This window comes from Rathayibacter sp. AY1A2 (assembly GCF_002930935.1).
In the GTDB taxonomy this organism is placed as follows: Bacteria; Actinomycetota; Actinomycetes; order Actinomycetales; family Microbacteriaceae; genus Rathayibacter.
On the sequence record NZ_PSTP01000014.1, the window covers coordinates 1 to 84,834 of the forward strand.

The following is an 84,834-nucleotide window of genomic DNA, read 5'->3' on the forward strand; positions in this document are numbered from 1 at the left end:
CCTCCCGGTCGATCCCGGCCTCACCGCGCCGCGCGTCCGCCTCCCGCCCCGTCGCTCCCCGCGCCGCCGAGCCCGCCCGAGCCCGTGGCCTCAGCCGCCGCGCCCTGGCCTTCGGGACGTTCTCGGTGGTCGGCGGCCTCTTCGCCACGGCCGCGATCCCCGCGTACGGCGCCCGCAGCTCCTTCGCCACCGCGACCGGCCGCGCCGCCGCGAACCGGGTCGGCCTCCAGAACCTCACCGTCTCCTCCGACGCCGCCGGCCAGACCGCCGTCCGCGACGCCTTCGCCGCACCGACCCAGGCGCAGCTCGACGAGGCCAGCCGCCAGGCGGCCGTGCTCTCCGGATCCAACGGCGGCGAGTTCTCGACCGTGCAGACCCGCGCGGTCGGCGACGACTACCCGTGGCCCTACGAGACCATCGACGACGACGGCGGCGGACTCTCGCCCCTCGGCTACTACTACCGCGAGTGCGTCGACTTCGTGGCCTGGCGCCTCAACCGCGACGCCGGCCGCACCTCCGCGCCGTGGAAGTACACGTGGGGCAACATCACCCCGCTCGGCGGCAGCGCCTACGAGTGGCCGGACAACTGGGCCGAGAAGGGCTGGGCGACCAGCAGCGTCCCGATCGTCGGCTGCGTCGCGTGGTGGACCTACAACCACGTCTCGTACGTGCAGAAGGTCAACGACGACGGCACCGTGCTCCTCGAGGAGTACAACTACGGCGGCAAGCACAGCTACGTGACCCGCACCTTCCCCACGGCGCAGGTCCCGCTCTTCCTGTACCCGCCGGTCCTCTAGGGGGCCTGTCCCGTCGCGCGTCGGCGGGCGATGTGTCGCGATCCGTCCCCAGCGCACGCCGACGGGCGAGGGGGTGCGATCGCGCGTCAGCCGAGCGCGGCGAGGAGGATCGCGAAGGCTGGCGTCGTCGGATCGACGAGCGCCATGTGGTCGGCGTCGGCGAGCTCGTGCAGCTGCACGGCGGGGTGCCGGTCGGCGTATCGGCGGCTGTAGGCGACGGGGACGTCCTCGTCGAGTAGGCCGTGGATCAGCGTGGTCGGCTGCGGCGGCGTGGGCAGCTGCGCGGGGTCGGCGCCCGGGAGCAGCGCGAGGTCGCCGCCGAGGAGCTCCCCCACGGCGTCGTCGCTGAGGCGGTCGGCGGAGGCGGCGGCCAGGTCGAGCACGCCCGCCAGCGCCACCACAGCGGCGACGTGCGGCGACGGACGGGCGGCCTGCGACCAGACAGCGAGGTGGCCGCCGGCGGAGTGGCCGACGAGGGTGACCGGCCCGGCGCCGGGCAGCAGCGCCGGGAGCGCCGCGAGCACGGCCAGGACGTCGTCGCCGGTGCCCGGCCAGCCGCCTCCCGGGTCGCCCGTGCGCCGGTACTCGGGGAGGAGCACGTCGTGCCCGCGGTCGGCCAGCGCCGCCGCGAGCGGCCGGGCGTGCCGCCGGTCCCACCGCGCCCGCCAGAACCCGCCGTGCACGAGCACGACCGGCCGGTGCGCCTCGCCGGGCGCCCCGCGGAAGACGTCCGCGATCTGCTCCGGCGCCTCCCCGTACCGGCGCACCTCGTCCGGCCCGCGCCCCTCCGGCTGCTGCATCCCCCCAGTACCTCCCCGTGAGACGCCACGTCGGTACGCCCGGCACGGCGTGTCGCGTACCGGAGCGGCATCCCGCGGAGAGGGAGGGGACCGCGTCAGGACTCGAACCAGCCCCGGGGGTGGTGGTCGGCCGTGAGGGACGTGCGCGGACGGGTCGGGCGGGCCCAGCGGACGGCGTTCGCCAGCACGCGCCGGATGTCCGGGTGGTGGTAGACGGGGTAGTCCTGGTCGCCGGGCGAGAAGTAGAAGACCTTCCCGAGGCCGCGGGTGTAGGTCACGCCGGAGCGGAACACCTCGCCGCCGGTGAAGGTCGACAGGAACACCGTCTCCTCCGGCACCGGGATGTCGAAGTACTCGCCGTACATCTCCTGCTCGGGGATGATCAGCGGGCTGGGCACGCCCTCGGCGATCGGATGGGTGGGCGCGATCGTCCAGACCAGCTCGCGGTCGCGGTCGTTGCGCCACTTCAGCGAGCAGGTCGTGCCCATGAGCGCTTTGAAGATCGACGAGTAGTGGCCCGAGTGCAGGACCAGGATCCCCATCCCCTCCTGCACGTGCCGCAGGACGCGCTGGACGACCTCGTCCGACACCTCCTCGTGCGCGATGTGCCCCCACCACAGCAGCACGTCCGTCGTCGCGAGCGCCTCCTCGGTGAGCCCGTGCTCGGGCTCGGGGAGCGTCGCGGTGCGCACCGAGACGGCGTCGCCGAGCGACTCCGCGAGTCCGTCCGCGATGACGCGGTGGATGCCGTCCGGGTAGTGGCGCAGCACGGTCTCGTCGCCGCGGGTCTCGTGGCGGAACTCGTTCCAGACGAGGACCTCGATCGGGGCGCTCATGCGACCGCCACCTCCTGCTTCTCGGCGGCGGAGCGGTAGATCGCGTCGACCACCCGGCTGCGGTGCAGCGCGTACTCGCCGTAGTGGCCGGAGTAGCGGGGGCCGCCCGCGGGCGCGTCGGCTCCCGAGGCGATCGCCTCCAGGAACTCGGCGATGACGGAGCGGTGGTGCCCGGCGGGGACCCTCACGTCGGGGTGCGAGACGGTCGGCGCTCCGGCGACCTCGGAGTAGAGCGTCAGAGTCCCCTCCGTGGCGTAGTCGGCGATGTGGAGGCGCGCGCCCCCGGCCGAGCCGAGCAGCTCGACCTCGATGTCCTCGTCGACCTTCGAGTAGCTGGCCCAGGAGGCGTCGAGCTGGAGCGAGCGGCCGTTGTCGAGGCGCAGCAGGGCGCTCGAGAAGTCCTCCACCTCGAACGCGTGCGTGCCGGTGGCGGCGACGCCGTGCGGGCGCCCTCCGCGGCCGGAGCGGCCGATCTCGCCGTACGCGACCGCCGAGACGCTGGTCACGCGCGGCTCGTAGAGCAAGTGCAGCGCGATGTCGAGCACGTGGGAGCCGAGGTCGATCAGCGGGCCGCCGCCGGCGAGCTCCTTGCTGGTGAACCAGGAGCCGATGCCGGGGATGCCGCTGCGCCGCTGCCAGCTCGCGCGGGCGTGGTAGACGTCGCCGAGCGGTGCGTCGTCGAGGTAGTCGCGGAGGAAGGCGACGTCGGCGCGGCGGCGGTGGTTGTACGCGATCTCGAGCACCCGGTCGTTCGTGCGGGCGGCCTCGACCATCTCGGCCGCCAGCTCGGCGGTGGTGGCGAGCGGCTTCTCGCAGAAGACGTGCTTGCCGCTCGCGAGCGCGGCCACGGCGATCGGGTGGTGCAGGTGGTTCGGGACGCCGATGGAGACGACGTCGAGGTCGTCGCGGGCGACGAGCTCCTCCCAGTCGGCGTAGAGGTCGGGGACGCCGCGGGTCGCGCCGAGTTCGTGCAGGCGCGCCTCCTCCTGGCCGGCGAGCGCGACGACGCGGGCGCCGGGCAGGGACTGGAAGGCGTCGAGGTGAGTGGTGCCGGCGAAGCCGAGGCCGACGACCCCCACGCGCAGCTCAGTGGTGTTCTCTGTCATGCGCCGAGCCTACTCGAATCGATTCGAGCACTCCATGGGCGGTGCGGCTTCCCGGAGCATCGGGCAGGCCGGCGTCAGGCCGCGAGACGCGCCTCGAGCGCGGCGAGCGACGCGCGCAGGGCCGGCGCCTCGAGGGCGTCGCCGTCGGCGGCGGCGTGCGCGGCGGCGAACGCCTGGACCTGGCGGTGCAGCTCGACGCGGGTCCCGCCGCGGGCGACGCCCGCGAGCCGCTCGGCGAAGCGCACGCCGGCGCGGACGACGAGCGGCTGCCCCATCGCGTACGAGCGCAGCGCGAGGAACACGTCGGCCAGCAGCTCACCCGCCCGAGGCCATGGGACGACCAGGCGGACGACTCCGTCGGCGTCGGAGTAGCGGCCGCGCGCCTTCGGCCGGCCGCAGAGGTCGACGAGCGCGCTGGTCAGGGCCTCGACGGCGCCGACCGCGGTGTACGGGTCGTTCGTGCCGGTCGCGAGCCCGCGGACTCCGATCTCGACCACCTGCTGGACGGCGTAGCGGAGGTCCTGGTGCGGGGTGCGGGCGTCGGCGACGACGACCGCGGCGACCGCCTCCTCCTGGGCGACGGACCCCTCCAGGACCTCGAGCACCGGGTCGCCGACGAGGACGTGGTCGCCGGGCAGCGCGAGCACCCGGAGCCGCGCGTCGCCGCGGCGGGCCAGGGCGACCAGCCGCTCGACCTCGAGCTGCTCGACGTAGCCCCCGCGCACCGCACACAGCACGACCGGCTCGCGCCCCGCCGGCGGCAGGGCCTCCTCCGCGAGCAGGGCCTCCTCCGCGTCCACCGGCTCCTCACCGTCCTCCGGATGCAGTCGCTCGATCACGTCGACGAGCTCGCCGAGCACCCGCTGCTGCAGCGTCGTCACCTGCACCGACAGCGCGATGTGGTGGATGAAGTAGACGAGCACCGCGACGTCGACCACCGCGAGCAGCACCGAGAACGAGACGGCCACCACCGGCACGAACGTCAGCGACGCGTCCTCCTCGGTGTGCACCGCGCGCAGCACGATCAGCGAGTACAGGAACGTGGACGTGAGCACCGCCAGGACGACCTGGTTGCCGCGGTCGGCCATGAAGTTGCGGACCAGCCGGGGACCGTAGGCGGAGGACGTGGTCGCCAGCACCGAGATCGTGATCGAGAACGAGGTCGCGGCGACGCCCAGCATCGTCCCGCCGATCGCCGAGAGGATCGCCCGGCCGCCGGTCGGCGACAGGTCCTCGATCAGGGGGATGTCGCTGACGCCGGCGCGGACCAGCAGATGGTCGACCTCGACCAGCCCCAGCGCCAGCCCGACGGCGAGGACGCCGAACAGGGCCGGGAGGAACCAGAAGGATTCGCGGAGGTGGAGGAGCCGGGAGCGCATCCTCGAAGGCTAGAGCGGCGCCTCCTCGCGGGCCGCGCCGCCGCGGAGGCTTGCGCGCCGGGCCGGGACGTGCCGCGGTGCCTGCCGCGGAGGCGACGTCGCGTCAGGGCCGTCCGCACTGCGGGGGCGTCGTCGCGACGGACGCCGGACGCGCCGGAGGCGCCGACCCACGGGGATCGGCGCCTCCACGGGGCGTCAGGTGACGTTGATGAGCGTGCGCTGCCAGCCGGAGGAGCCGTCGGGCGCGACCGGTGCGCGGTCCTCGATCTGGACCATGCCGTTCTTGTCGACCGCGCGTACCGCGACGTAGTGCGAGCCGGGCTGGGCGTCCCAGTCGACGAACCACTGCACCCAGGTGTCGAGGTTGACCGGGGTCGAGAGCGTCGCCTCCTGCCAGTCGCCGTTGTCGATGCTCACCTCGACCTTCTCGATGCCGATGCTCTGCGCCCAGGCGACGCCCGCGATCTTGAGAGCGCCCGAGGTGACGGGGACGCCGATCCGCGGGGTGTCGATCCGCGAGGACATCTTGATGGGGGCCTCGGCGGAGTAGCCGCGCGGGGTCCAGTAGGCCTGGTCGGCCTCGAAGGTGGTGACCTTGAGCTCGGTGAGCCACTTGGTGGCCGAGACGTAGCCGTAGAGGCCGGGCACGATCATCCGCACCGGGAAGCCGTGCTCGAACGGGAGGGGCTCGCCGTTCATGCCGACGGCGAGGATCGCGTCGAGGTTCTCGTCCGTGACCGCGGTGATCGGGGTGGACGCCGTGTAGCCGTCGCTGCTGGTGGAGAGGAGCATGTCGGCTCCGCTCTGCACGCCGGCCATCTTCAGCACGTCGCGCAGGGGGACGCCGAGCCACTTGGCGTTGCCGACGAGGTTGCCGCCGACCTGATTCGAGACGCAGGTGAGGGTGATGCCGTACTCGTCGAGGCCCATGTCGAAGATCTGCTGGAGGTTCAGCGTCACCTCGCGGTCGACCATGCCGGTGATCTTCAGCGACCAGGCCGACGGGTCCAGGTTGGGCACGGTGAGGGCGGTGTCGACGCGGTAGAAGTCGGCGTTCGGCGTGTAGAGCGGCGTGATGCCCTCGATGTCGAGCTCGGCGCCCGCGGGGACCGAGACGGTGCTGCGCGGGGACGGCAGGCGCAGGGCGTCGCGGACGCCGGCGAGGGAGGAGGTCGCCGCGTTGACCAGGCGGGCGCCGGTGCCGACGACGGCCGCGCCGACGGCGGAGATCAGCGCGATGCGGAAGAAGCCGCGGCGCTCGAGGGCGCCCGGACGGGCCTCGGAGGATGTTCCCCTGGCCTCCGAGGCCCGGGCCGCACGCCAGCCGCGCAGGCGCGTGAAGAGGAGGTGCATGACGACGACGGCGACGACGAGTCCGACCAGCGTGGGCACCGCGGCGAGCGGCGACGCTCCGGTGCGGGTCACGATGGCGGCGATCGAGAGGCCGCCGGCGATCACGAGCAGCACCTGGCCGAGCGGCGGGCGGACCAGCTGGAGCACTCCGGCGATCGCGGCGGCGACGACGACCGCGGCGCCCACGCTGCCGAGCAGGAAGGTCTTGTCGTTCTCGCCGAACGTCTCGATCGCGAACTCCTTGAGCGGGCGCGGGACGATGTCGACGATGAAGGCGCCGAGCGCGAGCACGGGGCTCGCGGTGCGGGCGACCGCGAGGGCGATGAGCTCGGCGACGGCGAGGAGGACTCCGCCCGTGACGATGCCCGCGAGGGCGGCGAGCAGGAAGTAGAGAGCTCGATGCTCGCGCACGGGTGCCGCTGTCTGGTTCATGGAGGAGAGTTTTCTCCCGCGACCTGCCGTTTCCCAGGGTGTCCCTGGTTTGGTCGTGTAGGCGCCTTTTTCATAACGAACAGGTAACGCACAGCGGCGGCATCTCGACGGGATCACCTCTCGCTCGGCCCGCCGCCGGGCCTCACCGCGCGCGACGCCCCCGCCGGAGGACCGCCGCGTTCGCGGTGACGATGAGGGCGATGCCGATCCATCCGGCCGCGCCGACGTCCTGCCCGAGCACGACCGCGCCGATGAGGGCGGCCAGGACGGGGTTGGCGCTCATGAGCGTCCCGAACACGCTCGCCGGGAGCCTCCGGAGCGCGATCACGTCGGCCACGAACGGGACGGCCGTCGCCAGGACGCCGGCGCCGACCGCCAGGAGCACGGTGCCCGCGTCGGGGCGCGTCGAGACGAGCGTCCAGACGGCGACGGGCAGGAAGACGGCGGCGGAGATCCCGGTCGCCGTGGCGGTCCCCTGCGCTCCGGGCAGACGGAGTCCGATGATCCGGTTGAGCAGGATGTACGCGGCCCAGCAGCACGCGGCCGCGAGACCGAGCGCGATCCCCAGCTGGTCGGACGAGGGCCTCGGCCCGGCGATCGCGACGACGCCCGCTCCGGCGACGAGGGCGCAGAGCGCGCTGGTCCTGCTCCGGGAGCCGAGGAGCGCGACCGCCAGCGGCCCGCAGAACTCCAGGGTCACCGCCAGCCCCAGCCCGATGCGGTCGATGGCCGCGTAGAGCGTGAGGTTCATCGCTCCGAACACCACGGCGAGGAACAGGACGGGCCACCACTGCGCGCGGGTCAGGTCGCGGATCCGCGGCCGCACGACCGGGAGGAGGATCAGCGCGGCGACGATCTGCCGGACCGCGACCACTCCGACGGACCCAAGGACCGGGAAGGCCAGAGTCCCGGAGGCCGCCCCGAGCTGATTCGAGAGGGCGCTCGCGAGGGCGGTCGCGACGCCGACGGTCCGGCCGTCGCCGGGGAGCTGCTTCGTCATGCCGGAAGTCTGCGAGCCGTCCGGCCCCGGCTCACAATGCATCACCGGTCCGACCGATGCGGGAACCGCATGAATAGGATGCGGTCATGGATCTGGAACTGCGCCACCTCCGGTCGTTCGTCGGCGTCGTGGACGCCGGGACCTTCACCGACGCGGGGATCGACCTCGGCATCTCCCAGACGGCGGTCTCCCGCAACGTCGCGGCGCTCGAGTCCGTCCTCGGACGAAGGCTCCTCCACCGGACGACCCGCAGCGTCGAGCTCGCGCCGGCGGGCGAGCGGGTGCTGCGGCACGCCCGCCGCGTCCTGGCCGTCGTCGACGATCTGCGCGAGGAGGCGGCGGCCGGAACGGACACGATCCGGATCGGCTACGCCTGGTCGGCTCTCGGCGAGCACACCCAGGAGTTCCAGCGCCGCTGGGCCGCGGCGCTCCCCCGCCACGAGCTGCGGCTGATCCGCTCCAACACCCCCACCGCGGGGCTCGCGGAGGGCCTCAGCGACCTCGCGATCCTCCGGCGCGGATCTCCGGCTGCGGACGTCGAGTCGGCTCTGATCGGCACCGAGAAGCGCTACTGCGCCCTGTCCGTCGACGACCCGCTCGCCGCGAAGCGCACGGTCACCCTCGCCCAGGTGGCGACCGCTCCGCTCGCGCTCGACGACCGGACCGGGAGCACCCGGCTCGACCTCTGGCCCGAGCACGACCGGCCGCGGATCACCGTCCCGACGACCGACGTCGATGACTGGCTCACGGTGATCAGCAGCGGCTCCGCCCGCGGAGTGACCGCGGAATCGACGGTGAGCCAGTACCGACGGCAGGGCCTCGCCTACCGGGTCGTCCGCGACGCCCCGCCGGTCCCCGTGCACGCCGCGTGGATCCGGAGCGACCCGCCGCCCCTCCTGGGCGACGTCATCGGGCTGCTCCAGGGCCTCTACCGCACCTCCGACTGACGACGACGGCCGCCGGGGGCGATCCCCGGCGGCCGTCGTCGTCACGTCACTTGCAGGTGAGAGCGGAGTACGCGGCCTGCTTCGTGGTGGTCACCGATGCTCCGTCCACGGTCGCCGTCGCGGTCACCGTCGCCGAGCCCGCGGCCACCGAGGCGGCGCGGGTGGTGAAGGCGTGCGAGGCGCTCGACCCGGGAGCGATCCCGGTGAACGCCTTCGAGCCCCAGGCGGAGCCGAGGGTGATCCCCGCCGGGACCTTCGCATCGTTCCGAGCGGTGACCGTCACCACGACCTTGCCCGCCACGCAGCGGCTGGTGGCCGCCACGGTCGTCGGTACCGTCGCCGCGGAGGCGCGGACGATGGAGAGGCGGTAGGTCGCTGTCGTCGTGTGGTCCTGCGCCGACGACTCGACGACCACGCTCGTCGTGCCCGACGCCGCGAGCGGCACCGTGCGGCGGAGGGTGTCGTCGATCAGCACGCCGTCGACCTTCACCAGACCGCTGGGCACGGCCGGGTCCAGGTCGAGCGAGACGCTCGTCGTGCCGGCCGGCACCGTGAGCGTGTGGTCCCTGACCCCGGCGGCGAGAGCCGGCGAGAGCGTCCCGACGTCGGAGGAGAGCTTCGTCAGCTCCGGGTCCGCAGCGTAGGTGGTCGACTCGGTCGTGTAGACCCCGAAGACACCGCCGACGTAGCTGGATCCGGTGCCCTGGAAGCGCACCGTGACGACGGGGATCTTCTGCCCCTTCGCGTCGAGCACGTACTTCCCGCTCTGGTCGCGCTTGTAGCTGTCCTTCGCGGCGAGACCGCTGAGGATCGACGCCGGGATCCGGTCGTACTGGACGTACCAGCTCGTCGCTCCGGCCGCTCCCGAGACCACCTCGGTCTTGAGCTTCACGTCGTTGAGGTAGACGTCGAAGGTGCGTCCCGCGTCGCCGCCGTAGTAGCGGACCCCGAGGTAGTTCGCCGGCAGAGCCGGGTCGACGATCATGTCGTACTGGAAGTACGCCTCCGCCGAGCGCTCGCCGTCGCGGTACCCCTCGCCGCGCCAGGTCCCCACCGAGGACCGCGCGGTCTTGTAGTTCTTGTCGGCCTCGCTGTTGTTGTTGTCGAAGGAGGTGAGGGAGTCGATCGTCGTCTCGTCGACGCGCAGCTGCTCCTTCTGCGTCCGGATCAGCGCCTGGGCCGCGGCCGAGTCGGGCTCGATCAGGGTCATGTAGGTCGCGTAGCGGGCGTTGTAGAGGCTGTAGTACGGAGTGAACACCCGGGCGGCGGACGCGGCGTCGACGTTCTTCATGCCGAAGCGCATCGTCGTGCGGCCGTTGCCGTCCGCGCCGTCGGGCAGGCGGACCAGGTTGCCGCGGACCGCGGACTTCCAGGCCGCGGAGTCCGCGACGACGACGTTCGAGTTCACGGACTTGTCGGCCGTGCCCATGCGCACCAGGACGCCGGCGACGTAGGACGCCTCGACGTTCGAGCGGTTGAGCTCGGTCGCCAGCAGCACCGGTCCGTAGCGGAACGCGGTCCAGTCGGGGTTCTCCGTGTCCGCGACCGCGCTGACCGCGGCGGGCAGCTTCCAGGTCAGCACGTCACCGGCGGCGACGGCGACCGAGACGTATCCGGCCTGGGCCGTGACGGCACGGACGGCACCGTTCACGGTGAGCGTCGGCGCTCCGTCGATCCAGGACGGCACGCGCAGCTTGAGGGTCGTGTCCGCGGCCACGGCTCCTCCGGCCAGCGCTTCGACCCTCAGGGTCGCCGTGTCCGTGCTCGGGATGTCCGCCGTCTGGGTCAGCCGGAGGTTGTTCGCGGAGGAGCGGAGGACCGAGGAGCGGAACTGGTTCACGAAGACGGTCTTCGGCTTCTCGAAGTAGATCGAGTCGCCGAGCTTGGTGAAGCTCTCGATACCCGAGCCGTGGTCGCACCAGAACTCGTCGAGCTCGTGCCCGAAGACCTTGGCGTAGCCCGCGGTCTGCGGCTGGAAGTAGGTCACCATGCCGGTGTCCGGGTTCTGCACCGAGAGGACGCCGTTGATGAACGTCTCCTCGTAGAAGTCGGCGTACTTCACGTCCTCGGTCACCTGGAACAGCGCCCGGGTGAGCTTGAGCATGTTGTAGATGTTGCAGCCCTCGGAGGTCGAGTTCTCGCCGTAGCCGGTGGTCTGGCCGTTCGTGGCGTACTCGTACAGGGTGCCGGGTGCGTGGAAGTGCTCGGACTGGCTGTTGCCGCCGTTGGCGTAGGTGTGGGTCTCGTCGACCATGCGCCAGAAGTTCTCGGCGGCACGGCGGTACATGTCGAGATCCGACTTCTCCGCGGCGGTGAGCGTGGCGTAGAGCGCCGGGTCGTCGGTGAAGACGCGGTAGCGCTTCAGCGCGCCGATCAGCTTCGGGACGGTCGTGTTCGCGTGCAGCCCGTTGAGGACGTCCTCGTTGTTCGCGAGCTTCTGGAACAGCGCGGTCTCGTCGAAGTACTCGGCCGCGCGCTTGTGCGCCGGGTCGTGCGTGGTCTCGTACAGGCGGTAGAGCGCCTCGTTCATTCCGCCGTACTCCGTGTTCAGGAGCTGCCCGGGGTTGGCCTGGCGGCCCGCCCAGGCGGTGATCCAGCTGCCGAAGCCGCCGGCGACGACGAGCGCCTTCTGCGAGACGGCGTCGGGCGCCTGGTCGTGGGCGTCGAGGAGGCCTGCGAGCACCTTGTGCAGGTTGTAGAAGGGGACGAGCAGGCCGTCGCCGCCCGAGGGGAGGTAGCGGGTCGGGAACGGCGAGACGTAGCCGGCGTTCGCGGGGTCCTTCAGCGCGTAGGCGTCCTGGACCTTCTTCAGACCGTCGACGGAAGCGGTGAGCTTCGCGAGCAGAGCCGCCTTGGTGGCCGCGTCCTCCTCGGTCGCGTAGGCCTGCGAGAGCGCCGAGAGGTAGTGGCCGAAGAAGTGGCCCTGGAACCGGGTGCCGTTCTCGCGCTCCCAACCCCCGTATCCGCCGCTGGTGGTCGGCGTGAGCCCGGCCTCGCGGTAGAAGGAGTAGAGGAACATCTCGGGGTCGAGGCTCAGCAGGTACTCGACGGTCTGCTGCTCCCCGTTCTCGAGGTAGGGGTCCTGCACGGAGACGTCGGACAGGCCGGCCTCCAGAAGGTAGTTCGACGTCTTCACTCCCCGGGGCTGCACCTGGAGAGTGTAGGTCTTCGTGACCGCGGTGCTGCCCCCGTAGGTGGCGGAGCCGGTGAGGACGACCTGCGTCGCGGAGCCGGTGGGCGGCGTGACCGCGGCCGTGCCTCCGCTGATCGCGACGGTCGCCGGGTCGGAGGAGGTCCAGCTGAGGGCGGACCCCTTCGCGCCGACGGTGGGCAGGGTGAAGCCGGTGCTGGTGCTCGCGGGCGGGGCGACCAGCTCGAGGTCGGCCCGGGCGATGCTCGCGGGGTCGAAGGAGGGGTTGCCGGCCTTCGTCAGGGCGACGACGTCGGTGGTGGTCGCGACGCCGTTGTAGAGCGCGTAGTCGTCGAGCAGGCCGCGCAGGTGCGCGCCGTTGTACTGGGGGCCGTTGAAGCCGAGGGTCTTCGTCGAGGTGCTCTCGGAGCCGAGGACGCCTGATGCGGAGGAGGACGGCGCGGTCTTGACGACGGCGGTCTGCTTCACCCCGTTGCGGTAGAAGGCGACGGCCTTGGTGCTCTTGTCGTACGTGGCGACCACGTGCGTCCACTCCCCCGCGGGGAAGAAGCCGGAGCGGGCGGTCTCGACGGCGACCTTGTACGGCTGACCGCCGGACGGGCCGATCGAGAGGGCGAGCGGAGTGCCGTCGCCCTCGGAGGTGAGGTACCAGCCGTCGGAGTTGTAGGCGGTCTTGTTCCAGGTGAAGACCTGCTCACCGGTCATCGCGCTGGTCGGCTTGTACCAGAACGAGACGGTGAGGTCGGCGGGCTGCAGCGCCGCCGCAGTGCCGAGCGAGATCGCGTTCGATCCGGTGAACTCGAACGCCCGGCCGTTCAGGCCGGTGCCGTAGGAGGCGGTGCCCTTCTGCATCCCGAGGGCGGTACCACGACCGCTGGTGTCGGCGAGCGACCCGTCGAACGGGAGCTCGAGCACCTTCGCGGCGTCGAGCGAGGTGGTGGGGGCGGCCTGGGCCGTGGGGCCGACCGACAGGAGACCCGCCGTCAGCGCCATCACCGCCACGGTGGCCAGGGGGAGTCGTCGTCTCATTCGTGAGGCCTCTCGTCGTTGAGAAATCCGGCCCAGGGGGGCGGGCCGCCTCGAATGTTACCGTTAACAATAGTTTTCGGTGAGGTTTCGGTGAGAGGACTGACAGGGTCCTCGAGCGCTCAGCGGCGCCGGTCCAGAGCCGCCCGGAGGTACGGAGCGGTGCGGCTGCCCGCGGCCTCGGCGACCTCCTCCGGAGTGCCCGTCGCGACCACCGAGCCGCCGGCCCGGCCCGCCCCCGGGCCGAGGTCCACGACCCAGTCCGCGTCGGCGACGACGCGCATGTCGTGCTCGACGACGATCACCGTGTTGCCCGCGTCGACGAGGTGCTGCAGGTGCTCGAGCAGGCGGTCGGCGTCGGCGGGGTGCAGGCCCGACGTCGGCTCGTCGAGCAGGTAGAGCGTGTCCCCGCGCTGGGCGCGACGCAGCTCCGAGGCGAGCTTCACCCGCTGCGCCTCTCCCCCGGACAGCTCGGGCGCCGGCTGGCCGAGCGAGACGTAGCCGAGCCCCACGTCCACCAGAGCGTCGAGGTGGCGGGCGACCTCGCGGTCCTCGGCGAAGGCCTCGCGCGCGTCGGCGACGCTCAGCGCGAGGACGTCGGCGATCGTCCGGCCGCCGAGGGTGACCTCGAGGGTCTCGTCGTTGTACCGGGTGCCGCCGCACGCCGTGCAGGGCGCCTCGACGGTCGGGAGGAACAGCAGCTCCACCTCCACGGAGCCCTCGCCCTTGCAGACGGGGCAGCGCCCGCTGGGCAGGTTGAAGGAGAAGCGGCTCGCCGAGAAGCGGCGGCGCTTCGCCTCCGGGGTGGCCGCGAAGAGCGTCCGCACCCGGTCGAACAGGCCCGTGTAGGTCGCGACGTTCGAGCGAGAGGTCCGGCCGATCGGGGTCTGGGTCACCTGCACCACGCGGCGCAGGCGGTCCGCGGGCCCGGAGGCGGTGCCGCGGGTCGCCGCCGCGGCCGCGTCGAGCAGCGGGTCCGCCTCCCCGCCCTCCTCGGCCGGCGCGTCCTCGGAGACGTCGGCGCGGAGCGAGGCGCGCAGCAGATCGGGCAGCGCCTGGTTCACGAGCGTCGACTTGCCCGATCCGGAGACACCGGTGACCGCGGTGAGCACCCCGACCGGGAACGCGACGGAGAGGTCGTCGAGGGTGTGCCGCGAGACTCCGGCGAGCTCGATCCACTGCTCCGCGGTGCGGCGGGAGCGCAGCGGCGCCGGGTCGCCCTCGGGGAAGAGGTAGCGGCGGGTGACGGAGTCGCGGGCGCCCGGCAGGCCGTCGAGCGGGCCGGAATAGACGACGGTGCCGCCCCCCGACCCCGCGCCCGGGCCGATGTCGACGATCCAGTCGGCCTCGCGGATGACGTCGAGGGAGTGCTCGACGAAGAAGACGGTGTTGCCGGTCGCCCGCAGGGTCCGCAGGATGCCGAGCAGCGCCTCCGTGTCGGCGGGGTGCAGGCCCGTGGACGGCTCGTCGAGCACGAAGACGACGCCGAAGAGGCGCGAGAGCACCTGCGTCGCGAGGCGCATCCGCTGGAGCTCCCCCGAGGAGAGCGTCGGCGTGGAGCGGTCGAGCGAGAGGTGGCCGAGGCCCAGGTCGACGATCGGCGCGAGGCGGGCGACGAGATCCTCGACCAGCCGCTGCGCGGCCAGGCGGGTCTGCGGAGCGCCGTCGGCCGGGGTCCAGCCGGGCTCCAGCACGCGCCGCGCGACGACGACCAGCTCCTCGAGCGGGAGCGCTGACAGCTCGGTGATGTCGAGCCCCTCGAAGGTGACGGCGAGCGCGTCGGGCTTCAGCCTCCGGCCGCCGCACACCGGGCAGGCGACGCTGACGACGAACGAGGCCGCGCGCTCGCGCATCCGGGCGCTCTTCGAGCCGGCGAAGGTGTCGAGCACGTAGCGGCGCACCCCGAGGAACGTGCTCATGTAGCGCGGCTCGTCCCCGGCGGCCACGGAGGCGCGCACCTCCGCGGGCGAGCGGTCGGTCCACACGGGGACCTGCGGCGAGTCGGGCGTGTGCAGGATCCAGTCGCGGTCCTCCGCGGGCAGATCGCGCCACGGAGCGTCGATGTCGTGGCCGAGCGAGATCAGGCTGTCGCGCAGTTGCTTGCCGTGCCAGGCGGTCGGCCAGGCGGCGAGCGCCCCGTCGCGGATCGAGAGGGAGTCGTCCGGCACCATCAGCTCGTCGGGCACGTCGTAGACCCGGCCGATGCCGTGGCAGCTGGGGCACGCGCCCTGCACGGTGTTGGCCGAGAAGTCCTCTGCGAGCAGCATCGGCGCGCCCTCGGGGTAGGCGCCGATGCGCGAGAACACCATCCGCACCACGCTCGAGAGCGTCGTCGCACTGCCGACCGTGGAGCGGGCCGAGCCTCCGGAGCGCCGCTGCGGGAGGGCGACGGCCGGCGGCAGGCCCTCGATCGAGTCGACGTCCGGCACGCCGACCTGGTCGATCAGCCGCCGCGCGTAGGGGGCGACCGACTCGAAGTAGCGGCGCTGCGCCTCCGCGTAGAGCGTGCCGAAGGCGAGCGAGCTCTTGCCCGATCCGGAGACCCCCGTGAAGGCGACGAGGGCGTCGCGCGGCACGTCGACGTCGATGCTCCGGAGGTTGTTCTCGCGGGCGCCGCGCACGCGGACGTGGTCGAGGGGGTCGGTGGTTCCAGGCGCGCTCATCCGTACAGCCTGCCGTGTCGGGATGTGGGGCGGCCGCCGCGGAGCTCCGAGGCGCTCGACGCCGAGACGGCCCGCTCCCGGCCGAGGCACCGCGGTGGGGCGGTGTCTCGGCGGGGGCGGGCCGTCTCGGCGTCAGCGGCGCGCGTGCGTCAGCAGGTGCGCGCCGGGTAGGCCGCGGTCAGGGCGCCCGCGGTGAGCGAGGCGGCCGGGACCGAGGCCTGACGGGTGGTGAAGGCGGCCGAGGCGCTGGCGCCGGGGGCGGCGGTCAGCGTCTGCGAGGCGCCGAACGGCGAGCGGATGACGACCGAGAGGGGCGTCGTGCCCGTGTTCTTCACCACTCCGGTGAGGACGACCTTGCCCGCGACGCAGCGGGTGGACGCGGTGAGCGTCGAGGTCGGTGCCGTCACCACCACGGTCGCGGTGACCGTGACGGCCGTGGAGCTCGAGAGCCGACGGTCGGCGGCGTCGTAGGCCGTCGATCCGTTCGCGCCCACCCACTGGTTGTCGTTCGCACCGATCGTGCGGACGACTCCGGTGACGGAGTAGCGGCCGGGCGCCGTCGCCACCGCGGAGGTGTTCCAGGTGACCGGCTGCGAGGCGGTGCCCCGGTTGTAGGCGAGCACGACGTCGGCGCGGGCGGGCAGAGCCGCCGCGGCGTCGGTGCCGGAGGCGACCGTCACCTCGCCGAGGTCCGAGCGGACCGCGGAGGCGGCGTCGGCCGAGCGGACCTCGGCGTACTGCCCCGCGGTCAGCGAGACGATGCCGCCGTGCTTGGTCGACGAGGCGAGCGAGAAGCCCGGGTCGGTGAGCTGGGTCCAGCCCGTGTCGAGGTCGTTCGTCACCATCGGCTTGTAGCCGGTCGCGGGGATCACGTCGACGTACAGGTACCAGGTGTCCTCGCCGTGGTCCTTGAACACCGCGGGGCCCTCGACCCCACCGGGGTTGCCGCCGGACCACACCGCGCCGATGCGCGACTGGATCTGCGTCCACGAGGTCGTCGGCAGCCACCAGGTCGCCGAGGTGGTCGACTCCATGTAGATGCCCTTGCCGGTGCCGTTGTCCTTCGAGATCCGGTAGGTCGTGCCGGAGTCCTGGATCAGCGTGGTGTCGATCGTGTCGGCCCCGGTGTCGATGAAGGTGCCGCCGTACGAGTAGGTGGCCTGCGTGAAGTCCGTGGTCGCTCCCCAGAGCACGCGGGAGGATCCGGTGCCCGGCGTGTGCGCCGCGGTCGGGTAGACCGTCGAGGACCAGTAGACGACGAACGCGCCCTTGCCGGGTCCCGCGTAGTCCGGCACCCACGTGGCCTCGGGAGCCCACATCATGCCGGCCTCGAGCTTCTTCGTCCCCGCGGCGTCGAGCGCCACGTCGAACTGGCGGACGTCGCTCCACGACACGAGGTCGCTCGACTCCCAGACGTTCATCTTCGTGCTGCCCTTGGTGGTCCAGTAGCACCAGGTGTCGCAGGTGCTGGGGCCCCGGTCGCCGCCGAAGACGCGGAGGTCCGTGGCGATGATGTAGTACTTCTTCGTGTCGGGGTTGTAGGTCAGGTACGGGTCGCGGACACCGGTGGTGCCGAGGTCGGAGGCCAGGATCGGCTTCGCGCCGTTGAGCGGGTCCCACTTCTCCGGGTCGTCGCCGCGGGAGACGTCGAGGTAGATCTTCTCGGCGTAGCCCTGGGAGTCCTCGACGAAGTGGACCATCATGTAGCCGTAGGGGGTGTCGACGCCGACCTGCGGCTCGACCGTCACGGCGATCGAGCGGGTCTGCACGATTCCGCGGATCGACGCCGTCGCGGTGAGCGTCGAGGCGCGCGCGGCCTGGCCCACGGCGGGGCGGTCGGCGCTGAGGGTGCGGCCGTCGGCCGAGACGCGCAGGGTCGGGTCGCTGGAGGACCAGGTCACCGCTCCCCCGTAGTCGGGCAGGTTCGTGGTCGAGTCGTCGACGGTGAGCGGGGCGACCCCGGCCAGCACGGCGGCGGCGATCGGGGAGAACGTGGAGGCGTGAGGCTTCGCGTCGACGCTCGACACGGCCACCACCTCCGCCCCGGTGAGCGCGCGGTCGTAGACGCGGAACGCCGAGACCTCGCCCGTGTAGAACGGGTCGGGGTACGGTGCTCGGCCGATCGTGTTCAGCGACTGGTCCGCCACCGACGAGGGGCGCAGAGCGGTGGGCGCCGAGGCGACCTGGACGCCGTCGACGAAGAACGAGATCGTGCCGGCGCTGCCGTCGATCACCGAGGTGAGGCTGTACCAGCGGTCGGCGGTCAGGGCGGAGGCGCTGCGGGCGTTGTTCTCGCCGTTCCCTCCGCTGGTCGTGATCGCGGTGCGCACCCGGTCGCGGACGGACGCGAACCAGTACTGGTTCGTGCTGTCGCTGCCGATGTTCCACAGGAAGTGGAAGTTCGAGAGCATCGACGCGTCGGCGCGGGTCTCGATCGTGACGGTGGCCGACGAGCGACCGGTCAGCAGGTTCGCGGGCAGCTGCACCCAGGGGGCGGTGGTGCTGCTCTTGGGGCCGCCGGTGAGGCGGAGCGACGTGCCGGTCCAGAGCGCGTCGGTCGCGTTGCGGACGGTGGCGGCTCCCACGCCTCCGCTCACGGTGTTCGGGACCGTGCTGCCGGTGGTCTGCGTGAACCGGTAGTCGGCGAGGAGGCCCTGCTGCGGGATCACGGCATCGGCCGCCTGCGCGGCCGGAGCCGGGGCGACGAGGCCCGAGAGCAGCACTGCTCCGAGGCCGAGCGCGGCGAGCGCTGCGCGCAGCGGCGCTCGCCGCGCGGGTGTGGTGGTGGGGGGCATGGTGCTCCTTCGGTGGAGTGGTGCGGTTCGGGGAGGGGGAGAGGATCTCGGGGTGCCGAGCCCTGCTCGGTCGAGCAGCGCCGTCAGGGGCGTGTCGGAACCTGTGTGCGAAGCACGAGGGGCTCGATACGCCGCTGGGCGGCTGCTCGACAGGCAGAGAGGGGCAGCCGCTCGACCGGCACGAGGGATCAGCCGCCGGGGTTCATGTCGGTGTACCCGGTGGTCGGGGCGGTGGTGCCGAGTGCCGCGAGGGTGGGCGCCCTCCGCATCACGACGGGGTTGCCCGGGCTGTCGCGACCATGGAGCAGTCGCCGTCGTGGAACTCGATCGCGGGGTCGGCGGTGTCCGGCGCGATCGGGTCGGTGGAGGTCGGCTCGCCGAGGGCGACGGCCGGGGAGGCGGCGGTGTAGGGCAGCGGAGCCACCGCGGCGAGGAGGATCAGCAGCCCGGCCGTGTGGTGGCGCCGGAGCCCCGCGGATCGGGGGAGCTCGGCGTCGACGGGCGTCGATGCGGTCGTCATCGTGACTCCATCGTCAAGGGGCGGCGTGGGGCCCGGGGGCGCACCGTGAGCGGCGCGCCCCCGGGGGCTGGGGGGCTGCGGAGAGGCGCCGGAGGGCGCCAAGGGGAGAGGCCCGGTGGACCTCGGAGAAGAACTCGCCGTGACTCGCAGGATCCGGCGCGACCTCCACCTCGAGGCCTCCGACGCCGCCAGCTGCACGGTTTGTTCACGGTAACAGGGCGTCTGCGCAAACTCAACGGCCCCCGTGAGCGGGGGTGGCATCACTTCACGGCGCCTGCGGTCCGCGCGGTCGCTTTCGTCACGGAGGAAGGATCCGCGGCGCCCCGTGGAACGGCGCAGGCGACGTGGGCCGGATCGGACGTTCGTCGTGAGTCGTGATCAGCACCGCCGTCCCGAGCCGCCGCCCTCCGCCCTCCACCGTCGCTCGGGCCTCCGCCGCCGCTGTCACGAGGGGAGAGACGGGCCGCGCCCCTCGCCTAGGGTGCCGGGATGCCCCGCACCCGGACGTCCCGCGCCGCCCTCGCCTGGCGGGAGGCGGTCACCGGCTCGCGCTTGATGCTCGCTCTCAAGACGGCGCTGGCGGTCGGCATCGCCTGGGCCGTCGCGCCGCTCGCTCCCGGAGTCGCGGAGCAGTACCCGTACTACGCGCCGCTCGGCGCCCTGGTCAGCATGTACCCGACCCTGATGGGCTCGGTCCGCACCGGACTGCAGACCCTGCTCGGCCTGGCGGCGGGGATCGGGCTCGCCGCCCTCGTGGTGGTCACCGTCGGCCCGACCTGGTGGACGATCCCGCTCGTCGTCGGGATCGGCGTGGTCCTCTCGGGGACGGGGTGGTTCGGCGCGGGCCGCGAGTACGTGCCGATGGCGGCCCTCTTCGTGCTGATCATCGGCGGGGCCGACGCCGAGGACTACTCCCTCGGCTACCTCGTGCAGATGGCGGTGGGCGTGGTGGTGGGGCTGCTGGTGAACGTGGTCGTCGCCCCCGGGCTCACCGTCGAGGCGGCGTCCGCCCGGGTCGACGCGTTCCGGCACGAGCTCGCGGAGCACCTGCGCCAGCTGGCCGCCGCGCTCGAGGAGACGTGGCCACCCGAGCACGAGGCGTGGGCGCGCAACGGCGAGGAGCTGGCCCGGACGGCGGAGGAGGTCCGCGCGGCCCTCGCGGACGCGGACGAGAGCCGCAAGGGCAACCCGCGCGCGCTGCTGCACCGGCGCGACTCCCGACCCGACCACCTCCGCCTCGAGACGCTCGACGCGATCCTCTTCCACGTCCGCGATCTGAGCGGCGCCCTCGCGGACACCATCTGGGAGCGGCCGGGCGCGCTCCCGTTCGATCCGGCGCTCGGGCCGCCGCTGAGCGAGGCCTGCCGGGCGGTCGCCGACGCGATCGACCGCGACGACGCCGGCTCCCCCGCCGCGCACCGGGCGATCGGGGGCGCGGCCCGTGCGATCCGGCACCTCGTGCAGGTCGTCGACGAGCGGACCGCCGCGACTTCCCGGACCCTCGGTCCCGGTGTCCTCGCGGCCATGCACCTCCGCCGCGTCCTGGTGCGCCTGCAGCACGACGGCGCGGAGCCGCAGGAGGAGTGAGGTCTGGCGCCTCCCGCCCCATACTGATATGGTGATGGGACATCAGGAGGACGGGGACGACGTGGAGCGGACGGTGACGACGACGAGCCTCCGTGGTCGCGCGCCGGAGCGGGTGACCACGGAGGCTCGTCTGGCCGTCGGGCAGGCGCTACTCGCAGACGAAGAAGGCGACCTCCACGTAGCCCATCGTCTGCGAACGGGTGTCGACGTCGGAGTTCTCGACGGTCACGCCGGACGCGGCGAAGCTGCTGCCTCCTGCGCCCGTCGACGCGTTGGCCGCGTAGGAGCCGCCACCGCGCACCCACAGGGAGGTGCCGCCGCCGGCACCGCCGAAGTAGCCGCCGCCGCCACCACCGGACGCGTAGGTCACCTGGCGGCTCGCGTTCGTCCTGGCTGCGCCGGCACCGCCGTCGCGCCCGGAGCCCGGGCTGCCGAGAACCGTCTCGGTCACGTTGACCGTCGTCACACCGGGCTGCCCCGGCCCGGTCTGGCTTCCGCCAGTGCTCCGGGCCTGCTCGGTGGAGCCGGTGCTGCTGTCCGCGCGCGAGACGGCGCTCTCGTAGCCGGAGCCGCCGACCGGACCACCGGACCCCGCGTTCGGCCCGACGCGGGCGGACCGGGTGAAGTCGTTCGAGGTGAAGCCGGCTGCGCTACCGCCGCCGCCGCCCGCGATGACGAGCAGGGAGCCCGCGGCGGTGATCCCGCTGGCCCCGCCCCCTCCTCCGGAGCCGATGTAGCCCGGAGTGCCCGGAGCCCCGCCGTTGCCGAGCCCCCGGCCGCCGGCCTGGTTGCTGCCGCCCGAGCCCGCGGTGATGACGATCTCGGACGCTCCGCCGAGCGCGTCGACGGGGATGGTGCCCGTCACCCGCGCACCGGCGCTGGTGACGTCCGACCCGGTGCGGACGCCGCCGCCGTCTCCGCCGACCGCCGTGAAGCGGACCCACTGGGTTCCCGCGGGCACGGGGATCGTCCGGGCCGCGAGCGCGGTGGTCGAGGTGGCGTCGATGCGCTGCGCGTCCTGCAGGGCGCACTGGGGGGCGGTTGAGGCCGACGCCATCGGAGCGGCGATCGAGGCGGCCACAACAGGAATCGCCCATGCGGCGCCCTTCACCACGGTTCGGCGCTGGGTCAGACGATCGGGGGCGCCGGTCGGCGTGCTGGTGTCTTCGTTCTGCATCGGAGTCCTTCTGTCATCGTGCACCCCTGGGTATCGGGGGCAGAGTCGGGTGAGAGGCGCGGGAGGATGCCCGTGCCGCTCCGACAGAGTCGCCTGCTCCGCGACGGGGCACGCCGCTCGAGGCCGCTCTGGCGCGAACCTGCCCTGAGGCGGCGCGCCGCGCCTCCCGCGCCTCATCCTCAGCAGCTTCTCCGCACCGCCGACCAGTCGTGCACGACGTCGCAGATGCCCCGTCGGACTCGCCGATACGGACCCTCCGAGCGGGCGGCCCGACTCGCGAGCACCCTGGACCGAGCGGCCCGGAGAGCCCGCGACGGCCGAGCGCAGAACCCGACGTCAGTCCGTCGCCGGCCCGCGACGGCCGAACGGGCAGCCCGGCATCAGCCCAGCGCCAGCCCGGCGTCAGCCCGCGTCGGCGAGCAGCGCCTCGCGGTCGAGCCGCTTCGCGTAGCAGCGCGCGCTCGGCTCGTCGCCCCAGTAGCCGTAGCCCGCGATCGGGTCGTAGCCGGCGCTCGCGTAGAGCGCCATCGCCTCCGGCTGCTCCGTGCCGGTGACCAGTCGGAGCAGCTCCACGCCCTCGCGGGCCGCCAGCCGCTCGACGCCGGCGAGCAGCACGCGGCTGAGCCCGCGGCCCCGCGCGGCGCTCACCACGAACATCCGCTTGATCTCGCCGATGCCGTCCTCGACCGCGAGCGCCACGGAGCCGACGAGCCCGCCGTCGACCTCGAGCAGCAGGGTCGGAGCGTCGGCGGGCGGACGCGGACCGGTGTCGTCGCCGCCGTAGCGGGCGAGGAGGTCGGCCTCCTGCAGGGCGAAGAGGTCCGTGGCTGCCGGGTCTCCGGCCGTGGTCTCGATCAGGCGGTGCACGGCACGATGCTACGGCGCGGCGGCGAGCCCCGCGGCGATCCCGGTCAGCTGCTCGAGCACGGCCCGCACGGCCGAGCGCTCCAGCGTCTCGGGCCGGGCGAGGCAGTCGATGTGGCGGCCGAGCCCCGGGATCCCGAGCGGCCGCAGCACCACCTCCGGCGTGCGCCGCAGGTCGGTCGTGTACCGCGGCAGCAGCGCGACGCCGTCGCCCGCCGACACGACCGCCGCCGCGACCAGGAAGTCGTTGATCCGGTGCGGGATGCGCGCGTCGCCGCCCGCGAGGACCGCGATGGCGTCGATCGCCCGCTCCAGGGGGAAGCCCTCGTGCACCGCGACCCACTCCTCGTCGCGGAGGTCGGCGGGGCGGACGACGTCCTTCGCGGCGAGCGGATGATCGCGCCGCAGCGCGAGGTCGAGCGGCTCGAAGAGGAGGGGCGTGGAGCGCACGGTCCCGGGCCACTCGGCGCTGCCGGCGAGCCGGTGCGCGACGACCAGGTCGTGGTCCGCGGTCAGCCCGGCGAAGGCGCTCTGCGCCACGTCGAAGTCGGCGAGCGCGACGCCCGGCCGACCCGGTGCGCGCAGCGCCTCCAGCAGCGGGCCGAACATCGCCAGCCCCGCGCTGTGGAACGCGGCGACCGAGACCGTGCCGCTCGGCTCCCCCTCGAATTCCGCGACCGCCCGGGCCGCGCGCTCGAGCGCCACCTCCACCTCGACCACGGCCGCCGCGAGAGCGCGGCCGGCGGGGGTCAGCGCGGTCCGGCGCCCGTCGCGGAAGGTCAGCGCCGTCGGCGTGCGGCGCTGCAGCGCGCTGATCTGCTGCGAGACGGAGGAGGGGGACACCCGCATCGCGGCGGCGACGGCGGCGATGCTCCCGCGCTCGCCGAGCTCCCGCAGAGCCCTGAGCTGTCCGAGTTCCATGAGTTCCAACTTACGCGTCGGCGAAGAAGATGCAGTCTTGTCCTTCGGGTCTCCGTGCCGCCACGATGAGCCGTGCGCGCTCTCCTCTCCCGCTTCCGGGTCGACCTCCTCCTGCTCGTGGTCGCCGCCTCCTGGGGCTCGACCTACTTCGCGGCGAAGGAGCTCGTCACCGACTCGAGCGTGATGGCGCTGCTCGGCTCGCGGATGACCCTCGCCGCCCTGTGCCTGGCCGTGATCGTCGCGGCGCGGCGGCACCGGATCACCGCGGCGGAGTGGCGGGTCGGCGTGACCATCGGGGCGCTGCTCGCGACGATCTTCGCGCTCGAGACCTACGGCATCGCCGGCACCTCCGCCACCAACGCGGGCCTCATCATCAGCCTGACGATCGTGATCACGCCGATCCTCGACTCCGCCGTCTCGAAGCGCCGGCTCCCGGGCCGCTTCCTGCTCGCATGCCTCGTCGCGGTCGTCGGGGTCGCGCTGCTCGCGGGCAACGGCGCCCTCCGCCCGCTCTCCCCCGGCGACCTGCTGATCCTCGGCGCCGCCGTCGTGCGGGCCGTGCACGTCACGTCGATGCACCGCCTCTCGGCGCGGGCGCCGATGGACTCCCTCCGCCTGACCACGGTGCAGCTCGGCACCTGCGCCGTCGTGTTCAGCGCCGCGTCGCTCGTCGTCGGCGTGCCGATCCCCGAGTACGTCGCGGGACTCGACCCCGTGGGCGCCGGCCTGTTCCTCTACCTCGTCCTGGTCTGCACCGTCTTCGGCTTCCTCGTGCAGACGTGGGCGGTCCGCCGCACCTCCCCCTCCCGCGTCAGCCTCCTGCTGGGCACCGAGCCGGTGTGGGCCGCGGTCGTCGGAGTCGCGCTCGCCCGCGACCCGATCGCGCCGGTCGGCTTCCTCGGCATCGCGCTGATCCTCGCGGGCACGGCCTGGGGCCGCTCCCTCGAGCAGCGGACGACGCCCGACGTGCCGACCGCGGCGGCCGCTCCGGAGGCGCTGCTCGCCCCCGAGCCGGAGGACGAGCACCGGCGTCCCGTCGAGCGGTAGCCGGGTCAAGGGACTCGCGTGCGGCGTCCCGATGTGGGGGAATCGGATCGGGAGGCGTCCGCCGCGGGCGCCGCCGGAGGAGGATCCATGTCGCTCAGCGTGCTGTTCATCGGCGGGACGGGCATCATCAGCGCCGCCTGCGTCCGCGAGGCGCTGCGGCTCGGCCAGGACGTGACCGTGCTGAACCGGGGGCGGACGTCGCTCCGCCCGCTGCCCGAGGGCGTCCGCGAGGTGCAGGCCGACGGCCGCGACCGCGACTCCGTCACCGCCGCCCTCGGCGACCGGAGCTTCGACGCCGTGATCGACTTCGTCGCCTTCACGCCCGAGCACGTGCAGCAGGACATCGACCTGTTCGCCGGCCGCACGGGCCAGTACGTCTTCATCAGCTCGGCCTCGGCCTACCAGAAGCCGCCGCGCAGCCTCCCGGTCACCGAGTCGACTCCGCTCCGGAACCCCTACTGGCAGTACTCCCGCGACAAGATCGCGTGCGAGGACCTGCTCGTGGCCGAGCACCGCGCGAGCGGCTTCCCGGTCACGATCGTCCGCCCCTCGCACACCTACGACCGCACCGCGCTGCCCGTCGACGGAGGCTGGACCGTCGTCGACCGGATGCGCCGCGGCCAGGAGGTGGTCGTCCTCGGCGACGGCACCTCGCTCTGGACGCTCACGCACGCCGACGACGTCGCTGTCGGCCTGGTCGGTCTTCTCGGCGCCTCCGCCGCGATCGGCGAGGCGTTCCACATCACCGGCGACGAGACGCCGACCTGGGACGAGATCCACCGCGACCTCGCCGCGGCGGCCGGAGTCGAGCCGCGCCTCGTGCACGTCGCCTCCGACGCGATCGCCGCGGCCGACCCCGAGCTCGGTGCCGGGATCATCGGCGACAAGGCGCACTCGATGGTGTTCGACAACGCGAAGATCCGCCGCCTCGTCCCGGCGTACTCCCCCTCGGTGCGCTTCAGCGACGGCGCCCGCGAGATCGTGGAGTGGTACGACGCCGACGAGTCGCGCCGCGTGGTCGACGAGCGGATGAACGGCCTGTTCGACGCGCTGATCGAGCGGTACCGGCCGCGCCCGCTGTGAGGGTCGGGCGGAGGGGTGCGCGAGTCCGCCGGCTCCGCCCCTCCCGGCCGCTGCACCCGGCCCGGCGCCTCCGACCGCTCCACCTGCGCCGGCGCCCCCGCTCAGCCGATCGGCTCGAGCCGCACCAGGAACCCGCCCGGCACTCCCGGCTGCAGCTCCTGGTACTCGGACGGCACGCGGTAGGAGCCCTCGCCGACCGCGGTCACGGTGAAGGCGTCGTCCGTGCGGGTCCCCGCGAGGAAGACGGTGTAGACGTCTGTGCCGTCCTCGGTGGTGCGCTTCCCGGCCGCCGCGCCGACCCAGCGATGCCCGCCCGGATCGGCCGTCGCCGTCTCCCCGAGGGTCGCGTCGATCGCGGCCGGGTCGACGCCCACGGTGCCGATCCCGTCCTGGCACTCCCGCCAGACGCCCGTGAATCCCGGGTCGGGGTCGGAGTAGCAGAACATCATCGACCCGTCGGGCGCGACGTGCAGGTCGCCGTAGCCGCCGACCACCGGCCCGGAGACGGGGGCGGCCGTGGGCCCGGTCGTCGGCTCGGGGTCGGCCGGCGCGGTGCACCCGGCGAGCGCGAGGACGAGCACCGCCACCGCTCCCGCTCGCCACCTCATGTGCGCAACCTACTGGAGCCGCGCCCCCGCCCGTCCGTGTGCCGAGCCGGGAGTCCGCCGGGAGGCGGCCCGCCCTCAGACCAGCCGGCGGCCGCTGAAGCGGTCGACGGGGGCGTCGTGCCGCATCGCCCGCTCGTACATCCGCCGGAACGGCTCGGTGAGCACGCCGTTCGTGCGGTCCAGCGAGTCCTGCCAGGCCACGATCTCCCCCAGCTGCGCGGCGAGATCCGCACGGAGGGCCGCCTCGTCGACGGCGGTCGAGACGCCCTTCGAGACGACGACCCGGCCCGCGACGATCACGGTGTCGATCGACGAGCCGTTCTCGGAGTAGACGAGCTGGTTCTCGAGCCGCTGGCGCGGGGTGAAGTTCAGCGTCTCGAGGTCGTAGACGACGAGGTCGGCCTGCTTGCCGACCTCGATGCTGCCGGTGACGTCGTCGAGCACGGCGCTGCGCGCGCCTCCGATCGTGCCGGCCGTGAGCACCTCGGACACGGTCGGCCAGGTGGCGATGTCCGGATCCGTGACCTTGTGCAGGAGCGCCGCGGCCTTCACGACGTCGAGCATGCGCGGAGAGTCGCTGCTCGAGCAGCCGTCGGTGCCGAGGCCGAGGTTCACGCCCGCGTCGTGCAGCGCGCGCCACGGGGCGATGCCCGAGCCGAGCTTGAGGTTCGAGATCGGGTTGTGCGAGACGGACGTGCCGGCGGCGGCGATCCGCTCCATGTCGGAGTCGGTGAGCCAGATCCCGTGGGCGAAGGTCGTGTTCGGGGAGAGCGCGCCGATCCGCTCCATGTACTCGACCAGCGTCGAGCCGTAGGACACCTCGCCGGTCACCAGCTGCGTCTTCGTCTCGAGGACGTGGATGTGGCACTCCGCCCCGTGCTCGAGCGCCAGCTCGGTCGCCCCCACGAGCAGCTCGGGCCCGCAGCGCTGAGGAGCGGACGGGGCGACCATGTAGCGCAGCCGCCCGCCTCCCCTCCCGTGCTGGGTCGCGAACGCCTCGCGGCTGAAGGCGAGGTAGCCCTCCGTCGTCGGGCGCGACGCCGACCGCGCCTGGTCGAGGATCTCCGCGGGCACGTACTCCTCGAGGAACGGCATCGTCTCGTGGAAGGGCCTGCTGATCACGTGGCCCGAGATGTTGGCGCGGACTCCGATCTCGTCGTACGCATCGAAGACCGCGGCGAGCTGCTCAGCGTCCTGGTCCGGGTTCTCGAGCACGTCGTCGACCAGGGTCGTGACCCCGGCCTTCAGCGATTCGAGGGCGAAGAGCGACGAGCGCAGCCGCACCAGATCCGGAGCGACGCGGCTGTTCCCGAGGATCGGGTACGACAGCAGCATCCACAGCTCGAGCGGCAGGTTGTCGTAGCGGCCCTTGTAGAGGTACTCCCACGAGTGGGTGTGGGCGTTGACGAAGCCGGGGACGACCAGGCGGTCGCGCCCGTCGATCACCTCGTCGCCCGGCTCGGGGACGAGGCCCGGGCCGATCGCGACGATCAGCTCGTCGACGATGCGGATGCTCGCCGTGATCGGGACGGCGCCCGAGACCGGGTCCATGGTGATCACTGCGGCGTCGGAGAGGAAGAGGGGCATGGCGGTTCCGTTCGTGGTGCGGGGTGGGACGGGGCGGGCCGGCTCGCGAGGGGGCCGGCCCGCGGAGGGGCTCGGGCTCAGCCGCGGACGGGCTCGGGCTCCGCGGCGACCGGCGCGGCCGACTCCCGGCGCTCTACCCAGGCGGGAGCGTCCCGGCCGAGCAGGAGGTAGGCGAGGCCGGCCGAGACTCCGCCCGCGAGCCACGAGACGTCGACGCCGCCGAGGGCGGTCGCAGCCGGACCCTGCAGGGCGGGCACCGAGCCGTTCATGAACAGCCAGGTCAGGGTCGCGCCGATCGCAAAGGAGAGCAGCGCCCGCCAGCGGACGTCCGGCAGCAGCGGCGAGCCGACGGGGGCGAACAGGTGCCCGAAGGAGCGGACGCGCGGCTCGAACACCGTGTAGTGCACCAGCACGATCGCACCCCACGGGGCGACCCAGCCGACGAGGCCGACCAGCCACGCGTCGAGCGTGGTGGCGAGGTCGTCCTGGAAGACGAAGAACACCGCGGCCGCGAAGGCCAGCACGCCGACGACGAGGCTGAGCGCGCGGCGCCCGAGCCGGATGTCGAGGGCCTGGGTCGCCATGCCGAACGAGTAGATGTTCAGGACGTTGGTCGCGATCGGGCCGTGCACCACCAGGAGCAGCACGGGGATCGCGAGGGCGCCGAAGTTCTCGACGATCAGCTCCCCGGGATCCACGGAGCCGTTCTTCGTCGCGAGGGTCGCGCCGAGGACGCCGAGCCAGACCACCGGGATGAACTGGCCGAGGACGCTGGCGAGGTAGAGCCCCCGCTTCGAGGAGCGGGGCCCGACGAAGCGGGAGTAGTCGCCGGCGTAGGCGAGCCAGGTGAGGCCCCAGCCGATGCCGATGGCGGTCATCACGATGGACATGGCCGCGATGCGGTCGCCGCCGGTGAGCGCGCCCTCCGCGGGGCCGGCGTAGGACCAGTCGATGTCGAGGAAGAACCAGGCGACGACCGACATGATCGCCAGCACCAGGAGGGTCGGCGGGACGGTCCAGCGCTCGAAGGCGGCGATCGCGCGGTAGCCGAGGAAGGAGATCGCGACCTGGACCGCCATGATCACCGCCGCCACCGCGATCTTCCAGCCGACGTTCGCCTGCTCCGGGTCGACGACGCCGACGGAGCCGAGGAGCGCGATGACCAGGTCGAGGACGATCCAGGTGTTGATGGCGCACCAGCCGATCACGACCACGGCCTGGATCGCGGCCGGGACGTAGTTGCCGCGCCGGCCGAAGATCGCCCGTCCCACGAGCATCCCGGTCGCCCCCGTCCGCTGGCCGAGGAGGACGAAGAAGCCGAACACCGCCATCCCGACGACGTTGCCGAGCACGAGGACGGTGACGGTGTCCGCCAGGCCGAGGCCCATGTTCACGCCGAGGGCGCCGAGCACCCAGTTGATGGGGGCGATGTTGGCGCCGGCTCAGATCCAGAACTGCCCGTCGAGCCGGGCGGTGCGTCGGGAGTCGGGCAGGGGACTCAGCGCGTCCTCGGCGTCGGCGGTGCCGTGCAGGGTGTCGGTGCTCATGGCGGATCCTCTCGGGGAGGGGGATGAAGGGGAGGGCGGGGCGCCCGGTGAGGCTCCACTCTCGTGCGGACCCGTTTCGGGCGGCGCGTCCGCGTGTAAATTCGCCGTGACGCGAGAGGACGTTCTGTATGGCCTACCTGCTGTCGGACGCGATGCGGGATCCGCGCCTCGCCGCCATGCTCCCGGTGGTGGCCGCCGGGCACGCGGCCGCCGAGCGCGCCGTGATCCGCTGGGCCCACACGAGCGAGCAGCTCGACATCGCGCCCCTCCTCCTCGGAGGCGAGCTGCTCCTGATGGAGGGCGCGCTCCTCTCGACCGACCAGGACCCGGCGGAGTGCCGCGAGTACGTGCGGTCTCTGGTGGATGCGGGAGTCGGCGCCCTCGCTCTCGAGCTCTCGCCGCGCCTGCCCGCGGTGCCGCCGCCGATCGTCGCGGCGGCCGACGAGCTCGGCCTCCCCGTGCTCGCCCTGCCCCGGCGCGTCCCCTTCGTGCAGGTCTGCGAGAGCATCAACACCCACCTCACCGAGCAGAAGTTCCGGAGCATCCGTCTGGCGGACAGAGTGTCCGGTCTTCTGGCCGACGCGGCCTCCGGGGACGCCGGCGTCGACGAGCTCCTGCAGGTCGTCGCCTCCGCGACGGGCGCCTCCGCCTCGCTCGTCTCGCTCACGGGCGACGAGATCGCCCGCGCCTCGCCCGGGCCGGGCGTCGACACGGAGCCGACGGCCGGGACGTTCTCGAACGTGCTGCACGCGGGCGACTCCCTCCTGGGCACCCTGCATCTGCGGGCCCACGCCGACGCCGACCTCCACGCCGTCGCCGTCGCGCTCGACCGGGCGCCGGACGTCCTCGCGATCGCCGTGCTCCGGCACCGCCCGCCGTCGGTCACCGAGCGGCTGACCGCCCAGCTCTTCGCGATCGCGTCCGTCGAGCGCGCGGACCCGGCGGCCGACCTCCAGATCGACGCCTTCCTCGGCCGCCTCGGCGCCGGCTCCCGGGAGCGCTACCTCGGCGTCCGGGCCGACACCGGTCACGACGACCGGCGGCTCCGCGCTCTGCTCCGCCTCCTGACGGGCGCGGGAGCGGATCCCGGCCCGGTGCTCTGCGTGGTCGGCTCCGAGCTGCTGGCGCTGCTGCCGTTCGCCACCGCCGCCGCGATGGAGGAGGGCCGCGCGGAGCTGCTGCGCCTCGGCGCCGCCCTCGACTCGGACGCTCTGCTCTGCGTCGGAAGCGGGCTCGGCGGGCAGGAGCGGGTACCCCGGGAGCTGGCGGAGGTGCGCGGCGCGCGCGAGTGGGCGCCCGCGGGCGGAGTCGTCGACTCGCGCCAGTACCGCCTGGAGCGGTTCGCGAGCTCCCTGCTGGACGATCCGGAGGCGGACGATCTCGTCGAGGAGGTGCTCGGGCCTCTGCGCGCCCAGCGTGGCGAGCTGCTCGCCACCCTCGAGGCCTTCGCGTCGCTGTGGGGGAGCAAGACGGCGACGGCGGCCGCGCTCGGCATCGGCCGGCAGACCCTCTACGACCGGCTCGCGCGGATCGAGGAGCTGATCGGCCCGCTCGACTCGTCGCCGGCCCGCGCCCGGGTCGTCATGACCGCCGTCTTCCTGCACCGGGCGCGCGCGGCGCTCCCGGCGGGCTCGCCTCCGGTCGGGCGGACGTTCCCGCCTCCCGCCGAACACTGACGCGGCCGGACGGGATCGAACGGCTCAGGCGGGCAGCAGCTCCGCGACGAGCGCCTGCACGCGGGCCCTGATGTCGTCGCGGATCGAGCGGACCTCCTCGAGCGGTCGGCCCTTCGGGTCGGCGAGGTCCCAGTCCTCGTAGCGCTTGCCGGGGAAGACGGGGCAGACGTCGCCGCAGCCCATCGTGATCACGACGTCGGAGGCCTGGACCTGCTCGGTGGTCATCAGCTGCGGGACGGCCTGCGAGATGTCGATGCCCTCCTCCGCCATCGCCTCGATCGCGATCGGGTTGATGCTGTCGCCGGGCTCGGAGCCGCCGGAGCGGACCTCGACGGCGCCGCCGGAGAGGGCGCGGAGGTAGCCGGCGGCCATCTGCGAGCGGCCGGCGTTGTGGATGCAGACGAAGAGGACGGTGGGGGCGGCCATCGGGGCTCCTGGTGTCGAGGGGCGGTGCTCGGAGGAGCACGGGGCGAGGGTAGCGCGCCCGGGCGAACGGCTCGCGCGCCTGCGGAGCCGGAGGAGACTCCGACGGCCGGGTCGGGAATATACCCCCCGGGGGTATGTTGCACTCCCCTGGACCGAACCGGAGGAGACACCGTGACCGACCACGCCCACCACCACCCGACCACCTGGCGCGCCGCCGCCCTCGCGACCCTGCACTGCCTGACCGGCTGCGCGATCGGCGAGGTCCTCGGCATGGTGATCGGCTCCGCCCTGGGGCTGCCCGCCCTGGCGACGGTCGCCCTCTCGATCGTCCTCGCGTTCGTGTTCGGCTACGCGCTCACGCTGCGGGGCGTGCTCCGCTCCGGAGTGACGTGGCGCGCCGCCGTCGGCATCGCTCTGGCGGCCGACACCGTCTCGATCGCCGTGATGGAGGTCGTCGACAACACGGTGGTGCTCGCGATCCCCGGAGCGATGGACGCGGGCCTCTCGTCCGGCCTCTTCTGGGGCTCGCTCGCCGGCGCCCTGGCCCTGGCCTTCGTCGTCACGACCCCGGTGAACCGCCTGCTCATCTCCCGCGGCCGCGGCCACGCGGTCATCCACGGCCTGCACGGCTGAGCCGCGCGGGCCACGACAGGGCGCCTGCGGCGGCTGCTCGACCAGCAGGAGGCGCCTGCTGATCGAGCAGCGGGCGCCGCGTAGATCCCGCCGGGCGTCAGCCCTGCAGGCGGCGGTAGTGGCGGTTGCGGACCGAGAGGATCGCGCCTCCGATCACCGCCGCGAGGAACGAGCCGGCCAGGACGCCGACCTTCACGTGGTCGTCGGACTCGCTGCCCGCGCCGAACGAGAGCTCGCCGACGAGCAGCGACACCGTGAATCCGATGCCGGCCACGAACGCCATGCCGATCACGTCCACCCAGCGCAGCGACGGATCCAGGCCGATGCCGCGGAAGCGGGTCAGGAGGAAGGTGCTCCCGGCGATGCCGAGCGGCTTGCCGAGCACGAGGCCCGCGATGATGCCCACGGCGATCGAGTCCTGGAACGAGTCGACCAGGCCCGCGACTCCGCCGACCGTCACTCCGGCCGAGAAGAACGCGAAGACCGGCACCGCGACCGCGGTCGAGAGGACGCTCCAGCGGTCGGCGAAGTGGGCGGCGAGACCGTCGTAGACCGGGCGCCCCTCCGCATCCGACCCCACCTGCACCCGGGCGCGCTTCGTCGCGACGACCGGCACGGTGAAGCCGAGCAGCACGCCCGCGACCGTGGCGTGGATGCCCGAGGCGTGCACGAGCGCCCACGTCGCCACTCCGAGCGGGATCAGCACCCACCAGGCGCGCACGCCGCGCTGCACGCAGACCGCGAAGACCGCCAGCGGCACCAGCGCGAGCAGGAGCATCAGCACGTCGATGCCGGCGGTGTAGAAGACGGCGATGATCGTGATCGCGATGAGGTCGTCCACCACGGCGAGCGTGAGGAGGAACGTCCGCAGCGCCGGCGGGAGGAAGTGGCCGACCACGGCGATCACCGCGACGGCGAAGGCGATGTCGGTGGCGGCGGGGATCGCCCAGCCGTCCAGCGCGGCTCCTCCGCGGGGCAGGTTCACCGCGGTGAAGATCAGGGCGGGGACGGCCACGCCGCCGACGGCCGCGACGATCGGCACGAGCGCCGTCTTGGGGTCGCGGAGCTTGCCGGCGACGAACTCCTCCTTGAGCTCGAGCCCGACGACGAAGAAGAAGATCGCGAGCAGGCCGTCGGCCGCCCACGACCCGACGCTCAGCTCGAGGTGCAGGGCCTCGGGGCCGAAGCGGAAGTCGCGGACCGCGGTGTAGAGCGCGGACGCGGGGCTGTTCGCGACGATCAGGGCGAGGAGGGTCGCGGTGAGCAGGAACGCTCCGCCGACCGTGTCCTTCTGGAGGGTCTGGCGGAGTCCCCGCCAGATCGAGTGGGGGGCCTGATCGGCGGGCAGGGGCTGGTGCGGCATGAGGGGTTCCGTCCGGAGGGGTGGGTGAGCGCGGGGACGCGGCCGCGGACTCCGGAGGAGGGGCGGTCGCGGGTCAGCCGCGCGGCGGCGGGCAGCCGGCGATCTCGCCGTGCGCGTTCGTCCCCCACGAGCTGAGCCATCCGTTCGTGCCCGAGGCGCGCTTGGTCAGCAGCTGCCGGGTCGGGTACGCCGCGGCGGCGCGCGCGCGGGCGCGGCTCAGCGGAGGGAGGGTCAGGGGCACCGCACCAGGGTACCGGTGGCACCCGCGAGGGGGCCGGGTGTGCACGAGCGCTCGGAGGAGGAGCCGTCTCTCCCGCTGCCGAGCCTCCCCGCCCCGTCCGCTCAGGGGACCTCGTGCCCCGGGCCCGACTGCCCGCCGAGCAGCGGGCGCAGCGCGGTCGCGACGGCGTCGGCGCGCTCCTCGCCGCCGAACCACGCGTTGCCGGCCCGCACGAGCGGGTAGGCGGCCGCGAGGAGGTCGCGCCCCGCCGGGGTCAGGGCGATCCGGGAGTGACGGCCGCGGCCGCGCTCGGCCCCCCGGTCGAGCAGGCCCCGCTCCGCCAGCCCGGCGACCAGGGCGGTCATGCTCTGCGGGCGGACGCCGACGGCGCGGGCGAGGTCGGCCTGCGTCAGCCCGTCGGCCGCCGAGAGCTGTGCCAGCACGCCGAACTCGACCGGGCTGAGCCCGACCGGCGCGAGCGCGTCGCCGACCCGCCTCGCCAGGTCGCGGGCGGCGCGGATGACCGTCCAGGCGGCGATCGCGTCGACGTCGTCGCGGGTCAGGGAGAACTCCGAGGACATGGACCGAGCGTAGCGGCGTAGTCTTCGAGTATCAGTTAGTTGATACTGAGGAGGAATCATGAGCGATGTGATCGCGATCACCGGAGTCACCGGCGACGTCGGCGGCAAGACCTTCGAGCGGCTCGTGGCGGCCGGCGCGCCCGTCCGCGCGATCGTCCGCCGGCCCGAGCAGGCGGCGGCCCTCGCGGCCCGCGACCTCGACGCACGGATCGCCGACCTCGGCGACGGGGCCGCACTGACCGCCGCCCTCCGGGGCGCCGACCAGCTCTTCCTGGTCACCGCCGCCACCCCGCGCCAGGCCGAGCACGGCGCCACCGCCGTCCGCGCCGCCCAGGAGGCGGGCGTCCGCGCGCTCGTGCAGCTCTCCGGCGGCGACGCGGCCGAGCACTCGCCGCTCCCCTGGGGCCGCGCGATCTGGCGGACCGACGAGCGGGTGCGCGCCTCCGGGCTGCCCGCGACGATCCTCCACGCCTCGGGCTTCCTGACGAACCTCGAGCCCTCGGCGCCCGCGATCTCGCGCGGCCTGCTCCCGCAGACGATGGGGCGCGGCGTCATCCCGTGGATCGACACCGCCGACATCGCCCGGGTCGCCGCGCACGTCCTCGAGGCGGGAGGGCACACCGGCGCCGAGCCCGTCCTCACCGGACCGGCCCTGCTCGACGGACCCGGCGCCGCCCGCGAGCTGACCGCGGGCCTGGGGCGGCGCGTCCGCTACCTGCACCTGCCCAGCCGCGTGTTCGCCGGGGTCCTGCGCCTCACCGGCATGTCCGCGTGGCAGGCGGAGGGGCTCCGCCGGCAGTTCGGAGTCGTCGCCCGCCGCGGCCTGGACGGCGTCGACGTGCTCACCGACGAGGTCGAGCGGATCACGGGGACGCCGGCCCGCTCGACGGCCGACTGGGCGCGGTCCCGCCGCTCCGTGCTCCTCGGACGGGAGCAGCCGCGACCCCTGCACGCTCCACCCGGCACCGGTACCCCTACCCGTGGATCCGCCGCAGGCGCATCGTAGGGCTATGAAGCAGATCCAGTACGCCGGCGCGACCTTCCAGGTGGGGGACGCGGTCGCCGACGCACTCGTCTCCTACGCCTCCGGGCTCGCCGCCCACGGCCGCACCGACAGTGTCGAGCTCCCCGTGCTCGGCGGCGACGGCCACGCGACGGTCGTGACGCTGCTGCTCAACTCCGCGACGAGCCTCTTCGTCTCCGGCGCCGCAGGCCTCCTGCCCGGGCTCGACGAGAAGGCCGTCGCCGCCGACCTCCGCCAGCGGACGCAGTGGCTGGACGCGGTCCCGGCGGTCACCGCCGTGGAGCCGAGCGCTCCGGAGGACCTGATCTGGCTCGAGTTCCCGGAGGTCGCGGCCCTGATGGACCCCGAAGCCGGCGCCCACTCCCCCGCGACGCTCCACCTCGTCGAGCACTCGCCGCGGCGCGACTCCCTCGTCTTCACCGTCGTCTACGTCAGCACGCTCGACCGCGACCTGGGCTCGGGGGAGATCCGCCGGCTGCTCGAGACGAGCCGCCGCAACAACGTCGAGCACGGCGTCTCGGGGATGCTCGTCTTCCGCGGCCGCCGCGTGATGCAGCTGCTCGAGGGCGAGGAGTCGGACGTGCGCTCGCTCTACGCGCGGATCCTCGCCGACCCGCGGCACGAGGGCGTGGTCACCGTCTGGACCAGCGTGCACGAGCAGCGCCGCTTCCCGGACTGGTCGATGGGCTTCGACGAGCTCGACCTGCCCGTCGAGCGGCCCGCCTCCTGGCCCGAGCCGGACCTCCCCGAGCAGTCGATCGACGCCGTGGCGGACGACTACCTCCGCCGCCGGTCGGAGGCGCTGCGGAGCGCGCTGGTGAGCAGCGACCCCCTCGTCGCGAGCCTCGCCGTCATCCTGCACGGGCACCGCCCCGAGCGCGTCCTCGAGGGCGGCGCCGGAGTGCGGCTGCGCTGCGCCGAGTGCCGCGCCTTCGACGCCCACGACGGGTACGACTCCTACCCCTGCGCGACCGCGAGGACCGCGATCGAGGCGCTCGAGGCGGCCTGACGCGAGCCGGGCGGCCGTGCGGGATCACCGTCCCGAAGCGCTCCGAGCGCACCCCCTTCCGCGGGTCTGCGCAAGCCCGTCCGCTCGCCCCGGCGCGCCCCTAGGGTGAGGCCATGAACGATCCCGGCGCGGCCCGCCACGACGTCCTCATCATCGGCGGCGGCAACGCCGGACTCTCGACCGCGGGACGGCTGCGGCGCTCCGGAGTGGACGACGTCGCGGTGATCGAGCCCCGGTCGACCCACGTCTACCAGCCGATGCTCTCCCACGTCGCGGGCGGCACCGCACCCGCCTCCGCGGCGACCCGGCCCCAGGGCTCGGTGACGCCGAAGGGGGTCGTCTGGATCCAGGACCGCGTCGAGACGATCGACCCGGTCGCGCACACGGTCACCCTCCTCTCCGGCCGCACCGTCGGCTACGGGCAGCTCGTCGTCTGCCCCGGGATCCAGAAGGACTGGGCCGCGGTCCCCGGGCTCCAGGAGGCGATGGACTCACCGTTCGGAGTGTCCAACTACGAGTACGAGTACGCCCGCAAGGCGTCGCAGGTGCTCCGCGAGGTCCGCTCCGGCACCGTCGTCTTCACGCAGCCCGGCGGCCCCGGCACCTGCTCCGGCGCCTCGCAGAAGCCGATGTACCTCGCCTGCGACTACTGGCGCGCGACCGGCGTCCTCGACCGCATCCGCGTCGTGCTCGTCGTGCCGACCCCCACCCTGTTCGGGATGCCGCTGATCGACTCCGAGCTCGAGCGGAAGGTGGCGGAGTACGGGATCGAGGTCCGCTACGGCCGCGAGCTGGTCGAGGTCGACGCGGCCGAGCGGAGGGTCGTCCTCGCCGTCGACGGGCGCGCGACCGCCCTCCCCGGCCCCGACCGCGCGCGGCGCTCGACCGACGGCCCGCGCGAGACGCTGTCGTACGACGTGCTGCACGCCGTGCCCCCGCAGTCGGCCCCCGACTGGCTGGCCGGCACCGGACTGGCCGCCGAGGGCGACGAGGGCGGCTTCGTCGAGGTCGACCCGCTGACCCTGCGGCACCCGCGGTTCCCCGACGTCTGGGCGCTCGGCGACGCGGCGGCCACGGTCAACTCGAAGTCCGGAGGAGCACTGCGCCAGCAGACCACCACGCTCGCGAAGAACCTCGTCGCCGCGCAGAAGGGCCGCCCGCTCCCCCGCGTCTACAACGGCTACTCCGTCTGCCCCTTCGTGGTCTCGCGGTCGAGCGTGGTGTTCGCCGAGTTCGACGACCGCTACCGCCCGAAGCCGACCGTCCCCTTCTGGACGGGCCTGGCGAAGGAGCGGCGCCTCACCTTCCTCGCCGACCGCCGCGTCCTGCCGTGGGTGTACTGGAATCTGATCCTGCAGGGACGGGCCTGAGCGTCCTCTTCCGGACATGTCCGGAAGAGGCGCTTGCCGCTGCCGGAGGCGCTCCCGAGACTGAGGGGTCGGCACCACCGTCCGACGCGCCCCCTCGTCTCCTGGAGGACCCGATGCGGCCCAGCCCGACTCCCGACCGCTCCGGCACCGCGCGATGACGACCGCGCAGGACTGGGGGCCCTCGACCGACGCGGACTCCGCCGGCGGTCCGCCCGCGTCGCGGAGGCAGCGCGTGCGCGCCTGGATGCGCGGCGGCTCCTTCGGGCCGACCGGCCTCACCCGGCGCGGCTGCCTCCTGGTGCTGGCGTCGGTGCTCGTGGTGGCGGTGCCGGTCGTCGCGCTGACGCTCGCGCATGTCGATCCGCACGCGTCGCTCAAGGTCTGGATCCTGGCGATCACGCTGATCGCGCTGGTCGGAGCGCTGCTCCGGGTCGTCGCCGACGCCGGTCCGGACCCGCAGGCCGACCTCGACCGCGCGGGCAAGGCGGTCGGAGCAGTGGCCGCGGCCTACACGGCGCTGGCCGTGATCATCGACTGGGGGATGCTGCACCTCTGAGGCGCGGTCAGCGGGCCTCGTCGCGCGGGTCGTCCGTGCCGTCGGGAGCGCTGCCGATCACGTCCGGTATGCCGCCGGTGCCGCCCTGCGCGCTCCCGGTCCCGCCCTGCGCCGCTCGCTCGTCCTCGCGCCGGCTGAGCCAGCCCGGGCCCTCGCGCCGCAGCCGCTCCGCCTCCGGACTCGGGACGGGCGGCGCCGCCGGCCGCCGCAGGAGCCGCACCTGCCGGACCGCGCCGAGCACCACTCCGGCGCCGAACAGCGGCAGGCCGAGCAGGAGCACCAGCCACAGCGGCGCGTGCCGGCGTCCGCCGCCGACGACCGCGCCGAGATCCCAGCCCGCGTCCGCCGCCAGCCAGAGCATCCCCGCCACGAAGACGGCGCTCACCAGCGAGAGCGCCCAGGGCTGCGCGAGGAGGAGCGCCTGCGTGCGCTCCGTGCGGAAACCCTTCGCCATGCGCCGATCCTAGGCGGGCGTCAGCCGGCGAGGATCCGGTCGACCAGCCCCTGCGCGTCGCCCTCCGCGGGAACGATCTGCACGGTGTCGCCCTCGATCGGCTGCATCACGGAGAGCGCCGACTCGACCCGGTCGCCCACGCGGAGGAGGAGCCGGGCGTCGGCCCCCTCGTCGATGGCCGCCTGCGAGCCGCGGCGCAGGAGGGCGGCGCCCGCCTCGTCGAACCGGACGTCGACGACTCCCGTGCTCGGATCGGCCTCGACCGCGGCGACGCCCGCGCGGGTGAAGTCCTCGGGATCGACGAGGACGTCCTGCCCGCCGACCGGGACGCACTGCGGATCGGAGCCGGGCTCGCAGAGCGCCGAGACGGCGACCCCGAGGCCGCCGACGGGCTCCGGAGTGGCGGACGGGGACGCCGCGGGCGACGACCCGGCGGAGCAGCCGGTCAGGGCGAGCAGGAGGAGCGCGGCGGCTCCGGGGGCGGTGCGGCGGATCACGGGATCTCCTCGGGTCGCGTCGGAGCGCGCCACGATACCGAGGCTCCGGCGCTGCGGCCACTCGGCGGCACGGCTCGGGCGGAGCGGCTGCGGGCGGAGCGGCCGGTCCGCGGCACGGCGGGGCAGGCGGCGGCGACCCGCCCCTCAGAGGCGGACGACCAGCTTCACCGCCGACACACCCTCGTGCAGCCGGTCGAGGGCGGGCTGCAGCGCGGCGAGCCCCTCACCCACCACCTCGGGCGCCGGGGCGCAGACGTGACGGCCCTCGGCGAGCGCCGCCGGCAGGTGGTCGCGCCACAGCATCGGCCCCACCTCGTTCGTCATCAGCGAGCCGCCCCAGACGAAGCGGGCGCGGATGCCGCGGCGCCGGGCCGCGATCTTCAGCGCCGCGGTGCCGCCGACCACGCGCAGCATCGTCCGCACGAAGGCGGCGCTGACACCGCGTCGGCGCGGGAGCGAGCCGAACGAGACGGAGGGGCTGGCCAGGGCGACCCGTCGCGCTCCGGTGCCCGCGGCCACCGCCACCGACGGGGCACCGGAACCCGTCCCGATCGCGAGCACCCCCGCGACCTCGTGGCCCGCGAGCGCAGCCACCAGGTCGGCGACGACGGAGGGGCTGCGGTAGTCGAGCACGATCTCGGCGCCCAGCTCGCGCATCCGCTCGTGGTTGCGGGGCGACGCGGTCGTCGCCACGCGGTGCCCGGAGGCGACGGCGAGCTGGATCGCGTTGCTCCCCACGCTCGTCGTCCCGCCCCAGACCACGACCGTCCTGCCCGTCGGCCGGACCGGGACGCTCGGGTGCGGCAGGGCGAGGTGGTCCCGCTGGAACAGCGCCGTCGCCGCCGTCGAGACCGCGAGCGGCAGCACCGCCGCCTCCTCGAAGCCCAGCCGGTCGGGGATCGGCGCCGCCAGGTCCTCGCGCACGACCGTGTACTCCTGGAAGGCGCCCTCGTCGCGGTTCCGCCGCCCGCGCTCCATCCCGACCGCGTACGCGACGACCCGGTCGCCGACGGCGAAGCGCGTCACTCCAGGGCCGACCGCCTCGACCACTCCCGCCACGTCCTCCCCGAGCACCGCCGGGTACGGCACCCACCGGAACATCAGATCGCCCGTCCACTGCTTCATCTCGTCGACCGGATTCACGGCCAGGGCGCCGTTGCGTAGCAGGACCTCCCCCGGACCGGGGACGGGCATCGGAGCGGGGCGGACGACGAGGTCGGCCCGCGGGGCGGTCAGCAGGGCGGCGGCGTTCTCGGGCACGGGCGGCTCCAGTCGGAAGTGATGGCAGGACGTGTCGTCACCCTACTCCTGATGACACGTCGTGTCGTCAGCTATCCTGGGCGGATGTCACGCTGGGCCCCCGATGCCGCCCTCCGCCTCGAGCAGGCGGCGATGGAGCTCTTCGCCGAGCACGGCTACGCGGGCACCACCGTCCCCGCGATCGCGGAGCGCGCCGGGCTCACCACCCGCACCTTCTTCCGCCACTTCGCCGACAAGCGCGACGTCCTCTTCCTCCGCGAGCGCGAGTTCCCCGAGATCGTCGGCCGCCTGCTCGCCGGCGCCCCCGCCGGCCTCGCGCCGATGGACCTCGTGATGCACGGCCTCGAGGCAGCCGCCTCGGGCGACCTCCAGACCTGGCGCGCTCAGATTTCCGCCCGCCGCGCCGTCGTGCGCTCCGAGCCGCAGCTGCGCGAGCGCGAGCTCCTGAAGTCGGCCGCCCTCGCCGAGAGCATGCGCGCCGCTCTCGTCGACGCCGGAGTCGCGCCGGGGGACGCGGCCCTCGCCGCCCTCGCGGCCTCCGCCCTCTTCGACCTCGCCCTGGAGCGCTGGCTCGCCGCGCCAGAGGGGTCCCTCCTGGTCGACGTCCTCCGCGCCGAGCGCACACGCCTCGGCGCGCTGCTCGCGCGCTGACCCGCACGACGCTGTCGAGGCGTCGCGAACGGTCGTCCTCCGCGGCGGGAGGCGGCCGTTCGTGACGCTTCGGACCGACGAGCGGGGGACGATCCGCTCAGAGCGCCCAGGGGAAGGCGGGGGCGTTCGAGCGGGCGCCCTGCGCGGCCTTCGAGCGGCCGGGCTCGCCGAGCTCGGCGAGCAGCGCCTCCGACTCGCCGACGAGGACCGCGAGCGCGCCGGGCGTGAACCAGTCGGGGCGCAGGGCGAACAGGAGGTCCTCGGTCGCCGTGTTGCCGCTGGCGCCCGGTGCGAAGGGGCAGCCGCCGAGGCCGCCGAGCGCGCCGTCGACCACCGAGGCCCCGGCCTGCACGGCGGCGATCGCGTTCGCGACGCCCGAGCCCCAGGTGTCGTGCCCGTGGAACACGATCTCGCGAGGCGGGGTCTCCGCCGCCACGCGCGAGACGAGCGACGCCACCTGGCCGGCGTGCGCCTGCCCGAGCGTGTCGCAGACGACCACGTCGGCCGCTCCCTCCGCCCGCGGGTCGCGCGCGATCGCGAGCACGCGCTCCGGGTCGACCGGGCCCTCGAACGGGCAGGTGAACGAGGTGGCGATGCACAGCTGGATCCGCCCGCCGACGCTCTCGGCGAGCGCGACCGCCTCCGGCATCGCGGCCAGGCTCGCCTCGGTCGGCCTGCCGACGTTGGCGAGGTTGTGCGAGTCGGACGCCGAGAAGCAGTACTGGAAGCCGCGCGCCCCCGCGGCGGCCGCACGCTCGACGTGGCGCGGAGTCGCGACCCACACCCAGCACCGCTCCAGCTCCTCGGGAGTGAGCGCGGCGATCACGTCGAGGGTGTCGGCCATCGGAGGGACGAGGTCGCCGCGCGCGAGCGAGCCGATCTCGAGCTCGGGCACTCCCGCGGCGAGCAGCGTGCGCGCGAGGTCGACCTTGCGCTCGGTCGTCAGGAGCTTGCCGGTGAGCTGCAGGCCGTCGCGGAGGGTGACGTCTCGCAGGCGCGCGGAGGCGAGCGCGGTCACCGGCCGGCCTCCTCGGCAGCGGCGGCGGAGGGAGCGGCAGGAGCCCCGCCGGCGGAGGGAGCAGCGGGACCGGTCCGCCGGAGCATCCCCAGCACCTCCTCGGTGTCCTGGCCCAGGTCGGGCGCGAGCGAGCGGATGGGGAGGGAGCGGCCGCCGAGCACCGGCACGATCCCCGGGAAGCCCACGCCGCGCAGAGTGCCGCCGGCGTCCTCGACGTCGAAGGGCTGGATCATGTCGCGCGCCGCGTACTGCTCGCTCGCGCTGATGTCGGCGGCCGTGTAGATCGGGCCGGAGGGGACGCCCTCGTCGTCGAGGACCGCGAGCGCCTCGGCGGCGGTGCGGCCCGCCGTCCACGCGCCGATCGCCGCGTCCAGCTCGTCGCGCCGGGCCCAGCGCTGCTCGTTCGAGGCGAGCGCCGGGTCCTCGCCCAGGTCGGCGCGGCCGATCACCGCCATCAGCCGCTGGAAGATCGCGTCCGCGTTCCCCGCGATCACGATGCTCGCCCCGTCGGCGCAGGTGTAGGCGTTGGTCGGGGCGATGCCCTCCATCCGCCCGCCGACGCGCTCCCGGACGATGCCGTGCGCCTGGAAGTCGGGGATCAGCGACTCCGTCATCGAGAACATCGCCTCGTGCAGCGCCACGTCGACGACCCGCTCCGCCAGCGGTGCCGGATCCAGCCCGGCGGAGCGGCGGGTCTCGCGCTGGAACAGCGCCATCATCACTCCGTAGCCCGCGTACAGCCCGGCGATCGAGTCGCCGATCGAGACGCCGACGCGCACGGGCGGCCGGTCCGGGTCGCCGACCAGCTCGCGGAACCCGCCCATCGCCTCCGCGACCGCCGCGAACCCGGGCCGGGCCGACAGCGGGCCGGTCTGCCCGAACGCGGAGATGCGGCCGATCACGATGCCGGGCCGAGCCTCGTCGAGCACGGCCGGCCCGATCCCCCAGCGCTCGAGCGTGCCGGGCCGGAAGTTCTCGAGCACCACGTCGCACTCGGCGACCAGGCGGCGGACGGCGTCGCGCCCCTCGTCCGTGCGCAGGTCGAGCGCGATCGAGCGCTTGTTGCGGTTGATCGTGTGGAAGAGGAGCGAGGTCTCGGACCCCTCGTGCAGCCGCCAGCGGCGCAGCTCGTCCCCCGTGCCGGGCCGCTCCACCTTGATCACCTCGGCGCCGAAGTCGGCGAGCAGCCGGCCAGCCGTGGGCGCCGCGATGAAGTTGCCGAGCTCGAGGACGCGGACGCCCGCGAGCGGGAGGGGTGCGGTCATGGCACGGCCTTTCGCTCCCGTCGAGGCTAGCGCGGAGGACGGCGCCACCCCCTGCCCTCACGCGGACGCCCGACCTACACTTGCCGGACATCATGCGCAGACACACCCTCACTCCGCGACCGGACTGGCGAGCCCGCTGCGACGAGATCGGCTTCAGCTTCTACGACCTCCCCTCCGAGGGCGGCCGCCCCTACTGGAACGAGTCCGCGGCGTACTCCTTCGAGCCTGCCGAGATCGACCTGCTCGAGCGCACGACCTCGGAGCTGTTCGACCTCTGCATGGAGGCGTGCGAGCTCGTGGTGCGGAAGGGCCGCTTCGCCGAGTTCGGCATCCCGCCCCGCTTCCACGACCTGGTGCGCACCTCGTGGGACGAGGACGACCCCACGGTCTACGGCCGCTTCGACCTCGCCTACGACGGCGCGGGCGCGGTGAAGCTGCTCGAGTTCAACGCCGACACCCCGACCTCGCTGGTCGAGACGGCCGCGGCCCAGTGGCAGTGGCTCGTCGAGACGAAGGGGCCCGACGCCGACCAGTTCAACAGCCTGCACGAGCAGCTCGTCGAGCAGTGGCGCCACCTCCGCCTCGAGCGCTGGAGCCTCGACGAGGGCGCCCGCCTGCACCTCGCGTCGCTGCACGACTCCGGAGACGGCGAGCTGATCGTCGAGGACGCCGACACCGTCGCCTACATGGCCGAGACCGCGGCGCAGGCCGGCTTCGACCCCAAGCTGATCTTCGTCGAGGACATCCGCTACGAGCTCGACGGCGCCGGCTTCCTCGACGGCGACGGCGAGCCGATCCGCCACGTCTTCAAGCTGTACCCGTGGGAGTGGATGCTCGGCGAGCAGTTCGGCGGCCTCCTCCTCGACCGGCGCGAGCGCACCCGCTGGGTCGAGCCGGCGTGGAAGCTCCTGCTCAGCAACAAGCAGCTGCTGGTGGTGCTGTGGGAGATGTTCCGCGGCCACCCGAACCTGCTGCCCGCCTCCGTGCATCCGCTGCCCGGCACCGCGCAGGTGCGCAAGCCGCGCCTGGGCCGGGAGGGCGCGAACGTGACGGTCCTCGACGCCGACGGCTCGGTCGTCGCCGAGAACGGCGGGAGCTACGGCGCCGAGGGCTTCATCCACCAGGAGCGCGCCGAACTGGCCCGGGTCGACGGGAAGACCGTCGTCATCGGCAGCTGGATCGTCGGCGAGACCCCGGCCGGCATCGACGTGCGCGAGACGAGCGGCCTGATCACCGGCGACCTGGCGGAGTTCGTGCCCCACTACATCGAGGGCGGACGGAGCGACGGGGCCGCGACGGACGCGGACGCCGCGTCGGCCGCCTCCCGCCCCGGGCACGCCTCCACCCCCGCCTACGGCGCTCCCGCGCCCGGCACCCCCGCGCCCGAGTACGGCGCCCCCGAGCACGACCGGCCGCAGGACACCCGCGCGGCCCGCCCGCAGGACGAGGAGACCCGATGACGGACGACGACCGCACCCCCGGCGATTCCGGGACGCCGAGCTCCGGGAACGACTGGGGCAGCCGCGAGCCCGAGGCGGGCTCCGGCACGCCGAGCGGCGGCTCGAGCGGCGGCACCGGCCGCGGCGACGGCTCCACCCGCACCGCTCCCCACCGCTCCCGGAGCGTCGGCATCAGCGGCATCGCGAAGAACCGCCGCGGCCTGCTCATCGGCGGCGCGGTCGCGGTCGGCGCGGTCGGCCTCGCCGTGGCTCTCGCGAACGGCGGCCCCTCGACCGACGGCGTCGTCGCCACGGGAGCCGACGGCCAGGACTACGTCATCCCCGAGAACGCCGAGCGCCCCGTCTACGCGAGCCGTGAGGACTGCCTCGCCGACGTGCGGGAGCAGATCGCCCAGCTCCAGGCGCAGGGCGAGGAGGTCGGCGACGACCCCGAGCAGCTGTGCGAGGCGACCGACGAGTACCGCGGGCACTACGCCGGCGGCTTCTGGCTCGGCCCGCTGATCTTCGCGTCCTCGCGCTGGAACTCGACGCGGGCGACCAGCTGGGCGCCCGTCGCGTCCGGCGGCTTCGCGGCCCGCGGAGCGACCCAGCCCGACGTCGTGCAGCGCGCGCCGGCCGGCTCGACCGTCGGCTCGAAGGCGACCCTCTCCGGCGGCTTCGGCTCCTCCGGCAAGTCCGGCTTCGGCTCCACCGTCGGCGGCTGACCGCAGCGCACCTCCGCCCTCGCGCCCGGGACGCGGGGCGAGACATCCGCCTGCCGCCGAGACACCGCTCGCACGCCGGCCGTCTCGACGATCACGGGGACGGCTCGCCGCCGCTCCCTCTCTCAGGAGGAGGGCGTCGCGCTCGGGAAGAAGTGCCGCTCGACGGGATCGCCGTCGGCGTGCGTCAGCGCCGCCGCGCGGATCTCGCGGTCGCGGCCGGTCAGCCGCTGGGTCTCCTGCCGCCGGAACTCGCCCCACGAGGGCACCATGAACGTCTCCAGCTGCACGTCGGCCTCCTCCCCGCTCCGGTAGAGCGCCCAGCGCGAGGCGCCGGTCCGGCGGCGGGAGCTCTCCAGCAGCCGCATGGCCGATCGGAAGTCCGCGAGGGAGTCGGGGCGGACCGTCCACGAGATCTGCACCATCACCGGCCCGTCCGTCGGCTCCGGCTCGAACACCAGCGTGGGCGTGGGCCACGACATCGAGATGCTGCGGTCGACGGTTCCCGTCCCCGGCAGCAGGGGCAGCACCCGCACGCTGGCCGCCACGAGGAGGAGCAGAGCGGCCGCCGCGGCGTACGCGGGCGCGGTGCCGAGCACCTGCGCGGCCAGGCCCCAGCCGATCGAGCCGACCGCCATGGTCCCCATGAAGACCAGGATGTAGATCGAGGCTCCGCGGGACCGCACCCACTGCGGCAGCGTGAGCTGCAGCGCCGCGTTCAGCACGGTGAGGGTGCCGATCCAGGCCAGCCCCGCGAGGACCAGCAGCAGCAGTGCCGGAACGAGGGGCAGGAAGGCCGCCGCGAGCGTCCCCGCCGCGAACAGCACGGCGCTCGCCCCGATGACGACGTCGTCCGAGAGCTTCCGGCGGGCGAGCGGCAGGGCGAACACGCCGAGCACGGCACCGGCCCCGAGGGCCCCGAGGAGGAAGCCGTAGCCGCTGGAGTCGAGCTGGAGGCGCTTCGCGGTGAGCGGCAGCAGCGCCCAGAGCGCACTGGCGGGCAGGGCGAAGAGCGCGGAGCGGAGGAGGATCCGGCGGACGAGGTGCGCGGAGGCGACGTACCGGATCCCTCCCTTCAGCGCGGCGCCGAACTGCTCGCGGTCGTCGAGGCCGGTCTGCGCGGGCCGCTTCCACCAGAGCAGGGCGAGCACGGCGCCGATGAAGCTCAGGGCGTTGATGCCGAAGACCACCGGAGCGCCGAACGCCGAGAGGACCACTCCCGCCAGGGCCGGCCCGACCGCGCGGGCGCCGTTCACCGTCACGCCTCCGAGTGCCGACGACGCCGCGATCAGGTTCCGGGGCACGAGCTCCGGCTGGATCGCCTGCCAGGCGGGCGAGGTCAGGGTGGAGGTGATGCCGAGGAGGAAGGTGAAGGCCAGGATCGTCCACGGCGTCAGCGCGCCGACCGCCGCCACGACCGTCAGAGCGGCCGCCAGCAGCGCGCTGGCCGACGACCCCCAGATGAGCAGCCGCCGCCGGTCGAGCGAGTCGGCCAGCACGCCCGCGGGGAGGGCGACGAGGATCGAGGGCGCCAGGCTCGCCGTCTGCACGAGCGCGACGACCGCCGCGCCCGCGGCCGCCTCGACCAGGTACCACTGGGCTCCGACGGTCTGCATCCAGGTGCCGATGTTGCTGCCCAGCTGGGCGAACCACAGCACGCGGAAGGCGGTGATCGCCATGGGCGCCCAGGCCGACGGCTGCGCCGGCGCGGACGTCTGCGCCGGGGCGGCGGGAGCGGGAGCCGGAGCGACGTCCTCAGTCACGGGGCACGGCCTGCCGCACCGAGAAGAGGTTGCCGAACGGGTCCAGCAGCTGGCACAGCCGCTCCCCCGTGAACACCGTCTTCGGACCGCGGTGGGCGACGGCGCCGTTCGCCGTCCAGTCGGCGACGACGGCGTCGACGTCGGGGACCGTCCAGTACGGGCTCGTGCCGTCGGGTCCGGGCCGGTTCAGCTCGTCCCGCTCGTGCAGCGTCAGGCGGGTGCCGTCCAGGTCGTAGGCCACGAGCGCCCCGCCGCGGACGACGGGCTCGCGCCCGAGCCGCGCCGAGTACCAGGCGATCGCGGCGTCGAGGTCGTCGACGAAGTAGAAGACGTTTCCGACTCCGGCGAACTCCGTCGTCGTCATGCTCGGGCCGGCGGGAGGGCGTCGCGGAGGAAGGCGAGCGAGGGGCCGATGGCCGCCTCCGTGTACCCCTCGGCGTGACGGGTGCCCGGGATCAGCTGCAGCGTGCTGGCGACTCCGACCGCGGAGAGCGCCGCCTGCATGGCCTGCGCGTCGCTCACGGGGACGAACTCGCCGAGCGAGTTGGCCAGGAACACCGGCCCGCCGTCCGGGGAGGCGTGGCGCGTCGTGGAGGCGGCGGTGAGCAGCCCGCGGTCGCCCCCGACCTCGTTGAGGATCGTCCAGCGCAGGAAGGCGTCGTTCCGGCCGGTCTGGTTGATGTCGGCGCTCTTCATGGCGTCGAGGTCCTGCGTCGTCGGCGTGGCCGGGAGGTCGTCGGTCGCCTCGACGATGCCGAGGAGGTCGAACATCCCCGACCAGCTGACGGCGGGCCGACCGGTGGCGATCGCGGCCTCCACGACCAGGTTCCCGCCCGCCGATCCGCCGAAGAACGCCAGTCTGCTCCGGTCGAACGCCCACTCGGACGCGACCGCCCACCGCTCCGCGGCGAGCACGTCGTCCCTGCTGGCCGGGAAGACCGAGTCCGGAGCCTCGCGGTAGTCCGCCGCGAACACGAGGTAGCCGGCGTCGACCAGCATCGTCGCGAGCGCCCGCTCCTTGCTCTTGTCCCCCCGGAACCACCCGCCGCCGTGGATCAGCACGACGGCCGGCCGAGCGGCGTCCTCGGCCGGGGACACCGACCTGCTGTACACGTCCAGCACCTGCGGCGACGACCCCCCTTCGACGTACGGAACCCCGATGCTCACTGACGGCTCGTCCGACACGGTGACCCCCTCCGGTCCAGATTCTCGACTGCAGTCAGACCGTAGGAGCCGGGGGCGGCGCGAGCCAGGCCCTGCCGGGGTCACCCAGGAGGGCGCCCGCAGGCCCGCCTCCCGCGGCTGGGCGGATCGCGACTAGCCTCGGAGGGTGTTCCTGACCGAGCCGTACGGCTTCCGCGACCGCTCCGCCCTCGACGAGCGCCGGGCCCTGCTCGAGGACGAGCCCTCGGTGCAGCCCCTCCGGGCGTTCCGCGAGGAGCTCCTCGCCCGGCGCACCCGCAGGCATCCGGGTGCCGTGGTGCCCGACTTCGACCCGGCCGAGGCCGGCGTCGAGGCGCGCGCGCTCATCGTGCTGGAGGCCCCGGGACCGATGTCGACCGGCCCCGACGGCTCCGGCTTCGTCTCGGTCGACAACGACGACGCGACGGCCGCTTCGACCTGGACCCTCCGCGACGAGGTCGGACTGCACGCCCGCACCCTGGTCTGGAACATCGTGCCGTGGCAGCTCGACGGCGTCCCCGATGCGGACGAGGTGCGGCAGGGCGCGATGGAGCTGCGCCGGCTCCTGCCGCTGCTCCCCGACCTGCGGGTCGTCGTCAACGCCGGGACCGCGCCGACCAGCGGCTGGAAGAAGAACATCGAGCCGTACCTGGTCGACGGCCCGACGGTCATCGACTCGTGGAGCCCCGGCCAGCGGGCGATGAGCCAGCCCCGCAAGCGCGACGAGCTGAAGCGCGCCTTCGAGCGCGCGACGCACCTGGTCGGCTGAGCCCCCGAGGCTCCGAGGCGTCACGAACGGTCGTCATCCGAGCCGGGAGGCGGCCCTTCGCGACGCCTCGACCGCCGGCGGACGGTCCGCTCAGGCTGAGCGGGCGTCCCGCAGCGCGTCGGCCGACTGCTGCGCGGCGCGGCGGACGTCGCGGTCCGGGTCGCGGAGCATGCCCGTCAGGACGGCCTCGACGCTCGCCGCGAACTCGCCCTTCGCGTCGCGACCGGAGGAGATCCCCGCCAGAGCGGCCGCCACGAGAGCGCGCGCTCCTGCCGCGCGGACCCGGGGGTGCTCGTCGGTGGTCAGGCGGGACAGCTTCTTCTGCCCGCCCAGCACGCGCTCGGCGCAGACGCGGGCGCACATCTCGCGGACGCGCCAGGAGGGGTTCGCGAGTCCGGCGGTCACCGCGTCGGCGGCGTCGTCGTCCCAGACGTAGAGGAGCGCGCGGGCACCCCAGAGCTCGGGCCAGTAGAGGGAGGGCGCTCCCTTGAGGATCCCGTCGGCGTGCTCGCCGCCCACGGTGAGGAGGAAGGACTCGCCCTCGTACCCGCCGGTGAGCAGGGCCGCGGATCGCAGAGCGACGTTGCGCTCCCCCTCGCGGGCGACCTGCGCGCGCAGGCGCTCCTCGAGCGGATCGGTGAGGGTGACGGTCGGTTCGTTGTCGCGTGCCATGAGGCTCCCGAGAGTACTCGCCCGCCCCGCGCCTTCGAAGACCCGCAGCGTTCGGCGCCGCGGCGGTCGGCCCTCTCCGTCCTGCGGCGATGGTCCGATCAGCACTCGTGCCACCTGCTGGTCGAGTGGCGCCGCAGGGACCACGGCTGAGGGACGCCTGGTAGATTCGATCCGATCGACCCCCTCCCAAGCCTCTCCGCGATGCTCACGTGGGAGGGGCCTTTTTCTTCGGCACCGAGGTACTGCGATGGCACGGAAACCGAGCCTGTCGTGGAAGCAGCAGGTCCAGCTCCTCCGTGACCGCGGGCTCGGCATCGCCGACGGGGAGGCCTGCACGAGCTACCTGGCCGCGCAGAACCACTACCGCTTCTCCGGGTACGCCCGCTAGTTCCAGCGGGCTCCGCACGACGGGGACGACTCGTTCGCGGACGGAGTCTCGTTCGAGGACGTCCGAGCGGTCTGCGACGCAGATGAAGCGCTGCGGCAGAGCCTGCGTGCTCGACTGGCCCGTGCCGAGATCCTTCTCCGCAGCCGTACGGCTCATGTCATCGCTCGTGAGCACGGCCCGTACGAGTGCTCTCTCGAGAAGAGCTTCTACTCCGAGTCTCCGAACGCGGAGTCGACAGTCGATTCGTGCCTCCGCGACATCGAGCGCAGCAGGGAACGGCATGTCCTCCGCTTCACGGAGCTCCCCGGCGGCAGGGGCGCGGAGCCCCCTCGATCATCGAGGACCGCAGTGAGAGCGACGCGACCGGGACGGTCCCGCCCGCCCCGCGCCACGGCGGATCCGGCAGCGGAACGGACGATGCCCGCCCGCTCAGGAGGCGCCCACCGGGAGGTCGGCCCCGCCTGACTATGCTGGTGCCACCCCCGGCAGCCGAGCCCTCTGAGCCTCGTCCGCGCCGGGGTGGCGCGGCTCACCCGCCCGGGGAGCGGAGGAGGTCCTCTCATGGCCGATCGGCCGAACCTCCGCCATGTCGCGGCGGTCGCGGGCGTCTCGCACATGACCGTGTCGCGCGTGCTCAGCGGGCACCCCAACATCAAGGAGTCGACCCGCCAGAAGGTCCTCGAGGCGGTCGACGAGCTCAACTACAGGCCGAACATCGCCGCCCGCTCCCTCGTCACGCAGCGCACCGACCGCATCGGCGTGATGATCGAGAGCGGCGCCGAGTACGGGCCGTCGAGCACCCTCCGCGCGATCGAGCGCGCCGCCCGCGAGAAGGGGTACTCGATCACCTCCGTCGCGCTGCGGCCGGACCTCGAGATGACCCCCACCGACGCGATCGCCCACCTGATGGGCCTCGGGATCGACGCGCTCTGCGTGATCGCGCCGCGCTCCTCCTCCGTGGCGACCCTCCGCACCGTCGAGATCGGCGTGCCGACGCTCGTGGTGAAGAGCGACAAGGATCCGAGCTTCCTCACCGTCTCGGTCGACCAGCAGGCCGGCATGTTCCAGGCCGTCGACCACCTGGGCAACCTCGGCCACCGCGACGTGCTGCACCTCTCCGGCCCCCTCGACTGGCTCGACGCGCGCGCCCGCGAGCGCGCCTTCCACAGCCGCGCGAAGTCGTGGGGGATGCACGAGCGCCCCATCGTCATCGGCGACTGGACCCCGGACTCCGGGTACGACTTCGCCGCGAGCCTGCAGTCGGTGCCCGACTTCACCGCGATGGTCGTCGCGAACGACGAGATGGCGCTCGGAGTGATCCACGGCCTCGTCGAGCGCGGGATCCGCGTGCCCGAGGACATGAGCATCGTCGGCTTCGACGACCTGCCCACCGCCCGCCACTTCCTCCCGCCGCTGACGACGGTCCGCCAGGACTTCGACAAGCTCGGGACGACGGTCGCCGAGGTGATCCACGCGAGGATCCGCGGCCAGGAGAGCCCGCAGCGCACCCGGATCCCCACGGAGCTGGTGATCCGCTCCTCCACGGCCGCTCCCCGATCGTGACCCTCCTGTTCCCGTCCCGCCGCATGCGCTCGCGTATCATCGGCGGCAGCCCCTGGCACGCCGGACCCTGACGGCGCGCCGCACACGAACCGAGGACGGCACGTGGCGATCTCATCGAGGACGACCCGGAGCTCCGCGGCACCCGTCGTCGAGATGACCGGCATCCGCGTCTCCTTCGCCTCCGGACCCGCTCTGAAGGACGGGAACCTGCGGCTGGTGCCGGGCGAGATCCACGGGCTGATGGGCGAGAACGGCGCGGGCAAGTCCACGCTGATCAAGACGCTCACCGGCATCCACCAGCCCGACGCGGGCGAGATCCTCGTCGACGGCGTCGCCCGGCGCTTCAGCGGCCCGGCGGAGGCGAAGGCAGCGGGCATCACGGCCGTGTTCCAGGACGAGCGCCTCACCGACAACCTCAGCATCGGCGAGAACGTGATGCTCGGCCACGAGGTCCGCGGCCGCTTCGGCATCTCCTGGTCGCGCACCCACCACCGCGCGGCCGAGATGCTCGCCGAGCTGGGCCTGGAGGACCTCGATCCGCACCTGCCGCTGCGCTCGCTCTCGCCGGCGATCCGCCAGCTGGTCGCGATCAGCCGCGCGATGGTCGACCGTCCGCGCGTGCTCGTGCTCGACGAGCCCACCTCCAGCCTCGACCTCAGCGACGTGGCCCGCCTCTTCACGGTGCTGCGGAGGCTGCGCGACCAGGGCGTCGCGATCCTGTTCGTCTCGCACTTCCTCGAGCAGGTCCTCACCCTCAGCGACCGGCTGACGGTGCTCCGCGACGGCGGCACCGTCGGCGAGTACCCGGCGCACACCATGGACCGCGCGGAGCTGATCGCGAAGATGATCGGCAAGGACATCGACGCGCTGCGGCAGATCGGCTCCGACCGCCGCGAGCACCGCCGCCAGCCGGTCGGCCCGGCGATCTACCGCGCGCACGGGATCGGCCGCCGCGGCGCCGTGGGCCCGACCGATCTGGAGCTGCACCGCGGCGAGATCGTGGGCTTCGCGGGCCTGCGCGGCTCGGGGCGCACCGAGCTGGCGTCGCTGGTGAGCGGGGTCGAGAAGCCGGACACCGGCGAGGTGCTGATCGACGGCCAGCCCGCGCACATCTCCGACCCGGTGTCGGGCCTGCGCCACCGCATCGCCCACTCGAGCGAGAACCGCCGCGAGGACGGGATCATCGGCGACCTCTCCCTCCGCGAGAACCTCGTGCTGGGCCTGCAGGCTCTGCGCGGCTGGGCGCACCCGCTCTCGGCCGCCGAGACCGACACCCTGGTGCGCACCTACGTCGAGGCGCTGAACATCTCGCCGGCCGACCCGGACATCCCGGTGAAGTACCTCTCCGGAGGCAACCAGCAGAAGGTGGTCCTCGCGCGGTGGCTCGCGACCCGTCCGCGGCTGCTCGTGCTCGACGAGCCGGCGCGCGGGATCGACGTGGCATCGAAGGTCGAGATCCAGGCGCACATCGCGCAGCTCGCGAAGGAGGGGGTGACCGTCGTCTACATCTCGTCCGAGCTGGAGGAGGTGGTGCGCCTCAGCGACCGCATCGTCGTCTTCAAGGACCGCGAGAAGATCGGCGAGGTCAGCAACGGCCCCTGGCTCACCGTCGACACGATCGTCGAGATGATCGCCGCCGACCGCGACGACGACCTCGACGACGACGACTGACCTCCCCCGCCGGCCGAGCGGCCGCACCGTCCACCGGGTCTCGATGAGCCGTCCGGGCTGCTCGACCGCCAGGACCTCGGCGCGCCGGCGGGTCCCGCTCGGGCGCCGGGCCTGCGAGGATCCGGGGGTGGACGATCAGCGACCGGACGAGCTCGCGGAGCTGCAGCGGCGCGCCTACGGCCGAGGCTCCGACATCGAGCGGGACCCCGGCGCGCTCGCCCGGCTCTCCGCGCTCGAGGCCCGCGTCCGTCCCGCCCTCGGCACCGCACTGCCGGGCGCGGTGGTTCCCGCGGACTCCGGGGACGCGGCGCCGGAGGACGCGGCACCTCTCGCGGACGCCTCCGCCGACGAGGCGTCCGACCCCCTCGGCCACGTCCCGCCCCGCCGCTCCCGTCGGTGCGGCCTCCTCCTCCTCGCCGCGCTGGCCGCGACGGCCGCCGTCGCCGCGGGGGCCACCCGCCTCGCCACCGCCGAGGACGGACAGCCCGGCCGCGAGGTCGCCGTGCTGCCGCTGTCGAACGGCACCGACCTCCCCGGCTGGGAGGGACTGGGGTTCGACGGATCGGTCACCACCGAGGACTTCGGCGGGCTCACCGTCGTGCGGCAGAGCCTGCCCGCCGACACGGGGCTCACCGTCGTCCGGCAGCGCCGCTCCTCGAGCGCCGGCTCGTGCCTCTCCATCGTGCGGACCGCCGAGCCACAGGACGGCCTGTTCTTCCAGGGCTGCACGGCCGGAGCGTTCCCCGCGGTCGCGCAGTTCACCGTGACGTCGGCGGCGCCGGAGGCCCTGCGCGAGCGGTTCCCGATCGGCACGTCCCTGCGGTTCGCCCTCGAGGGCGACGAGATCCGCGTCCGATCCGACGCACCCTGACCACTCAGATCCCCGTCCGTCCGTGCGGATCGCCCACCTTCTTCGACTCGCTCGACCCGCGCTCGCGCAGGAACACGGCGAGCGCCGCCATGCTGCCCACCGCGAGGAACTCCGACTGCCAGTTCTGGAGCGTCCGGTTCCAGAAGTCGGCGGAGGAGACGTAGCCGAGCCAGTCGACGGGCGCCTCCAGGCTCGTCAGCTGCTCCTCGTTGTAGGCCACGACGCCCGTCACCGACTGCGCCGCCCAGGACAGCAGGAACACCGCCCCCATCACCAGCAGCAGCGAGTGCGAGAACAGCGCCTGCCGCAGGCCGCCGGCGGACGCCGAGGGCGGCGAGTCGTCCTCCGCGGACGCCCCCCGCCTTCTGCTGCTCGTCGGTCTCGAGGCCCTCCTCGCCCACCCGCTTCGACTCGGGCGAGCCGCGCTGCACGAGCCAGACGGTCGCGCCGATGTAGAGGAAGAACTGGAGGTACTCCGACTGCCAGTTCTCGGCGACGTCGATCGCGAAGTCGGAGGAGGTGACGAAGCGCCAGTAGCCGACCTCCCGCAGCCCCTCCGCGACCTGGGTGTCGTTGTACGCGGCGAGCCCGGCGAACGACTGCCCGAGGAGAGCGAGCAGGAAGATCGCGAGGAAGAACAGCGAGAGTCCGTTCTGGCGCAGGAAGCGGCGCATCCGGCTCACCTCCCGAGGATCCCGACGGCGAAGAACCCGATCAGGCCGAGCACGATCACGGCGTAGTACAGGGCGGAGGCAGTGCGCACGTCAGCTCCCGTCCAGGACGCAGTCGAAGGGCGCGTCCGCCACCGGCGCGCAGCCGGCCGCGCGCACCAGCCAGCCGTCGTCGCCCGGAGTGAGGAACACCACGGTGCCGCCGGAGCGCACGATCGCCGCCCGGCCGTAGACCTCGGCGTCCCCTGCTCCGTCTTCCGCGATCCCGAGCTCCAGCACGCCGCCGGGGCAGTCGCCCTCCCGGTCCTCCACGGCCTCGCGGGCGGAGCCGGTGAGCAGCGCGCACGCCGCGCGGCCGTCGCCGTCGGCGAGCGCGGAGAGGAAGGCGTCGGCCGCGCGGCGGGCCGCCGTGCCGTCCGCGGAGCATCCGCAGAGCGCGAGCACGAGAGCCGCCGTCGCGGCCGTCGCGGGGACGGAGCGCGATCGAGGGAGCATCATGGCCAGGGAAGCTACTCCCGGGCCCGACCACCGGGCAGAGGGTTGCCATCGGGCCCTGCGGGCCCCGCGACCGGATCGTTACCGAAGCGCACCGCCGTGCTGTTGCGTCACAAGAATTGTTCACGGTAACATTTCGTCGTGGCGCTGCTTCGGCCGGCGCCCACTGCACATCCTGCACTCACCGCACCTCGGGCCGCTAGGCCCGCATTCGAGGCCCTTCGGGGTCCACCATCTCGGGCACTCTCTTCGTGCCCGCGATCTCAAGGAGGAGATCTATGTCCAAGACGAGGCGTATCGGCCAGTTCCTGGGTTTCGCAGCAGTCGGCGCACTCGCGTTCGGACTCGCGGGCTGCTCGGGCGGTTCCGGCACCGATTCGGGCTCCGGCTCGAGCGGTGACCTCACCACCGTCGGCTTCGTGGCCGTCGGCCCCGAGGGCGCGTGGCGCCAGGCGAACGAGACCAACATCGAGGACACGTTCACCAAGGACGCCGGCTTCGACCTGAAGTACGCACCCGCCACCAACGGAGACCAGAAGTCGCAGATCGACTCCTTCACCTCCTTCGTGGACGAGGGCGTCGACATCATCCTGCTCTCCGCCACGGAGGGCTCCGGCTGGGAGGACTCGCTCGAGCGCGCCCAGGAGGCCGAGATCCCGGTCATCCTGATCGACCGCGGCATCGAGCCGGACAACACCGACCTCTACGTGACCCGCATCGCGCCGGACAACATCGCGGTCAGCACCTCGGTCGCCGACTGGGCCAAGACCACCTTCCCGAGCGGCGCGAAGTACTTCACGCTCGAGGGCCCCGCGGGCGTCTCGGTCGTCAACGAGCGCAACGAAGGCTGGGACGAGGTCATCGGCGCCGACTCGAAGTTCACCAAGATCGGCGCGCAGACCGCGAACTGGTCCACCGAAGAGGCCAAGAGCGTCTTCGAGACCGTCCTGAAGTCGAACAACAACGACGTCCAGCTGGTCTTCGCACAGAACGACGAGATGGGCCTCGGCGCTGTCCAGGCCGTCCAGGAGGCCGGCCTCACCCCCGGCACCGACGTCAAGATCGCCACGATCGACGGCACCAAGAACGCCCTGCAGGCGCTGGCCGACGGCGAGCTGAGCTTCGTCGCCGAGTACAACCCGCTGTTCGGCGAGACCGCCCTCGACGCGGTCGAGAAGACCCTGGCCGGCGAGAAGGTCGAGTCCTCGATCGTCGTCCCGAGCGAGACCTTCGACTCGCCCGAGGCCGCCACCACCGCGCTGCCCGACCGCAAGTTCTAGTCGCTCAGCACCACCGGTCGCCCGGCGTCCTCCTCGACGCGGCACCACTCCCCCGGAGCGACCGGGGCCGGCCCACCCGCCGGCCCCGGTCGCTCCGACCCTTCGGCGCACCTGTTCGGCTGCGCCCCGCTCGAGAACGGAACGACGCGACATGACAGGTTCGCCTCCGATCGTCGAGATGAAGAACATCTCGATCAGCTTCCCCGGCGTGAAAGCCCTCGACGGCGTCGACTTCCGCCTGTTCCCGGGCGAGGTCCACACCCTCATGGGTGAGAACGGCGCCGGCAAGTCCACGCTCATCAAGGCCCTCACCGGCGTCTACCGCATCGACAGCGGAGACATCGTGATCGACGGGGAGACCCGTCGCCTGACCGGCACCGCCGACTCGCAGGCCGCGGGCATCTCCACCGTGTACCAGGAGGTCAACCTGGTCACGAACCTCTCCATCGGAGAGAACGTGATGCTCGGCTACGAGGTCCGCGGACCCTTCGGCATCAACTGGAAGGCCACGCACCAGGCCGCGAAGGTCGCGCTCGAGAAGCTCGGCCTCGGCCACCTCAACACGCGCCAGTCGCTCGCCTCGCTCTCGATCGCGATGCAGCAGCTGGTCGCGATCAGCCGCTCGACGGTGAGCGACTCCAAGGTGCTCATCCTCGACGAGCCGACCTCGAGCCTGGACGCGAACGAGGTCGAGAACCTCTTCGTCGTCATCCGCCGCCTCCGTGCGGAGGGCGTCGCGATCCTCTTCGTCTCGCACTTCCTCGACCAGGTCTACGCGATCAGCGACCGCCTGACGGTGTTGCGCAACGGCACCTTCGTCGGCGAGTACCTGACCCACGAGCTCGACCGCACCTCGCTGATCTCGAAGATGATCGGCAAGGACATCGCGGCGCTGCGCTCCCTCGACTCCGAGCGCGAGAGCCAGGACCACCTCTACCGCGACGCCCCGCTCTACACCGCGAAGGGCATCGGCAAGAAGGGCTCCATCGAGAGCACCGACCTGACGCTGCACCGCGGCGAGGTCGTCGGCTTCGCCGGGCTCCTCGGCTCCGGCCGCACCGAGCTCGCGCGCCTGATCTACGGCGTCGACAAGCCCGACACCGGCGAGATCACGATGCACGGCAAGAAGATCGACGTCCCGACGCCGACCGCCGGCCTCGCCCACAAGATCGCGTTCTCGAGCGAGAACCGCCGCGACGAGGGCATCATCCGCGACCTCTCGGTCCGCGAGAACCTCATCCTCGGCGTGCAGGCCAAGCGCGGCTGGGCCCGCCCCCTCTCCAAGAAGGAGAAGGACGAGATCGTCGGCAAGTACCTCGTCGAGCTCAACGTGCGCCCGGCCGACCCCGACCGCCCGATCAGCAAGCTCTCCGGCGGCAACCAGCAGAAGGTCCTCCTCGGCCGCTGGCTCGCCACCGCCCCCGAGATCCTCATCCTCGACGAGCCGACCCGCGGCATCGACGTCGGAGCGAAGGCCGAGATCCAGGAGAAGGTCGTCGCCCTCGCCGGCGAGGGCGTCGCCGTGGTCTTCATCTCGTCCGAGCTCGACGAGGTCGTCCGCCTCAGCGACCGCATCATCGTCCTGAAGGACCACCGCGTGATCGCGGAGATCCTCAACGGTCCCGCTGTCACTGCGGAGTCGATCGTCACTACCATCGCCGCAGAGGGAGTCGTCGACGAGGACGTCGTCGTCCTCGAGAGCGCCACGCAGGAGGCCGCATCATGAGCAGCGACACCCGACCCGCCCGGGGATCCGTCCTCGGCGGGATCATCCGCCGCCAGTACTTCTGGGGAGTCGTGGCGATCGCCCTGCTCCTCCTCGTCAACGTCGTCAAGGACCCGGGCTACCTGGCCGTCTCGGTCAGCCCCACCACCGGCTACCTCGTCGGCAACGTCATCGACATCGCCCGCGCCGCCGCTCCGATCCTGATGATCGCCGTCGGCATGTGCCTGGTCGTCGCGACCGGGGGCATCGACCTCTCGGTCGGCTCGATCATGGTCGTCGCCGGTGCCGTCTCGATGGAGTTCCTCAACTCCGCGGGAGCGCCCGACTCGCTCGGCGCGGCAGCGGGAGCCTTCGCGGTCGCCCTCCTGGTGGCCGCCGTGCTCGGAGCCGTGAACGGCGTCCTCGTCTCGGTGGTGGGCCTCCAGCCCTTCATCAGCACGCTGGTCGTGATGCTCGCGGGCCGCGGCCTGGCGAAGGTCATCACCGGCGGCCAGAACACCGCCGCCACCAACGAGCCCTTCCGCTGGCTCGCGAACGGGTACGTCTTCGGGCTCCCGGTCGTGTTCCTCCTCGCCATCGCCATCGTCGTGGTCGTCGGAGTCCTGGTGCGCCGCAGCGCCCTCGGCCTGATGATCGAGGCCATCGGCATGGACCCGAAGGCGGCCCGCCTCGCGGGCATCAACCGCCGGGGCCTGCTGATGACCGCCTACATCGGCAGCGGCATCCTCGCCGGAGTCGCGGGCGTGTTCGCCACGGCGAGCGTGATGACGGTCGACGTCTCGCGCACCGGCTACCAGCTCGAGCTCGACGCGATCCTCGCGGTCGTCATCGGCGGCACCTCGCTCGCCGGCGGCAAGTTCAACATCACCGGTGCCGCCGTGGGCGCGATCCTGATCGCCACCCTCGACAAGACCGTCGTGTTCCTCGGAGTCTCGTCCTCCGCGACGCCCGCCTTCAAGGCGATCGTCATCGTCGCGCTCTGCCTCCTGCAGTCCGAGCGCGTCCGCTCCGCCTTCAAGTCCCGTCGCGAGGCGCGCCGCAGCGTCCCGCAGAAAGAGGCGATCCCCGCATGAGTGCCGTGATGACCCGCTCCGCCCCTCCGGCGAGCACCAAGCGCACCTCCGGGGCGCGCGGCTGGCTGAGCCAGCACCTGGACAAGCTGCCCACCCTGGCCGCGCTGATCATCTTCTTCGGGATGATCATCTACGGCGAGGCCGCCTACGGCCGGATCCTGCAGGCGAGCACGATCTCGAACCTGCTGGTCAACAACGCGCACCTGATCATCCTCGCCGTGGGCCTCACCTTCGTGATCCTCACCGGCGGCATCGACCTCTCGGTCGGCGCGGTGATCGCGTTCAGCAGCGTGAGCGGCGTGCTCCTGATCAACGCCGGCTGGAACCCCTGGCTCGTGATGGTCCTGATGGTCGTGATCGGCGCCCTGTTCGGCGTGATCTCCGGCGTCCTGATCCAGTACTTCAACGTGCAGCCGTTCATCGCGACGCTCGCGATGATGTTCCTGGCCCGCGGTCTCGCCTCCATGCTGAGCACCGTCCCGGAGCGCCTCCCCGAGGACTCGGCCGTGCTGAGCCTGGCCACGCCGATCAAGCTGATCGACGGCCCGAAGGTCAACGACTTCGTCATCAGCCCCGGCGTGATCATCGCGATCCTCGTCGTGGCCGGCGCGTTCTTCGTGCTGCACCGCACCCGCCTCGGCCGCACGGTCTACGCGATGGGCGGCTCCGAGCAGTCGGCGGCCCTGATGGGCCTCCCGGTCGTGCGGACCAAGCTGTTCATCTACATCATCAGCGGCACGCTCGCCGGTCTCGCCGGTGTGGTCTACACCGCCCGCCTCGGCAGCGCGCAGAACATCACCGGCACCGGCTGGGAGCTCGACGCCATCGCGGCGACCGTCATCGGCGGCACGCTGCTCACCGGCGGCGTCGGCTTCGTGCTCGGCTCGGTGGTCGGCGCCCTGGTGCTCGGACTGATGAACGTCCTGATCACCCGCGACGGCGGCATCCCGCCGGAGGCGACCACGATCATCACCGGAGGCATCCTCCTGGTCTTCGTCCTCCTCCAGCGCGCCGTCATGGCCCGCAGCAAGACCTGACCGGGCTCCCGCCCGATCTCCCCCGGCGCCCCCTCGTCCCTCCGCGGACGAGGGGGCGCCGTCGTGTCCGAGGCGCTCCGCCGGCCTCAGGAGGCGGAGCGGCTGAGCGTCAGCGCGGCCTGCTCGCGGGTGCGGTAGCCGCACTCCTCGGCGAGGCGGGCGAAGTCGGCAGGGCCCCGCCGCCGCAGGCCGATGCGGCGCCGGAGGGTGCCCGCCCGGCGCGTCTCGATCTCCTCCGCCGGCGTGCGGCCGAGGAACGCGAAAGCCTGCGCGAGCATGCGGGGGCAGACGAGCAGCTCCCGGGCGAGCACCGCGGCGGAGAACGCCGGGTCGCGGTGGCGCGCCTCGATCACCGGGATCGCCTCCGCGTAGACCTGGTCGGCGCTCCGGGTCCGGACCCGCGGAGCGCTGTGCTCGACGATCCCCTCCATCAGCAGTTCGCTCGCCCGCCTCACGCCGGCGGCCCCGAGCACGGCCGGATCACCCTCGATCAGACTGTTGGCGAGGGCACGGGCAGGCGTCCAGACCGACTCGCGCACCGGCACGACCTCGTTGATCCGCTCGCGGACCCACCGGTGCTCGAGCACGGCGGCGTCGAAGCTCCAGGTGTACGAGAGGGTGGACCGCCGGTAGTCGATGCGTGCCGCGGTCCTCGCCTCGAGGACGAGGACGCTGTTCGGCACCGCCTCGAGCGAGCCCTCCTCGAGGATCATGTCTCCCCCGCCCTCCACGATCAGGGACACGTGCACCTCCTCGGACTCGGCAGCCCGGTCGAACGCCGGCGGACGGTCGACCCTGATCCCCCCCGGCGCCCAGACCCGCGTCACCCGGAGGCCCGGCCCGTACGCAGCATCCCAGCGGAGTCCCCGGGCGCCCGCCTGCGGCTCGTCCCACGCGCCGATGAACTCCTGCATCCGCTCCTCTGCGGCCCCCATCTCCCGCCTCCTCCGCGTCGAACGAACAGAATCCCTCATCTGTCGATCACCGCCGGACGTTCGCACGGATCTCCCAGGCCTCCGCGCCTCGCACTCGGAATCCGGCCGCACGCCGTCGCCGGACCGGGAGGACGGCCACGGGGACCGTCCCGGTCAGCGGCGCGGGGAGAGCCGCCACAGCGCGCGGCGAGCGCTCCCCTCGGAGGCGAAGCCCGCCTCCTCGGCCGCGCGCGCGAAGTCGGCCGTCGCCAGGGACCGCCCGCCGATCAGGAGCAGGAGGGTGCCCGCCCGGCGCCGCTCGAGCTCGTCGTCGGCCGTCCGCCTGAGGAAGGAGAACGCGCGAGCCAGCGTCAGCTCCGACACCAGAAGCTCGCGGGCGAGCCGGGCGGCGGTGAGGGCGGGATCGCGGTGGCGCTCCTCGATGAGGGCCATGGCCTCCCCGTAGACCTCCTCGGCGCGGGGACGTCTGCGCGGCGCGGAGCTCTCGACCAGCTCCTTCAGGAAGGCCTCGCCCGCCCGGGCGACGGCAGGCTGCTCCGCCAGAGCGGGGTCGCCGTCGAGGAGACCGTCGATCAGCGCCCGCGCCGGAGCCAGGAAGGAGTCGGCGACCGGCAGGACCTCGCCGAAGCGCTCCGTGACCCAGCGATGCTCCGGCGCCCGCTCGCCGAGCATCCAGGCGTAGATCACGGTCGAGCGGGGGAAGCACGCCCCGGTCCGCGGCTCCGCGTCGATGACCACCAGATCACCACTGCCGCACTCGAGCATCCGTCCGTCCTGTCGGATGCGTCCTCCGCCCTCGACGACCAGCAGCAGATGCGCGCCCGGCGGGCAGCGCGACTGCGGCTTCTGCTCGAGAACGCAGCCGCCGGGGATCCACAGTCTGGCGATCTCGAAGCCGGGCGAGCCCGTCCCCTCGACCCGCAGTTCAGAACGGGCCTCCACGCCGTTCCAGTGCTCGGCCATCCGCCGGTACATCTCGCCCGATCTCGACCCCATCGGGCGCCCCCTCCTCGCGGGCACGCTGACGCCTCACCACGGGAGTGATTCGCAGCCCGCGCGTGGTCCGTTTGTCACGGGACCGGTCACAGCGGACGGCGACGCTCCCACTCATCGCACCGGCGGCGCCCCGGCCGGAACGGGCGACCGAGGGGATCCCGGGTCAGGAGGGCTATCGCGACTCGGGACGGCGCCGGAGCTCACCACTCCCTCCTCACGGCAGCGCCACTTCCTCCTCACCTGCCCCCGAGCGCTTGGGCCGACCGCCCGCCCGCGGGAAGACTCCCCAGCGGTACGGCGCCCGTCGTACCTGCCGAAGCGGCCGAGCGGACGACGACCGTCCTCCGAGCAGGCCGCCGGCGAGAAGACAGACCGAGGAGCTTCACTGTGACTTCCGACAACTCTCCCGCTGAGCAGGGTCCGCTGAGGCGACGCACCGTCGTCGCCGGCGCCACCTGGTCCCTGCCCGTGATCGCCGCAGCGACGGCCACCCCGGCCGCCGCCGCCTCTGCCACGCAGACCCTCGTGTTCAGCTCCATCCCGACCATGATCGCGTGCATGCCCAACACGGCGCCGATCACGCTGACCCTCACCGGCGGCACCGTCGCGAACGTCCCTGTGCGGGTGAACACCCCGCCCGGCTTCCGCTTCGGAGGGAGCGGGACCGACACCTTCGTGACCGACGCGAACGGAGTCGCCACCATCCCCGCCGGCAGCGTCATCGCCGGCCCCTCGACAGGCTCGGCCCTCGCCTTCGGCGGCTCGGCGAAGACGAACGCCCCGTTCCCGGTCCGCCAGACCGGCGACCTGCAGTACAGCACGGGCCTCGCCACTGTTCCCGAGAACTCCGGATTCATCCACACCTCCTCGCAGGGTGTGAACGGCAACGTCTCCGTCAAGGCGAACGGCGACATCTGGCAGTACCGGCGGTCGGACGGCTGGCAGAAGCTCGGCACGGGCGCCTCCACGGAGCCCAGCACGTCCGGGCTCACGCAGCAGCCGGACGGAACCTACAACGCGCACTGGATCAAGGACGGAGTCCTCCAGTACGGCAAGGCGCTCGCGACCGTTCCGAGCAACTCCGGATTCGTCCGCACCTACGGTCAGGGCGCGGACGGGAACGTCTCCATCAAGTCGAACGGCGACGTCTGGCGGTACAACCGCCAGGCCGACGAGTGGACCCTTCTGGGCACCGGCGCCAGCACCGAGCCGAGCGCGGCCGGCATCTCCGCGAACCCGGCCGGGACCCTGAACGTCCACTGGATCAAGAACGGAGTCCTGCAGTACGGCACCGCAGCGGCCACGGTGCCGACCAACTCCGGATTCGTCCGCGTCTACGGCCTCGGCACCCGCGGCACGATCGCCGTGAAGTCGAACGGCGACATCTGGCGGTACACCCCGCAGGGCAACGTCTGGGACCTCGTCGGCACCGGAGCCAGCACCGAGCCGAGCGCCGCCGGACTGACCCAGCGGCCGGGCGGGACGTTCGAGATCCACTGGATCAAGGACGGGGTCCTGCAGTACGGCACCCGGCTCGCGACCGTTCCGGAGAACTCCGGGTTCGTCCGCACCTACGGTCAGGGAGCGGATGGGAACGTCTCCGTGAAGGCGAACGGCGACATCTGGTACTACAGCACGGCGCAGAACACGTGGACCAAGATCGGCTCCGGTGCCAGCACCGGCCCCGATGCGGCCGGGATCACCGCCCAGGGAGACGGCGCGCTGAACCCCCACTGGATCAAGGCGAGAACCGACTGCCGCTGATCCGCGCCCGGCGGCCCTCTCCGCCCGCGTCCTGCCGGACCGCGGGCGAGGAGGGCCGCCTCCGCCCTCCCGCCGAGGACGGGCGCCTCGTCCGAGGAGGAACGCGCCACCCCGTCTCGGCGCCCCTCCCCCGGCCTAACGTGGTCACCGCCCGCGCACCCCGTCCCCGCTGCGAAGGAGCCCGGTGACCGCTTCCGAGCAGCCGGCCGCCCCGCGCGGTCTCGTCGAGACGCTGCAGCTGAGCGGTCCCCGCGTGGAGGCGTGGCTGAGGAGCCTCGGCTGGGCGAGCGACGGAGCTCCGCCCCTGCACCTCGCCGGGGACGTGCTCGCCGTCGACGGCTTCCGGCTGAGCCGCCTCTGGCACACACCCGGCACGCTCCGGACCGACCCGCCCCTCCCCGCCCCCGACCGGGCCGAGGTCGACCTCATCGTCCCGGTCGCCGGCGAGATCGTCGTCGACGGCCCTCTCGAGGCCGCTCGTCTGCGGCCCGGCGGGCTCGCCCTCCTCCGACGCGACGACTCCGCTCGGTTCCGGGCGGAGGAGGACTCCGCCTGGCTGGCGCTGAGGACGTCCTGGGGCAGGCTCGGCCTCACGAGCGCACAGTCCGACGGGCCGTCCTGCGCCCTGCTCGCCGCCGACAGCTACAGCGGCGCCTTCGTCTCCCTCGTCAACGCGACCCTCAACGCGGACCTCGCGGCGGGCGATCCCGGCTTCAGCGAGCTGCGCCGGGCGCTCGAGGCGACCGCGTCGGCCCTGATCAAGCAGAGCCTGCCGCCCGCCCGTCCGGAGGACGGACTCGAGGGCGTCCTCCTCCGCGCGATCGCCGTCATCGATGCGGAGGCGGGTGACGCGGACTTCACCGCCGGCGTTCTCGCGATGCGGCTCCGCGTCTCGCGGGCGACGCTGGACCGCGCCTTCCACCGCCGGGGCACGACCGTGGCCGCGACCCTCCGCGAGCGGCGCGTGCACCTCGCCGCGTCGCTGCTCGCCGCGAGCCCGTCGCTCTCGCCCTCGGCTCGCGCGGCCGTGGCCGAGCGGGCCGGCTTCCGGACGCTGAGGGCGATGGACCGCGCGCTGAGCCGTTCGCGCGACGTCGACCGCGGCTGATCCGACCGGACATCGGCGTCCGCGTCGCTCCAGGATGCACTCAGGATTCGTCGAACCGGTTCGCCTCTCCTCTGGAGTGTCGGGAAATGATCCGGTTAGGCTCTTCACGTTGTCGTCAACATAGTGTTACCGTGAACATTGCCGCGTACGAAGCCGGCACACTCCCTCCCCTCAGCAATGGTGCCGACCCTGGAGCAAAGCGCGATGAAGCCTTTCCTGCGACCACTCGTCCTCGTGACGGCCGTGGCCCTCACCGTCCCCCTTCTGACGGCCCAGTCGGCGAGCGCAGCTCCCTCCGACAGCCTCGTCCTGCGCTACGCGCTCGACGAGACGAGCGGCACGACCGTCGCCGACAGCTCGGGCAAGGGCCGCACCGGCACGCTCGTCAACGGAGCCGCTCCTCGCGGAGCCGCGGGCGTCGCCCTCGACGGGACCGACGACTACGTCAAGCTGCCCGACGACCTGCTCGCGGGCCTGAACTCGATCACGGTCAGCACCGAGGTCCTGGTGAACGCGAACCAGGGCACGCCCTACTTCATCTGGGGCCTCGGCAACACGACGAACGGCGCCGGGAACGGCTACCTCTACACGACGGGCAACGGCTACAAGGCCTCGATCGCCACCGGCAACTGGACCACCGAGCAGACCGTCAACTCCAACGCGAACCTCGCGCGCAGCGTCTGGAAGACCCTCACCTACACGCTCGACGACGCGAGCGACACCGCACGCCTCTACCTCGACGGCACCCAGGTCACGCAGCAGACAGGAGTGACCATCACTCCCGCCGCGATCGGCAACGGCACCACCACCGCGAACGCGATCGGCCGCTCCGTCTACACGGCGGACAAGACCCTCGCCGGCTCGGTCCGCGACTTCCGCGTCTACAGCACGGCGCTCAGCGCGGCCGACGTCGCGACCCTCCAGGCCCCGGACAGCACGCGCGTCTCCCGCGACTCCGCCGCCCTGGACCTCGGGAGCCTCTCCTCGGTCTCCGCGAACCTCACCCTCCCGACGACCGGCCCCAACGGCTCCGCCATCGCCTGGGCCTCGAGCAACTCCGCGGTCGTCTCGACCAGCGGAGTCGTCACGCCGCCCGCGACCGGGGTCGCCTCGGTCGAGCTGACCGCCACGACCACCCGCGGCTCGGCCACGGCCACCCGCATCTTCACCGCCACCGTGCCCGCCAAGGACGTGAACGCCGACGCCCAGAAGGCGCTCGACGCCCTCTCGATCGTCAACTCCGGCGACGTCCGCGGCAACGTGACGCTGCCCGCGAAGGCCGGCTCCTACGACGTCGCCTGGTCCTCCTCGAACACGGCCGTGCTCAGCACGACCGGCGTCGTGAAGCGCCGGTCCGCCGCCACGCCCGTCACACTCACCGCGACGATCGCCGGCACGACCGCGACCCGGCAGCTGCCCGTCACGGTGACCGCGGCTCCCGCGGACCTCGACACCGAGTACGACGCGGGCTACCTCTGGACCCACTTCGCCTCGACCGACTACGAGAAGATCTACTTCGGCTCCAGCACCGACGGTCTGCACTGGTCGAAGCTCAACAACGACAAGGCCGTGCTCGCCAACCTCGGCGGCACCCTCGGCGTCCGCGATCCGCACCTCGTGCGCTCCCCCACCGGCGACGAGTACTGGATCATCGGCACCGACCTGCACGCCGAGGGCACCGCTCCCGGCGGCACCTGGGACCAGACCAACGCGAGCAAGAACCTCGTCGTCTGGCGCTCGACGGACCTCGTGAACTGGAGCGATCAGAGCATCGTCTTCGCCGGCTTCCCCGACGCGGGCAACGTCTGGGCTCCCGAGGCGATCTGGGACGACGCGACCGGCCAGTACTACGTCTACTGGTCCGCCCGCGACAAGACGCTGACCGGCGGGGCCTCCGCCCAGCGCGTCTACGTCTCGACCACGCGCGACTTCGTCGGCTTCACCACCCCGAAGGTCTGGCTGGACGAGAACCCCGCCGCCGGCGGCGGGAGCCGCGGCAGCATCATCGACACGACCATCGCGAAGGAGGGGGACACCTACTACCGCTTCTCCACCGCCGACTGGCGCACGGTCGTCGACAAGGCCCCGAGCCTCGCCGGCCCGTGGACCCGCGTGATCGGCTTCGGCGAGGAGAAGTCCCGCGGCCTCTCCGACCACCTCGAGGGCCTCACCGTCTACCAGCTGCCCGACGGCCGATGGGTCGTCATGGGCGACTCGTTCGGCTACTCCGCCTACGTCACCGACACCCTCTCGGACATGCGGTTCACGGCGCTTCCTGTCGGCACCACCGGCGCGAACACGTACTCGTTCTCGAAGCCCTTCCGCCACGGCTCGGTGCTCCGCCTCTCGAGCGCCGAGGAGGCGCGCCTGACGGCCGCCTACGGCACCAGCAGCACCGGCCCCGCCGCGAAGCCGGTCAACGCGGCCGGCGAGATCCTCCGCTACACCTTCGACGGCGGCTCGGGCACCACGGTGCGCGACAGCTCGGGCAACAACCAGAACGGCACGCTGCCCTCGGGTGGCACCTGGAAGGACGGCGCCCTGCAGCTCGACGGCACCGACGACTACGTCAAGCTGCCGAACGACCTGCTCGCCGGAGTGACGGACCTCACCATCCAGTCCGACGTCTGGATCGACCCCGCGCAGGGCGGCGCCTACTTCCTCTACGGCCTGGGCAACACCACGAACGGCGCCGGCGACGGCTACCTCTTCACCTCGGGCAACAACTACCGCACCAGCATCGCGACCGGGAACTACACCACCGAGCAGACCGTCGCCGGCGGCTCGGCCCTCCCCCGCGGCACCTGGGCGCACCTGACGTACACGCTCTCCGGCACCACCGGCACGATCTACCTCGACGGAGTGAAGGTCGCCAGCGGCACCGTCACGACCGACCCGAAGGACATCGGCGGCGGCTCCACCTCGGCGAACTACATCGGGCGCTCGAACTACGACGCCGACAACCGCTTCCGCGGCCAGATCCGCGAGTTCTCGGTCTACAACCGGGCCCTCAGCGCCTCCGAGGTGCTCGCCGCCTCCGGCAACACGTCGGCCCTGGTCGACCTGTCGCTCAGCGGCGACGTCCTGAAGACGGCCCCGATCGTCGACTCGGCGAGCAGGACGGTCACCTTCCCGGTGAAGCCGGGGACCGACCTGACGAAGCTCACCCCGACCTTCTCCACCGCGGCCGGCGTCACGGCGAGCCCCGCCTCCGGCACCGTCCGCGACCTCTCCACCCCGCAGACGGTCGTGCTCACGCCCGCCGCCGGCGGCACCGCGACCACCTGGACCCTGAAGGCCGTCGTCATGAAGTCCCCGGTCCTCGCAGGCCTGAACGCCGACCCGAACATCGCGGTCTTCGGCGACACCTACTACCTGTACGCGACCTCGGACGGCTTCGCCGGCTGGGGCGGCAAGACCTTCTACGCCTGGTCCTCGAAGAACCTCATCGACTGGACCCGCTCGGAGCAGCCCTTCCTGACGCTCGACGGCGCGAACGGCAACGTGCCGTGGGCGACCGGCAACGCCTGGGCGCCGACGATCATCGAGAAGAACGGGAAGTACTACTTCTACTTCTCCGGCGAGAACTCCTCGCTGAACCGCAAGACGATCGGAGTCGCCGTCTCGGACAGCCCGATGGGCCCGTTCACGGCGCAGCCGACCGCGATGATCACCAACGGCGAGTCCGTGCGGTCCGGCCAGGCGATCGACCCCGCCGCGTTCACCGACCCGAAGACCGGCAAGAGCTACCTCTTCTGGGGCAACGGCGACCCGCTCTACGGGGAGCTGTCCGACGACATGCTCTCGATCAAGACCGGCACGATCAAGAAGATCAGCGGCCTGACCGACTTCCGCGAGGGTGCGTTCCTGAACTACCGTGACGGTCTGTACCACCTCACCTACTCGATCGACGACACCGGCTCGGAGAACTACAAGGTCGGCTACGCCACCTCGACGAGCGTCGACGGACCGTGGACCTACCGCGGCGTGGTCCTCGAGAAGGACACCTCGCAGGGCATCCTCGCCACGGGCCACAACTCGATCGTCAACGTGCCCGGCACGGACGACTGGTACATCGCCTACCACCGCTTCGCCATCCCCGGCGGAGACGGCCAGCACCGCGAGACGACGATCGACCGGGTGACCTTCGACAAGACGACCGGGCTCATGCAGAAGGTCGTCCCGACCCTCACCAGCGTCGCCGCGCAGACGATCGTCGACACCGCGCCGCTCGCAGCCTCGATCACGGGGAAGGCGACGGTGGGCAGCACGCTGACCGCCTCCGCCTCCTCCCCGTGGACGGCGACCGGCTTCCAGTGGAAGCGCGGTGGGACCGCGATCAGCGGGGCGACGGCGTCGAGCTACACGCTCACCGCCGCCGACCGCGGAGCGACGATCTCGGTGGCCGTGACCGCCGCGAAGCCGCAGTGGACGCCGGCGACGGCCTCCGCCTCCGTCGGTCCCGTGACCGACTCGGCACCCGCGATCGCCGTGACCACGACCTCCACGACGCGCTGCGCCGCCGGGAAGATCGTCGTCACCGCGACCGCCACGAACCCGAACGCCTTCGCCGCGAAGATCGTGATCGGCACGACGTGGGGCTCCAAGAGCTTCGCCGACGTCGCTCCCGGCGCCACCGTCTCGGCCGCCTTCACCACCCGGGCGACGAGCGTGACCGACGGATCCGCGACCGCCACGGCGACCGCGTTCATCAGCGGGAAGCCGGCCACGGCCTCCGCGACCGCCCCCTACTCCGCGGCCAGCTGCAGCTGATCCGCGGGCACGACCCACACCCATTGAGATCGAGCCGGCGACGACGCCGGCCGGAGAACGGAGAACACCCGACATGAACACCCGATCCCTTCTGATCCGCGGAGCCGCTGGACTGGCCGGAGGCGTCCTCCTGCTCGGAGTCGCCGGAACGGCGTTCGCCGCCGAGGTCAACTACGGCAACGACGACGTCGACATCAACGTCGAGATCGCCGACCTCCCCGGGACCGGCGCCCTCTCGATGACCGTCGCCGCGGACTCGACGACGCTGACCGAGACCGGCTCGGACAACGTCCGCCGCCAGTTCACCGGCACCCTGCCCACCGTCACGGTCACCGACACCCGTGACGCCGCGGACGTCTCCCCCGACTCCGCGTGGTACGTCATCGGCACGGCGAGCGACTTCACGTCGGCCGACGGCTCGACCATCGGCGCCGAGAACCTCGGCTGGACCCCGGACCTGGTCGACGGTGGAGACCTCGGCGAGGTCGCCGCGGGCGATGAGGTCGGCACCGCCATCGACGGCGGCGCCAACGGCGTCGGCCTGAAGGGCAAGGAGCTGCTCGCGATCGTCGCCAGCAACTCCCAGCAGGTCAACCCCGAGGGCTCCTGGAGCGCCGACGCCGACCTCTTCCTCCGCACCCCCGTGAACGTGGACGCCGGCGCGTACTCGTCCACCATCACCCTGTCGCTCTTCGAGTGACCCGTCGCGGCCGGGGGACGCACTCCCTCGGCCGCGATCCCACCACGGCCGACGCGGCCGGGCCCGCCCGCCCGGCCGCGTCGTGCTTCCCCCGTGCGACCATGAGGTTCTGATGACTGCTCCGCGCCGCTCCGCCGCTCCCCGCCGCCCGCTCCTCCCCGCGCTGCTCGCGCTGGTCGTCGCCCTCCTCGGCGTGGGGGTCGCTCCGGCGGCCGTCGCGGCCGACGGAGCGATCACCTGGGCGGTCAGCCCCTCCACCGACGGCGTCCCCGACAAGCGCGCGTGGGTCGAGCTCGAGCTCGCCCCCGGCGCGAGCGCCTCGGACGAGGCGGTCGTGCGGAACCTCAGCGACCAGCCCGTGACCTTCAGCATCACCAGCGCCGACGGCTACTTCACCGACACCGGCCGCTTCAACATGCTGAACTCCGACCAGGAGTCGGTCGACGCCGGGCTGTGGATCTCCGCCCCCGAGACCGTGACCGTCGATCCGGGCAGCAGCGGCGTGGTGCCGTTCACCGTGACGGTCCCCGACAACGCCACCCCCGGCGACCACGCCGCCGGCATCGCCGCCTCCGTGCTCTCGCAGGGCACCGAGGCGGGAGGCGCGAACGTCGGAGTGGAGAGCCGCATCGGCTTCCGCGTGATGACCCGCGTGACCGGCGAGGTGACCCCCTCCTTCTCCGTCGAGGACCTGGCCAGCGACTACCGCCTTTCTTGGAACCCGTTCCAGCCCGGCTCCCTCTCGCTCGTCGCCGACGTGGTGAACACCGGCAACGTGCGCCTGCTGCTCGACGGCACGGCGAGCGCCCAGGGCGCCACCGCCCCCGTCGTCGCGGCCGACGCGCCCCAGCAGGAGCTGCTGCCCGGCGACCGGCGCAGCGTCTCGGTGCAGCTCGACGGCATCTGGCCCCTCTTCGGGGTCGGCGCCGACCTGACCATCGCACCGACCGTCGCCGCCGCCGATCAGGAGCCGGTCGCCACCGCTCCCGTGACAGAGTCGATCACGGTCGCCGCCGTGCCGGTCCCGCAGCTGCTCGTGATCCTCGGCGTCGCCCTCATCCTCGCGGCGCTGCTCGCCGGGCGCTCGCGCTCGCGCCGCCGCATCGCCGCCCTGGTGCAGCAGGCCAAGGAGGAGGGCCTGCGCGAGGGCGCGCGCGTCTCCTCCTGAGCACCCCCTCCGCACGCTCCCTCCCCCCTCCCTGCCGCCGAGGGGCCCCGGGGCGTCGAGGGGACCCGCTACACCGGGTTCCCCCGACGGTCCAGGGTTCGCTCACCGCGCGGCCATGCGTCAGAGTGAGCGGATGACCACCACCTCCCTGGAGGCGCCGACTCGGCGTCTCGGCCTCATCGCGCTCATCGCGACCCTCGGCGGCCTCCTCTTCGGCTACGACACCGGCGTCATCAACGGCGCCCTCGAGCCGATGTCGGCCGAGCTGGGCCTCACCGCGCTGACCGAGGGGGTCGTCACCAGCTCGCTCCTCTTCGCCGCCGCGATCGGCGCGATCTCGGGCGGACGCCTCGCCGACGCCCTCGGGAGGCGGACCACGATCCGCCTCCTCGCCGTGCTCTTCCTCGTCGGCGCCCTGGTCTGCGTGGTGGCGCCGGGCTTCGGCGTGATGGTCCTCGGGCGGGCGGTCCTCGGACTGGCCGTCGGCGGCGCCTCGGTGGTCGTGCCGATCTACCTCTCCGAGATCTCCCCCTCCGAGATCCGCGGCTCCCTCGCCGGCCGCAACGAGCTGATGATCGTGATCGGCCAGCTCGCCGCCTTCGTGGCCAACGCCGTCATCGGCACCGTCTGGGGCGAGCTGCCCGGCGTCTGGCGGATCATGCTCGCCGTCGCCGCGCTCCCCGCCGCCGCCCTCCTGCTCGGCATGACCCGGGTCCCGGAGTCGCCGCGCTGGCTGATCGCGCACGGCCGCCGCGACGAGGCGCTCGACGTGCTCACGACCATCCGGACGCCCGACCTGGCCCATGTGGAGGCGGAGACCATCGCCCGCTCGATCGGCGCGAAGGACGGCCCGAGGATCCCCCTGCTGCAGGCGCTGCGCGAGCGCTGGGCGGTGCGCATCCTGCTGGTCGGCATCGGGATCGGAGTCGCCCAGCAGCTCACCGGCATCAACTCGATCATGTACTACGGCCAGTCGGTGCTGAAGGAGGCGGGCTTCGACCACGACGGCGCGCTCGTCGCCAACATCGCACCCGGGGCGATCGCCGTGATCGGCGGCCTGATCGGGCTGCGGCTCATGCAGACGATGAACCGCCGCACGACCCTCCTGCTCGGCTACTCCCTGACCACCGCGATGCACTTCCTGATCGGCATCGCCTCCGTCGCGCTCCCCGTGGGGAACCCGGCGCGGCCGTACGTGATCCTGGTGCTGGTCGTCGCGTTCGTGGGGAGCATGCAGACGTTCCTCAACATCGTCACCTGGGTGATGCTGTCCGAGATCTTCCCGCTGCGGATCCGCGGCGTCGGCGTCGGCATCGCGATCTTCTGCCACTGGATCACGAACGCGGTGCTCGGCCTGTTCTTCCCCACCCTCGTCTCCGGCGTCGGCATCACCGGAACGTTCTTCCTGTTCGGTGCCGTCGGCCTGCTCGCGCTCGTCTTCATCTGGAAGCGCGTGCCCGAGACCCGCGGCCGCGCCCTCGAGGAGGTCGAGGCGGGCGTCGTCTCCGGCGAGCTCCTGCGCCGCTGACGCCCGCCCTCGGTCTCCGCCTACTGGTAGGTGACGAGATCGGGGAGGGGGCGGACCTCGGCCATGGTCTCGGCGGGGGTGAGCATGGGCGCGTCCTCGTCGTAGAAGTTCTTCCAGCCCCAGCCGATGCCCTCGGGGGCGCCCTCGTGCAGCGCGTCCCAGGTCGCCTGCTTGTCGGGCTGCGAGCCCTGGCCGTCGACGTGGATGAGGAACTCCAGCTCGGGCCGGTCGCGGCGGATGCTGTCGCGGTCCTGCAGCATCGACAGCCGGAACTGGTGCAGCACGAACATCTTCGGCGGCAGCCCCTCGCTCTGCACCAGGTCGGCCAGCCACTCCGACACGCTGTCGACCTCGGCGGCCGAGACGCGCCCGATCTGCTGCAGCGGCTTCTGGCCGGGCAGCAGGCGCCACTCCGGGTCGAGCGCGAGGCCGACGTTGGGCAGCGACAGGAGGTCCGCGTACTGCTTCGCCTGGGTGAGGAAGTCGGTCAGCCCCGACTGCAGGTCGAGCACCACGTACATCCCCGCCGCCTGCGCCGCGTCGATGTAGGGGCGGATGTCGGCGGCGTCGAGCTCGTTGGAGTAGTCGCCGTCCTTGCCGGGGTCGCCCGCCGCGACCGTGGTGATGATCTCGAGGCTCGGCACGACCTGCTTGTCGGTGAGCGCCCGGTACGGCTCGGCCACCGCCTCCGCCCGCGCGATCGTGGGCTCGAGGCCCTGCTCCCCCAGCACGCCGAGGACGGGAGCGCCCGGAGTGCCGTAGATCGCGACGAAGAGGTGCCCGCCGAACATCCGCTGCCCGCCGCCCGGCAGCTGCCAGCCGCTCGCGGCCGCGCGCACGGCCCAGTCGGGCTCGGGTTGCGCGGCGAGCACGGGGCCGAGCAGCAGCGTGCAGGAGGCGTCGGCCTCGGCGATCGCGGTCACGGCTCCGCCCGAGGCGAGCAGGTCGTCGCCGTCGACCACGGTGACGGGCACGCCGGCCGCGCGGGCGGTCGCCAGAGCGGCGACGTCGGCGTCCTGCGCGCGGGCGAGGGCGTGCAGGCCGGTCAGGGCGTCGGCTCGGGCCGGGAGGGCGCCGAAGGGGGCGTCGGAGGCGGTGGACGGCGCGGCGGCGGCGAGGTCGGCGAGCGCCAGGTCGGTCACGGTCAGGCCGGACGCGGTGCTGAGGGCGGCCGCGTCGGAGGCGGAGGCGACGACGTCGACGCCCTCGGGCGCGGTGACGTCGCCGATCGCGAGCACGCGGGTCACGCCGAGGCGGGCGAACTCGGCGGCGAGGGCGTCGGAGGTCGGAGCGGTGGAGGACGGAGCGACGGACGGGGTGGCGGATCCGGTCGCGGAGTCGGACGGGATCGCCGAATCGGACGGCGTCTTGGAAGCCGTGGATCCCGCGGCCGCGGCGTCCGCGGTCGGGGCGTCCGCGGTCGGGGCGGCCGTCGCTCCGGATCCCGCCGAGCCGACCAGCAGCGGCACGCCCCAGGCGATGCTCACCTGGGCGGCGCGCAGGCGCGACTCGGCGACGTCCTCGACCAGGACGACCAGCGGAGCCGCGGCGAACAGGGCCGCGCTCGCGGCGAGCGCGTCCGGGGCGAGCGCCACCGGCCCGCTCGGAGCCGCGGTGCGGGTGCGGGGCGCCTCCTGCCGGGCGTCGTCCGGAGCGGAGGAGTCGGGCGTGCAGGCGCTGAGCAGCGGGAGCACCGCGAGACCGCCGATCACGACGCTGCGGCGCGAGAGCCCGGAGCGGGACGGAACGGAACGGGGTGTCGAGGGCATGGCAGGCCTCTCCTCTCGGAGCCCGATCGGGGCTCTCTGGTGCGTGGCTGGTCCTCTCGACTATCGCAGGCCCGGCGGCGGCGAGCGCCGAGGGGGCCGTCCCGGGCGCGCCTCCGGAGGCCGTCCGGACAGGCAGAAGGGGAGCGGCGCCGCAGCACCGCTCCCCTCCGAGAGACTGGATCAGACCGTGCGGGGGGCCTTCGCGAGGTTGGCCTCGAGCTCCTCGCGGTTCTGCCGCACCACGTAGGCGGGGCGGTCGCGCTCGACGCGCCACGACTCGCTCAGCGGCGTGATCGCGACGGTGTCGAAGCCGATCCGGTCGTAGAGGTCGGTCACGAAGTGGATCGCCTCGGGGTAGTCGCTCGACGTCGCGAGAGCGCGGCGGTCGGGCGTGCCGGCCGGAGTGCCGTCGGTGGTGATGTCGGCGGCCATGATGTGGTTGAACGCCTTGACGACCTTCGACTCCGGGAGGTGCTGCTGGAGCATCTCGCTGGTCGTGGTCTCGCCCTTGTCGAGCGCCTCGATGCGGCCGTCGCGCTCGAAGTAGTAGTTGTTCGTGTCGAGGACGATCTTGCCGGCGAGCGGGGCCACCGGCACCTCCTCGAGGTTCTTCAGCGGCACCGTCACGACGGCGATCTCAGCGGCCTCGGCCGCCTCCTGAGCCGTGGCGGCGCGGGCCTTCGGGCCGAGCTCCGCGATGAGGTCGGCGAGGGTCTCGGGGCCGCGCGAGTTCGCGATGACCACCTCGTCCCCGAGGGCGATGACCGCCCGTGCGACCTGGCTGCCGATGTTGCCTGCTCCGATGATTCCGTACGTCGTCATGCTGAGGAGAACGCGGAGGGTGCCCAGGCATTCCGCTCTGCGGCGTTCTCCCACGCCGCACCCAGGTGGGCCCGTGCCTCCAGTAGCCTCGGTCCTCGGGCGCCGCTGCCCGAGAAGGAGTCCGTGATGCCGCAGTACGACCTCCCGCTCGACCTCCTCGAGCAGTACGCCCCCGAGATCGCCGAGCCCGCCGGGTTCGCCGAGTTCTGGCGCGACACGATCGCCGAGGCGAGGGCCGTCGCGACCGAGCCGCGCCTCGAGCGGGTCGACGCCGGCTTCGGACTGCTCGACACCTTCGACGTCACCTACTCCGGCTTCGGCGGCCACCCGATCCGCGCGTGGCTGATCCTCCCCCGCGGCGTCGAGGGCCCCCTCCCCGGGCTCGTCACCTTCATCGGCTACGGAGGCGGCCGCGGGCAGCTCGCGGAGTGGACCGCGATGTCGGCCGCCGGCTACGCGCACCTGGTCATGGACACCCGCGGCCAGGGGTCCGGGCACCGCTCCGGAGCCACGCCCGACCCGGTGGGCAGCGGGCCGCACGTCTCCGGCTTCATGACGCAGGGCATCGAGTCGCCCGCGGAGCACTTCTACCGCCGCGTCTTCACGGACGCCGTCCGAGCGCTCGACGTGCTGCGCGCGCACCCCGCGGTCGACGCCTCCCGCGTGGCCGTCTCGGGCGGCAGCCAGGGAGGCGGGATCGCTCTCGCCGTCACCGGGATCCTGGGCCTGCTCGGCGAGTCGGAGGCGGCGCGCGCCGCGATCGTCGACGTGCCGTTCCTCTCCCACATCCCGCACGCCGTGCGGCTGGTCGACACGATGCCGTACGGCGAGATCGTGCAGTACCTGCGCACCCACCGCGGCGCCGAGGCGCGTGTGTTCGACACCCTCTCGTACTTCGACGGCACCTCCTTCGCCCCCTACGCGCAGTCCCCCGCGCTGTTCTCGGTGGCGCTCCGCGACGACATCTGCCCGCCGTCCACCGTCTACGCCTCCTACAACCGCTACGCCGGACCCCGCGAGATCCGCGTCTACCCCTTCAACGGCCACGAGGGCGGCGAGGCGTTCCAGATCGGCGAGCACGTGCGCTTCCTGGGGCGCGAGCTGGCCTGACGCCGCCCCGGATCTCGTGAGATCTCGCGAGACGTGCCGCTACGGACGAGATCGCGCCGCACGGCACGGCACCTCGTCCGCAGGGGACCACCTCGAGAGGCTCCCCGCTCTCGACGAGCGTCGCATTGTGACGCCGTGCGTCGCGCTCGGTACCCGTTCGCGGCTCCGCTGGGCACTATCGATTCCATGACCCGCCAGATCCGCTTCAACGCCTTCGACATGAACTGCGTCGCCCATCAGTCCTCGGGCATGTGGCGCCACCCCCAGGACCAGTCCTGGCGCTACAAGGACCTCTCGTACTGGACCGACCTGGCGAAGCTGCTCGAGCGCGGCACGTTCGACGGCATCTTCATCGCCGACGTGCTCGGCACCTACGACGTCTACGGCGGCTCGAACGAGGCGGCGATCCGCCACGGTGCGCAAGTCCCCGTCAACGACCCGATCCTCCTCGTCTCGGCGATGGCCGCCGCGACCGAGCACCTCGGGTTCGGCATCACCGCGGGCACCGCCTACGAGCACCCGTACCCGTTCGCGCGGCGCATGTCGACGCTCGACCACCTGACGAAGGGCCGCGTCGGCTGGAACGTCGTCACCGGCTACCTCCCCAGCGCCGCCCGCAACATGGGCCACGAGGACCAGCTCGAGCACGACGACCGCTACGACGTCGCCGACGAGTACCTCGAGGTGCTCTACAAGCTGTGGGAGGGGTCGTGGGAGGACGACGCCGTCGTCCGCGACCGCGAGTCGGGCGTCTTCACCGACCCGGCGAAGGTGCACGAGATCGGGCACCGCGGCAAGAACTTCACCGTCCCCGGCATCCACCTCTCGGAGCCGTCGGTGCAGCGGACCCCCGTCATCTACCAGGCGGGAGCGTCGCCGCGCGGCATCCGCTTCGCGGCGGGCAACGCGGAGGCGATCTTCGTCGCCTCCTCGACGAAGGCCGGCCTGAAGGCGACCGTCTCGCGCATCCGCGACGCCCTCGAGGCGGCCGGCCGCGACCGCTACTCCGCGAAGATCTACACGCTGCTGACGATCATCACCGCCGAGACCAGCGAGGCCGCGCACGAGAAGCACCGCGACTACCTCTCCTACGGGAGCGAGGAGGGGGCGCTGGTCTTCATGTCGGGCTGGATGGGCATCGACCTGTCGCAGTACGACCTCGACGAGCCGATCGGCAACGTGAAGAGCAACGCGATCCAGTCGGCCGTCGCCAACTTCCAGGAGGCGAACGAGGACGGCTCGGAGTGGAAGGTCCGCGACATCGCCAAGCTCAGCGTGATCGGCGGGCTCGGCCCGTTCGTCGTCGGCTCGCCCGCAGAGGTCGCCGACCATCTGCAGGAGTGGGTCGAGGAGACCGACGTGGACGGGTTCAACCTCGCCTACGCGATCACGCCCGGCACCTTCGAGGACGTGGTGGAGTTCATCGTGCCGGAGCTGCGCAGCCGCGGCGCGTACCCGGAGGAGTACGTCGAGGGCAGCCTCCGCCAGAAGCTGCACGGCCGCGGCGACCGGCTGCCGGAGGAGCACCTCGGCGCCGGCTTCCGCTACGCGCCGGCGGCGGTCTGACGACAGGGGGCGCCGGGCGGCCGGTGGGGGCGGGGGTCTCCATAGGCCGCTCCGCGGCCGCGCCGGACGCACGAGCACCCCGCCGCGATGCGCGACGGGGTGCTCGGGACGTGCGGAGGGGCTCAGCCCTCGAAGGTGGCGTCGAGCGTGATGTCGACCCCGGTGAGCGCCTTGCTGACGGGGCAGGTCTCCTTGGCCTCGTCGGCGGCCTTGAGGAAGGCGGCCTCGTCGATGCCGGAGACCTCGCCGCTCACGATGAGCTTGATGCCGGTGAGCTTGAATCCGCCGGCCGAGTCCGGGCCGAGCGAGACGTCGGCGCGGACGTCGAGCGCCTCGACGGTGCCGCCGGCCTGGCCGAGGACGGCCGAGAACTGCATCGCGTAGCAGGCGGAGTGGGCGGCCGCGAGGAGCTCCTCGGGGCTGGTCGAGCCGTTGGCGTCGTCGGCGGCGCGCTTGGGGAACGAGACGTCGTAGGTGCCGATCTTCGAGCTCGAGAGCTCGACCTGGCCCTCGCCGGTCTCGAGCGAGCCGTTCCAGGCGGTGCGTGCGGTACGAGTGGGCATGAGTCCTCCTTGGGGGGCGGGGAGAACAGTAGAACGATCGTTCTCCCCTGATGCGCCGAGCCTAGGCGGAACGCGCGGCGTCCTGCAACCACCGGCCTCGGACCCTCGGCGAGATGCCAGTCCGGCGCGCCTCCGTCGGCGTGTCGCGTACGGGAGCGGCCTGTCGCGGAGGAGAGGACGGCCGCCAGGTCAGTGCACGAGCTTCAGGCCGACGACGCAGCCGACGATTCCGAGGACCAGCAGCGTACGCACGAGCGAGAAGCCCTCGCCGCCGAAGAACATGCCGTAGAGCACGGTCAGCGAAGCGCCGATCCCGACCCAGACCGCGTACGCGGTGCCGGTGGGCAGCTCGCGCATCGCGTAGGCGAGGCCGGCCATGCTCGCGACGACGCCGACTCCGAAGACGACCGACGGGCCGAGCCGCGTGAAGCCCTCCGACTTGCCGAGGGCGGTGGCCCACACGGCCTCGAGGACACCGGAGAGGATGAGGACGATCCAGGACATGACAACTCCTACGAGTCAGTCTTGTCGCGTTCCGGGTACTGCTCCCTCGTCCGGTCGCCGTCATCGGCTCCGGACAGTCTGCCCGTGCGCGCTGGGCAGGCCCTGGGCAGCGCGCGGCGGGGGCGGAGCCGCCGCGACCGCGACTCCGCCCGCCGCCGTCAGCGCGGCTGAGCCGGGTTCGTCGGCACTCCGTGCGAGGGCGGATTGATCGGCGGACCGGACGTCGCCGGCGAGACCGGCGATCCGGACGACGAGCGGGACACCTCGGGCAGCGACTCCGGCACGCTGCCTGCCGGCTCCGCTCCCCCGCGCAGCTGCTCGAGACGCGAGTGCAGGATCGTCGTCACCGGCAGGCGGTGCCCGTGCGCCTCCTCGTAGGCGAGCAGCGCGCCGAGGCCGGCCTCGTCGAGCGGGCGGATGCGCTCCGCGAGCGTGCCGAGCGGGATGACGTTCCAGTCGGGGAGCGGCAGCTCCTCGCGGGAGGGTGTGTCGGTCATTCGTGCTCCTTCCGTTCCCTCCATCCCACGCCCCGGACGGCCGTCCGCCCAGGGGCTTGACCGGTCGCGGGGCGAGCGCGGCGGTCGGGAGGGACGGTCCGGCGGAGCGGCGGCCCCGCCGGGACCGTCGGCGGATCAGGCGGTGCGGCGGGACGAGCGGCGGGTCGCCAGGTGCACGAGGACTCCGACCACGAGGAGGATCCCGGCGTAGAGCCAGACGATCGGGTCCTGCTGGCTGAGGAGCAGCACGCACGAGGCGACGCCGAGCACGGGGATCGCCGTCCACACGCGGAAGTGGTCGTGCTCGACCTTGTCGCGCCGCAGCACGAGCACCGAGACGTTCGTGCTGATGAACACCAGCAGGAGGAGCAGCACCACGGTCTCGGCGAGGGTCGCCAGATCGCCGACCAGGGTCAGGAGGCATGCGGCCAGCGTGGTCACCGCGATGGCCACCCACGGCGTCCGGCGCTTCGGCAGCACGTGGCCGAGCACGTCCGGGAGGAGGCCGTCCTTCGCCATGCCGTAGGTGACGCGGCTCGCCATGATCATGGTCAGCAGCGCTCCGTTGGCGACCGCGACGAGCGCGATCAGGCTGAACAACCACGCCGGCACCCCGGCTCCGCTCGCCGTCACGACGTCGAGCAGCGGGGCGGAGGATCCGGACAGCTCGTCGGCGGGCAGCGCGATCGAGCTCGCGAGGCCGACCAGGACGTACACCGCACCGGCCGTCAGCAGCGAGCCGAACAGCGCGCGCGGGTAGACGCGGCTGGGGTCGCGGATCTCCTCGGCGATGTTGGCCGAGGTCTCGAAGCCGACGAAGGAGTAGTACGCGATGATCGCCGCGCCGAGCACCGCCAGCGCCGGCGCCTGCTCGGAGCTGAGCTCGACCGTGCGGGCGAGGTCGCCGCCTCCGCCCGCCACGAGCAGCGCGACGCATCCGATCACGATCAGCAGGCCGCCGACCTCGATCACGGTCATCACCGTGTTGCTGAGCAGCGACTCCGCGACGCCCCGCGCGTTGAGGCACGCGACGAGGATCAGGAAGACGATGGCCGTCGGCACGGTCGGCACGTCGAGGAAGGTGCCGAGGTAGTCGCCGGCGAACGCGAGCGACAGGCCGGCCGCGCTGGTCACTCCGGCCGCGAGCATGGCGAAGCCGACCAGGAACGAGACGATCGGGCGCTTGAAGGCCCGCTGCGCGAACACCGCCGCGCCTCCCGCCTTCGGGTACTTGGTCACCAGCTCGGCATAGGAGCCTGCGGTCAGCAGCGCGAGGCCGAGCGCGAGCAGGAGGGGCATCCAGACGGCACCGCCGACCTCCGCCGAGAGCGTGCCCATGAGGGCGTAGATGCCCGCGCCGAGGACGTCGCCGAGGATGAAGAAGTAGAGCAGCGGGCCGGTGATGCGGCGGCGCAGGGAGGTGCCGCCGGCCTCTCCGGTCGCGGGGGCGTCGCTCTCGGTGGCCATATCGTCCTCTCGTCGCGCGCTCGGGAGCGAGCACGACGGGCCACGCCAGAGAGGAGGGGGCCGGGAGGTCGAGAAGGTTGACCGGGTGGGGCCGAGGGCGCTACACGCGCGGGGCGTCTGCGGAGCGGGCGCCTGCGGAGCGGGCGCCTGCGGGCCGGGCGCGTCCCCGGCCGGGCACCGCATGCCGCGCCCCGCGCCGGCCGTCAGCCGAGGACGACGTGCTCCCCGCCGCGCTGCTCGGCGATCTCCTCGCCGACCTCCTCCGCCTCCTGGCGCGACTCGTGGTGGCTCAGCGGGACCCGGGCGTGGGCGATGCGGTTGTGCCAGCCCTGCTCGTCGGAGTAGGTCTCGATGGGGAGGACGGTCGTGGTGCTCATGGTGCTCCTTCGTGGTGGTCCCTCCATGGCACCTCGCGCCCCCCGCCGCTCGGGAGAGGGTTGACGCGAGCCCGTGTCTCGAGCAGGACGGAGGCGTCTCGGCGGTCCAGCAGCGAGCGACGGCGCCGCGGCGTGTCAGGGCGAGACCATGCCGCCGTTCACGTTGAGGGTCTCGCCGGCGACGAAGCTCGACTCGGCGGACGCCAGGAACACGTAGGCCGGGGCCTGCTCGGCAGGCTGCGCGGCACGGCCCATCGGCGACTCGCTCGAGCCGAAGTCGGGCAGGCTCTCGGGGTCGACGCCGCCGCTCACCTGCAGGGCGGTCCACGTCGGGCCGGGCGCCACGACGTTCACGCGGATGCCCTTCGCGGCGAGCTGCTGCGCAAGGCCCTTCGAGAGGTTGTTGATCGCGCCCTTCGTCATCGCGTAGTCGAGGCGGTCGGGGGCGGGCTTGTGCGCCTCCGCCGACGCCGTGTTGATGATGGTGGCGCCCGCGGGCAGGTGCGGGAGGGCCGCGCGGATGATCCGGAACGGAGCGAAGACGTTGACCGCGAAGGTCGCCTCGAACTGCTCGTCGGTGATGTCGAGCAGGTCCTCCTTCCATATCTGCTTCCCGGCCACGTTGACCACCGCGTCGAGCCCGCCGAGGCCCTCGACCGCCTCCGCCACGAGCCGCGTGCAGTACTCGGCACTCGTGAGATCGCCGGGGATCGGCACGGCGGTGCGCCCCTCCGCGCGGATCAGCCCGATCACGTGCTGCGCGTCCTCCTCCTCGCTCGGGAGGTAGGCGAGGGCGACGTCGGCCCCCTCGCGGGCGAAGGCGATGGCCACGGCTGCGCCGATCCCGGAGTCGGCTCCCGTGATGAGCGCGCGGCGGCCCGCGAGCCTGCCGGTGCCGCGGTAGCTCTCCTCGCCGAGGTCGGGCACCGGAGTCATCCGCGACTGCAGCCCGGGCTCGGGCTGCTGCTGGACCGGCGGAGTCACGTCCGGGTACTGGGTGGCGGGGTTGGTGAACGTGTACTGGTCGGGCATGGCTCCTCCGTCCGCGGCACCCGGATCGGGCCGCTCCCCTCCATCCCAGGCGAGCCGCGCCTCCGGGGCCACCCCGTGCACGGGCGGGCGGCGCTGTGGTAGCCGGCGCCGCGGACCAGGAGCCGCCTCCGGTGAGGCCGCCCGTGCCGTGCCGTGCCGACCGCTGACGGTGCGTCTGGGCCTCGAGTGGCGGGACGTCAGCCGCACCAGGCAGGAGCAGGAGGTCGTCCGCCTCAGCAGCGGACCGGTGTCCTGTTGCGGACATGTCCACCCTCGGACACGGCCTGAGACCTACCTTTCGTTCATGATCGAATCCTCGAAGAAGTCCCGCCGGCGTGGACTGAAGAACGCCGGAATCGCCGTCGCCGTCGCCTTGGCGGTCGTCGCCGGCGGGAGCGCCGCGGCATCCGCTGCGACGACGACGTCGCCCGCCTACTACGGATGCCTGCAGCAGGGCCTCCTCTTCAAGGTCGGCACGACCTCGCCGACGTGCCCGAAGGGCGCCACCACGGCCAGCTGGAACCTGCAGGGACCGGTCGGCAAGACGGGGCCGGCGGGCGTTCCCGGAGCAGTGGGACAGGTCGGCAGGACCGGCGCCACGGGCGCGGTGGGCTCTACGGGTCCTGCCGGAGCAGTGGGGCCGATCGGTTCTCCGGGAGCGGACGGGGCGGACGGGGCGCCTGGTCCCGCCGGAGCGGACGGAGAGATCGGCGCGACGGGAGCGGACGGAGCCGCCGGCCTCCCCGGAGCAGACGGAGCCCCCGGCCTCCCCGGAGCAGACGGAGCCCCCGGGCTCCCCGGAGCAGACGGAGCCCCCGGGCCGATCGGAGAGATCGGAGCCACCGGAATGGACGGAGAGACCGGGCCCGCAGGGCCTCCCGGAGCGGATGGAGCGGCCGGACCCGCCGGACCCGCGGGCGGAGGCGCCACATACGCCACAGTCACCGCGACCAGGACTGGAATCTACGCGAACAACGTGCAGACACTCTCCGCCACCTGCACCGGCGCGACACCGAATGTCATCGGAGGCGGTTTCTCCTGGACCGAGGTCGACGGCAGCAGCCCCTACAAGTCGGAGGTCTCCACGAGCGCTCCGGTCGGATCCGGTACATGGACCGTCACCGGGTCCGCCTACGCCGTCAACGGCACGCTGACCCTCAGCGTCTACGCACTCTGCGCGTCGTGACCACGGTCTGAGGCGCGGACTCCGGGGCCGTCGAGAGGGGGCGGCCCGACCCTCGGACGCGGCCGCCCCTCGCGATGCGCCCGGCCGACGCCGCCGTGCGCTCGCCTGGGCTCGGACGGAGACGACCGCGGCCGGGCGGTCGGGCCTCGCTGAGGTGACGGCGAGGCGGGCGGAGTGCGGCTCGCCCGTGCGGAGCAGGAGGAGCGAGGAACCCGGCTCGCCCGTGCGGGGCGGGTGGAGCACGGAGCCGTAGGAGTGTGCAGCGGCAGAGTGGACGGACCAGCCGCTGACCCGGACGGAGGAGCCTTCGACAGGGCGGTCGAGCCGGTCCGGACCCGAGGAGAGCGCCGACGACGACGACCCCGCGCGCCGACGCCGCGCGGGGTCGTCGTCGTCGGCGCTCTCCTCGGGTCCGGAC

At 73.0% G+C, this 84,834-nt stretch carries 73 protein-coding genes, 2 pseudogenes and 1 riboswitch; of the genes and pseudogenes, 33 read left to right on the top strand and 42 right to left on the bottom strand.

Annotation, left to right across the window (positions count from 1 at the left end):
• On the top strand, window positions 1-797 hold a 797-nt coding region (locus C5B93_RS17815), incomplete at its 5' end, for a CHAP domain-containing protein (protein ID WP_104292554.1).
• A gap of 86 nt (window positions 798-883) precedes the next feature.
• On the opposite strand, the gene C5B93_RS11975 is transcribed toward C5B93_RS17815, so the two are convergent.
• The 6 genes from C5B93_RS11975 to C5B93_RS12000 all read right to left on the bottom strand — a co-directional run bounded on the left by C5B93_RS11975 (window position 884) and on the right by C5B93_RS12000 (window position 7,703).
• On the bottom strand, window positions 884-1,597 hold the full coding sequence (locus C5B93_RS11975; protein ID WP_104292555.1) for an alpha/beta hydrolase: 714 nt from the start codon (window positions 1,595-1,597) through the stop codon (window positions 884-886).
• Window positions 1,598-1,692: 95 nt separating this feature from the next.
• Complete coding sequence (locus tag C5B93_RS11980) at window positions 1,693-2,433, bottom strand: ThuA domain-containing protein (RefSeq protein ID WP_104257753.1); 741 nt, start codon at window positions 2,431-2,433, stop codon at window positions 1,693-1,695.
• On the bottom strand, window positions 2,430-3,539 hold the full coding sequence (locus C5B93_RS11985) for a Gfo/Idh/MocA family protein (RefSeq protein WP_104292556.1): 1,110 nt from the start codon (window positions 3,537-3,539) through the stop codon (window positions 2,430-2,432). The genes C5B93_RS11980 and C5B93_RS11985 overlap by 4 nt, the downstream gene beginning before the upstream one ends.
• Before the next feature lie 74 nt (window positions 3,540-3,613).
• Window positions 3,614-4,918 carry a DUF2254 domain-containing protein gene (locus C5B93_RS11990; protein ID WP_104292557.1) on the bottom strand — a complete coding sequence of 435 codons (1,305 nt, stop codon included), beginning with the start codon at window positions 4,916-4,918 and terminating at the stop codon, window positions 3,614-3,616.
• 195 nt (window positions 4,919-5,113) lie between these two features.
• Window positions 5,114-6,703: a molybdopterin-dependent oxidoreductase gene (locus C5B93_RS11995; protein ID WP_104226578.1), complete on the bottom strand. Its 1,590-nt coding sequence runs from the start codon at window positions 6,701-6,703 to the stop codon at window positions 5,114-5,116.
• 142 nt (window positions 6,704-6,845) lie between these two features.
• On the bottom strand, window positions 6,846-7,703 hold the full coding sequence (locus C5B93_RS12000) for a DMT family transporter (RefSeq protein ID WP_104292558.1): 858 nt from the start codon (window positions 7,701-7,703) through the stop codon (window positions 6,846-6,848).
• 86 nt (window positions 7,704-7,789) lie between these two features.
• On the opposite strand from C5B93_RS12000, the gene C5B93_RS12005 reads away from it, so the two are divergent.
• Window positions 7,790-8,650: a LysR family transcriptional regulator gene (locus C5B93_RS12005; RefSeq protein WP_104222432.1), complete on the top strand. Its 861-nt coding sequence runs from the start codon at window positions 7,790-7,792 to the stop codon at window positions 8,648-8,650.
• Window positions 8,651-8,696: 46 nt separating this feature from the next.
• On the opposite strand, the gene C5B93_RS12010 is transcribed toward C5B93_RS12005, so the two are convergent.
• The 4 genes from C5B93_RS12010 to C5B93_RS12025 all read right to left on the bottom strand — a co-directional run bounded on the left by C5B93_RS12010 (window position 8,697) and on the right by C5B93_RS12025 (window position 18,805).
• Window positions 8,697-12,830 (bottom strand): beta-L-arabinofuranosidase domain-containing protein, encoded by a 4,134-nt coding sequence (locus C5B93_RS12010; protein ID WP_104292559.1) that lies wholly within the window; start codon window positions 12,828-12,830, stop codon window positions 8,697-8,699.
• 119 nt (window positions 12,831-12,949) lie between these two features.
• Complete coding sequence (locus C5B93_RS12015) at window positions 12,950-15,490, bottom strand: excinuclease ABC subunit UvrA (RefSeq protein WP_104292560.1); 2,541 nt, start codon at window positions 15,488-15,490, stop codon at window positions 12,950-12,952.
• 149 nt (window positions 15,491-15,639) lie between these two features.
• Window positions 15,640-18,285, bottom strand: coding sequence for a LamG-like jellyroll fold domain-containing protein (locus C5B93_RS12020; protein WP_104292561.1), 2,646 nt, complete (start codon window positions 18,283-18,285; stop codon window positions 15,640-15,642).
• A 268-nt stretch (window positions 18,286-18,553) separates the two neighbouring features.
• Complete coding sequence (locus tag C5B93_RS12025) at window positions 18,554-18,805, bottom strand: hypothetical protein (protein ID WP_104263513.1); 252 nt, start codon at window positions 18,803-18,805, stop codon at window positions 18,554-18,556.
• A gap of 489 nt (window positions 18,806-19,294) precedes the next feature.
• Here C5B93_RS12025 and C5B93_RS12030 point away from each other — a divergent pair, with 489 nt between their 5' ends.
• On the top strand, window positions 19,295-20,392 hold the full coding sequence (locus C5B93_RS12030) for an aromatic acid exporter family protein (RefSeq protein WP_104292562.1): 1,098 nt from the start codon (window positions 19,295-19,297) through the stop codon (window positions 20,390-20,392).
• A 148-nt stretch (window positions 20,393-20,540) separates the two neighbouring features.
• On the opposite strand, the gene C5B93_RS12035 is transcribed toward C5B93_RS12030, so the two are convergent.
• The 3 genes from C5B93_RS12035 to C5B93_RS12045 all read right to left on the bottom strand — a co-directional run bounded on the left by C5B93_RS12035 (window position 20,541) and on the right by C5B93_RS12045 (window position 23,354).
• Entirely contained in the window at window positions 20,541-21,569 is a 1,029-nt protein-coding gene (locus C5B93_RS12035) for a hypothetical protein (RefSeq protein ID WP_146076912.1), read from the bottom strand.
• Window positions 21,570-21,971: 402 nt separating this feature from the next.
• Window positions 21,972-22,436: a GNAT family N-acetyltransferase gene (locus C5B93_RS12040; RefSeq protein ID WP_104263510.1), complete on the bottom strand. Its 465-nt coding sequence runs from the start codon at window positions 22,434-22,436 to the stop codon at window positions 21,972-21,974.
• 9 nt (window positions 22,437-22,445) lie between these two features.
• Window positions 22,446-23,354 (bottom strand): LysR family transcriptional regulator, encoded by a 909-nt coding sequence (locus C5B93_RS12045; protein WP_104292563.1) that lies wholly within the window; start codon window positions 23,352-23,354, stop codon window positions 22,446-22,448.
• A 72-nt stretch (window positions 23,355-23,426) separates the two neighbouring features.
• On the opposite strand from C5B93_RS12045, the gene C5B93_RS12050 reads away from it, so the two are divergent.
• Both C5B93_RS12050 and C5B93_RS12055 read left to right on the top strand, forming a co-directional pair.
• Window positions 23,427-24,401, top strand: a complete 975-nt coding sequence (locus tag C5B93_RS12050) for a DMT family transporter (protein WP_219814040.1) — start codon at window positions 23,427-23,429, stop codon at window positions 24,399-24,401.
• A gap of 87 nt (window positions 24,402-24,488) precedes the next feature.
• Window positions 24,489-25,484 carry an SDR family oxidoreductase gene (locus tag C5B93_RS12055; protein WP_104292564.1) on the top strand — a complete coding sequence of 332 codons (996 nt, stop codon included), beginning with the start codon at window positions 24,489-24,491 and terminating at the stop codon, window positions 25,482-25,484.
• Between the two features lie 101 nt (window positions 25,485-25,585).
• Here C5B93_RS12055 and C5B93_RS12060 read toward each other — a convergent pair whose 3' ends face one another.
• From C5B93_RS12060 to C5B93_RS12070, 3 genes are all read right to left on the bottom strand, one after another.
• A complete protein-coding gene (locus C5B93_RS12060; RefSeq protein WP_146078486.1) occupies window positions 25,586-26,092 on the bottom strand; it encodes a hypothetical protein in 507 nt (168 codons plus the stop codon).
• A gap of 75 nt (window positions 26,093-26,167) precedes the next feature.
• Window positions 26,168-27,679 carry an amidohydrolase family protein gene (locus tag C5B93_RS12065; protein WP_104292566.1) on the bottom strand — a complete coding sequence of 504 codons (1,512 nt, stop codon included), beginning with the start codon at window positions 27,677-27,679 and terminating at the stop codon, window positions 26,168-26,170.
• 77 nt (window positions 27,680-27,756) lie between these two features.
• Window positions 27,757-29,091 carry a purine-cytosine permease family protein gene (locus tag C5B93_RS12070; RefSeq protein ID WP_374953146.1) on the bottom strand — a complete coding sequence of 445 codons (1,335 nt, stop codon included), beginning with the start codon at window positions 29,089-29,091 and terminating at the stop codon, window positions 27,757-27,759.
• A gap of 263 nt (window positions 29,092-29,354) precedes the next feature.
• Between C5B93_RS12070 and C5B93_RS12075 the strand changes: the two genes are divergently transcribed.
• Window positions 29,355-30,902, top strand: coding sequence for a PucR family transcriptional regulator (locus C5B93_RS12075; RefSeq protein WP_104292567.1), 1,548 nt, complete (start codon window positions 29,355-29,357; stop codon window positions 30,900-30,902).
• 24 nt (window positions 30,903-30,926) lie between these two features.
• On the opposite strand, the gene C5B93_RS12080 is transcribed toward C5B93_RS12075, so the two are convergent.
• Complete coding sequence (locus tag C5B93_RS12080; protein ID WP_104222419.1) at window positions 30,927-31,328, bottom strand: arsenate reductase ArsC; 402 nt, start codon at window positions 31,326-31,328, stop codon at window positions 30,927-30,929.
• Window positions 31,329-31,499: 171 nt separating this feature from the next.
• Between C5B93_RS12080 and C5B93_RS12085 the strand changes: the two genes are divergently transcribed.
• Entirely contained in the window at window positions 31,500-31,961 is a 462-nt protein-coding gene (locus C5B93_RS12085) for a DUF4396 domain-containing protein (protein WP_104349445.1), read from the top strand.
• Window positions 31,962-32,058: 97 nt separating this feature from the next.
• Here C5B93_RS12085 and nhaA read toward each other — a convergent pair whose 3' ends face one another.
• The 3 genes from nhaA to C5B93_RS12095 all read right to left on the bottom strand — a co-directional run bounded on the left by nhaA (window position 32,059) and on the right by C5B93_RS12095 (window position 34,125).
• Window positions 32,059-33,324: a Na+/H+ antiporter NhaA gene (gene nhaA / locus C5B93_RS12090; protein ID WP_104292568.1), complete on the bottom strand. Its 1,266-nt coding sequence runs from the start codon at window positions 33,322-33,324 to the stop codon at window positions 32,059-32,061.
• Window positions 33,325-33,397: 73 nt separating this feature from the next.
• Window positions 33,398-33,565 carry a hypothetical protein gene (locus C5B93_RS17295; RefSeq protein ID WP_181027217.1) on the bottom strand — a complete coding sequence of 56 codons (168 nt, stop codon included), beginning with the start codon at window positions 33,563-33,565 and terminating at the stop codon, window positions 33,398-33,400.
• Window positions 33,566-33,666: 101 nt separating this feature from the next.
• On the bottom strand, window positions 33,667-34,125 hold the full coding sequence (locus tag C5B93_RS12095; RefSeq protein ID WP_181027218.1) for a MarR family winged helix-turn-helix transcriptional regulator: 459 nt from the start codon (window positions 34,123-34,125) through the stop codon (window positions 33,667-33,669).
• Window positions 34,126-34,183: 58 nt separating this feature from the next.
• Between C5B93_RS12095 and C5B93_RS12100 the strand changes: the two genes are divergently transcribed.
• The 4 genes from C5B93_RS12100 to C5B93_RS12115 all read left to right on the top strand — a co-directional run bounded on the left by C5B93_RS12100 (window position 34,184) and on the right by C5B93_RS12115 (window position 38,084).
• On the top strand, window positions 34,184-35,131 hold the full coding sequence (locus C5B93_RS12100; protein ID WP_104292570.1) for an NAD(P)H-binding protein: 948 nt from the start codon (window positions 34,184-34,186) through the stop codon (window positions 35,129-35,131).
• A gap of 4 nt (window positions 35,132-35,135) precedes the next feature.
• Complete coding sequence (locus tag C5B93_RS12105; protein WP_104292571.1) at window positions 35,136-36,158, top strand: BLUF domain-containing protein; 1,023 nt, start codon at window positions 35,136-35,138, stop codon at window positions 36,156-36,158.
• Window positions 36,159-36,271: 113 nt separating this feature from the next.
• The gene (locus tag C5B93_RS12110) at window positions 36,272-37,528 is read left to right on the top strand and encodes an NAD(P)/FAD-dependent oxidoreductase (protein ID WP_104292572.1); all 1,257 of its coding nucleotides are present in this window, start codon (window positions 36,272-36,274) and stop codon (window positions 37,526-37,528) included.
• 154 nt (window positions 37,529-37,682) lie between these two features.
• On the top strand, window positions 37,683-38,084 hold the full coding sequence (locus C5B93_RS12115; protein ID WP_104226999.1) for a hypothetical protein: 402 nt from the start codon (window positions 37,683-37,685) through the stop codon (window positions 38,082-38,084).
• Window positions 38,085-38,091: 7 nt separating this feature from the next.
• Here the strand turns inward: C5B93_RS12115 and C5B93_RS12120 are convergent, their stop codons facing one another.
• The 3 genes from C5B93_RS12120 to C5B93_RS12130 all read right to left on the bottom strand — a co-directional run bounded on the left by C5B93_RS12120 (window position 38,092) and on the right by C5B93_RS12130 (window position 40,295).
• Window positions 38,092-38,538, bottom strand: coding sequence for a hypothetical protein (locus tag C5B93_RS12120; RefSeq protein WP_104234351.1), 447 nt, complete (start codon window positions 38,536-38,538; stop codon window positions 38,092-38,094).
• Between the two features lie 20 nt (window positions 38,539-38,558).
• On the bottom strand, window positions 38,559-39,035 hold the full coding sequence (locus tag C5B93_RS12125) for a hypothetical protein (RefSeq protein ID WP_104234350.1): 477 nt from the start codon (window positions 39,033-39,035) through the stop codon (window positions 38,559-38,561).
• 144 nt (window positions 39,036-39,179) lie between these two features.
• On the bottom strand, window positions 39,180-40,295 hold the full coding sequence (locus tag C5B93_RS12130; protein WP_104257738.1) for a zinc-binding alcohol dehydrogenase family protein: 1,116 nt from the start codon (window positions 40,293-40,295) through the stop codon (window positions 39,180-39,182).
• Window positions 40,296-40,379: 84 nt separating this feature from the next.
• Here C5B93_RS12130 and C5B93_RS12135 point away from each other — a divergent pair, with 84 nt between their 5' ends.
• Window positions 40,380-40,946, top strand: coding sequence for a TetR/AcrR family transcriptional regulator (locus C5B93_RS12135; RefSeq protein WP_181068389.1), 567 nt, complete (start codon window positions 40,380-40,382; stop codon window positions 40,944-40,946).
• Between the two features lie 97 nt (window positions 40,947-41,043).
• Here C5B93_RS12135 and C5B93_RS12140 read toward each other — a convergent pair whose 3' ends face one another.
• Entirely contained in the window at window positions 41,044-41,964 is a 921-nt protein-coding gene (locus C5B93_RS12140; RefSeq protein WP_181068390.1) for a hydroxymethylglutaryl-CoA lyase, read from the bottom strand.
• Window positions 41,961-43,229 (bottom strand): CaiB/BaiF CoA-transferase family protein, encoded by a 1,269-nt coding sequence (locus tag C5B93_RS12145; RefSeq protein ID WP_104292573.1) that lies wholly within the window; start codon window positions 43,227-43,229, stop codon window positions 41,961-41,963. Before C5B93_RS12145 ends, C5B93_RS12140 begins: the two co-directional genes overlap by 4 nt.
• 92 nt (window positions 43,230-43,321) lie before the next feature.
• Here C5B93_RS12145 and C5B93_RS12150 point away from each other — a divergent pair, with 92 nt between their 5' ends.
• The gene (locus C5B93_RS12150; RefSeq protein ID WP_104292574.1) at window positions 43,322-44,689 is read left to right on the top strand and encodes a glutathionylspermidine synthase family protein; all 1,368 of its coding nucleotides are present in this window, start codon (window positions 43,322-43,324) and stop codon (window positions 44,687-44,689) included.
• Window positions 44,686-45,393, top strand: a complete 708-nt coding sequence (locus tag C5B93_RS12155; RefSeq protein ID WP_104292575.1) for a hypothetical protein — start codon at window positions 44,686-44,688, stop codon at window positions 45,391-45,393. The genes C5B93_RS12150 and C5B93_RS12155 overlap by 4 nt, the downstream gene beginning before the upstream one ends.
• A 122-nt stretch (window positions 45,394-45,515) precedes the next feature.
• On the opposite strand, the gene C5B93_RS12160 is transcribed toward C5B93_RS12155, so the two are convergent.
• Genes C5B93_RS12160 through C5B93_RS12170 form a run of 3 tightly spaced genes read right to left on the bottom strand, consistent with a single transcriptional unit; the run spans window position 45,516 to window position 48,251 of the window.
• Window positions 45,516-47,153 (bottom strand): MFS transporter, encoded by a 1,638-nt coding sequence (locus tag C5B93_RS12160; protein ID WP_244229506.1) that lies wholly within the window; start codon window positions 47,151-47,153, stop codon window positions 45,516-45,518.
• Window positions 47,146-47,517 (bottom strand): VOC family protein, encoded by a 372-nt coding sequence (locus tag C5B93_RS12165; RefSeq protein ID WP_104250023.1) that lies wholly within the window; start codon window positions 47,515-47,517, stop codon window positions 47,146-47,148. Before C5B93_RS12165 ends, C5B93_RS12160 begins: the two co-directional genes overlap by 8 nt.
• The gene (locus C5B93_RS12170; RefSeq protein ID WP_159940689.1) at window positions 47,514-48,251 is read right to left on the bottom strand and encodes an alpha/beta hydrolase; all 738 of its coding nucleotides are present in this window, start codon (window positions 48,249-48,251) and stop codon (window positions 47,514-47,516) included. Before C5B93_RS12170 ends, C5B93_RS12165 begins: the two co-directional genes overlap by 4 nt.
• 232 nt (window positions 48,252-48,483) lie before the next feature.
• Between C5B93_RS12170 and C5B93_RS12175 the strand changes: the two genes are divergently transcribed.
• The gene (locus tag C5B93_RS12175; protein WP_104261075.1) at window positions 48,484-49,104 is read left to right on the top strand and encodes a hypothetical protein; all 621 of its coding nucleotides are present in this window, start codon (window positions 48,484-48,486) and stop codon (window positions 49,102-49,104) included.
• A gap of 90 nt (window positions 49,105-49,194) precedes the next feature.
• On the opposite strand, the gene C5B93_RS12180 is transcribed toward C5B93_RS12175, so the two are convergent.
• Window positions 49,195-49,776, bottom strand: coding sequence for a HEAT repeat domain-containing protein (locus tag C5B93_RS12180; RefSeq protein ID WP_244230570.1), 582 nt, complete (start codon window positions 49,774-49,776; stop codon window positions 49,195-49,197).
• Window positions 49,777-50,023: 247 nt separating this feature from the next.
• Here C5B93_RS12180 and C5B93_RS17300 point away from each other — a divergent pair, with 247 nt between their 5' ends.
• From C5B93_RS17300 to C5B93_RS12200, 5 genes and pseudogenes are all read left to right on the top strand, one after another.
• Window positions 50,024-50,164, top strand: coding sequence for a hypothetical protein (locus C5B93_RS17300; RefSeq protein ID WP_181068391.1), 141 nt, complete (start codon window positions 50,024-50,026; stop codon window positions 50,162-50,164).
• A 30-nt stretch (window positions 50,165-50,194) separates the two neighbouring features.
• Window positions 50,195-50,629: pseudogene (locus C5B93_RS17895) on the top strand (Abi family protein); the annotation flags it as partial.
• 96 nt (window positions 50,630-50,725) lie between these two features.
• A complete protein-coding gene (locus C5B93_RS12190; protein WP_104257732.1) occupies window positions 50,726-51,727 on the top strand; it encodes a LacI family DNA-binding transcriptional regulator in 1,002 nt (333 codons plus the stop codon).
• Window positions 51,728-51,880: 153 nt separating this feature from the next.
• On the top strand, window positions 51,881-53,398 hold the full coding sequence (locus C5B93_RS12195) for a sugar ABC transporter ATP-binding protein (protein ID WP_104227030.1): 1,518 nt from the start codon (window positions 51,881-51,883) through the stop codon (window positions 53,396-53,398).
• Between the two features lie 127 nt (window positions 53,399-53,525).
• Complete coding sequence (locus C5B93_RS12200) at window positions 53,526-54,269, top strand: hypothetical protein (protein WP_104257731.1); 744 nt, start codon at window positions 53,526-53,528, stop codon at window positions 54,267-54,269.
• Between the two features lie 4 nt (window positions 54,270-54,273).
• Here the strand turns inward: C5B93_RS12200 and C5B93_RS17820 are convergent, their stop codons facing one another.
• The 3 genes and pseudogenes from C5B93_RS17820 to C5B93_RS12210 all read right to left on the bottom strand — a co-directional run bounded on the left by C5B93_RS17820 (window position 54,274) and on the right by C5B93_RS12210 (window position 55,438).
• Window positions 54,274-54,579 (bottom strand): DUF6766 family protein, encoded by a 306-nt coding sequence (locus C5B93_RS17820; RefSeq protein ID WP_374953147.1) that lies wholly within the window; start codon window positions 54,577-54,579, stop codon window positions 54,274-54,276.
• 109 nt (window positions 54,580-54,688) lie between these two features.
• Window positions 54,689-54,943: pseudogene (locus tag C5B93_RS17825) on the bottom strand (DUF6766 family protein); the annotation flags it as partial.
• Between the two features lie 90 nt (window positions 54,944-55,033).
• The gene (locus C5B93_RS12210) at window positions 55,034-55,438 is read right to left on the bottom strand and encodes a hypothetical protein (RefSeq protein WP_104257729.1); all 405 of its coding nucleotides are present in this window, start codon (window positions 55,436-55,438) and stop codon (window positions 55,034-55,036) included.
• A gap of 275 nt (window positions 55,439-55,713) precedes the next feature.
• Between C5B93_RS12210 and C5B93_RS12215 the strand changes: the two genes are divergently transcribed.
• The 4 genes from C5B93_RS12215 (at window position 55,714) to C5B93_RS12230 (ending at window position 60,551) form a co-directional block, all read left to right on the top strand.
• Window positions 55,714-56,715: an ABC transporter substrate-binding protein gene (locus C5B93_RS12215; protein WP_104257728.1), complete on the top strand. Its 1,002-nt coding sequence runs from the start codon at window positions 55,714-55,716 to the stop codon at window positions 56,713-56,715.
• Window positions 56,716-56,866: 151 nt separating this feature from the next.
• Complete coding sequence (locus tag C5B93_RS12220) at window positions 56,867-58,441, top strand: sugar ABC transporter ATP-binding protein (RefSeq protein ID WP_104222393.1); 1,575 nt, start codon at window positions 56,867-56,869, stop codon at window positions 58,439-58,441.
• Complete coding sequence (locus tag C5B93_RS12225; RefSeq protein WP_104238658.1) at window positions 58,438-59,514, top strand: ABC transporter permease; 1,077 nt, start codon at window positions 58,438-58,440, stop codon at window positions 59,512-59,514. The genes C5B93_RS12220 and C5B93_RS12225 overlap by 4 nt, the downstream gene beginning before the upstream one ends.
• Window positions 59,511-60,551: a sugar ABC transporter permease gene (locus C5B93_RS12230; RefSeq protein WP_104292576.1), complete on the top strand. Its 1,041-nt coding sequence runs from the start codon at window positions 59,511-59,513 to the stop codon at window positions 60,549-60,551. The genes C5B93_RS12225 and C5B93_RS12230 overlap by 4 nt, the downstream gene beginning before the upstream one ends.
• Window positions 60,552-60,637: 86 nt before the next feature.
• On the opposite strand, the gene C5B93_RS12235 is transcribed toward C5B93_RS12230, so the two are convergent.
• Both C5B93_RS12235 and C5B93_RS12240 read right to left on the bottom strand, forming a co-directional pair.
• The gene (locus C5B93_RS12235; protein ID WP_104257726.1) at window positions 60,638-61,486 is read right to left on the bottom strand and encodes a hypothetical protein; all 849 of its coding nucleotides are present in this window, start codon (window positions 61,484-61,486) and stop codon (window positions 60,638-60,640) included.
• Between the two features lie 153 nt (window positions 61,487-61,639).
• Window positions 61,640-62,482, bottom strand: coding sequence for a hypothetical protein (locus tag C5B93_RS12240; RefSeq protein WP_146078488.1), 843 nt, complete (start codon window positions 62,480-62,482; stop codon window positions 61,640-61,642).
• Window positions 62,483-62,869: 387 nt separating this feature from the next.
• Here C5B93_RS12240 and C5B93_RS12245 point away from each other — a divergent pair, with 387 nt between their 5' ends.
• The 6 genes from C5B93_RS12245 (at window position 62,870) to C5B93_RS12270 (ending at window position 73,523) form a co-directional block, all read left to right on the top strand.
• Entirely contained in the window at window positions 62,870-64,246 is a 1,377-nt protein-coding gene (locus tag C5B93_RS12245; protein WP_104292577.1) for a hypothetical protein, read from the top strand.
• Window positions 64,247-64,430: 184 nt separating this feature from the next.
• Window positions 64,431-65,354: a helix-turn-helix domain-containing protein gene (locus tag C5B93_RS12250; protein WP_104292578.1), complete on the top strand. Its 924-nt coding sequence runs from the start codon at window positions 64,431-64,433 to the stop codon at window positions 65,352-65,354.
• 204 nt (window positions 65,355-65,558) lie between these two features.
• Window positions 65,559-70,127, top strand: a complete 4,569-nt coding sequence (locus C5B93_RS12255) for a family 43 glycosylhydrolase (RefSeq protein WP_181068392.1) — start codon at window positions 65,559-65,561, stop codon at window positions 70,125-70,127.
• A gap of 73 nt (window positions 70,128-70,200) precedes the next feature.
• Window positions 70,201-70,827: a hypothetical protein gene (locus C5B93_RS12260; RefSeq protein ID WP_104227017.1), complete on the top strand. Its 627-nt coding sequence runs from the start codon at window positions 70,201-70,203 to the stop codon at window positions 70,825-70,827.
• Between the two features lie 112 nt (window positions 70,828-70,939).
• Complete coding sequence (locus C5B93_RS12265) at window positions 70,940-71,995, top strand: WxL protein peptidoglycan domain-containing protein (protein ID WP_104234333.1); 1,056 nt, start codon at window positions 70,940-70,942, stop codon at window positions 71,993-71,995.
• 133 nt (window positions 71,996-72,128) lie between these two features.
• Entirely contained in the window at window positions 72,129-73,523 is a 1,395-nt protein-coding gene (locus tag C5B93_RS12270; RefSeq protein WP_258065422.1) for a sugar porter family MFS transporter, read from the top strand.
• A 20-nt stretch (window positions 73,524-73,543) separates the two neighbouring features.
• Here the strand turns inward: C5B93_RS12270 and C5B93_RS12275 are convergent, their stop codons facing one another.
• Window positions 73,544-75,292 carry a hypothetical protein gene (locus tag C5B93_RS12275; RefSeq protein ID WP_104292580.1) on the bottom strand — a complete coding sequence of 583 codons (1,749 nt, stop codon included), beginning with the start codon at window positions 75,290-75,292 and terminating at the stop codon, window positions 73,544-73,546.
• Between the two features lie 180 nt (window positions 75,293-75,472).
• Window positions 75,473-76,114 carry an NADPH-dependent F420 reductase gene (locus C5B93_RS12280; RefSeq protein WP_104227021.1) on the bottom strand — a complete coding sequence of 214 codons (642 nt, stop codon included), beginning with the start codon at window positions 76,112-76,114 and terminating at the stop codon, window positions 75,473-75,475.
• Between the two features lie 126 nt (window positions 76,115-76,240).
• Here C5B93_RS12280 and C5B93_RS12285 point away from each other — a divergent pair, with 126 nt between their 5' ends.
• Together C5B93_RS12285 and C5B93_RS12290 are read left to right on the top strand one after the other, a co-directional pair.
• Window positions 76,241-77,224: an acetylxylan esterase gene (locus C5B93_RS12285; RefSeq protein WP_104292581.1), complete on the top strand. Its 984-nt coding sequence runs from the start codon at window positions 76,241-76,243 to the stop codon at window positions 77,222-77,224.
• Window positions 77,225-77,410: 186 nt separating this feature from the next.
• A complete protein-coding gene (locus tag C5B93_RS12290; RefSeq protein WP_104222379.1) occupies window positions 77,411-78,790 on the top strand; it encodes an LLM class flavin-dependent oxidoreductase in 1,380 nt (459 codons plus the stop codon).
• Window positions 78,791-78,912: 122 nt separating this feature from the next.
• Here C5B93_RS12290 and C5B93_RS12295 read toward each other — a convergent pair whose 3' ends face one another.
• The 6 genes from C5B93_RS12295 to C5B93_RS12320 all read right to left on the bottom strand — a co-directional run bounded on the left by C5B93_RS12295 (window position 78,913) and on the right by C5B93_RS12320 (window position 83,230).
• Entirely contained in the window at window positions 78,913-79,353 is a 441-nt protein-coding gene (locus tag C5B93_RS12295) for an OsmC family peroxiredoxin (RefSeq protein ID WP_104222378.1), read from the bottom strand.
• A 189-nt stretch (window positions 79,354-79,542) separates the two neighbouring features.
• On the bottom strand, window positions 79,543-79,857 hold the full coding sequence (locus C5B93_RS12300; protein WP_104222377.1) for a multidrug efflux SMR transporter: 315 nt from the start codon (window positions 79,855-79,857) through the stop codon (window positions 79,543-79,545).
• 9 nt (window positions 79,858-79,866) lie between these two features.
• Window positions 79,867-79,930, bottom strand: a riboswitch (guanidine-III (ykkC-III) riboswitch).
• 85 nt (window positions 79,931-80,015) lie between these two features.
• A complete protein-coding gene (locus C5B93_RS12305) occupies window positions 80,016-80,354 on the bottom strand; it encodes a hypothetical protein (RefSeq protein ID WP_104292582.1) in 339 nt (112 codons plus the stop codon).
• Between the two features lie 135 nt (window positions 80,355-80,489).
• The gene (locus C5B93_RS12310; protein ID WP_104292583.1) at window positions 80,490-81,821 is read right to left on the bottom strand and encodes an APC family permease; all 1,332 of its coding nucleotides are present in this window, start codon (window positions 81,819-81,821) and stop codon (window positions 80,490-80,492) included.
• Between the two features lie 203 nt (window positions 81,822-82,024).
• The gene (locus C5B93_RS12315) at window positions 82,025-82,198 is read right to left on the bottom strand and encodes a DUF2188 domain-containing protein (protein WP_159940661.1); all 174 of its coding nucleotides are present in this window, start codon (window positions 82,196-82,198) and stop codon (window positions 82,025-82,027) included.
• 135 nt (window positions 82,199-82,333) lie between these two features.
• A complete protein-coding gene (locus tag C5B93_RS12320; protein WP_104227027.1) occupies window positions 82,334-83,230 on the bottom strand; it encodes an SDR family oxidoreductase in 897 nt (298 codons plus the stop codon).
• A 976-nt stretch (window positions 83,231-84,206) separates the two neighbouring features.
• On the opposite strand from C5B93_RS12320, the gene C5B93_RS17505 reads away from it, so the two are divergent.
• Window positions 84,207-84,416 (top strand): hypothetical protein, encoded by a 210-nt coding sequence (locus tag C5B93_RS17505; RefSeq protein ID WP_146086531.1) that lies wholly within the window; start codon window positions 84,207-84,209, stop codon window positions 84,414-84,416.
• The last annotated feature ends 418 nt before the right edge of the window (window positions 84,417-84,834 follow it).

Coding starts and splice junctions, on each gene's coding strand:
- C5B93_RS12135 (WP_181068389.1), top strand. CDS start 40,380: ATGTCACGCTGGGCCCCCGATGCCGCCCTCCGCCTCGAGCAGGCGGCG.
- C5B93_RS12275 (WP_104292580.1), bottom strand. CDS start 75,292: ATGCCCTCGACACCCCGTTCCGTTCCGTCCCGCTCCGGGCTCTCGCGC.
- C5B93_RS12015 (WP_104292560.1), bottom strand. CDS start 15,490: ATGAGCGCGCCTGGAACCACCGACCCCCTCGACCACGTCCGCGTGCGC.
- C5B93_RS12220 (WP_104222393.1), top strand. CDS start 56,867: ATGACAGGTTCGCCTCCGATCGTCGAGATGAAGAACATCTCGATCAGC.
- C5B93_RS12310 (WP_104292583.1), bottom strand. CDS start 81,821: ATGGCCACCGAGAGCGACGCCCCCGCGACCGGAGAGGCCGGCGGCACC.
- C5B93_RS12225 (WP_104238658.1), top strand. CDS start 58,438: ATGAGCAGCGACACCCGACCCGCCCGGGGATCCGTCCTCGGCGGGATC.
- C5B93_RS12120 (WP_104234351.1), bottom strand. CDS start 38,538: ATGGCGAAGGGTTTCCGCACGGAGCGCACGCAGGCGCTCCTCCTCGCG.
- C5B93_RS11980 (WP_104257753.1), bottom strand. CDS start 2,433: ATGAGCGCCCCGATCGAGGTCCTCGTCTGGAACGAGTTCCGCCACGAG.
- C5B93_RS12290 (WP_104222379.1), top strand. CDS start 77,411: ATGACCCGCCAGATCCGCTTCAACGCCTTCGACATGAACTGCGTCGCC.
- C5B93_RS12255 (WP_181068392.1), top strand. CDS start 65,559: ATGAAGCCTTTCCTGCGACCACTCGTCCTCGTGACGGCCGTGGCCCTC.
- C5B93_RS12045 (WP_104292563.1), bottom strand. CDS start 23,354: ATGGAACTCGGACAGCTCAGGGCTCTGCGGGAGCTCGGCGAGCGCGGG.
- C5B93_RS12145 (WP_104292573.1), bottom strand. CDS start 43,229: ATGACCGCACCCCTCCCGCTCGCGGGCGTCCGCGTCCTCGAGCTCGGC.
- C5B93_RS12190 (WP_104257732.1), top strand. CDS start 50,726: ATGGCCGATCGGCCGAACCTCCGCCATGTCGCGGCGGTCGCGGGCGTC.
- C5B93_RS12095 (WP_181027218.1), bottom strand. CDS start 34,125: ATGTCCTCGGAGTTCTCCCTGACCCGCGACGACGTCGACGCGATCGCC.
- nhaA (WP_104292568.1), bottom strand. CDS start 33,324: ATGCCGCACCAGCCCCTGCCCGCCGATCAGGCCCCCCACTCGATCTGG.
- C5B93_RS12195 (WP_104227030.1), top strand. CDS start 51,881: ATGACCGGCATCCGCGTCTCCTTCGCCTCCGGACCCGCTCTGAAGGAC.
- C5B93_RS12000 (WP_104292558.1), bottom strand. CDS start 7,703: ATGACGAAGCAGCTCCCCGGCGACGGCCGGACCGTCGGCGTCGCGACC.
- C5B93_RS12320 (WP_104227027.1), bottom strand. CDS start 83,230: ATGCCCGACCAGTACACGTTCACCAACCCCGCCACCCAGTACCCGGAC.
- C5B93_RS11990 (WP_104292557.1), bottom strand. CDS start 4,918: ATGCGCTCCCGGCTCCTCCACCTCCGCGAATCCTTCTGGTTCCTCCCG.
- C5B93_RS12280 (WP_104227021.1), bottom strand. CDS start 76,114: ATGACGACGTACGGAATCATCGGAGCAGGCAACATCGGCAGCCAGGTC.
- C5B93_RS12285 (WP_104292581.1), top strand. CDS start 76,241: ATGCCGCAGTACGACCTCCCGCTCGACCTCCTCGAGCAGTACGCCCCC.
- C5B93_RS12005 (WP_104222432.1), top strand. CDS start 7,790: ATGGATCTGGAACTGCGCCACCTCCGGTCGTTCGTCGGCGTCGTGGAC.
- C5B93_RS12315 (WP_159940661.1), bottom strand. CDS start 82,198: ATGAGCACCACGACCGTCCTCCCCATCGAGACCTACTCCGACGAGCAG.
- C5B93_RS12260 (WP_104227017.1), top strand. CDS start 70,201: ATGAACACCCGATCCCTTCTGATCCGCGGAGCCGCTGGACTGGCCGGA.
- C5B93_RS12060 (WP_146078486.1), bottom strand. CDS start 26,092: ATGAGGTGGCGAGCGGGAGCGGTGGCGGTGCTCGTCCTCGCGCTCGCC.
- C5B93_RS12150 (WP_104292574.1), top strand. CDS start 43,322: ATGCGCAGACACACCCTCACTCCGCGACCGGACTGGCGAGCCCGCTGC.
- C5B93_RS12235 (WP_104257726.1), bottom strand. CDS start 61,486: ATGGGGGCCGCAGAGGAGCGGATGCAGGAGTTCATCGGCGCGTGGGAC.
- C5B93_RS12055 (WP_104292564.1), top strand. CDS start 24,489: ATGTCGCTCAGCGTGCTGTTCATCGGCGGGACGGGCATCATCAGCGCC.
- C5B93_RS12230 (WP_104292576.1), top strand. CDS start 59,511: ATGAGTGCCGTGATGACCCGCTCCGCCCCTCCGGCGAGCACCAAGCGC.
- C5B93_RS12210 (WP_104257729.1), bottom strand. CDS start 55,438: ATGATGCTCCCTCGATCGCGCTCCGTCCCCGCGACGGCCGCGACGGCG.
- C5B93_RS12030 (WP_104292562.1), top strand. CDS start 19,295: ATGCCCCGCACCCGGACGTCCCGCGCCGCCCTCGCCTGGCGGGAGGCG.
- C5B93_RS12155 (WP_104292575.1), top strand. CDS start 44,686: ATGACGGACGACGACCGCACCCCCGGCGATTCCGGGACGCCGAGCTCC.
- C5B93_RS12080 (WP_104222419.1), bottom strand. CDS start 31,328: ATGGCCGCCCCCACCGTCCTCTTCGTCTGCATCCACAACGCCGGCCGC.
- C5B93_RS11985 (WP_104292556.1), bottom strand. CDS start 3,539: ATGACAGAGAACACCACTGAGCTGCGCGTGGGGGTCGTCGGCCTCGGC.
- C5B93_RS12100 (WP_104292570.1), top strand. CDS start 34,184: ATGAGCGATGTGATCGCGATCACCGGAGTCACCGGCGACGTCGGCGGC.
- C5B93_RS17300 (WP_181068391.1), top strand. CDS start 50,024: ATGGCACGGAAACCGAGCCTGTCGTGGAAGCAGCAGGTCCAGCTCCTC.
- C5B93_RS12115 (WP_104226999.1), top strand. CDS start 37,683: ATGACGACCGCGCAGGACTGGGGGCCCTCGACCGACGCGGACTCCGCC.
- C5B93_RS12240 (WP_146078488.1), bottom strand. CDS start 62,482: ATGGGGTCGAGATCGGGCGAGATGTACCGGCGGATGGCCGAGCACTGG.
- C5B93_RS12065 (WP_104292566.1), bottom strand. CDS start 27,679: ATGCCCCTCTTCCTCTCCGACGCCGCAGTGATCACCATGGACCCGGTC.
- C5B93_RS11975 (WP_104292555.1), bottom strand. CDS start 1,597: ATGCAGCAGCCGGAGGGGCGCGGGCCGGACGAGGTGCGCCGGTACGGG.
- C5B93_RS12010 (WP_104292559.1), bottom strand. CDS start 12,830: ATGAGACGACGACTCCCCCTGGCCACCGTGGCGGTGATGGCGCTGACG.
- C5B93_RS12020 (WP_104292561.1), bottom strand. CDS start 18,285: ATGCCCCCCACCACCACACCCGCGCGGCGAGCGCCGCTGCGCGCAGCG.
- C5B93_RS12165 (WP_104250023.1), bottom strand. CDS start 47,517: ATGACGACGACGGAGTTCGCCGGAGTCGGAAACGTCTTCTACTTCGTC.
- C5B93_RS12025 (WP_104263513.1), bottom strand. CDS start 18,805: ATGACGACCGCATCGACGCCCGTCGACGCCGAGCTCCCCCGATCCGCG.
- C5B93_RS12035 (WP_146076912.1), bottom strand. CDS start 21,569: ATGCAGAACGAAGACACCAGCACGCCGACCGGCGCCCCCGATCGTCTG.
- C5B93_RS12105 (WP_104292571.1), top strand. CDS start 35,136: ATGAAGCAGATCCAGTACGCCGGCGCGACCTTCCAGGTGGGGGACGCG.
- C5B93_RS12110 (WP_104292572.1), top strand. CDS start 36,272: ATGAACGATCCCGGCGCGGCCCGCCACGACGTCCTCATCATCGGCGGC.
- C5B93_RS12295 (WP_104222378.1), bottom strand. CDS start 79,353: ATGCCCACTCGTACCGCACGCACCGCCTGGAACGGCTCGCTCGAGACC.
- C5B93_RS12075 (WP_104292567.1), top strand. CDS start 29,355: ATGGCCTACCTGCTGTCGGACGCGATGCGGGATCCGCGCCTCGCCGCC.
- C5B93_RS12265 (WP_104234333.1), top strand. CDS start 70,940: ATGACTGCTCCGCGCCGCTCCGCCGCTCCCCGCCGCCCGCTCCTCCCC.
- C5B93_RS12270 (WP_258065422.1), top strand. CDS start 72,129: ATGACCACCACCTCCCTGGAGGCGCCGACTCGGCGTCTCGGCCTCATC.
- C5B93_RS12300 (WP_104222377.1), bottom strand. CDS start 79,857: ATGTCCTGGATCGTCCTCATCCTCTCCGGTGTCCTCGAGGCCGTGTGG.
- C5B93_RS12305 (WP_104292582.1), bottom strand. CDS start 80,354: ATGACCGACACACCCTCCCGCGAGGAGCTGCCGCTCCCCGACTGGAAC.
- C5B93_RS11995 (WP_104226578.1), bottom strand. CDS start 6,703: ATGAACCAGACAGCGGCACCCGTGCGCGAGCATCGAGCTCTCTACTTC.
- C5B93_RS12215 (WP_104257728.1), top strand. CDS start 55,714: ATGTCCAAGACGAGGCGTATCGGCCAGTTCCTGGGTTTCGCAGCAGTC.
- C5B93_RS12180 (WP_244230570.1), bottom strand. CDS start 49,776: ATGGCACGCGACAACGAACCGACCGTCACCCTCACCGATCCGCTCGAG.